The organism is Escherichia sp. MOD1-EC4550 (assembly GCF_963876935.1).
GTDB lineage: Bacteria > Pseudomonadota > Gammaproteobacteria > Enterobacterales > Enterobacteriaceae > Escherichia > Escherichia coli_F.
In genome coordinates, this window is record NZ_CAWNSE010000012.1 from 748,325 (window position 1) to 863,667 (window position 115,343).

Genomic DNA, 115,343 nt, shown 5'->3' on the forward strand with positions numbered 1-115,343 from the left:
ATTACAGGGTTAATACCGCCAGATTACGTTCCACCAGCGAATTGCCCATCCCCGGCACCTGCTTGAGATCCTCCACCGTTTTAAACGGACCGTACTCTTCGCGATAACTGACAATCGCCTGCGCCTTCTTCAGGCCAACGCCATTCATCGCGCGGGCTAACTCTTCCGCGCTGGCATTATTAATGCTGACCCGGGTACCTTCTTCGTCACTGGCTTTAGTCGGTACTGCTGCTTTACTTTGTGCTGCAGGAGCTTCCGCTTTGGTTTCTACCGTTGTCGGTTTCGCTGCAGGAGCTGCCGCCAGCGCGCTATGAGACATTCCGGCACAGGCCAGGGACAGGGTAATGAGCAGTGCTTTAATTCCGTGTTTCATACTGTTTTCTCCTTGTTTGTTAACAGTGGAATCACCTTAACGGCAGTGAAAACAGGAAACAAATGGCAATGTTCAGAAATGGAAAAGGCCGCGAAAGCGACCTTTTCTTGTTACAGCTGCAAAGCATTTTTTTGCGAGGCGGCTTCAGGATTATTGCTGTTCCAGCGCATCGCCAATTTTGATTTTCGCCTCTTTACGCAGGTTACTCATCAGAGCTTCAAAGACGATTTGTGCGTTGTTCTGGGTGATACCCTGCACCATCGCTTTTTTCTGATCTTCCGGCATTGAACCTTGTTTCACTTCATCCAGCGCCAGCAGAACCACATTACCTTGCATATCGGTCGCCATACCGTAGCTCGGTTTGTCTTTCGCTGGCAGTGGCAGTGCAAACGCCGCCTGGCTAATCGGGTCACGACCGGAACGGCTTAAGGTTTTCGGCTCGCCAAATTTCAGACCGGCGGCCTGCATAGCTTCTGCACCTTTGCCGGCTTTCAAATCAACCAGCAGTTTTTCAGCATCCACTTTCGCCTGTTGTTCAGCTTTGTTGTGCTGAACCAGTGCCTTAACTTGTTCCTGAACATCTGCCAACGGTTTCACCGCTTCCGGTTTGTGCTCGCTGATGCGCAGCACGAATGCGCGGTCGCCGTCTACGGTGATGATGTCAGAGTTGATGCCCGGTGCGCCGTTTTCACCTACCAGACCGCCGTTAAAGATAGCGTCTGCAACCGGCTTAAAGTTCAACTCTTCCGGCAGGTTATCTTTGCTGAACCAACCCGTCTGAGTGGCTTTTACGCCCGCAGCTTGCTCTGCACCGGCCAGAGACTCGGTATCATTGCTTGCTGCATCGCTCACTTTCTGCTGCAGTGCGTAGTACGCATCGAGGGCTTTTTCGTGTTTCACTTTCGCCGCGACATCGTCACGCACTTCGTCTAACGACTTCACTTTCGCTGGCTGAATGTCGTCCAGACGTACAATCAGGAAACCGACCGAAGATTTGATGACACCAGAGAGTTGGCCTTTTTCTTTCAGACCAGCATTTTTCAGTTCGTCAGGGATAGTGGCATCTTCTAACCAACCCATATCGCCGCCGTTACGGGCAGAGATAATATCGGCAGATTTTTCTTTGGCTAACGCAGCAAAATCACCGCCTTTATTCAGCTCATCAAGTACCGCTTTCGCTTCATCTTCAGTTTTGGTCTGGATGATGCTGTAGCGGGTACGCTGCGGCTGGGTGAATTGATCCTGATGCTGATCGTAGTAGCTCTGGATATCCGCATCGCTAACCGGTTGCTGCATCGTTGCGGCATCCAGCTTGATGTAACTCACGCGGAATTGTTCCGGCGTCATGAAATTGTTTTTGTTTTGTTCGTAGTAGCTGGCAATTTCCTGTTCGGTCACAGGCTGCTTCGCCGCCAGCGCGTTAACATCGATAGTCGCTTCACGTACCACGCGTTGTTGAGCTACCAGTGCCGCCAGCTCGTCGGTTTCACCTTTCAGCATAAAATCGGTACCGGCAACGCCGTTAATCAGCTGTTGGGTAGTGAGCTGGTTACGTAGCGCCTGGGCGTACTGATCGGCGGTCATCCCCATCTGGTTGAGGATACCGTTATAGCGGCTGTTATCAAATTTGCCGTCAACCTGGAAGGCTGGGGTCGCGAAAATCGCCTGTTTAACCTGCTCATCACTGATACCCAGTTTCAGCTCACGAGCGTACTGATCCAGCAGCGCCTCGTCGATCAGACGATTCAGCACCTGTTGACGCAGGGTTTTCATATAGCCTTCGTTCGCTGCAAGCTCAGAGTATTGATCGCCCAGCTGTTGCTGCATGCGATTACGCTCGCTGTTGAAGGCGTTCTCGAACTGCCCACGGCTGATTTCCTGGTCATTCACTTTTGCGGCGTAGTTATTGCCTCCGCCAATCAGGTAACCACTCACGCCGGTCAATATGAACGACACGATAATGATACCGAAAATAATCTTGAGCACGAGACTGTTTGCAGCCGTGCGTAAGCTGTCCATCATGGTGTAACAACACTCCGCTGTAGATGACTGTGTACCTCACGCAACGTATCGATGCGCGCAAAGGCCTATTGTGACAAGAAACGGGGGCAATTGTCAGCCCACAAGACGCAGAAAGTCACCGAATACAAATAAAAAAGGCACATCAGTAGATGCGCCCTTGAACTTCGTCACATCCCCACTGGGGACAACGCTTAGTTTACCGCGTCTTTCAGTGCTTTACCTGCACGGAAGCTCGGTACTTTAGCGGCAGCGATGGTGATCTCTTTACCGGTCTGCGGGTTGCGGCCAGTACGGGCAGCACGCTCTTTAACGGCAAAAGTACCAAAACCTACCAGTGCTACATCATCCCCTTCTTTCAGAGATTCAGTTACGGAAGCAATAATAGCATCTAACGCACGGCCAGCCGCAGCTTTAGAGATATCAGCCCCTGCAGCAATCTTGTCGATCAATTGAGATTTATTCACTCTTCTCTTCCTCTTTATAATTTATATCGCACTTGAATCCTTCAAGGTACGAACGCGCAGCAGTTATATCAGGCCAGCCATCCCCTTACAACACCCCTTAATAAGGGCAAGCCCAATCCGCCATCTAACTTAGCGAGACAAAAAAAGGCTGGCAAGTCCGAATTAGCCTGCCAGCCCTGTTTTTATTAGTGCATTTTGCGCGAGGTCACTATTTTGCAGTCACAACCTGCATGCCAGACGGTTCATTTTGCAGTGCCAGAGTCAGAACTTCCTCAATGCGTTTCACAGGATGAATGTCCAGATCAGCAATTACGTTGTCAGGAATCTCTTCCAGATCGCGTTTATTTTCGAACGGAATTAACACTGTTTTAATCCCGCCGCGATGCGCTGCCAGTAGTTTTTCTTTCAAACCACCGATCGGCAGTACCTGACCACGCAGAGTGATCTCACCGGTCATTGCCACATCGGCACGAACCGGGTTACCGGTCAGGCAAGAAACCAGCGCGGTGCACATAGCAATACCGGCACTCGGACCATCTTTTGGCGTCGCACCTTCCGGTACGTGGACGTGGATGTCGCGTTTTTCGTAAAAATCAGGGTTGATCCCCAGTTTTTCCGCACGCGCACGAACCACCGTTAACGCCGCCTGAATGGACTCTTGCATTACTTCGCCGAGCGAACCGGTATAGGTCAGTTTGCCTTTACCCGGAACGCACGCGGTTTCAATGGTCAGCAAGTCACCGCCCACTTCCGTCCACGCCAGACCAGTTACCTGACCAACACGGTTTTCGTTATCCGCGCGACCATAGTCGAAACGCTGAACACCGAGATAGTCGTGCAGGTTATCGCCGTTAATTTCGATATGTTTTAAAGACTTATCGAGCAACAACTGCTTAACCGCTTTACGGCACAGTTTGGAGATTTCACGCTCCAGACCACGCACGCCCGCCTCACGGGTGTAGTAACGAATAATGCCGATAATGGCGCTATCGTCGACGGTCAGCTCACCTTTTTTCAGTGCATTACGTTCAATCTGCTTCGGCAGCAGGTGACGTTTGGCGATGTTCAGTTTTTCATCTTCGGTATAACCGGAGAGGCGAATCACTTCCATACGATCCAGCAGCGGTGCCGGAATGTTCATGGAATTCGACGTCGCGACAAACATCACGTCGCTGAGATCGTAATCCACTTCCAGGTAGTGGTCGCTGAACGCTACGTTCTGCTCTGGATCCAGCACTTCAAGCAGTGCGGAAGCCGGATCGCCTCGCATGTCAGAAGACATTTTGTCGATCTCATCGAGCAGGAACAGCGGGTTTTTCACGCCCACTTTCGCCATTTTCTGGATCAGTTTACCCGGCATAGAACCGATGTAAGTACGGCGGTGACCACGGATTTCCGCTTCGTCACGCACGCCGCCCAGCGCCATACGAACATATTTACGTCCGGTAGCTTTGGCGATGGACTGACCAAGAGAAGTTTTACCTACCCCCGGCGGCCCAACCAGGCAGAGGATCGGCCCCTTGATTTTGTTGACACGGCTTTGAACCGCAAGATACTCAAGGATACGATCTTTAACGCGCTCCAGACCATAATGGTCGGTATCAAGGATTTCTTGCGCCTGACGCAGGTCTTTTTTGACCTTGCTACGCGCATTCCAGGGCACCTGCACCATCCAGTCGATATAACCACGCACCACGGTCGCTTCTGCCGACATCGGAGACATCATTTTCAGCTTCTGCAGTTCTGCTTCCGCTTTCTCTTTTGCCTCTTTCGGCATTTTCGCCGCGTCGATTTTGCGCTTCAGCGCTTCGTTTTCGTCCGGTGCATCGTCCATTTCGCCGAGTTCTTTCTGAATAGCTTTCATTTGCTCGTTCAGATAGTACTCACGCTGGGATTTTTCCATCTGCTTTTTAACGCGGTTGCGAATGCGTTTCTCAACCTGCAGCAGATCGATTTCCGATTCCATCATCGCCATCAGATATTCCAGACGTTCGTTGACGTCGGACATCTCCAGAACAGACTGTTTGTCAGCGAGTTTCAGCGGCATATGCGCAGCAATGGTATCCGCCAGACGCGCCGGATCGTCGATGCTGTTCAGCGACGTCAGCACTTCTGGTGGGATTTTTTTGTTCAGCTTGATATAACCTTCAAACTGGCTGATTGCGGTGCGCACCAGCACTTCCTGTTCCCGCTCATCAATGGTCGGCGACTCCAGATACTCCGCCTTCGCAGAAAAGTGTTCGCCATTGTCAGAGAGCGCAGAAATACGCGCGCGCTGTAACCCCTCGACCAGCACTTTGACGGTGCCGTCAGGCAGTTTCAGCATCTGCAATATAGAGGCCACGGTCCCGACGGTGAAAAGATCGTTTACACCCGGCTCATCCGTTGAAGCTTCTTTCTGCGCGACCAGCATAATTTTTTTATCATGGTCCATCGCCGCTTCCAGACAACGGATAGATTTTTCCCGCCCGACAAATAAGGGGATGACCATGTGCGGATAAACCACCACATCGCGCAGCGGCAATACGGGGATTTCAATGCGTTCAGAACGCTCAGGATTCATAGAGCTCTCTCTTAGTTTAATTTCCGCCAGGTAATCAGATGACACGACTGTGCTTCACGCCATCTATTAACATGTACGTCAGTATATGGGGATGTTTCCCCCACATTCAACGCCGAGAATAGAGGAAAAATTAAAGGGGAGATAAAATCCCCCCTTTTTGGTTAACTAATTGTATGGGAATGGTTAATTATTCACCAGATGCCTGTTGCGCTTCCGGCTTGCCATAAATCAGCAACGGTTTGCTTTGACCATCAATTACCGACTCGTCGATAACCACTTTCTCGACATCTTCCATGGACGGCAGATCGTACATGGTATCGAGCAGTGCGGCTTCTACGATGGAACGCAGGCCACGGGCACCGGTTTTACGCGCCATCGCTTTCTTAGCGATAGCATCCAGCGCCTCGTCACGGAATTCCAGATCCACGCCTTCCAGATTAAACAGCGCCTGATACTGCTTGGTCAGGGCGTTTTTCGGCTCTTTGAGGATCTGAATCAGAGCTTCTTCGCTCAGTTCATTCAACGTTGCGACAACCGGCAGACGACCAATGAACTCAGGGATCAGACCAAACTTGATCAGATCTTCCGGTTCAACCTGCGCCAGCAGCTCGCCTTCACTTGCTTTGTCAGATTTCGCTTTTACCGTCGCGCCAAAACCAATGCCGGAGCCTGTTTCTACACGATGGGAAATCACTTTATCCAGACCGGCAAACGCACCGCCACAGATAAACAGGATCTTAGAGGTATCAACCTGCAAGAATTCCTGCTGCGGATGTTTACGCCCACCTTGCGGTGGAACAGCAGCTACCGTACCTTCGATCAGTTTCAACAGTGCCTGCTGTACGCCTTCACCGGAAACGTCTCGGGTAATGGACGGGTTGTCTGACTTACGAGAAATCTTGTCGATTTCATCGATGTAGACAATCCCGCGCTGCGCTTTCTGTACGTCGTAATCGCACTTTTGCAACAACTTCTGAATGATGTTTTCAACGTCTTCGCCCACATAACCGGCTTCGGTCAGCGTGGTTGCATCGGCCATGGTGAACGGGACGTCCAGCAGGCGCGCCAGCGTTTCGGCCAGCAGCGTTTTACCGGAACCGGTCGGACCGATCAGCAGAATGTTACTTTTGCCCAACTCGACACCATTGCTGGTATCTCCGTTGCGCAGACGTTTGTAGTGGTTGTATACCGCGACCGCCAGCACTTTTTTCGCCTGTTCCTGACCGATAACGTAATCGTCCAGGTGGTTGCGAATTTCATGCGGCGTCGGTAGCGCACTGCGTTCACGATGCGGTGCAACTTCTTTAATCTCTTCGCGAATGATGTCGTTACATAAATCAACACATTCGTCGCAGATATACACGGATGGACCGGCAATCAGCTTGCGCACTTCATGCTGGCTTTTGCCGCAAAAAGAGCAATACAGCAATTTGCCTGAGCCATCTTTGCGTTTATCTGTCATGGGTCAAAACCTCTTCTTTGTTCTTTGTGCCGCACACGACGACGCAAATGCCATTCTCAGGCGCAAGCCGCTTTATAGCGTTGTGCCGCCCTGGATAAGTATAGCGGCACAGTTGCGCCTCTGGCATCAATTACGATGGGTCAGAATCGAATCGACCAGACCGTATTCCACCGCTTCAGGGGCGGAAAGGAAGCGATCGCGCTCGGTGTCACGTTCAATCTGTTCTAATGATTGACCCGTATGAAGCGCCATAAGTTCATTCATACGCCCTTTAACTTTCAGAATTTCACGGGCATGAATTTCGATATCGGTCGCCTGGCCCTGGTAGCCGCCCAACGGCTGGTGAATCATCACGCGCGAATTCGGCAGGCAGAAACGTTTACCTTTTGCCCCTGCAGTCAGCAAAAAAGCGCCCATCGAAGCCGCCTGGCCCATACAGATGGTGCTGACATCAGGCTTGATAAACTGCATGGTGTCATAGATAGACATCCCGGCAGTGATCACCCCGCCTGGGGAGTTAATGTACAGATAGATATCTTTTTCTGGGTTTTCTGCTTCCAGGAACAGCATCTGCGCCACAATCAGGTTAGCCATGTGGTCTTCAACCTGGCCAGTCAGAAAAATGACGCGTTCCTTAAGTAGACGAGAATAGATATCAAAAGAGCGCTCACCACGTGAGGTCTGTTCAATGACCATCGGCACCAGCGCCATATGGGGTGCAAAGTTATCTCGTTCGCCGCTGTATGACATTTCCGTCTCCTGGATAAAATTGAAAAAACCTGCTGTACCGATTGTAACCTTATGGACGGATTATCAGCTAGTCCCTGTGTTATGGGTACGGCATCACCATATTTCAAGCATAACAATCTTTTGTTGTTACGCTAACACCGAAAGAGGCTTTTCGCACGGTTCCATGCAAAATTCATGACAAAAAAAGGCCCACCACCTGGCGGTGATGGGCCTTTGTGCGAATTTAGCGCGTTATGCTGCGTAAATTACGCCTGCTGGTTCATCAGCTCGTTGAAAGTGGTTTCTTTTTCAGTCACTTTCGCTTTCGCCAGTACAGCTTCAACAGCCTGTTCTTCCAGAGCAACATTGCGCATGTTGTCCATCAGTTCTTTGTTTTTGCTGTAGAACTCGATAACTTCTTTCGGATCTTCGTACGCAGAAGCCATCTCTTCGATCAGGCCTTTCACGCGTTCTTCGTCAGCTTTCAGCTCGTTGGTGCGGATAACTTCGCCCAGCAGCAGGCCAACAACTACGCGGCGTTTAGCTTGTTCTTCGAACAGTTCGCGCGGCAGTTCCAGAGCCTGTTTTTCGTTACCGCCGAAACGCTGTGCAGCCTGGCGACGCAGAACGTCGATTTCGCTGTCGATCAGCGCAGCCGGTACGTCGATGTCGTTAGCTTTTACCAGACCTTCGATCGCCTGAGACTTAACGCGGTTACGGATGGCACTCTTCAGCTCGCGCTCCATGTTTTTACGCACTTCAGCGCGCAGACCTTCTACGGAACCATCTTCAACGCCGAAACGTTTGATGAATTCTGCAGTCAGTTCCGGCAGTTCACGCTCTTCAACTTTCTTCAGGTTGATAGCGAATTTCGCTGCTTTACCTTTCAGGTTTTCTGCGTGGTACTCTTCCGGGAAGGTCACGTCGATGGTGAACTCTTCGCCAGCTTTGTGGCCTTTGATACCGTCTTCAAAGCCCGGGATCATACGACCCTGGCCCATCGCCAGTACGAAATCAGACGCTTTACCGCCTTCGAACTCTTCGCCGTCTACAGAACCGGTGAAGTCGATGGTTACGCGGTCTTCTGCTTCAACAGCGCCGTCTTTTTCTTTCCAGGTCGCCTGCTGTTTACGCAGAGTATCCAGCATGCCGTCAACGTCAGCGTCGGTCACTTCAACGATCGGTTTTTCAACTTCGATCGCTTCCAGACCCTGCAGTTCAACTTCCGGATAAACTTCAAACTCTACAGAGTAGGTGAAGTCTTCACCCAGCTTGTATTCGCCCGGAACATAAGTCGGTGCGCCAGCCGGATTGATTTTTTCTTTAATGATGGCGTCAATGAAGTTACGGCTCATCAGGTCACCCAGAACGTCCTGGCGTACAGACGCGCCATAACGCTGAGCAACGATATTCATTGGCACTTTGCCTTTGCGGAAGCCGTCAATACGTACTTTTTTCGCAACGTTGACCAGCTCGCTTTTAACAGCGGTCTCGATGCTGTCAGCAGCGATAGTAATCGTTACACGGCGGCCAAGGCCTTGAGTGGTTTCAACTGAAACTTGCATCTTGTTACCTCAAAAAATCACAGTGCTCGGTCAACTCTTACCCCGCAAGCACAGGTTGTTGGCTTCGCGGAACCGGGATGTTCTTATAATCAATCACATTCCCTGTTACCAGAATCATCCCGAAAGCATTCAAATAGGACGCGGCATTATAGCGGCATCACTTTTATGAGTCGAGAACGGTTATTGCGCGCTGTCGCGTATTTTTTCACAATTCCCGGGCAATTTTCGTCTGAATGCTGGGCAAAAAGCGCAAAATCCAGACAAAACAAAACGGCCCGCAGGCCGTTTTTCATAAAATCTTTAGCAACATACTGGAAAAGCGCCGACAGTTGCAAATGCGTTTTTACGCGATGCTTCCTGCTCCACGACAGGGAGGAGAGGCAAAGACGGTGTCCTGCAACCCTTCCCACTCCTTAATAGTGTAAGTATGCAGAGCCAGCGCATGAACGGTAGTAGAGAGTTCCTCCGCTAAAGTACTGTAAATCATTCGATGACGATTCAGAAAACGTTCACCCGTAAAACGATCGCTGACCAGCACAACTTTAAAATGGCTTTCAGAGCCGGCTGGGACATTGTGACGATAGCTTTCATCCACTACTTCGAGGAATACGGGTTGGAACGCCGCCCTTAATTTTTCTTCTATCCGCTCACGTATCATCATGAAATATCTCCTCCGACAACGCTGAGATGTCATCCATCCCTTTAAATACTAGCCGCTTTTACCGTTTCCATTGCAGCTTAACAACAAATATTTAGGTTTCGTCCTGGTTTTTCCGTCAAGCGTATGAAGTTTACTGATTTAAAGATTGAAACACAGGCCTCGCATCAGCGTTTCTTTTACCAGGGGCGATTATTTCGTCAACATGATGAATTTACATGCCTTACCCACTTCCCCTCGCCGTTGGCAATGTTATGATGGCGGGAATTTTTACCAAACACGCTTAAGAGTCTCTGAGAGCCCGAACATGTTCAAAAAAATCCTCTTCCCGTTAGTTGCTCTGTTTATGCTTGCAGGATGCGCAAAACCGCCAACAACTATTGAAGTTTCTCCGACGATAACGCTGCCACAACAAGATCCAAGTCTGATGGGCGTCACCGTCAGCATTAATGGTGCTGATCAGCGTACCGATCAGGCGCTGGCAAAAGTTACCCGCGATAATCAAATCGTTACCCTGACAGCCTCCCGCGATCTGCGTTTCCTGCTGCAAGAAGTGCTGGAAAAACAGATGACCGCGCGTGGTTACATGGTTGGTCCGAATGGCCCGGTTAATCTGCAAATCATCGTTAGCCAACTGTATGCTGACGTGTCCCAGGGCAACGTGCGCTATAACATCGCCACCAAAGCGGATATCGCTATCATCGCTACCGCGCAGAATGGCAACAAAATGACCAAAAACTATCGTGCCAGCTACAACGTTGAAGGTGCGTTCCAGGCCTCCAACAAAAATATCGCCGATGCGGTTAACAGTGTGCTGACCGATACCATCGCTGATATGTCTCAGGACACCAGCATCCACGAATTCATCAAGCAGAACGCGCGTTAATTTCTGCCCTCTGGCCCGGTGCAAGCCGGGCCTGTAGACGCCCATGTCCAGTCAATATTTACGTATTTTTCAACAGCCACGTTCAGCCATATTGCTGATTCTGGGTTTTGCTTCCGGGCTACCGCTCGCCCTGACATCCGGCACCTTACAGGCCTGGATGACGGTCGAGAATATCGATCTTAAAACCATTGGTTTCTTCTCTCTGGTAGGCCAGGCTTACGTTTTTAAATTCCTCTGGTCACCGCTGATGGACCGCTACACGCCCCCATTTTTCGGGCGGCGGCGCGGTTGGTTGCTCGCCACGCAAATCCTGTTATTAGTCGCCATTGCGGCGATGGGTTTTCTAGAACCAGGCACCCAGCTCCGCTGGATGGCGGCACTGGCGGTGGTGATCGCTTTTTGCTCTGCCTCCCAGGATATCGTCTTCGATGCGTGGAAAACCGATGTGCTCCCGGCAGAAGAGCGTGGTGCGGGCGCGGCAATCAGCGTGCTGGGTTACCGTTTAGGGATGCTGGTTTCCGGCGGCTTAGCCCTGTGGCTGGCAGATAAATGGCTGGGCTGGCAGGGCATGTACTGGTTGATGGCGGCGCTGTTGATCCCCTGTATTATCGCGACGTTACTTGCACCAGAACCAACCGACACCGTTCCTGTGCCCAAAACGCTGGAACAAGCGGTTGTTGCACCTCTGCGCGATTTCTTTGGTCGCAATAATGCCTGGCTTATTTTGCTTCTTATCGTGCTGTATAAGCTGGGCGACGCATTCGCCATGAGCCTGACAACCACGTTTTTGATTCGCGGCGTCGGGTTTGATGCAGGTGAAGTAGGCGTGGTTAACAAAACGCTTGGCTTACTGGCGACCATTGTTGGCGCATTGTACGGTGGGATTTTGATGCAGCGCCTGTCACTGTTCCGGGCGCTGCTGATTTTCGGTATTTTACAAGGTGCGTCTAACGCCGGTTACTGGCTGCTGTCGATTACTGATAAGCATCTCTACAGCATGGGCGCAGCCGTCTTTTTCGAAAACCTCTGTGGCGGGATGGGTACATCAGCCTTTGTCGCGCTGTTAATGACGCTGTGTAATAAGTCATTTTCCGCTACTCAATTTGCCCTGCTCTCAGCGCTTTCTGCTGTAGGGCGAGTTTATGTCGGCCCCGTGGCGGGTTGGTTTGTTGAAGCACACGGCTGGTCGACATTCTATCTGTTCTCCGTCGCCGCTGCTGTACCAGGGCTTTTTTTGCTGCTGGTTTGTCGCCAGACGCTTGAATATACACGAGTAAATGACAACTTTATCTCCCGTACCGAATATCCGGCAGGTTATGCCTTTGCCATGTGGACACTGGCGGCGGGCGTCAGCCTGTTGGCCGTGTGGTTACTGCTGTTGACGATGGACGCGCTGGATTTGACGCACTTCTCTTTCCTGCCTGCTCTGCTGGAAGTCGGGGTTTTAGTCGCCCTTTCTGGCGTCGTGCTTGGTGGTTTACTGGATTATCTGGCGCTACGAAAAACGCATCTGACGTAATCTGTAAATATTATTTAGCTGTAGTAATCACTCGCCGTAATTATTACGGCTAAATAAACATCAGCATCGCTTATTAATATTTGTTCTTTTGTGCGGCTTAGTGTTTGGAAATTATTGACGCCATTTATGAAATCTATTTTTTCTTACACGATTCAGCTAATGAGACTTTATTTCCCCACCACCCAATTGTCACCTTAATGATAATTATTTGTTAAATAAATGTTTTATTTAGCATTGGTTATACCAATTGCCCGCTCAGACTCCTTCTGCACTCCCCTTTCGTTATAACGCCCTTTTGCAACAGCTTCTTAAAATCAACTTGATATGTTTTGCAACATATGTGACCTGACAGCCAAATCCAAGTAACAGGAATTTAATCATGTTTACAGTAATGTAACCTTCCCGTAAAATGCCCACACACTTTAAACGCCACCAGATCCCGTGGAATTGAGGTCGTTAAATGAGACTCAGGAAATACAATAAAAGTTTGGGATGGTTGTCATTATTTGCAGGCACTGTATTGCTCAGTGGCTGTAATTCTGCGCTGTTAGATCCCAAAGGACAGATTGGTCTGGAGCAACGTTCACTGATACTGACGGCATTTGGCCTGATGTTGATTGTCGTTATTCCCGCAATCTTGATGGCTGTTGGTTTCGCCTGGAAGTACCGTGCGAGCAATAAAGATGCTAAGTACAGCCCGAACTGGTCACACTCCAATAAAGTGGAAGCTGTGGTCTGGACGGTACCTATCTTAATCATCATCTTCCTTGCGGTACTGACCTGGAAAACCACTCACGCTCTTGAGCCTAGCAAGCCGCTGGCACACGACGAGAAGCCCATTACCATCGAAGTGGTTTCCATGGACTGGAAATGGTTCTTCATCTACCCGGAACAGGGCATTGCTACCGTGAATGAAATCGCTTTCCCGGCGAACACTCCGGTGTACTTCAAAGTGACCTCCAACTCCGTGATGAACTCCTTCTTCATTCCGCGTCTGGGTAGCCAGATTTATGCCATGGCCGGTATGCAGACTCGCCTGCATCTGATCGCCAACGAACCCGGCACTTATGACGGTATCTCCGCCAGCTACAGCGGCCCGGGCTTCTCAGGCATGAAGTTCAAAGCTATTGCAACACCGGATCGCGCCGAATTCGACCAGTGGGTCGCAAAAGCGAAACAGTCGCCGAATACCATGTCTGACATGGCAGCGTTCGAAAAACTGGCCGCGCCTAGCGAATACAACCAGGTGGAATATTTCTCCAACGTGAAACCAGACTTGTTTGCCGATGTGATTAACAAGTTTATGGCTCACGGTAAGAGCATGGACATGACCCAGCCAGAAGGTGAGCACAGCGCACACGAAGGTATGGAAGGCATGGACATGAGCCACGCGGAATCCGCCCATTAAAGGGGTTGAGGAAGAATAAAGATGTTCGGAAAATTATCACTTGATGCAGTCCCGTTCCATGAACCTATCGTCATGGTTACGATCGCTGGCATTATTTTGGGAGGTCTGGCGCTCGTTGGCCTGATCACTTACTTCGGTAAGTGGACCTACCTGTGGAAAGAGTGGCTGACCTCCGTTGACCATAAACGCCTCGGTATCATGTATATCATCGTGGCGATTGTGATGTTGCTGCGTGGTTTTGCTGACGCCATTATGATGCGTAGCCAGCAGGCCCTTGCCTCTGCGGGCGAAGCGGGCTTCCTGCCACCTCACCACTACGATCAGATCTTCACCGCGCACGGCGTGATTATGATCTTCTTCGTGGCTATGCCTTTCGTTATCGGTCTGATGAACCTGGTGGTTCCGCTGCAGATCGGCGCGCGTGACGTAGCGTTCCCGTTCCTCAACAACTTAAGCTTCTGGTTTACCGTTGTTGGTGTGATTCTGGTTAACGTTTCTCTCGGCGTGGGCGAATTTGCGCAGACCGGCTGGCTGGCCTATCCACCGCTATCGGGAATAGAGTACAGTCCGGGAGTCGGTGTCGATTACTGGATATGGAGTCTCCAGCTATCCGGTATAGGTACGACGCTTACCGGGATCAACTTCTTCGTTACCATTCTGAAGATGCGCGCACCAGGCATGACCATGTTCAAGATGCCAGTATTTACCTGGGCATCATTGTGCGCGAACGTACTGATTATCGCCTCCTTCCCAATTCTGACGGTTACCGTCGCGTTGCTGACCCTGGATCGCTATCTGGGCACCCATTTCTTTACCAACGATATGGGTGGCAACATGATGATGTACATCAACCTGATTTGGGCCTGGGGCCACCCGGAAGTTTACATCCTGATCCTGCCTGTTTTCGGTGTGTTCTCCGAAATTGCAGCAACCTTCTCGCGTAAACGTCTGTTTGGTTATACCTCGCTGGTATGGGCAACCGTCTGTATCACCGTGCTGTCGTTCATCGTTTGGCTGCACCACTTCTTTACGATGGGTGCGGGCGCGAACGTAAACGCCTTCTTTGGTATCACCACCATGATTATCGCCATCCCGACCGGGGTGAAGATCTTCAACTGGCTGTTCACCATGTATCAGGGCCGCATCGTGTTCCATTCTGCGATGCTGTGGACCATCGGTTTTATCGTCACCTTCTCGGTAGGCGGTATGACTGGCGTGCTGCTGGCAGTACCGGGCGCGGACTTCGTTCTGCATAACAGCCTGTTCCTGATTGCGCACTTCCATAACGTGATCATCGGCGGCGTGGTCTTCGGCTGCTTCGCAGGGATGACCTACTGGTGGCCTAAAGCGTTCGGTTTCAAACTGAACGAAACCTGGGGTAAACGCGCGTTCTGGTTCTGGATCATCGGCTTCTTCGTTGCCTTTATGCCGCTGTATGCGCTGGGCTTTATGGGCATGACCCGTCGTTTGAGCCAGCAGATTGACCCGCAGTTCCACACCATGCTGATGATTGCAGCCAGCGGTGCTGTACTGATTGCGCTGGGTATTCTCTGCCTCGTTATTCAGATGTACGTTTCTATTCGCGACCGCGACCAGAACCGTGACCTGACTGGCGACCCGTGGGGTGGCCGTACGCTGGAGTGGGCAACCTCTTCCCCGCCTCCGTTCTATAACTTTGCCGTTGTGCCGCACGTTCACGAGCGTGATGCATTCTGGGAAATGAAAGAGAAAGGCGAAGCGTACAAAAAGCCTGACCACTATGAAGAAATTCATATGCCGAAAAACAGCGGTGCCGGTATCGTCATTGCGGCTTTCTCCACCATCTTCGGTTTCGCCATGATCTGGCATATCTGGTGGCTGGCGATTGTTGGCTTCGCAGGCATGATCATCACCTGGATCGTGAAAAGCTTCGACGAGGACGTGGATTACTACGTGCCGGTGGCAGAAATCGAAAAACTGGAAAACCAGCATTTCGATGAGATTACTAAGGCAGGGCTGAAAAATGGCAACTGATACTTTGACGCACGCGACTGCCCACGCGCACGAACACGGGCACCACGATGCAGGCGGAACCAAAATCTTCGGATTTTGGATCTACCTGATGAGCGACTGCATTCTGTTCTCTATCTTGTTTGCTACCTATGCCGTTCTGGTGAACGGCACCGCAGGCGGCCCGACAGGTAAGGACATTTTCGAACTGCCGTTTGTTCTGGTTGAAACTTTCTTGCTGTTGTTCAGCTCCATCACCTACGGCATGGCGGCTATCGCCATGTACAAAAACAACAAAAGCCAGGTTATCTCCTGGCTGGCGTTGACCTGGTTGTTTGGTGCCGGATTTATCGGGATGGAAATCTATGAATTCCATCACCTGATTGTTAACGGCATGGGTCCGGATCGCAGCGGCTTCCTGTCAGCGTTCTTTGCGCTGGTCGGCACGCACGGTCTTCACGTCACTTCCGGTCTTATCTGGATGGCGGTGCTGATGGTGCAAATCGCCCGTCGCGGCCTGACCAGCACTAACCGTACCCGCATCATGTGTCTGAGCCTGTTCTGGCACTTCCTGGATGTGGTTTGGATCTGTGTGTTCACTGTTGTTTATCTGATGGGGGCGATGTAATGAGTCATTCTACCGATCACAGCGGCGCGTCCCATGGCAGCGTAAAAACCTACATGACAGGTTTTATCCTGTCGATCATTCTGACGGTGATTCCGTTCTGGATGGTGATGACAGGGGCTGCCTCTCCGGCCGTAATTCTGGGAACAATCCTGGCAATGGCAGTGGTACAGGTTCTGGTGCATCTGGTGTGCTTCCTGCACATGAATACCAAATCAGATGAAGGCTGGAACATGACGGCGTTTGTCTTCACCGTGCTAATCATCGCTATCCTGGTTGTCGGCTCCATCTGGATTATGTGGAACCTCAACTACAACATGATGATGCACTAAGAGCGGCGGTTATGATGTTTAAGCAATACCTGCAAGTAACGAAACCAGGCATCATCTTTGGCAACCTGATCTCGGTGATTGGGGGATTCCTGCTGGCCTCAAAGGGCAGCATTGATTATCCCCTGTTTATCTACACGCTGGTTGGGGTGTCACTGGTTGTGGCGTCGGGTTGTGTGTTTAACAACTACATCGACAGGGATATCGACAGAAAGATGGAAAGGACGAAGAATCGGGTGCTAGTTAAGGGCCTGATCTCTCCTGCTGTCTCGCTGGTGTACGCCACCTTGCTAGGCTTTGCTGGCTTTATGCTGCTGTGGTTTGGCGCGAATCCGCTGGCCTGCTGGCTGGGGGTGATGGGCTTTGTGGTTTATGTCGGCGTTTACAGCCTGTACATGAAACGCCACTCGGTCTACGGCACATTGATTGGTTCTCTCTCCGGCGCAGCGCCGCCGGTGATTGGCTACTGTGCAGTGACAGGCGAGTTCGATAGCGGCGCAGCAATCCTGTTGGCTATCTTCAGCCTGTGGCAGATGCCTCACTCTTATGCCATCGCCATTTTCCGCTTTAAGGATTATCAGGCGGCAAACATTCCGGTACTGCCGGTGGTGAAAGGCATTTCGGTAGCGAAAAACCACATCACGCTGTATATCATCGCCTTTGCTGTTGCCACGCTGATGCTCTCTCTTGGCGGTTACGCTGGGTATAAATATCTGGTGGTCGCCGCGGCGGTTAGCGTCTGGTGGTTAGGTATGGCCCTGCGTGGTTATAAAGTTGCTGATGATCGAATCTGGGCACGCAAGCTGTTCGGCTTCTCGATCATCGCCATCACTGCCCTCTCGGTAATGATGTCCGTTGATTTTATGGTGCCGGACTCGCATACGCTGCTGGCTGCTGTGTGGTAACACAACCTCTCTATAAAAAAGGTGCTACGGCACCTTTTTTATTGTCTGAGAACAGAGATACGGCTAATAACCGTATCTCTTGACAGAGTGAGCATATGCACATAAATTAATCATACGGTTGATAGCCGTATTATGCATGAGATCGACTCCCTACGATTTCATTCAGTTAATCAAAGAGGTCATAATGCCTGGAAAAACAGTCGCTCTACCCGATATCGATAAAACGCTGAAAAATGCGCGGGTTGAACTCAAAACCAGTCCCGACGCCAAAAACAAACTTCGTGAAGCTGCGCAAGCCGTTGGGGTAGATTTAAGCGCTTTTATTTTGAGCGCAGCTATGGAACGCGCCGAAAGTGTGCTTGATAACCAACGTCGCCGTGAGCTTTCGAATCAAAGCTGGGAACTGATGAACCAACTCATCGCTGAACCTGCTCAACCGACGCTCGCCCTCAAGGCGTTAATGAAAAGGAAAAACAGCGATGGTCGACAAGCATGAAGAGATTACTCTGCCCATAGTCCTCTCCTGTAATTATCAGTCTGATATTACTTATCCTGGGCAAAAACAGTTTGATTGCGGTAACCCTGTTATCGATAAATTTGTACGCGCATCGCTAAAGAAAAGTGTGCGTAATAGCGACTGTGCTGCTAAAGCACTTATTGACAGACAAAGTGGTGAACTGATTGGCATCTGTACTTTTACGGCATATTCGCTGGAAAAACAACGCGTTTCTGGCGTCCTTCAGGGTTCACAACCTTCAGAGATTGGTGTTGTCAGATTAGTCATGTTAGGGGTAGCGCGGAAATATCAAAAGCGGGGCTTTGGTCAGGACCTACTATGTGATTTTTTTGAACATGTAAAAATAATTCACCGGGCATTACCAATTAAAGGGGTTTATCTTGATGCTGACCCTGCCGCCATTAACTTTTATACTCGTCTCGGCTTTGTTCAGCTTTCAGCGAGGCCCAATGTTTTCGGTGCTGTACCGATGTTTTTAGCGATTCAGCATATTCTCGCGGCTTAGATTATTATCGCCTCCGGCCATGGCAAGTTTTGCCTCAGCCGGAGACTGAGCAGCGTTACCACTTTTGTTCAATTGCCCCCGCTTTCATCAGGTCCACATCCTTGCCTTTAATGGTTGCCGTTGCGGCAACGATCGTGGTCCTTATAGCTGCACAAGATTTTCGTTCAAATTCCGGTTTATAAAGAATAAGCAACGAATTACTGGTAAATGAATCAAGCCGGTAATCTGTAAAGTTAATATCCAGTCAGTTTAAGCCGAAAGGTGCAAAGCCGACCGTTTGAATAGTTTCCTTACCTGACGGACTCTTGATGTTGTACGTAACACGAAGATTGGCCACTTCGCCTAAATTATTGGTTTTGGCAAAGAGGCTATCCATGCAGGAAAAACCTTTATCTAAAAAATTATCCCGCATTCCAGAACGGGTAATCGTGATCACAGGTAACGTATCGTCAACCGTTTTTCTGTCAATCATATCTTTTCGACAGGCGGCCATAAAGTCTTCCGGACCAGCATAAATGTGAACACCCTTATCAAGATATTCTTTCGCTTTACTACAATCCACCTCGACATACTGACCATTGGCGTACATCATGCCCAACCTGGACCATGCTAAATTCACACCGCGTTGCGTAGCCTGATTAAATAACGCATACGCTTTGGCATAATCCACCCGCACCTGTTCACCTTCGTAGTAGATATCCCCCAGCGCTAACGGAGCTTCTTCATCACCTTGTTTAGCGGCTAACTCGAACCATTTAATGGCTTCCTGAACGTTGGGTTTGGTATCGTAGCGGGGCTGATAATATTCCCAGCCTAACAGGCTTTGCGCGTCGACATCCCCCGACTCAGCCATTTTATACAGTGTCCTTATCACATCGGGGGCAGGCTTTTCACTGTATATGCTGTCATACAATTCATGCGCTTTCTCGCTTGCCAGTGAACCTTGTGAGGCAATTAATAAAATAGCCAATAAACTCTTTTCATTTAACATAAATAACCTTTATGCATCCATCACTATATTTTTCAATAAACCTAACCACCAAACATCCACTTCATGAATAAATACACAGCCATAACAACCTCAGGTAATAAGTAAACATTTAAGCTGAAGCAGAATAACCAGCACCTCCAACACCTCTATTTATTGCGATAAAATAACACCATCCTTTAATAAAAAATCACACGCTCATCAACAAATCCGAAAATAATATCATTCGTGGCAGGATAAAATCAGGTGAGCTTTTCATTTGTTATATTTAACACACAAAGTATTAATGGCAAGAATACGAGAGAAGCACATGCCTGACGTAAAAATCACTCTCTTATGTAATATTTACTCATTAACACTCTGTTTACCCAACATGCGCTCCGCACTACACTATGTGGGCAATTTTTTAAGAGGTGGTAATGAACGATTATAAAATGACGCCAGGTGAGCGGCGCGCGACCTGGGGTTTAGGGACCGTATTTTCATTGCGCATGCTGGGCATGTTTATGGTACTGCCGGTTCTAACTACGTACGGTATGGCACTGCAAGGTGCCAGTGAAGCATTAATCGGTATTGCCATTGGTATTTATGGCCTGACTCAGGCCGTTTTTCAGATTCCGTTTGGCCTGCTCTCAGACCGTATTGGTCGCAAACCATTAATTGTCGGCGGGCTGGCGGTGTTTGCTGCCGGTAGTGTTATCGCTGCGCTTTCCGACTCAATCTGGGGAATTATTCTGGGCCGGGCGTTACAAGGTTCTGGAGCGATTGCCGCTGCCGTTATGGCGCTACTTTCTGATCTCACGCGCGAACAAAACCGCACCAAAGCGATGGCGTTTATCGGCGTGAGTTTTGGCATTACCTTCGCCATTGCGATGGTACTTGGCCCTATCATCACTCACAAACTTGGACTGCACGCGCTGTTCTGGATGATCGCTATTCTGGCAACGACCGGTATTGCGTTGACCATTTGGGTTGTGCCCAACAGCAGCACGCACGTACTTAATCGTGAGTCCGGAATGGTGAAAGGCAGTTTCAGCAAAGTGCTGGCAGAACCGCGACTGCTGAAACTCAACTTCGGCATTATGTGTCTGCACATGCTGCTGATGTCGACGTTTGTTGCCCTGCCCGGACAGTTGGCTGATGCAGGGTTCCCGGCGGCTGAGCACTGGAAGGTCTATCTGGCGACGATGTTAATCGCCTTTGGCTCGGTTGTGCCTTTCATTATCTACGCTGAAGTTAAGCGCAAAATGAAGCAAGTCTTTGTCTTCTGCGTCGGGCTGATCGTGGTTGCGGAAATTGTGTTGTGGAACGCACAAACGCAGTTCTGGCAACTGGTGGTCGGCGTGCAGCTTTTCTTTGTGGCGTTTAATTTGATGGAAGCCCTCCTCCCCTCGCTTATCAGTAAAGAGTCGCCAGCCGGTTACAAAGGTACGGCGATGGGCGTTTACTCCACCAGCCAGTTTCTTGGCGTGGCCATTGGCGGTTCGCTGGGTGGCTGGATTGACGGCATGTTTGACGGTCAGGGCGTATTTCTCGCTGGCGCAATGCTGGCCGCAGTGTGGCTGGCAGTCGCCAGTACCATGAAAGAACCGCCGTATGTCAGCAGTTTGCGCATTGAAATCCCATCGGACATTGCCGCAAACGAGACGTTAAAAGTGCGTTTGATGGAAACTGCGGGTGTCAAAGAAGTGTTGATTGCAGAAGAAGAACATTCAGCTTATGTGAAAATCGACAGCAAAGTGACGAATCGCTTTGAGGTTGAACAGGCAATTCGTCAGGCATAAAAAACGAGGCGAATTGCCTGTTGCGCTACGCTTTTCAGGCCTACAAAGTTCCTGAGTGACAAATCTTTGTAGGCCGAATCAGGCGTTCATGCCGCATCTGACATGAACAAAGCGCAGGTTGTCGCGATTAATCGCGGAAGTTTTTGAACTGGAACGGCTGACCCAGATCGCCACCACGTACCATCGCCATGACAGCCTGCAAATCATCACGAGATTTGCCCGTCACACGGATCTCATCGCCCTGAATTTGCGCCTGCACTTTCAGTTTGCTGTCTTTGATCATCTTGACGATTTTCTTCTGGGTCGCGCTTTCAATGCCCTGTTTCAGTTTTGCTTCCACAAACCAGGTTTTACCGCTATGAACGATATTTTCCGGTACATCCAGCGAACTGCCTTCAATGCCGCGCTTCAGCAGCTTGGCACGCAGAATATCCAGCAACTGATTGACCTGGAAGTCGGACTCGCTCAACACTTTGATGGTTTTGCTGGCGTCGTTCAGCTCAAATGAGGCTTCAACGTTACGGAAGTCAAAACGGGACTCCACTTCGCGGCTCGCGTTATCGACCGCGTTTCGTGCTTCCTGAAGATCAACTTCAGAGACAATATCGAAAGATGGCATCTTTTCCTCTCCCTTCATTTTTGATGCGAAGCATAATACCTGCAAAGTTAAATAACCGACAGTCCTGCACCAGGACGTATCCCTTAATTGTGCATAGTCGCAACAGCATGCACAATTAAGGGATAGCCTTATTGAACACCCGGAGTGGTTGCGGGTGAGGAGGAACAATGAAAATTACCGTATTGGGATGCGGTGCCTTAGGGCAATTATGGCTTACAGCACTTTGCAAACAGGGTCACGACGTTCAGGGCTGGCTGCGCGTACCGCAACCTTATTGTAGCGTGAATCTGGTTGAAACCGACGGTTCGATATTTAATGAGTCTCTGACCGCCAACGATCCCGATTTTCTCGCCACCAGCGATCTGCTCCTGGTGACGCTGAAAGCATGGCAGGTTTCCGATGCAGTCAAAAGCCTCGCGTCTACACTGCCTGTAACCACGCCAATACTGTTAATTCACAACGGCATGGGCACCATCGAAGAGTTGCAAAACATTCAGCAGCCGTTACTGATGGGCACCACCACTCATGCCGCCCGCCGCGACGGCAATGTCATTATTCATGTGGCAAATGGTATTACGCATATTGGCCCGGCACGGCAACAGGACGGCGATTACAGTTATCTGGCGGATATTTTGCAAACCGTGTTACCTGACGTCGCGTGGCATAACAATATTCGCGCCGAGCTGTGGCGCAAGCTGGCAGTCAACTGTGTGATTAATCCACTGACCGCCATCTGGAATTGCCCGAATGGTGAATTACGACATCATCCGCAAGACATTATGCAGATATGCGAAGAAGTCGCGGCAGTGATCGAACGCGAAGGGCATCATACTTCAGCGGAAGATTTGCGTAATTATGTTATGCAGGTGATTGATGCAACAGCGGAAAATATCTCATCGATGTTGCAGGATATCCGCGCGCTACGCCACACTGAAATCGACTATATCACTGGTTTTCTCTTACGCCGCGCCCGTGCGCATGGGATTGCCGTACCGGAAAACACCCGCCTGTTTGAAATGGTAAAAAGAAAGGAGAGTGAATATGAGCGCATCGGCACTGGTTTGCCTCGCCCCTGGTAGTGAAGAGACTGAAGCCGTCACCACTATCGACCTCTTGGTTCGCGGCGGAATCAACGTCACCACTGCCAGCGTCGCCAGCGATGGTAATCTTGCGATTACCTGCTCACGCGGCGTGAAGCTGCTGGCGGATGCGCCGCTGGTCGAAGTAGCTGATGGCGAATATGACGTGATCGTGCTGCCTGGTGGCATTAAAGGCGCGGAGTGTTTTCGTGATAGCACCCTGCTGGTTGAAACCGTGAAACAGTTCCACCGTTCCGGGCGTATCGTCGCGGCTATTTGCGCCGCACCAGCCACCGTGCTGGTGCCTCATGATATCTTCCCGATTGGCAATATGACCGGCTTCCCGACGTTGAAAGACAAAATTCCCGCTGAACAATGGCAGGACAAGCGCGTCGTCTGGGATGCTCGGGTAAAATTGCTGACCAGTCAGGGGCCAGGTACGGCTATTGATTTTGGTCTGAAAATTATCGACCTGTTGGTTGGGCGTGAAAAAGCCCATGAGGTGGCATCACAACTGGTGATGGCGGCAGGGATTTATAATTATTACGAGTAGTGTCGGATGCGGCAAACGTCGCATCTGACCAGATGCGACGTAAAAACCACAAATTACGGGCGATACACCTTCACATTGTTAAAGCCCTGCTCGCGCAGATAGAGCGCCTGCAGACGGCTCATCACCCCGCGCTCACACCACAACAGCCAGGTTTTGTTCTGGTCGAGATCGCCAAATTTGGTGCTCAGTTTATAGAACGGCAGAGAAACCACGTCGATACCTTCAACTTTCAGCGGCTTATCTTCTTGTTCATCAACAGAACGGATATCGAGGATCACGTCGTTCGGGCCGAAGCCGTTGACGGTTTCCACTTCCACCACTTCCTGCTCGGTCTGCTGAGCGATTTCGCGGATATCAACGTTATTCGCTTCCTCAACCACTTTATCGAGAATGCTGAAGTCGAACTTCTCTTCTTCCGCTTCAATCTTCGACTTAACCGCTTTCACGGTCGGGCTTTTGGAGATAACACCGCAGTATTCCGGCATGGTGCGGGCAAAATCTTCGGTGCCAATCTGGCGAGCCAGGTTGATGATGTGCTCTTTGTCGTAAGAGATCAGCGGACGCAGGATCAGCGTATCGGAGACGTTATCAATCAGGCGCAGGTTGGTTAGCGTCTGGCTGGACACCTGTCCCAGCGCTTCGCCGGTGACGAGCGCCTGTACGCCGTAACGTTCAGCCACTTTAGACGCGGCACGCACCATCATACGTTTGAGGATTACGCCCATCTGACCGTCGTCGATTTTCTCGAGAATTTCACCGACGACCGGCTCAAAGTTAATGGCGACAAAACGCACGCGGTGGGAGCTACCAAAACGGTTCCACAGATAATGCGCCACCTGACGAACACCAATTTCATGCGCCGCGCCGCCGAGATTAAAGAAGCAGTAATGCACGCGGCAGCCGCGACGCATCAACATATAGCTGGAAACTCCGGAGTCGAAACCACCGGAAATGAGCGAAAGCACATCTTCCTGAGTGCCGATTGGGAATCCGCCAATACCTTCGTAACGACCTTTGATCAGCAGGAGACGATCGTCTTCAACTTCCAGATGGACAGTCACATCCGGATTGGTCAGCTTCACGCGTGCGGATTCAATATGCTGATTTAAACCGCCGCCGACGTAACGTTCCACATCAATCGAGCTAAACTCATGTTTACCACGGCGCTTCACGCGTACGCAGAAGGTTTTACCTTCTAGCTGATCGCGATACTGAACCAAGGCTTTCTCGAAAATATCGTGCATGTCGGTAAACGGCACGTCTTCGACTTCGAGAATATGGTGGATACCCGGAATACGGGTCAGGGCGTCGCGAATAGCCAGACGCTGGTTTTCATCTTTTGCGCGAACTTCGATGTTATCCCAGTGACGGACGACAGCGAGCGTCTCATCATAGTGCTTTAAAACGTTACGAATGTTCCCGGTAAGGATTTTTATAAAGCGCAAGCGCACAGATTGGCTTTTGATGGTGATTTCCGGGAACAATTTAATGATAAACTTCATGGCGGCAATGGTTCGTTGGCAAGTCTTAAGCGACTTGTATAGGGAAAAATACAGCAGCCCACACCTGCGGCTGCATCCAGGCGCGGAAGTATACCACTAACATCGCTTTGCTGCGCACATCACCTTACCATTGCGCGTTATTTGCTATTTGCCCTGAGTCCGTTACCATGACGGGGCGAAAAATATTGAGAGTCAGACATTCATTATGCCGAAGAAAAATGAGGCGCCCGCCAGCTTTGAAAAGGCGCTGAGCGAGCTGGAACAGATTGTAACCCGTCTGGAAAGTGGCGACCTGCCGCTGGAAGAGGCGCTGAACGAGTTCGAACGTGGCGTGCAGCTGGCACGTCAGGGGCAGGCCAAATTACAACAAGCCGAACAGCGCGTACAAATTCTGCTGTCTGACAATGAAGACGCCTCTTTAACTCCTTTTACACCGGACAATGAGTAATGGACTTTCCGCAGCAACTCGAAGCCTGCGTTAAGCAGGCCAACCAGGCGCTGAGCCGTTTTATTGCCCCACTGCCCTTTCAGAACACTCCCGTGGTCGAAACCATGCAGTATGGCGCATTATTAGGTGGTAAGCGCCTGCGACCGTTCCTGGTTTATGCCACCGGCCATATGTTCGGCGTTAGCACAAACACGCTGGACGCACCCGCTGCCGCCGTGGAGTGTATCCACGCGTATTCATTAATTCATGATGATTTACCGGCAATGGATGATGACGATCTGCGTCGCGGTTTGCCGACCTGCCATGTGAAGTTTGGCGAAGCAAACGCGATTCTCGCGGGCGACGCTTTACAAACGCTGGCGTTCTCGATTTTAAGTGATGCCGATATGCCGGAAGTGTCGGATCGCGACAGAATTTCGATGATTTCTGAACTGGCGAGCGCCAGCGGTATTGGCGGAATGTGCGGTGGTCAAGCATTAGATTTAGATGCGGAAGGCAAACACGTACCTCTGAACGCACTCGAGCGTATTCATCGCCATAAAACCGGCGCATTAATTCGCGCCGCCGTTCGTCTTGGTGCATTAAGCGCCGGAGATAAAGGACGTCGTGCTCTGCCAATTCTCGACAAATACGCAGAGAGCATCGGCCTTGCCTTCCAGGTTCAGGATGACATCCTGGATGTGGTGGGAGATACTGCAACGTTGGGTAAACGCCAGGGTGCTGACCAGCAACTTGGTAAAAGTACCTACCCTGCACTTCTGGGTCTTGAGCAAGCCCGGAAGAAAGCCCAGGATCTGATCGACGATGCCCGCCAGTCGCTAAAACAACTGGCTGAACAGTCACTCGATACCTCGGCACTGGAAGCGCTAGCGGACTACATCATCCAGCGTAATAAATAAACAATAAGTATTAATAGGCCCCTGATGAGTTTTGATATTGCCAAATACCCGACCCTGGCACTGGTCGACTCCACCCAGGAGTTACGACTGTTGCCAAAAGAGAGTTTACCGAAACTCTGCGACGAACTGCGCCGCTATTTACTCGACAGCGTGAGCCGTTCCAGCGGGCACTTCGCCTCCGGGCTGGGCACGGTCGAGCTGACCGTAGCGCTGCACTACGTCTATAACACCCCGTTTGACCAATTGATTTGGGATGTGGGGCATCAGGCTTATCCACATAAAATTTTGACCGGACGCCGCGACAAAATAGGCACCATCCGTCAAAAAGGCGGCCTGCACCCGTTCCCGTGGCGCGGCGAAAGTGAATATGACGTGTTAAGCGTCGGGCATTCATCAACCTCTATCAGTGCCGGAATTGGTATTGCGGTTGCTGCCGAGAAAGAAGGCAAAAATCGCCGCACCGTCTGTGTAATAGGCGATGGCGCGATTACTGCTGGCATGGCGTTTGAAGCGATGAACCACGCGGGCGATATCCGTCCCGATATGCTGGTGGTTCTCAACGATAATGAAATGTCGATTTCCGAAAATGTTGGCGCGCTCAACAACCATCTGGCGCAGCTGCTTTCCGGTAAGCTTTACTCTTCACTGCGCGAAGGCGGGAAAAAAGTATTCTCCGGCGTTCCGCCCATTAAAGAGCTGCTCAAACGTACCGAAGAACATATTAAAGGCATGGTAGTACCAGGCACGCTGTTTGAAGAGCTGGGCTTTAACTACATCGGCCCGGTTGACGGTCACGATGTGCTGGGGCTTATTACCACGCTTAAGAACATGCGCGACCTGAAAGGCCCGCAGTTCCTGCATATCATGACCAAAAAAGGTCGTGGTTACGAACCGGCAGAAAAAGATCCAATCACCTTCCACGCCGTACCTAAATTTGACCCCTCCAGCGGTTGCCTGCCGAAAAGCAGCGGCGGCCTGCCAAGCTATTCAAAAATTTTTGGCGACTGGTTGTGCGAAACCGCAGCAAAAGACAACAAGCTGATGGCGATTACCCCGGCGATGCGCGAAGGTTCTGGCATGGTCGAGTTTTCACGTAAATTCCCGGATCGCTACTTCGACGTGGCAATCGCCGAGCAACACGCAGTGACCTTTGCTGCGGGTCTGGCGATTGGTGGGTACAAACCCATTGTCGCGATTTACTCCACTTTCCTGCAACGCGCCTATGATCAGGTGCTGCATGACGTGGCGATTCAAAAGCTCCCGGTTCTGTTCGCCATTGACCGTGCGGGTATTGTCGGTGCTGACGGTCAAACCCATCAGGGCGCGTTTGATCTCTCTTACCTGCGCTGCATTCCGGAAATGGTCATTATGACCCCGAGCGATGAAAACGAATGTCGCCAGATGCTCTATACCGGCTATCACTATAACGATGGCCCGTCAGCGGTGCGCTACCCTCGCGGCAACGCTGTAGGCGTAGAACTGACGCCGCTGGAAAAGCTCCCGATTGGCAAAGGCATTGTGAAGCGTCGTGGCGAGAAACTGGCGATCCTCAACTTTGGTACGCTGATGCCGGAAGCAGCGAAAGTCGCAGAATCGCTGAACGCTACGCTGGTCGATATGCGTTTTGTGAAGCCGCTTGATGAAGCGTTAATTCTGGAAATGGCCGCCAGCCACGAGGCGCTGATCACCATTGAAGAAAACGCCATTATGGGCGGCGCAGGCAGCGGCGTGAACGAAGTGCTGATGGCCCATCGTAAACCAGTACCCGTGCTGAATATTGGCCTGCCGGACTTCTTTATTCCACAAGGAACGCAGGAAGAAATGCGCGCCGAACTCGGCCTCGATGCCGCCGGTATGGAAGCCAAAATCAAAGCCTGGCTGGCATAATCCCTACTCCACTCCTGCTATGCTTAAGAAATTATTCATAGACTCTAAATAATTCGAGTTGCAGGAAGGCGGCAAACGAGTGAAGCCCCAGGAGCTTACATAAGTAAGTGACTGGGGTGAACGAATGCAGCCGCAGCACATGCAACTTGAAGTATGACGAGTATGGCAGGAGTGGCAGCATGCAATACAACCCCTTAGGAAAAACCGACCTTCGCATTTCCCGACTTTGCCTCGGCTGTATGACCTTTGGTGAGCCGGATCGCGGTAATCACGCATGGACACTGCCCGAAGAGAGCAGCCGTCCCATCATTAAACGCGCGCTGGAAGGCGGCATAAATTTCTTTGATACCGCCAATAGTTATTCTGACGGCAGCAGCGAAGAGATCGTCGGTCGTGCACTGCGGGACTTTGCCCGTCGTGAAGACGTGGTCGTTGCAACTAAAGTGTTCCATCGCGTTGGTGATTTGCCGGAAGGATTATCCCGTGCGCAAATTTTGCGCTCAATTGACGACAGCCTACGACGTCTCGGTATGGATTATGTCGATATCCTGCAAATTCATCGCTGGGATTACAACACGCCGATCGAAGAGACGCTGGAAGCCCTGAACGACGTGGTAAAAGCAGGGAAAGCGCGTTATATCGGCGCGTCATCCATGCACGCCTCGCAGTTTGCTCAGGCGCTGGAACTGCAAAAACAGCACGGCTGGGCGCAGTTTGTCAGTATGCAGGATCACTACAATCTGATTTATCGCGAAGAAGAACGAGAGATGCTGCCGCTGTGTTATCAGGAAGGCGTGGCGGTGATTCCGTGGAGTCCGCTGGCGCGGGGACGTCTGACGCGTCCCTGGGGAGAAACCACCGCACGACTGGTTTCCGATGAAGTAGGAAAAAATCTCTACAATGAAAGCGACGAAAATGACGCGCAGATAGCAGAACGCTTAACGGGCGTCAGTGAAGAACTGGGGGCAACGCGAGCACAAGTCGCGCTGGCCTGGTTGTTGAGTAAACCGGGCATTGCAGCACCAATTATCGGTACATCGCGGGAAGAACAACTTGATGAGCTGCTGAACGCGGTAGATATCACTTTAAAGCCGGAACAGATTGCCGAGCTGGAAACGCCGTATAAGCCACATCCGGTAGTAGGATTTAAGTAAATTTCGCTTTTCACCCATTTTATCTGCTGAATTCCCCATCGTCTGCGATGATGGGGAAAACATAAACCCCATCACCTTCTTTAACCATAATGCACCTCTGCAAGAGAATTTCTTCGTGATTGAATATGTAGCTATGCATCGTCCTCATCACTTTGAGCGATTTTTGATAGTGTCTCCTGGTAATATCCACTAAAAATCTCTTATTTAGTCACATGTAAGAGGATTACAATCATGATGAAAACCATTTCCAGCCAACCTATCCGGTTTTCTGATGTACCGGTTGAAGATTTAATAAAATCAACGAAAAGAGATTACAATAAAAATTTTATTGAAAAACTATGGGACATAATTTGTGATTTTTTTCTATACACTGATAAACAAAAGGCATTTAAATCAATTAATAAATACATGAATACATTAAGTATTGGAAATGAACGTATAGAACCGGATCCCAACTTTAATATAGATGCAAACTCAGATTTAGACTCATATTTAAATCTGGATTTTAATCTCCTCTCGCCCAAACAGAGGCAGACCACGCTTTGTTATTTCTGGAAGAAAATAGCCTCTACATTTCCAGAGCCATACAACACTACGTTCAAGCATGAGATTATATTTTCTGATAACCAAAATAGTTTGGTAGTCACTGGAACTATCTCTGTTATGAACGAGGTAGTAAATATGTATTCTATCAAATTAGATAAGGATAATAATGGAGTTGTCGATTTCAGCGGCCTATATTTAGGACACAGTAATATTTCCAATATGAATATGGAAAACTGTATCTTCTCCAATGTCAACTTCGAACATACTTATTTTGATGACGTCAATTTTACAAAGGCGAATTGTACAAAAGCTAATTTTAACAGTTGTAGATTTATGAAATGCGATCTAACAAATATGAATTGCACTGGCGCAATTCTTGATAATGCGGTGATATATGGTAAAGAACCTGAGATGCAATATCCAGAAGGAGATCAAATAATACAAAGGATAACTTATCAAAAAACACATGGGAATGAAACGAAAGGGATGATTCTAACTAACTGCTCCTGTGTTAAAACCACTTTCAATTGGGCAGATTTATCAGAAAGTGATTGCCAAAAGGTGGACTTTAGCGAGGCTAATCTTTCAAACACTATTCTTCCTGACATCGTCAGGATGAAAGGCACGAAACTTTACCGTACCGACCTTTTTAACCCAATATTAAAAAAAGAAGCAGAATCAACAGAAGAAAAAGACATTAGCCCATTAGCAAAAATTATTCTTGACTATATTGAATCAGATAAAAACCCTGAGTCATTAAACTTTGAAGAAAAATCAACAGTTATTAAAATAAAACAAGATGTCGATAATTTTATTTTCTACAATAAGCATTTAAAGGAAATATTCAATCGCGCAATGAATCTTCAAGGAAAAATAAGCAGGAAAAAGTATAATGAATTTTTTAAATATATACAAGCACAAGCCAAACAAGATTTCAAAGACCAGTATAAACTAACAAAAAATGATTATTTAAAGAAAATACCTTTAACTGCACAATTAATTGCAAAATACAAAATGGATGATCAATTGGACCAACTTTTGGTTACCCGTGAAATTCAAGATGAAATAAAATCAAAGATTCAAGACAAAATAGATGAACTTTCTAAAAATTTATTCAACACTATGACCGAAACCATTGAGAATAATTTTGATGATATTTTTCGTCAACAGTCAGAGAATATGAGCAATTATTATGAGTTCGTCGACTGACGATATTTCAGTGTCATTGAATTATGAGTGACAAAGATACACCTTGAAATATCGCCGCATAGTATATTCGGTGATGTCGGGTTTTACTTTAACAGAGTGCCCCCAAATTGGGGCTCTGTTCATTTATAAATCAAACCGGGTGGTCTGGAATCGACTACACCACCCGGTCAATGGCATCAAAGAATACCCAGCGGCCAATGATGACCGATAAAGTACAGGATGCCAGCGGAGATCACCCCGGCGACAATATCATCTATCATGATCCCCATGCCGCCATGTACATTGCGGTCAAACCAGCGGATCGGCCACGGTTTCCACATATCCAGGATACGGAAAATCACAAACCCGGCGGCGACCCACTGCCAGTCATTGGTCGGCAGCGCCATGAGCGTGATCCACATACCAATAAATTCGTCCCAGACAATGCTGCCGTGATCGTGCACGCCCATGTCTTTCGCCGTTTGATGACAAAGATAGACGCCGATACAGATCCCCAGCATGACTACCAGCGAATAGAGCTGCCAGGGCAAAAAGGTCATCAGATACCAGAATGGAATCGCCGCCAGCGATCCCATCGTGCCAGGAACGATTGGGCTTAATCCACTTCCGAATCCGACAGCAAGCAGATGCCACGGATTACTCATCTTCAGGCGACTTTTCGCGACATCTTTATGGCGTGGCAAAATGGTCATATCCTTTCCAGTCTAACGTGACAGGTTCGCCGTCACGAATAAAACAAAGCCCTTCGATATCGGCGGTCATTTGCCCGATACAGGTAAACGGTACGCCCAGGTGTCCGAGAGCCACATCCAGCGCGCCACGGTTAAGCTCTGGCACAGTGAAACATAACTCGTAATCTTCACCGCCAGAGAGCGCCCAGCGCAGCGCCTGTTCCGGCTCAACATGGCGAGAAAGCGCATCAGAAAACGGCAGCAATGCCAGGTCAATACGTGCGCCGCAGTCGCTGGCTTTCACGATATGCCCGAGATCGGAAATCAGACCGTCAGAGAGATCGATGGCTGAATTTGCCAGATCACGCAAAGCCTGTCCCTGTAAAATACGCGGCGACGGACGGAGATGACGTTTGATCAAGTAGTCCGCATCTTTAGCATCGGCAACCTGCAAACGATTTTGCAAAATCGCCAGCCCGGCGGCGCTATCGCCCGGTGTCCCGGTCACATAAATCCAGTCCCCCGGTTTCGCACCAGAACGCGTTAAGGCTCGCCCCATCGGGACAAAACCGTGGATACCCAACGTCATCGCTAGCGGTCCACGTGTGGTATCGCCGCCAATAAGTTGCATATCGTAATAATTGAGAAGATCAAACAAACTGTCGCTGAAGGACTCAAGCCACGCTTCGTCGACGTCCGGTAAGGTTAATGCCAGCGTCAGCCAGGCCGGATCGGCGCCCATCGCGGCCAGATCGCTTAAATTCACTGCCAGAGCTTTATATGCCAGATCCGCAGGATCGATATCAGGGAGGAAATGGTTACCCGCCACCAGCGTATCAGTGCTGATCGCCAGGGTCTGTTTCTCGGGGATATTGAGAAGTGCGCAATCGTCGCCGATGCCCAGTTCGACATCAAGACGAGAGCTTCTCACACGGTCAAAATAACGGGCAATCAGGGAGAACTCGCCACATGCCATACGTTATGCCTCAGCAGGTAAAAAAGAAAAGGCCGGCGATCGCGGAACGGTCTTCCGTGAATCTACCGGCCTGGATATCACTTTTTGTTAGGGCGAATCACAGGTGCTGCTTTATCGAGTACGCCGTTGACGAACTTATGGCTGTCTTCTGCGCCGAACGATTTTGCCAATTCGATCGCTTCGTTAATGGCCACTTTGTATGGCACATCGCTACGTTTAGACAGCTCGTACAGCGCAATGCGCAGTACCGCTTTTTCTACCTGGCCCAGTTCTTCCAGCAGGCGGGACAGGTATGGCTTCATCAGTCCGTCGAGGTATGCGGTGTTAGTCGCCACCCCGGCCAGCAGCTCACGGAAGTACAGGACGTCAACGTCTTTTACATCCTGTTCAGCCAGGAACTGGTATTCAACATCAGCGATGTCGTTCTGGGACAACTGCCAGGAGTAGAGCGCCTGGACGGCACACTCACGAGCGCGGCGACGAGCAGCAGGTTTCACGGATTTCCCCTTACTAATTTCAGGCCTTGATGGCTTTCAATACATTAATCATTTCAAGCGCGGTCAGTGCAGCTTCTGCACCTTTGTTGCCAGCTTTGGTGCCAGCACGTTCGATCGCTTGTTCAATGCTTTCAGTGGTCAGAACACCAAAAGCAACCGGAATTTCGCTGTCCTGGGCAACATGCGCCAGGCCGTTGCTTGCACCACCAGCGACATATTCAAAGTGGGCAGTGCCACCACGAATAACCGTACCCAGCGCAATCACCGCGTCATATTTACCGGTTTTAGCCAGTGCACCCGCCGCCAGCGGCAGCTCATAGGCACCAGGCACCCAAACAACGGTAATGTTTTCATCTTTTACCTGACCGATACGTTTCAGTGCGTCAATTGCACCTTCCAGCAGGCTGTCATTGATAAAGTTGTTGAAACGCGCGATGGTGATGGCGACGCGAGCGTCCGGGGTAGCAACGTTAGCTTCAATAATGTTCATTTTCTTCCTTCGGGTTCGAGTATGGCCCCGCAGGGGGGCGGATTTTAGCATAATATTTCGTGCGCTGCTTCCCTTTCGAGCCGGGAGATCATGCACCCACTAAATGCAGGCAAACATCCGGGCCTACATGACGTATCTCTTTGAATTTAAATTGGGGGGCGTCGGCTAATTTCTCAAGCCCCGGCAACGTACATAATCCGCGGGCGTCACTGCCTAATAGTTTAGGTGCGATATAGACAATCAGCTCATCGACTAAGCCCGCCTGTAGCAATGCGCCAGCGAGCGTTGGCCCAGCTTCCACCCAGATGCTATTAATCTGCTGTTTACCCAGTTGCATCATCAATACAACCAGATCCAGATGACCTTTATGCTCTGGAATCAGCAAGGTTCGCACCGTTTCCGGCCACTCACGAGAATCTTCCTGCGTACGCGCGAACCAGGTTTCGCCGGGCTGCTGCACAATGCGATGTTCCGGCGTCACGCGATTTTGGCTATCAATCACAATACGTACCGGCTGGCGGAGATTGTGTTGCGGGTAGAGCCCCTGAGTTTGTTCATCCAGTTCAGACCAACGCACTGTTAAGGCTGGATCATCCACCAGCACCGTGGCGCTGCTGGTTAAAATGGCATGACTTTGCGCGCGCAGACGTTGTACATCGCGTCGCGCCTGAGGAGACGTGATCCACTGGCTCTCACCGCTCGCCATCGCTGTGCGGCCATCTAGCGACGCGCCAAGTTTTAACTGGATATAAGGAAAGCCGGTGCGCATGCGCTTGAGAAAGCCTTTATTCAATTGCTCGGCTTCACTCATCATCAGGCCGTGGCTGACCTCAATGCCAGCCTGTTGCAAACGATAAAGTCCACGCCCAGCGACCTGCGGGTTAGGATCCTGCATCGCGGCAACCACGCGCGTGACACCCGCAGCAATCAACGCATCGCAACATGGCGGCGTACGACCATGATGACTACAAGGTTCGAGTGTGACATACGCCGTGGCACCTTTGGCTTTTTCGCCAGCCATGCGCAACGCGTGTACCTCGGCATGCGGTTCACCCGCTCGCTGATGGTAACCTTCACCGACGATTTCGCCATCTTTTACAATGACGCACCCGACATTCGGGTTGGGATGAGTGGTAAAACGTCCTCGTTGCGCCAGCTTTAGCGCCCGCGCCATGTAATACTCGTCCTGCACGGCTTAGTCCTCCAGGCGCGCGATCTCTTCGCCAAATTCTTTGATATCTTCGAAACTGCGATAGACAGAGGCAAAACGGATATAGGCGACTTTATCGAGCTTTTTCAATTGCTCCATCACCAGATTGCCAATCATCTTGCTCGGCACTTCACGCTCACCGGTGGCGCGCAGCTGCGATTTAATATGATTGATTGCCATTTCGACGTCATCGGAACTCACCGGACGTTTTTCCAGCGCCCGCAGCATTCCGCTACGTAATTTCTCTTCATTAAACGGTTCACGCACGTCATTGCTTTTTACAACACGTGGCATAACCAGCTCCGCCACTTCAAAGGTGGTGAAACGTTCATTACACACCAGACACTGCCGACGGCGGCGTACGGATGAGCCCTCGCCTACGAGACGAGAGTCAATTACCTTAGTGTCCACGGCGAAACAGAATGGGCAATGCATACGGCGTCCTGACCAGGTGGTTAACAGGAATCTATTTTACCCTGAACTGACGATACAACAAAGGCGCAACGCTTTTGAGATAAAGGATCGATGCTTTCGCTGCTTTTACCCTCTACCATTAGGCTTATTGCGATGAGAAAGGGACGACCTATGAATACTAACGTTTTTCGACTGCTCCTGCTGGGAAGCCTGTTCAGCCTTAGCGCCTGTGTGCAGCAAAGCGAAGTGCGGCAGATGAAACACAGCGTCAGCACACTGAACCAGGAGATGACGCAACTCAATAAAGAAACGGTCAAAATCACTCAGCAAAACAGGCTGAATGCAAAATCCAGCAGTGGGGTTTACCTTCTGCCTGGAGCGAAAACACCAGCAAGACTGGAAAGCCAGATCGGTACTTTACGTATGTCGCTGGTGAATATTACGCCTGATACAGATGGCACCACCCTGACGCTACGTATTCAGGGCGAGTCGAATGATCCCTTGCCCGCATTCAGCGGAACTGTTGAATATGGGCAAATTCAGGGAACAATAGACAACTTTCAGGAAATCAATGTGCAGAATCAATTGATTAACGCCCCTGCCAGCGTCCTCGCCCCCAGCGATGTTGATATTCCGTTACAGTTAAAGGGTATTTCTGTGGATCAGTTAGGCTTTGTACGTATCCACGACATTCAACCTGTTATGCAGTAAACGTATCGCGGGGCGTTTTGTGCGTCCCGCAACATCTTTCCCCGTCATTTTGTTACTCTGCTTACATCACCCAGATTGATAGTAAAAGTTTGCAACAAGGGTGAAAGTCAGTACAATCCCCGCCCGAATGTGTGTAAACGTGAACGCAATCGATTACGTAAATGATAGAACTGTGAAACGAAACATATTTTTGTGAGCAATGATTTTTATAATAGGCTCCTCTGTATACGAAATATTTAGAAACGCAATTTGCGCCTTTTTCACTCCCGCAAGGGATTTTCAAACAGTGGCATACATATGAAAAAAACATTACTGGCAGCCGGTGCGGTACTGGCGCTCTCTTCGTCTTTTACTGTTAACGCAGCTGAAAACGACAAACCGCAGTATCTTTCCGACTGGTGGCACCAGAGCGTTAACGTTGTCGGAAGCTATCACACCCGTTTCGGACCGCAGATCCGCAACGATACCTACCTTGAGTACGAAGCATTCGCTAAAAAAGACTGGTTCGACTTCTATGGGTATGCGGATGCGCCGGTATTCTTCGGCGGTAACTCCGATGCAAAAGGTATCTGGAACCACGGTTCCCCGCTGTTTATGGAAATCGAACCACGTTTCTCCATCGACAAGCTGACCAATACTGACCTTAGCTTTGGTCCGTTCAAAGAGTGGTACTTCGCGAACAACTACATTTACGACATGGGTCGTAATAAAGATGGTCGCCAGAGCACCTGGTACATGGGTCTGGGTACCGATATCGATACTGGCCTGCCGATGAGCCTGTCCATGAACATCTATGCAAAATACCAGTGGCAGAACTATGGCGCAGCGAATGAAAACGAGTGGGACGGTTACCGTTTCAAAATTAAATACTTTGTGCCGATTACCGATCTGTGGGGTGGTCAGCTGAGCTACATCGGCTTCACCAACTTCGACTGGGGTTCCGATTTAGGGGATGACAGCGGTAACGCAATCAACGGTATTAAGACCCGTACCAATAACTCCATCGCTTCCAGCCATATTCTGGCTCTGAACTACGATCACTGGCACTACTCTGTCGTAGCTCGTTACTGGCACGACGGTGGTCAGTGGAACGACGATGCAGAACTGAACTTCGGCAACGGCAACTTCAACGTTCGCTCTACCGGCTGGGGTGGTTACCTGGTAGTAGGTTACAACTTCTGATGACTGAAATGCCGGATCTTGTATCCGGCATTTCAGATTGTTAACAACGTGCGCTTTGTTCATGCCGGATGCGGCGTAAACGCCTTATCCGGCCTACAAAAACACGTAAATTCAATACATTGCTGAGATTACGTAGTCCTGATAAGCGTAGCGCATCAGGCAATTTTGCGTTTGTCATAAAGCTCAAATAACGGATTTTGTATCCGTCATTTTTTTATCACTTCTTCTTATTCATCATCGCTTTTAAATCAGCGAATGGGTTGTACTTCGCTTCACCGACATCTTTCTGCGCATCTTCCCCTGCGATAACGGTCGTACCATACTGATCCGCTTCGGTATATTTCGAATGCTCATGATCGTGGCAATAGAGACACAACAATTCCCAGTTACTGCCATCTTCCGGGTTATTAGTATGGTCGTGATCGATATGGTGAACGGTAAGTTCACGCAGATTGGAGTAGACAAACTCGCGGGAGCAGCGTCCACACACCCACGGATAGATTTTTAATGCTTTTTCGCGATAGCCGCTTTCTAACCGCGCATAATTTTTTGGGATGATAGCCATGAGAAGTTACCTGGATGAAATGTAGGGTTAGGCGCAGTTTCCCAAGATGCGAGGGTTTTCGCAATCACCTTACATCAAAAAAATCCCGATCTTCTGACCGGGATTTTCAACATCAGCTGAAACTTGATTAAGGCAGAATTGACGGCTGATCCGCCCCTTCTTTTTCCACTTTCTGCTGCAGCATGTGTTCGCGCTTCATACCCAGTTTCAGGGCCAGCGCCGATGCTACGTAGATAGAAGATGCAGTACCGATAGTCACACCAATCAGCATGGTCAGCGAGAAGCCTTCCAGTACCGGACCACCGAAGAGGTACAGCATCAGGATAACCATCAAGGTAGTACCGGATGTGATCAAGGTACGGTGCAGCGTCTGGGTCAAGGACACGTTAAAGATTTCGTAAGGCGTACCGCGACGGATCTTGCGGAAGTTTTCACGAATACGGTCCGAGACCACGATACTGTCGTTAAGCGAGTAACCGATGACCGACATCAGTGATGCCACAATAGTCAGGTCAATCTCGATATGGAATAACGACAAAATACCCAGCGTAATGATAACGTCGTGCGCCAGCGCAATAACAACCCCTGCCGCCAGTCGCCACTCAAAGCGGAAACCTACGTACACGAGGATAGACAGCAGCGCCGCCATCAACGCCATCGCACCGGTTTGCGCAAGGTCTGCCCCCACGCTCGGACCGACGAATTCAATACGCTTCACTGCCGCATTCTGATTGGTGGATTCGTTAATCACCTTCAGAACCTGGCTGCCCAGCACCTGACCGCCGGTTTCGCCTTCAGCAGGCGGCATGCGGACCATGATGTCGTGGCTGCTACCAAAGTTTTGCAGCATTGGCTCTTCAAAACCGGCTTTTTGCAATGCATCACGCATTACGTCAATTTCAGCCGGTTTTTCGAGCGTAATTTCAATAACCGTACCACCGGTGAAATCCAATCCCCAGTTAAAGCCACGCACGCCCATAATAACGATAGCGGCGATTAACAGCAGACCAGAGATGCCGAAAGCCCAGTAGTCCCAGCGCATAAAGTCATAGACTTTACGGCCGTGGTTTAGTTGTTCAACAGTATATTCCTGTGCCACATCGCACTCCTCAGATTGACAGCTTCTTGACGCGCTTGCCGCCATATAGCAGGTTTACGATGGCACGCGTACCGACAATCGCGGTAAACATCGACGTCGCCACACCGATACCGGTAGTAATCGCGAACCCTTTAATTGCCCCGGTACCCACTGCGTACAGGATGATGACTTTAATCAGCGTGGTGATGTTCGCATCGAAAATGGAACTGAATGCGCCACGATAACCTTCATCGATTGCCTGCTGAACAGTACGCCCGTTGCTCAACTCTTCTTTAATACGTTCGTTGATCAGTACGTTCGCATCGACCGCCACCGCAAGGGTTAAGACAATACCCGCGATACCCGGCATACTCAGCGTTGCACCTGGCAACAGCGACATAATGCCGACAATCAAGATCAAGTTCGCAATCAGAGCACTGGTCGCAATCAGACCAAACTTCTTATAGAAGAGGATCATGAACAGAATAGAAACCAGCAGACCGGCGAGACATGCCTCCAGCCCCTGTTCAATATTCTGCATACCCAGGGTCGGGCCAATGGTACGTTCTTCAACAATCTGAATCGGTGCGATCAACGCACCAGCACGCAGCAAAAGTGAAAGCTGACGGGCTTCGTTCGGGTTGTTAATACCGGTGATACGGAAGCTGTTACCCAGACGAGACTGGATGTTAGCGATGTTAATCACCTCTTCCTGTTTCACCAGAACCGCACGACCGTTAGCATCTTTCTTGCCGCTGTCTTTGTACTCCACAAACAGGGTCGCCATCGGTTTGCCGATGTTGTCCTTGGTGAAGTTAGACATAATGTTGCCACCAGCGCTATCGAGCGAGATGTTAACCTGCGGCTGGTTGTACTCGTCCTGGCTGGAAGTGGAGTCGGTGATATGGTCACCGGTCAGAATTACGCGTTTATACAGCACAACCGGCTGACCTTCGCGGGTCTGTTTCACTTCAGAATCGCCCGGTACGCGGCCGGATGCCGCTGCGGCCTGATCAACGTTGGTGTTTACCAGACGGAATTCCAGCGTTGCCGTCGCACCCAGAATCTCTTTCGCACGCGCGGTGTCCTGAATACCTGGCAGTTCAACAACGATACGGTCAGCACCCTGACGCTGAACCACCGGCTCCGCCACGCCAAGTTGGTTTACACGGTTACGCAGGATATTAATGTTCTGCTGCACCGCATATTCACGCGCTTCACTCAGGCGAGCATCGCTCATTACCGCACGCAGCTGGTTGCTGCCCTGGCTACTAATCACCAGGTCCGGATGACGCTTGCTCAGATACGCAATGGCTTCATCACGAGCTTTAGCATCGCGGAAAGTGATGCTCAGGCCGTAGTTGTTTTCTTTACGAACGGTGGTATACGGGATGCCCTTTTCGCGCAGGTCGCTGCGCAGGCTATCGATGTTTTGTTCCTGGAGTTTGCCAAGCGCGGTGTCCATATCCACTTCCATCAGGAAGTGAACGCCGCCACGCAGGTCAAGGCCGAGCTTCATCGGCTCAGCGTGAATAGCTGCCAGCCAGCGCGGCGTTGCCGGGGCAAGGTTAAGCGCCACGACGTATTTGTCACCCATAACGCCCATTAATGCTTCACGAGCGCGCAGTTGGGTGTCAGTGGAGTCGAAGCGCGCAAGAATAGCGCCCTCTTCCAGTGCCACAGACTTAGCAGTTATTTTTTCTTCTTGTAACGTTTTCTGGACCTGGATCAGCGTTTGCTCACTGGCGGCGACTCCGCGCGCGCCAGTGATCTGAACAGCCGGATCCTCACCAAACAGGTTGGGAAGCGCATACAGCAGACCGATGACAATCACCACGATCAGCATGACGTACTTCCACAAAGGATAACGGTTTAACACGGCAATTCCCTTAGGGAAAAATTTTAATTACAGCGCCTTCATGGTGCCTTTCGGCAGGACGGCAGCTACGAAGTCACGTTTAATAACTACTTCAGTGGTGTCATTCAGCGCGATAGCAATGTAGCCGTTTTCCGCTACTTTGGTTACGCGACCAACCAGGCCACCGTTCGTCAGAACTTCATCACCTTTGGCAATGGAGTCCATCAGCTTTTTGTGTTCTTTGGTGCGCTTCTGCTGTGGACGCAGGATCATGAAATAGAAAATCAGACCGAATACCACCAGCATCAAAATCAAAGACATCGGGCTACCTTGCGCCGGTGCACCCGTTGCCGCTACCGCATCAGAAATAAAAAAGCTCATTAAATTTCCCTCATTATTAATATTAATCAACGTTCAAAGGTGGTACTTCTCGCCCCTGACGCTGGTAAAAATCAGTTACGAAGCTCTCTAATTTACCCTCTTCAATAGCCTTGCGTAAACCCGCCATCAAACGCTGGTAGTAACGAAGGTTATGAATGGTATTGAGTCGCGCGCCTAATATTTCGTTGCAACGGTCGAGATGATGCAAGTAAGCGCGTGAATAATTGCGACAGGTGTAGCAATCACACTCAGGATCGAGTGGGCCAGTATCGCTCTTATACTTCGCATTGCGGATTTTCACCACGCCATCGGTCACGAACAGATGACCATTTCGGGCGTTGCGGGTTGGCATTACGCAGTCAAACATATCGATACCGCGACGTACGCCTTCAACCAGATCTTCCGGTTTACCAACGCCCATCAGGTAACGCGGTTTGTCTGCCGGAATTTGCGGACACACATGCTCCAGAATGCGGTGCATATCTGCTTTCGGCTCACCCACAGCCAGACCGCCGACAGCGTAGCCATCAAAACCGATATCTACCAGACCTTTAACAGAAATATCACGTAAATCTTCGTAAACGCTGCCCTGAATGATACCAAACAGCGCATTTTTGTTACCGAGACTGTCAAAACGCTCACGGCTACGCTTCGCCCAACGCAGAGACATCTCCATCGAGCGTTTTGCGTAATCCCAGTCAGCAGGATACGGCGTACACTCATCAAAGATCATGACGATATCTGAACCAAGATCGTACTGAATCTCCATCGACTTTTCCGGGTCGAGGAAAATCGGATCGCCGTTGATGGGGTTACGGAAGTGAACGCCCTGTTCGGTGATTTTACGAATATCGCCAAGACTGAAAACCTGGAAGCCGCCGGAGTCGGTAAGAATCGGGCCTTTCCACTGCATAAAATCGTGCAGATCGCCATGCAGTTTCATGATTTCCTGGCCCGGGCGCAGCCACAGGTGGAAGGTGTTACCGAGAATAATTTGTGCGCCAGTGGCTTCAACTTCTTCCGGCGTCATCCCTTTTACGGTGCCGTAGGTGCCAACAGGCATAAAGCAAGGCGTTTCCACTACGCCACGATCAAAGACCAGGCGGCCACGGCGTGCGCGACCGTCGGTGGTGTCCAGTTCAAATTTCATTTTTTCTCCACTACGTCAGAAAAACAGTCCAACGTTTAAACCAGCGCCGCGGAATTACTCCCCGACGCGCTCATTAATTGCCTGCGGATTGTACGTGATAAACATCGCATCACCGTAACTAAAAAAGCGATATTTCTCTTCTACCGCCGCTTTATAGGCGTTCATAGTGTGTTGATAGCCGGCAAATGCCGAAACCAGCATAATCAGCGTCGATTCAGGAAGGTGGAAGTTCGTCACCAGCGCATCGACCACTTTGTACTGGAAGCCCGGATAGATAAAGATTTGGGTATCGTCAAAGAACGGTTCAATGAGATCGTTTTTCGCCGCCTGGGCCGCGCTTTCCAGCGAACGTACCGAGGTGGTGCCAACCGCAATCACCCGATTGCCGCGCGCTTTTGCTGCCAGTACCGCGTCTACCACATCCTGCGGCACTTCAGCGTATTCTGAGTGCATGATGTGATCTTCAATGGTGTCGACGCGCACCGGCTGGAAAGTACCCGCACCAACGTGCAGAGTTACGAACGCCATCTCCACGCCTTTGGCGCGCAATTTTTCCAGCAAAGGTTCGTCAAAATGCAGCCCGGCAGTCGGGGCCGCTACCGCGCCCGGTTTTTCACTATAAACTGTTTGATAAAGTTCGCGGTCTGCATCTTCGTCCGGACGGTCGATGTACGGCGGCAGTGGCATGTGGCCGATGCTGTTGAGGATATCCAGTACAGAACGATCATCATTAAATTCGACTTCAAACAGTGCGCCGTGGCGAGCGGTCATTGTTGCGTTGATACTTTCGTCATCGCCCAACAGCAGCTCTGCGCCCGGTTTTGGCGCTTTCGAAGCGCGAATATGCGCAAGAATGCGTTTGTCGTCGAGCATACGCTCAACCAGCACTTCAATCTTGCCGCCGCTGGCTTTACGCCCAAACAGGCGCGCCGGGATCACGCGGGTATTATTAAAAACCAGAAGATCGCCGGGGTTGAGCTTATCGAGTAAATCGGTGAAAGTACCGTGCGTCAGCGCGCCCGTCGGCCCGTCCAGCGACAGTAAACGACAGCTACTGCGTTCAGGCATTGGATAGTGGGCAATCAGGGATTCGGGCAATTCAAAGGAGAAATCGGTAACGCGCATGACACTGACTCAGACTAAAATAAGAGGCGGGTAGTCTAGTGCCGGGGCGCTCTCCCTGCAACCTTTACCCCCCTTTGGATAGAATATAATCGATGAATTTTTTAGCTCACCTGCATCTAGCCCATCTCGCGGAAAGTTCGCTTTCCGGTAATTTACTGGCTGATTTCGTACGCGGAAATCCTGAAGAAAGTTTTCCGCCCGACGTCGTGGCTGGCATTCATATGCATCGACGTATCGACGTATTGACTGACAATCTGCCGGAAGTCCGCGAAGCACGGGAATGGTTTCGTAGTGAAACTCGCCGCGTTGCGCCTATTACGCTGGATGTCATGTGGGATCACTTTCTTTCACGCCACTGGTCGCAGCTATCACCGGACTTTCCGCTACAGGAATTTACCTGTTATGCCCGGGAGCAAGTGATGACTATTCTTCCAGACTCACCGCCACGCTTTATCAATCTGAACAATTACTTATGGTCTGAGCAATGGCTGGTGCGCTATCGCGATATGGATTTCATCCAGAACGTGTTAAACGGCATGGCAAGCCGTCGCCCACGTCTGGATGCCCTGCGTGACTCCTGGTACGATTTAGACACCCATTACGACGCCCTGGAAACCCGCTTCTGGCAGTTTTATCCGCGGATGATGGCGCAGGCGTCACGCAAGGCGCTCTGAAACTTCAAGCTCCAGCGTCACTATTTTTTAGCATTCGCATCCAGCGGGGCGGCATAACAGCTGTAAGAAAAACATTCGCTGGAATGATTGGCGATATCTTTAAAGTTGCTTTCAGCAACCCCCTCGAACATGAGTACCGTTCTGGACAAATCTCCGTTTTCATTTATATGTGGAAAATCAAATTGTGCACTGAATCGCCATACATCTGTCTTTTCTGGCTCGCTGTTCACAGAGATACGTCGATGGAAGACCCCTCCTGTAAACGTGCGCCAGAACAATTGTTGATCAAAATCTTGTAATATCTCAGAGTTGGATGCTATTTGATGTAGTAAACCTGCATACCGTGGACTGCCATCACGAGCAACATTATGCAAACCCTGACTAAAAGCATCAAATAAACAATACATGTGATCACTAGTGAAAAAAGGTCTTAATTTGTTTTGTTCTTCATCGCTGTAATCCAGGAGCATCTCATTGATTTCTTCCTGTGAGAATTTTAAGACAAAATTATCCTCAGGATTTGTTTCTTTCTTGTTTTTTTCGATATTCTTCTCCTCAATGGTCTTCGCATTTTGTTTCGCATTTTCTTTCTCAGTTTTTTTCTCAATTACTTCCGCAATTTTTTCCCGAGTTTTTGATTTTAGACTAACACCATCGATGTCAACCGGTGTTGTTTTCAGATCTCTCTGCGCGTCTTTCAAATTTGTCTTATAGAGATCGGGCACTTTATCGGCAGATAAGTATCCGGATGAAGAAATCTGGTGTGTACGCATGGGGGGCTGTTCACAAAGCATCGAGGCTATATCGTCTTTAAACTCTTTTACATTAAAGTTATCGACATTAACCTTCCCTGTTATAAACCCCGCATCGGCAATTTTCTTCTCTAATTGTTTTGTACGTTTAGAATAATAAGCGTTGTTATCATAAAACTTTTCAAGAAGGGCCCACTCCTCAAGTTGCCTTATGTGATTTTTCAACTGTTGATGATCTATTTTATATTGATGTGTACTAGAATCATTTTGGTTGCAGGAGTTACAGATTTTTAAGCATAATTTTCCATCAGATTTATCATCTATGGTATCAGTGAAAATATAGGAAACTTCAATACTCTGCCCGTACTTATCAGTCATCTCATATGACCATTGCCCCGTTCGTTTCGCATTCTTAATGACTTCGATGGACTCTGCAGGGCAACCATGAAGAATGGCCAGAATTTTATCAGGATGCTTAATTAGTAAAATTATTATATTTACAACGTTTGAAAAGAAACTTTTGCTATTTTTTATTTCATCGATTTTTTCCGCTGAAATGTTTACTAAGTTTTCATTTCCGGAAATGAAAAGCAATTTGCCATGGGGGCTTTTTTTAAATTGTTCTTCTGTTTTAGAAAAGACATCCTCTTTAAAAGGTGGCCACTCAGTACCAGTAATAAACGGTTTCAATAAATTCGAATTTGAAATTGTCATATCTTTGCTCCACTACAGGGTTATCCTGGAGCAGGTTGTACATAACCTCATGGGCAAAGAATACCAAAAATCGCTCATATCGATCGGGACAAATATTTAACAAACTCAGCCCTGACATTGTGCAGCTTTTTCGCTGCGTAGTGTCAGGGCTGATGACTAACGACGTAACAAATAAAACAGATGCTTTAGTTCATCCATACCGTAGCCGAAATGGCAGGCAAAGCCAGAATCCCGTCTGTCAGTTGCCCATGGCCTTCTTTGCGTTGCCATTGCGCGACATTGAGTAACGGCGACGCGGGTAGCACCACTTCACAGGCTTCGCCACGGTTGATAGCCACCAGCACACGCTGCTGATTCAGCACGCGGACAAATACCACCACGTTATCTTCCGCATATAGCACCTGACAGCCGCCACGACGCAGCGCCTGACTTTTCTTACGCAGCGCAATCATTCGCTGGTACAGCGCGAATAACGCCGTATCCTGCTTTTCCACCTGCCAGGGGAACGGTTTACGGCAAAACGGATCGTTTTTACCATCCAGTCCCACTTCATCACCGTAATAAATGCACGGTACACCAGGCCAGGTGAACAACCAGACCACCGCCAGCGGCAGGCGCGCAATATCCCGACCGAGCAGCGTTTTAAATCGCGCAGTATCGTGGCTATCTAGCTGATTAAACATACGTAATTGCTGTTGATGAGAAAGCCCTGCGCGGTAATTATCCATCCTGGCCATACAGGTTTGGGCGTCAATTTGCTGCGGATCATAAGAGATATCGGTGTTGGCAAGAAATCCCCACAACGGGAATGTGAAGCCGCGATAGTTCATGGCGGCATCTTCCACATCGGCCTGTAACCATTGCCGTGCATCGCCAAAATGCTCTCCGACAATATACGCTTCCGGCTGAGTTTCTTTCGCCGCTTCGGTGATCCCAGCAACGTGCTGCAAATTATTGCGCGCCCCACCCGCTTCTCCCAGCATATGCACCACATCCAGCCGCCAGCCGTCCATATTCCATGGTGCTTTCAGCCAATGGCGGACAATGCTGTCTTCCCCGCGATAAATTTCATTCACCAGACTTTCCGACTGATAATCCAGCTTCGGCAGGCTGGCATAGCCCAGCCAGTCGAGCGCCGTGCCATCATCGCTAAATGAGTACCAGTCACGCCAGGGCGATTCGGGGTTGTGACAAGCGCCACCTGTTCCACGATTATGTCGGTCAAACCAGGCATGGGAATCGCCACTGTGGTTAAACACGCCGTCCAGCACCAGCCGCATTCCCATCTGCTGTGTATTGTTTCGTAAACGCAGCAACGCCCCATCGCCGCCAAACTGCGGATCGACATGGCGATAATCCTCGGTATCGTATTTATGTACGCTGGGAGCTTTAAACACCGGATTAAGATACAGCGCCGTCACGCCAAGTTTTTTCAGATACGGCAGTTTTTCGCTGATACCGTCCAGATCGCCGCCATAGAACGTTGATCCGCCCGCCTGCGCCGTGACCGGTTCATCCCAGTCACGCAATATGATCTCTTGTCCGGCTGCGTGATGGTAATAAACATGATCCTGTTCAGCTTCACGAGGAAGACTACGGGCGAAACGATCAGGGAAGATCTGATAAAAAATCTGATCCGCAGCCCATTGTGGGCCGATATCCGGGACATCGACGGCAAACTGCTCCAGTCGTGCTGGCGGCATTCGGCTGAAGCCCTGCGGTGTAAACCAACGCTGGCGATCGTGCCACAGTAATTTGAAACTATAACGCCGCCGAGGTTGCCCGCTGGAGAGATCGATCGCCGCCCGCCATGCGGTAACGCCAGGCTGCGGCTGACTGCGCTGCTTATGCATCGCTACTGACGTTTCTTCGTTATCGTTTTCTGTACGTAGCATAATCCGCTGCGGTGGGTCTTCGCCTGTCAGCCACAGTGTAATGAGTAGTTGATCTTTGCTTTGTTTAACAAATGGGGGCACCGGCAGGTGCCATGCATTTAACATCATAATTCCCCTGTGATGAAAATCTGATCACCTTGCCATAGCCTAATGCAGGATCACTCATCATCTGAAGGATATTTGGGGGAGGAGGACGGGGGCGGATAACTTTCGGAATAGCCGGATCAGGGCTTGCCTTGATCCGGCTTACAGAACGCAGTGATTAGTGATTTTCAGCCAGCTGACGATCGTGGCGGCGTTTAAACATCCAGCCAATCAACAGCAGAACAATCCACGCGAAACCAACGTACAGCGAGATACGTGTGTCCGGATGATAACCAATCAATCCGATAATAAAGAGCAGGAAAATCAAACCGCCGATGGTCGTTGCTACCCCACCTGGTACTTTAAATTTCAGTGACTTCACTTCTTCTGGCGGCAAACGGCGACGGAAAGCAATTTGCGACAGCAGGATCATAATCCATACCCACACCGTGGCGAAGGTTGCCAGCGAAGCGATCACCAGGAAGACATTTTCCGGCATGATGTAGTTCAGATATACCGCAAACAATAGCGCGGTAGTCATCACCAGCACCGTGACCCACGGAATACCGCGACGCGAGGTTTTGCTGAAAATTTTCGGCGCGCTACCCTGCTCTGCCATGCCGTGAAGCATACGACCTACGCCAAATACGTCACTGTTAATTGCTGACAGCGAAGCGGTCAGCACAACAAAGTTAAGAATGCTGGCGGCAAAGGTAATGCCCATATGCTGGAACGTCAGCACGAACGGGCTACCGGCAGTGCCAACCTGATTCCACGGATAGATAGACATAATGACGAACAGCGTACCGACGTAGAACACCAGAATACGCATCGGCACGGAGTTAATCGCACGCGGAATCGATTTTTCCGGATCTTTCGCTTCCCCGGCGGTAATCCCGATAATTTCGATCCCACCGTAAGCAAACATTACCATTTGCAGCGACATCACCATGCCAAGCCAGCCGTTACTGAAGAAGCCGCCGTTGCTCCAAAGATTATGGATACCGGTCGGTTGCCCGCCGTTGCCAATCCCCCAGATAATGATGCCGAAACCGGCGACAATCATGATGATGATGGTGGCGACTTTAAAGAACGAGAACCAGAACTCAAGCTCACCAAATACCTTCACGCTCATCAGGTTTACGGCGCAGATAATCAGCACTACGCTCAGTACCCAAATCCAGTGTGGCACCGTCGGGAACCAGACGCCCATATAGATACCGAAAGCGGTCACATCGGCGATGGCGACAATAAGGATTTCAAAGCAGTAGGTCCAGCCAGTGATATAACCTGCCAGTGGACCGAGGTTTTCCTGCGCATAGCGCGAGAAAGAGCTGGCTGCCGGGTTATGTACCGACATTTCCCCCAGCGCACGCATAATGATATACGCCGCGATACCACCGATAATATAGGCCAACAACACGCTCGGACCGGCCATTTTGATGGCGTCTGCCGAACCGTAAAACAACCCGGTGCCAATTGCTGAACCCAGTGCCATAAAGCGTATGTGTCGGGTACTTAGCCCACGCTTTAGCTTGTTCTTACTTTCCATCAATTCCTAACCCATCAACACAATAAAAAACCACGGGGCATCGCAGCCCCGTGGTTAAAACAAATATTCAGTGATTTAGTGAGCGCTGGAGGTCACCTGACGACCTGCCGCGCGATCCCAAATAATGGCCAGAACCACCATCACCACTGTTGGCATTAACCACGCAAGACCTTGTTCGGCCAGCGGTAAGCGCTGCGCCCAGGACGGTAAGATATCGCTGAATGCAGATGCTTTGATCCCGTCGAGAATACCAAAAAGCAGGCTGATAAACATCGGCGGAGCAATCACGCGGGACGAATTATGCCACCATGAGCGTGTAAAACTTAATACAACCAGTGCGATACACGGCGGATAAATAGCGGTCAGCACCGGTACGGAGATCTGAATCAGCTGGCTCAAGCCGAGGTTAGACACCACCATCGAGAAGCCGCCGAGGATAAACACCAGCGTACGATAGGAGAGCGGTACGTACTGAGCAAAGAATTCTGCACAAGCACAGGTCAGGCCAACCGCCGTGACCAGGCAGGCGATAAAGATTAACGCCGCCAGCAGGAAGCTACCACCGCCGCCAAAGGTGTGCTGAACGTAGGCATGCAGAATAGCCGCACCGTTTGCAGACTGATCGACCAGCGACGCGCTGTCTGAACCCAGACGGAACAGCGCCAGGTACAGCAGAGTCAGACCGACACCCGCCATCAGGCCAGCCCAGACGGTATAACGGGTCAGCAGACGCGCTTCGGTAACGCCGCGAGAACGCGCCGCATTAACAATAACGATACCAAACACCATCGCGCCCAGCGTATCCATGGTCAGATAGCCATTAACGAAGCCGTTAGAAAACGCGGCGTTTTGATAAGCCTCAGTCGCCGTGCTGATAGAGCCCGCAGGCCAGACAATTGCCGCAACAGACAGGATGACCAGCGCGATAATTTTCAGCGGTGCCAGGAAGTTACCGACGGTATCCAGCAGTTTGCCCGGATAGAGCGAAACCAGAATAACGATAGCGAAATAGACCAGGCTGTAGATAAACAGCGGCAGCGCGGAGTCACCCGTCAGGGGCGCAATGCCCACTTCAAAGGAGACGGTGGCTGTACGCGGCGTGGCGAACAACGGCCCTACAGCCAGGTAGCAAACCGTTGCCAGCAGTACGCCAGCGACTTTACCAATTGGCGTGCTGAGGCTGTCAACACCACCGCCAACTTTCGCCAGCGCCACCACCGTTAATACCGGCAGGCCAACGGCAGTAATGAGGAAGCCGAATGCCGCAGTCCAGACGTGTTCGCCTGCCTGCAAGCCGACCATTGGAGGGAAAATGATGTTACCTGCGCCGACGAACAACGCAAATGTCATAAAGCCCAGAGCGATGATATCGCGCGATCTTAATTGATGGGTCATAAATCATACTGCCTGTGGATGTGGTGTTGTAACGTTAAATTTTTGTGCCAATCCCTGGGGATGATACAGCGGTATATTTAAACAATTTTAGCGGGAAATACTCCCAACCAGGCGCGGCGAAGAATAGTTTTTCGATTTACCGCGTGAATGCAGTCAGTATGACAGCACCTGAAGCGCAATTTAAACGCTTATAACGTTTTAAAGCAAGAAGGGATCTAAAAACCAGAGGTATATAGCGATAAGAAATCACCAACCAGTATAAAACACTATTTCCGTGAAAAAGACATGGCTAATCATGCGAACAAAAAATCACCAACCGTTGTAAAATCTAACGCCCGTATTTTGACTGCAAAGAAAATAAGCCAGCATCAGCTGGCTTATGGCAATAAAAGATGACAAAGGCGGATTATTCGCTGTTTTTGGCAATTAAACGTTCCGGGATAACAAAACTGAAACGCGTACCTTTTCCCACCGTACTCTCAATATGCAGGCGACTTTCGTGATGATTCACCGCATGTTTCACGATCGCTAACCCTAATCCGCTACCGCCAGTTTGTCGGGAACGTGCTTTATCAACGCGATAAAAACGCTCGGTCAGGCGCGGAATATGCTCTGGTGCGATGCCCGGTCCATTATCTTCAACGCTAAATTCGGCACCGTGCGGCACTCGCTGCCAGCGTACGGTGATATGCGTACCTTCCGGCGTATGATTCACGGCGTTATAAACCAGGTTAGAAATCGCGCTGCGAAGTTGGTCTTCGTTGCCAGACACCTTGAGGTCGTTATCTATTTCAAAGGTAAATGTCTGTTTCTGCTGGCTCAGAGTCTGGGCCTCACGCTCAACGACCCGCAGCATCATCGGCACATCAACCTTTTCATTAAGCAACTGCGTTGGCGCGGCTTCTATTTTTGACAGCGTCAGTAACTGCTTCACCAGCCCTTCCATCCGCTGGGTCTGCTCGCGCATGGTGTGCAACGCTTTTTCACGTACCGCACCTTGCAGTGGTTGCTCATCCATCATCTCCAGGTAACCCTGTAACACTGTCAATGGCGTACGCAACTCATGGCTCACGTTGGCAAAAAAGTTACGCCGCGCCCCTTCCAGTTGATGCATTTGCGTGACATCACGCGCCACCATCAGCAACTGTTTGTGGGTATAAGGCATGACGCGAATTTCCAGATGCCGCCCGGTATTTAGCACCAGATTGAGCGGGCGAGAAAAATCACGCGTTTTCAGATATTGCGTAAACTCCGGATAACGAAGCAGATTAAGGATGTTCTGCCCGTTATCTTCCGGCCAGCGCAAACCAAGAATTTGTTGCGCCAGACCATTACACCAGAAAATACCGCCCTCTTCCGTGGTCAGCACCACCGCATCAGGCAGCGACTCCGCGCCGCTACGAAAGCGTTTAATCAGATTGCCCAGTTCGCGGCGACGTTTTTTATTACGCAGCTGCATCTGGTGTAAGCCGTATAGCAGCGGTTCCCAGCTACCACGCCCCGGAGGCGGGGTCATACTGCGATCCACCCACAGCCACCATGAAAGGCGCAATAAATTCCAAAAATGCCAGATAAGCAGTCCTGTTACCGATGCCAGCAAAAACCAAGGCAGGTAACCAAAAAATGCACCCAGGATGAAAGCCGGGAGGCAGCAAAGTAGCAGCTCCAGCACCAGCCTTTTCCACGACAGCCGTTCCAGCACGTAAGATACTCCAGTTAAGAAATCATAAGCCCTGCTCTGCGTCCGATGAGCAAGGCGTTAAAAGCGGGTTGAAAAACGATATCCTGTACCGCGTACGGTCTGCACCATGCGGTCATGTCCGCCGGGCTCCAGTGCCTTACGCAGGCGACGAATGTGAACATCGACCGTGCGGTCTTCCACATATACGTTGGTTCCCCAGACGTGGTTTAACAGCTGCTCGCGGCTGTACACGCGCTCGGGATGCGTCATAAAAAAGTGCAGCAGTTTAAATTCTGTCGGCCCCATCTCCAGCGGTTCTTCGCCCGCCATCACCCGGTGAGATGTCGGGTCGAGACTGAGCCCCTGCATCTCGATCACCTCTTCCACCGCCATTGGCGAAATACGGCGCATTACCGCTTTGATTCGCGCCACCAGTTCCTTCGGCGAAAACGGCTTGGTGATATAGTCATCCGCACCGGTTTCAAGGCCGCGCACGCGATCTTCTTCTTCCCCTCTGGCGGTCAGCATCACCACTGGAATATCTCGGGTCATCGATTCGCGCTTGAGGTGTTTGATGAACTGGATACCGGAGCCGCCAGGTAACATCCAGTCAAGGAGAATTAAATCCGGCCAGGGTTCATTCAGTTGATTCACAGCACTGTCATAATCTTCCGCTTCGACCGGCTGAAAGCCATTTTGTTCGAGCACGAAGCAGACCATTTCGCGAATTGGAGCTTCATCTTCTACGACCAGAATACGTCTCGCCATGATTTGCCCTGTTGTAATAAATAGGTTGCGATCATTAATGCGACGTCATTATGCGTCAGATTTATGACAGATTTATGAAAAGCACGTCGCACATATCTTCAGGTAGTTGATTTCCGTGGCGCAGAAAAAAGCAAATGGCACATCTGTTTGGGTATAATCGCGCCCATGCTTTTTCGCCAGGGAATCGTTATGCGCATCCTTCACACCTCAGACTGGCATCTCGGCCAGAACTTCTACAGTAAAAGCCGCGAAGCTGAACACCAGGCCTTTCTTGACTGGCTGCTGGAAACAGCGCAAACCCATCAGGTGGATGCGATTATTGTTGCCGGTGATGTTTTCGATACCGGATCACCGCCCAGTTACGCCCGCACGTTATACAACCGTTTTGTTGTCAATTTACAGCAAACGGGCTGTCATCTGGTGGTACTGGCAGGAAACCATGACTCGGTCGCCACGCTGAATGAATCGCGCGATATCATGGCGTTCCTCAATACTACCGTGGTCGCCAGCGCCGGACATGCGCCGCAAATCTTGCCTCGTCGCGACGGGACGCCAGGCGCAGTGCTGTGCCCCATTCCTTTTTTACGCCCGCGTGACATTATTACCAGCCAGGCGGGGCTTAACGGTATTGAAAAACAACAACATTTGCTGGCGGCTATTACCGATTATTACCAACAACATTATGCCGATGCCTGCAAACTGCGCGGCGATCAGCCTCTGCCCATCATCGCCACGGGGCATTTAACGACCGTTGGTGCCAGCAAAAGTGACGCCGTGCGTGACATTTATATTGGCACGCTGGACGCCTTCCCGGCACAAAACTTTCCGCCAGCCGACTACATCGCGCTCGGGCATATTCACCGCGCACAGATTATTGGCGGCATGGAACATGTTCGCTATTGCGGTTCCCCCATTCCACTGAGTTTTGATGAATGCGGAAAAAGTAAATATGTCCATCTGGTGACATTTTCAAACGGCAAATTAGAGAGCGTGGAAAACCTGAGCGTGCCGATAACGCAACCGATGGCGGTACTGAAAGGCGATCTGGCGTCGATTACCGAACAGCTGGAACAGTGGCGCGATGTATCACAGGAACCACCTGTCTGGCTGGATATCGAAATCACTACTGATGAGTATCTGCATGATATTCAGCGCAAAATCCAGGCATTAACTGAATCACTGCCTGTCGAAGTATTGCTGGTACGCCGCAGCCGTGAACAGCGCGAGCGTGTGTTAGCCAGCCAACAGCGTGAAACCCTCAGCGAACTCAGCGTCGAAGAGGTGTTTAATCGTCGTCTCGCACTGGAAGAACTGGATGAATCACAGCAGCAACGTCTGCAACATCTTTTCACCACGACGTTGCAGACCCTCGCCGGAGAACACGAAGCATGAAAATTCTCAGCCTGCGCCTGAAAAACCTGAACTCGTTAAAAGGCGAATGGAAGATTGATTTCACCCGCGAACCGTTCGCCAGCAATGGGCTGTTTGCGATTACCGGCCCAACCGGCGCGGGGAAAACCACCCTGCTGGATGCCATTTGTCTGGCGCTGTATCACGAAACTCCGCGCCTTTCTATCGTTTCACAATCGCAAAATGATCTAATGACCCGCGATACCGCCGAATGTCTGGCGGAAGTGGAGTTTGAAGTCAAAGGTGAAGCGTACCGTGCATTCTGGAGCCAGAATCGGGCGCGTAACCAGCCAGACGGTAATTTGCAGGTGCCGCGCGTAGAGCTGGCGCGCTGTACCGATGGCAAAATTCTCGCTGACAAAGTGAAAGATAAGCTGGAACTGACGGCGACGTTAACCGGACTGGATTATGGGCGTTTCACCCGTTCGATGCTGCTTTCGCAGGGGCAATTTGCTGCCTTCCTGAATGCCAAACCAAAAGAACGCGCGGAATTGCTCGAGGAGTTAACCGGCACCGAGATCTACGGGCAAATCTCGGCGATGGTTTTTGAACAGCATAAATCGGCCCGTACTGAGCTGGAGAAACTGCAAGCGCAGGCCAGCGGCGTCGCGTTATTAGCGCCAGAACAGCTGCAATCGCTGACAGAAAGTTTGCAGGTACTCACTGACGAAGAGAAACAGTTACTCGCCGCGCAGCAGCAAGAACAACAATCGTTAAACTGGTTAACGCGTCTGGACGAATTGCAGCAAGAAGCCAGCCGCCGTCAGCAGGCATTGCAACAGGCGTTAGCCGAAGAAGAAAAAGCGCAACCTCAACTGGCGGCGCTCAGTCTGGCACAACCGGCGCGAAATCTTCGTCCGCACTGGGAACGCATCGCAGAACACACTGCGGCACTGGCGCATACTCGCCAGCAGATTGAAGAAGTAAATACTCGCTTACAGCGCACAATGGCGCTTCGTGCGAGCATTCGCCACTACGCGGCGAAGCAGTCTGCAGAATTACAGCAGCAGCAACAAAGCCTGAATGCCTGGTTACAGGAACACGACCGCTTCCGTCAGTGGAACAACGAACTGGCGGGTTGGCGTGCGCAATTCTCTCAACAAACCAGCGAACGCGAGCATCTGCGGCAGTGGCAGCAACAGTTAACCCATGCAGAGCAAAAACTTAATTCACTTCCGGCGATCTCATTGACGTTAAGCGCCGATGAAGTTGCTAGCGCCCTGGCGCAACATGCTGAGCAACGCACGCTGCGTCAGCGCCTGGTCGCGCTGCATGGGCAGATTGTTCCCCAACAAAAACGCCTGGCGCAATTACAGGTTGCTATCCAGAATGTCACGCAGGAACAGACGCAACGTAACGCCGCACTTAACGAAATGCGCCAGCGTTATAAAGAAAAAACGCAACAACTTGCCGATGTAAAAACCATTTGCGAGCAGGAAGCTCGTATCAAAACGCTGGAAGTTCAACGTGCGCAGTTACAGGCGGGTCAGCCTTGCCCACTTTGTGGTTCCACCAACCACCCGGCGGTCGAGGCGTATCAGGCGCTGGAACCGGGCGTTAATCAGGCCCGGCTATTAACGCTGGAAAACGAAGTGAAAAAGCTCGGTGAAGAAGGTGCGGCGCTACGTGGGCAACTGGACGCCTTAACGAAGCAGCTTCAGCGTGATGAAAACGAAGCGCAAAGCCTCCGACAAGATGAGCAAGCACTTACTCAACAATGGCAAGCCGTCACGGCCAGCCTCAATATCACCTTGCAGCCACAGGACGATATTCAACCGTGGCTGGATGCACAAGATGAGCACGAGCGCCAGCTGCGGATACTCAGCCAACGGCATGAATTACAAGGGCAGATTGCCGCGCATAATCAGCAAATTATCCAGTATCAACAGCAAATTGAACAACGCCAGCAGCAACTCTTAACGGCATTGGCGGGTTATGCACTGACATTGCCACAGGAAGATGAAGAAGAGAGCTGGTTGGCGACGCGTCAGCAAGAAGCACAGAGCTGGCAGCAACGCCAGAACGAATTAACCGCGCTGCAAAACCGTATGCAGCAGCTGACGCCGATTCTGGAAACGTTGCAGCAAAGTGATGAACTCCCGCACAGCGAAGAAACTGTGGCGCTGGAAAACTGGCGGCAGGTTCATGAACAATGTCTCGCATTACACAGCCAGCAGCAGACGTTACAGCAACAGGATGTTCTGGCGGCGCAAAGTCTGCAAAAAGCCCAGGCGCAGTTTGACACCGCGCTACAGGCCAGTGTCTTTGACGATCAACAGGCGTTCCTTGCGGCGCTAATGGATGAACAAACACTAACCCAGCTGGAACAGCTCAAGCAGAATCTGGAAAACCAGCGCCGTCAGGCGCAAACGCTGGTCACTCAGACAGCTGAAACGCTGGCACAGCATCAGCAACACCGACCTGACGGCCTGGATCTCAGTGTGACGGTGGTGCAGATTCAGCAAGAGTTAGCGCAAACTCACCAAAAGTTGCGTGAAAACACCACCAGTCAGGGCGAGATTCGCCAGCAGCTGAAACAGGATGCGGAAAACCGTCAGCAACAACAAACCTTAATGCAGCAAATTGCTCAAATGACGCAGCAGGTTGAGGACTGGGGATATCTGAATTCGCTAATAGGTTCCAAAGAGGGCGATAAATTCCGTAAGTTCGCCCAAGGGCTGACGCTGGATAATTTAGTCCATCTCGCTAATCAGCAACTGACTCGCCTGCATGGGCGCTATCTGTTACAGCGCAAAGCCAGCGAGGCGCTGGAAGTCGAGGTTGTCGATACCTGGCAGGCAGATGCGGTACGCGATACCCGTACCCTTTCCGGTGGCGAGAGTTTCCTCGTCAGTCTGGCGCTGGCGCTGGCGCTTTCGGATCTGGTCAGCCATAAAACGCGTATTGACTCGCTGTTCCTTGATGAAGGTTTTGGCACGCTGGATAGCGAAACGCTGGATACCGCCCTTGATGCCCTGGATGCTCTGAATGCCAGTGGTAAAACTATCGGTGTGATTAGCCACGTTGAAGCGATGAAAGAGCGTATTCCGGTGCAGATCAAAGTGAAAAAGATCAACGGACTGGGATACAGCAAACTGGAAAGTGCGTTTGCAGTGAAATAACTATTCAGCAGGATAATGAATACAGAGGGGCGAATTATCTCTTGGCCTCGCTGGCCGTTATCCTGCAAGCTATCACTTTATTGGCTACGGTGATTGGTAGCCGTTCTGGTGGTTGTGATGGTGGTATGAAAAAAGTCATTTTATCTTTAGCTCTGGGCACGTTTGGTTTGGGGATGGCCGAATTTGGCATTATGGGCGTGCTCACGGAGCTGGCGCATAACGTAGGAATTTCGATTCCTGCTGCCGGGCATATGATCTCGTATTATGCGCTGGGGGTGGTGGTCGGTGCGCCAATCATCGCCCTCTTTTCCAGCCGCTACTCACTCAAACATATCTTGTTGTTTCTGGTGGCGTTGTGCGTCATTGGCAACGCCATGTTCACGCTCTCTTCGTCTTACCTGATGCTCGCCATTGGTCGGCTGGTTTCCGGCTTTCCGCATGGTGCATTTTTTGGCGTCGGGGCGATTGTGTTATCGAAAATTATTAAACCCGGCAAAGTCACCGCCGCCGTGGCGGGGATGGTTTCGGGGATGACAGTTGCCAATTTGCTGGGCATTCCGCTGGGGACGTATTTAAGTCAGGAGTTTAGCTGGCGTTACACCTTTTTATTGATCTCTGTGTTTAATATCGCGGTGATGGCATCGGTCTATTTTTGGGTGCCGGATATTCGCGACGAGGCGAAAGGAAAGCTGCGCGAACAATTTCACTTTTTGCGCAGCCCGGCCCCGTGGTTAATTTTCGCTGCCACGATGTTTGGCAACGCGGGTGTATTTGCCTGGTTCAGCTACGTAAAGCCATACATGATGTTTATTTCCGGTTTTTCGGAAACGGCGATGACCTTTATTATGATGTTAGTTGGGCTGGGGATGGTGTTGGGGAATGTGCTAAGTGGCCGGATTTCAGGACGTTATTCACCACTACGCATTGCGGCAGTGACTGATTTCATTATTGTGCTGGCATTGCTGATGCTCTTTTTCTTCGGCGGCATGAAAACAACGTCGCTTATTTTTGCTTTTATTTGTTGCGCGGGATTATTTGCCCTCTCAGCACCGCTGCAAATATTGTTACTGCAAAATGCCAAAGGTGGAGAATTATTAGGTGCCGCAGGTGGGCAAATAGCGTTTAACCTCGGTAGCGCCGTCGGCGCATATTGCGGAGGTATGATGCTGACGCTGGGGCTGACTTATAATTACGTGGCGCTGCCTGCCGCCCTGCTTTCGTTTGCTGCGATGTCGTCGTTGCTGCTGTATGGTCGCTATAAGCGCCAGCAAGCGGCGGATAGTCCGGTGCTGGCGAAACCAGTGGGATAGGTTGCAATCACTGCTTGTTGTCGGATGCGGCGCGAGCGTCGCATCAGGCATGATGCACCAATTGCCTGGTTTTTTTACTCATGTGGCCATAACCATGCAGCGCCGCGTACGCCGCTGGAATCACCATGTTTCGCCTTACGCACCGGCGTTTCACATTCGCCGCCGAAGACAAATTGTTTAATCAACTGCGGAACCGTTTGATATAAACGATCTACATTGCTCATCCCGCCCCCCAACACAATCACATCCGGATCGAGAATATTCACTACGTGTGCCAGCGATTTTGCCAGCCGCAGCTCGTAACGACGCAATGCCAACTCCGCTACCGGATCGCTTTCTTCAACAAGGCGGATAATTTCACTACCTTTCAGCGCATGTCCGCTCAAACGATGATAATCCGTCGCAAATCCCGTACCCGAAATAAAGGTTTCAATGCAGCCTTGTTTGCCGCAATAACAAGGGACTTCCTCGCGATAACGCAGTTCATCTTCGTCCATCCACGGTAGCGGATTGTGTCCCCACTCGCCTGCCGTGCCATTGCCGCCGATATGCGCTCGACCATTGAACGCTACGCCCGCGCCGCATCCCGTGCCGATAATCACGGCAAATACCGTCTGCGCTCCCGCTGCTGCGCCATCTACCGCTTCCGAGACCGCCAGACAGTTGGCGTCATTTGCCAACCGCACTTCCCGTTGCAACCGCGCGCTTAAATCTTTATCAAATGGCTGACCGTTAAGCCAGGTTGAATTGGCATTTTTCACCACGCCAGTGTAAGGCGAAATCGAGCCTGGAATGCCCATGCCTACCGTTCCGCGCTGCCCTGTCGCCTGCTCCGCCATATCAACCAACGTGGCGATCGTTTCGATGGTCTGATGGTAATCATCACGCGGTGTGGGCAGACGATGACGATACAACTGCTCCCCTGCATCGCCCAGTGCAATCACTTCAGTTTTAGTGCCGCCTAAATCGATACCTATACGCACGGTACTCTCCTTATTTTTTTCAATATCAATAGCGTAGAGACGGACAACCGGATTGGCAATGCAAGGCCGCCGACAATTCGTTATCATGCCCGCTAAATTTAACGACAAGGCCGTGGAAATTATCATGCTGTGGTTCAAAAATTTAATGGTTTACCGTCTTAGCCGCGAGATTTCGCTGCGTGCAGAAGAGATGGAAAAACAGCTAGCCTCGATGGCATTTACCCCATGCGGCAGCCAGGACATGGCGAAGATGGGCTGGGTTCCTCCGATGGGATCGCACAGCGATGCGTTAACGCACGTTGCCAATGGTCAAATTGTTATCTGCGCGCGCAAAGAAGAAAAAATCCTCCCGTCTCCGGTGATTAAACAGGCGCTGGAAGCAAAAATCGCCAAGCTGGAAGCGGAACAGGCGCGCAAGCTGAAGAAAACCGAAAAAGATTCGCTGAAAGATGAAGTGCTGCACTCTCTTCTGCCGCGCGCTTTCAGCCGTTTCAGCCAAACTATGATGTGGATCGACACGGTAAACGGTTTGATTATGGTGGACTGCGCCAGTGCCAAAAAAGCAGAAGATACGCTGGCATTACTGCGTAAAAGCCTGGGGTCGTTACCGGTTGTACCATTGAGCATGGAAAACCCGATTGAACTGACGCTGACCGAATGGGTACGCTCTGGTAGTGCAGCACAAGGCTTCCAGCTGCTTGATGAAGCCGAACTGAAATCGTTGCTGGAAGATGGCGGCGTGATCCGCGCGAAGAAACAAGATTTGACCAGCGAAGAAATCACCAACCACATTGAAGCAGGAAAAGTGGTGACTAAACTGGCGCTCGACTGGCAGCAGCGCATTCAGTTTGTGATGTGCGACGATGGTTCACTCAAGCGTCTGAAGTTCTGCGACGAGCTGCGCGATCAAAACGAAGATATCGACCGTGAAGATTTTGCCCAACGTTTTGATGCCGATTTCATCCTGATGACCGGTGAACTGGCAGCATTAATCCAAAACCTGATCGAAGGATTAGGTGGCGAAGCACAACGTTAATTGCTGATTTGCCTTTAATGCCGGATGCGACGCCTGCGGCGTCTTATCCGGCGTACGAATCCACACCAGGCATATAATCATTCGCTACGGCGGGCAATAATTTTTAGCGCAGCAATATTATGCGTTTTACGCCGTAACTGATCCAACCGTCTCATCCCTATTCGCCTGTCAGCGGCACGCAGAATATTCACTAACCCCCATTTATCGCTGGTAAATTGTTTCGTTAACAGCTCCGCTTTTGGGGTATCAATATATTCACGCAATAAATCAGAAATTGAACAAATATCCGTCAGATAAGGATACCAGCAAGTTTCACCATGAAAATTACGCACTCCACCATTGCCTGCCATAAAGTCTTTTGGGTAATCCCAGATCACGTCTTTATCCAACGTGATCCAATAACGCGGTAAATCGGTGCTTCCACCATTTTGGCTGCGCATGGGATAACGGGTACAGTGAATTTGCAGGTTGATCGTTGGCGTCAGTAAGTCATAAATCTCCCTCTGTAACTTGCTCCAGGGGCGTTGTGTCATTGTTTTTCCTCAAGCCGGTTACGCGCTTCACTGCGAATTTGCCGCGTTGCCCCGGTTTTCACTAAATCACGTAACTGCGAAAGATCGGGCTGATCGACAAATAAGATTAATGATGGATCCTCTTTTAACCACGCCGTTTTCACATCGGCAGCCAACTGTGGATTATTAATAGCCAGCGCCCGATCCTGTGACTCAGTCAATGTCGTTAACAAAGAGGCTGGGGTATGTACATTGCGCAACGCCGTCTGCCGCAAATGATCATTGTGACTTTTCAGCAATCCGCACCACCATTCATCATCTGATTTATCTTTTATCGTATCCAGCTCCGCAAAAATATCGCTTTCCTCATGATTCCAGCGGTGTAATCCTCTTTCACTTTGTCTACGGGTGCTATTTTTCATACTGACAACAGACAACGCCCAGTCGGAGTTAAAACGATACTGTTGATCGAGTTTGTTGATAATTCCGGAGGGTAAATCTTTATTATCAAATAACTGGTTTCGCATCCGATAGCGGTATTCAGCAGGTAAATAAACCAGTAAATCGATAGCATTATTAAGCATCTCTTCGTCAATAATACCATTATCAATCAGCGCCAGCTGTACTTCGTAGGCTTGCTCTTGATCTTCTTGCCGTTTACTCATCATTAATTTTAAGGTGTGTTGCCATAATTGTTTCTTATACTCCAGAGGTAACAATTTATCGCGTGCCAGCTCATACCAGATGCTGGGAATGTCATGCTGATTCAGTAGATAACTAATCACTTCCTTCGAGGTCAGATAACGCATGCCGTCACGTAAATTGTGCACATCTTCTTTTGCCAAAGTCAGTTGACGCGACTCCGACAAAGCGACCAATAACGCCTTCACGATATTTTTATTTTCTTTATTATCCAGATACATTTGTTCTGCGATACGTTCAACATCCTCTGTCCTCAGGGTCGCTGACAGTTGGGTGATTTTTAGTTCAGTAAGCGTCCGGGCTAATGCTTGACGAACTTTCAGCGATTTATCTTTACTCAACAACACCGCTTGTTGTGCGGTTAAATCGGTTCCGGTAATTCTTTCGCGTAACTCCGGATCTTCGCTATTTATCAATTCATCAACCACTGCAGTTGGAACCAGCCAGGCGTAATCGTAATGGCTGATTAATGTCTTGCGCACACTGAGAAAAGGGCTTTGACTTAACGATACAACAATATCAGGAGAAAGATTATCCTGTCTGGCCTGCTCCAGCTGTACGCTCTCGACGGGTACAGACATTAATTTTTTATTCACTTCGGCGGATATATTGCTGTTTTTAACCAGTCCTCTGGCAACAGCTTCATCTTTAATTAATTCATCGGTAAGCAAATGCATGTGTTGAGCAGGCCAGGACTGCGCCATTGATTCACGCGTCTGGTCATCGGGGTGCTGTAACAGTTGCAGCATAACGGCGGTTGACAAACTTTCTATATGAGTCAGAAAACGTGCCACCAGTGGATCTTCATGCTTTATTTTATCCGCAAGGAAATTATCGAGTTTCCCCGTTTCAATCCATTTTAATTTCTCATTAATTTCAGGAGCAGCTTTATCTCGAAAAAGAGGTAAACCCTGAACGATATTGTCTACGACGCTATCATAGTCAGGATACGCATTGGAAATATTATCGGTTTCGATTTCACTATGATCATAAAGATTAGGCGTCACCAGTGAATAGGCTTTTTGAATATTCTCGTCCCAGTTATATTCTTCACCGCTTTCATCTTCATTGATATAAAACTCAGCTTTGATGACCTCAAATTGCGTTGCTTTATCGGAAACAATAATGCCTCGCGCGTTAATTCCTTTCATCACTTCAAAGTTGTGATCATTATAATCAGCATAAACTAAACCTTTTGCTGTCATCTGCCCTTTGACATACGCGAAATCATGATTAATAAAGTTATCGACAATAACATTACCTAGTACAATCAGATGACCATTACCTGACAGATAATCATCATAATCGCCGGAAATCGTTAAATTACCGTTCACCACCAGTTTATGCTGATTGCTGAAGTTAGTGGGTAATGATAGGTCACCATTGTGATAATACCAACGGATATTATCTTTCAGCATATAAGCAGCTTCCATACTATCGTTGGTTGCCGCTTTAACCACGTTGCGCTCATCTGCCGTCATAAGATGAAAGTCAGGGGTGATAAGGTCCTCGCTACTGATCCACTCTGTGGCGCATGCATTACCAGTCATAAAAACTGCGACCATACAGATGACCAATATATTAATTCTATTCATAATCTTCACTGATATTTATATCAACCTTGATGAATTATGAATATATCGGAAATCGAAAAAATCGCAGCAGAGGAAATATTATTATGGGTTAAATAGAGGACATTTCAGAAAAATGCCCTCCCGTTCAAGGGGAAGGCGGGGAATTACAGATAGCGGCACAGATAAGAGGTAGGTTCGGCAACTTGCAGATGAAACTCACTGTGACCGGGAACATGAAATACCGAACCGGCTTCGTACACTTGCCAGTCGGTCGCGTCAGGCAGTAACACATTCAGCGCGCCACTGATTACCGTCATCTCTTCCGGTTCAGCGGTGCTGAAGGTGTATTCGCCTTCAACCATAACACCTACGCTGGCGCGGCCAGTGCTACTGCTGGAAAAGCCGATCGATTTCACTTTGCCGGAAAAGTACTCATTACTTTGAAGCATAAACTGGCCCTGTCTGGTAGTTGAACATCTACTTCACTATAGGGGCCAGAGGCGCTGGCTGTCACGCAAAATTACACCAGTAATTCCGCAGCTAGCCGTGCAATCAATACGTTAGAGAGCAAGACAGGAACATCGAGCTGTTTTTGCAGTAAATCGCGATGACGTTGGTGAAATCCTAAACAATCCAGCATGATGACATCTGCGCCTTTTGCCAGTAATTCTTTCCCGGCATCAATGATTTTTTGTTCTGAATCATGAATGGGGTTACCCAATGAAAATACTGGCGGTTTCTGCAAAATTTGCCATTTTTGCGCCTGAACGGGCAGCATCTCCTCAACCGGAACGATAACCCCCACCTGATGATCTTCAACAATAGATGAAACCAGCGGTGGCAATATTCGCGACGGCTCAAGAAAGATCGTATTACGCGCGGTCATACTCCTAATGTTTGCCGTACTCATTAATATAATGACGTCGTAACCCTGATTATCGAGCACTTCAACCACACCTTGCAGGTCTCGCTCCACTTTGCGACGCGAAACATGGGCCAGCTGGTTGTCATTTAATAATGTGAGAATTGTGTCTTCGCCTGCTTCTGGCGCGTACTCCGCCATCACTTCTTCGCGGCTTAACTTCCCCAGCAGGCTATGATGGGAAATATTATCTTCGTCAATGTATTCTGTCAGGAGCGGCAAAACTTCCTGCATAGGTACAATGCCGATGGTCAGGATCGCCAACGACGCACTCATTGTTCTTCCACCTTACTTTTATTTCGTCGTTAATTACCGGGCAAGCGCTAAGCACCACTGCCGACACTTACCTGTGCTACAAATGACAAAAAGCGTAGCAGCAGACCTGCACGGCATAATGTAAAGATTCCAAATGATTCCAGTAATGGATTGTTATTGTTTAATATTCTAATTATTTGAAAAACATGAATTGTGAAAAATGTGACGCAGATCCCTTGTGGTGGCACTCAGAATCCCTTCCGAGCAGTCTGATGCGGTCACTCTTTGTCAGGGTCCTCATAGCGTTTTTTCGCATCCATCGCTTCCTGAGCGGTCGGATGTTCACTGATCAACGAGTCTGGTTTAGGATGATCGGCTCTGAGTTGGTACCAGGTTACCGTCTGTCCTGGCTTTCCTTTTTCAATCGTCACTATATATGCTTCACGAGGATAAGGCGGTTTCGTTGGCATCGTTCTTCCTTATTTCACGGGATGAACGTTAAGTATAGGCGCTCGAAAATCAACAATTGATCGTCTGTGCCAGGACGCTGCGAATTTCAGAAATCACCTGGCTGGGTTCGTTTGTTGCGTCGATGATAATATGCGCAACTTCGCGATATAGCGCATCGCGTTCTTCCAGCACTTCCTGAACTTCTTCGCTCAGCGGTTTCCCCGTTAAGGTTGGCCGTAAATCTTCTTCCGGTGCAGCTTGCAGTCGGTTAACCAGGACTGATACTGGCGCACACAAATAAACCACGATCCCGTTATTTTGCATAAAGTGACGATTAAATTCCGTCAGGATAATGCCGCCGCCCGTGGCGATAACGGTGGATGGCGCAGTTACCGCTTCCAACGCCGCCGTTTCTCTGGCGCGGAATCCCGCCCACTCTTCCCTTTCGACGATCTCCGCGACCGTCATATTGAGCTGTGATTGCAACCACTGGTCGGTATCGACAAATCGACGGTTAAGCGAATCGGCAAGGGCCATTCCGACCGTTGTTTTACCACAGCCCCGAGGCCCGATCAGAAAAAGAGGTTGTGTCATCGTGGGTTTTCCCCAATAGGTCGCAATGCGGCGAAAGCCGGTGTCATGAGAATAGCGATCATACCATCAAACTAGTACAATTTCGATTGTAAAGAAAAAATTCCACTTAAAGTGAAAATTTTAATACATCCCTTACTATACCAATAAATTTTCAAGAATGAAGTGTAAATAATAAATTACATTCAGCCACGACTACGTTGCACTTCCAGCCACCACTTCTCCAGCTCCGCGGCAAAGGCCTGGCGGTCACGTTGTGAAAGGCTATCTGGTCCCCCGGTCTGGATCCCACTGGCGCGTAAGGTATCCATAAAATCACGCATCGTCAGGCGCTCACGAATGGTCGCTGGTGTGTAACGTTCGCCGCGTGGATTAAGCGCCGCAGCGCCTTTCTCGATGGCTTCAGCAGCCAAAGGAATATCTGCGGTGATCACCAAATCGCCAGCTTCACACTGCCGGACAATTTCGTTATCGGCAACGTCGAAACCTGCCGCGACGCGCAGCGTTCGAATAAATCGCGAAGGCGGTACGCGTAAACTCTGGTTTGCTACCAGTACCAGCGGCATCTGCATACGTTCAGCCGCGCGATACAAAATCTCTTTAATTACATTGGGACACGCGTCGGCATCCACCCAAATTGTCATAAAGTCATCCTTTGTTGGGTAATTCTCTATTGTGTCGCGCTTTTGCCTTCCGGCATAGTTCTGTTTATGCTTCTGCCAGCGATTATCAAAACAATGAATTTCACGGCAGGAGTGAGGCAATGGAAAAGAAAATCGGTTTTATTGGCTGCGGCAATATGGGAAAAGCCATTCTCGGCGGTCTGATTGCCAGCGGTCAGGTGCTTCCAGGGCAAATCTGGGTATATACCCCCTCCCCGGATAAAGTCGCCGCCCTGCATGACCAGTTCGGCATCAACGCCGCAGAATCGGCGCAAGAAGTGGCGCAAATCGCCGACATCATTTTTGCCGCCGTTAAACCAGGCATCATGATTAAAGTGCTTAGCGAAATCACCTCCAGCCTGAATAAAGACTCTCTGGTCGTTTCTATTGCAGCAGGTGTCACGCTCGACCAGCTTGCCCGCGCGCTGGGCCATGACCGGAAAATTATCCGCGCCATGCCGAACACTCCCGCACTGGTTAATGCCGGGATGACCTCCGTAACGCCAAACGCGCTGGTAACCCCAGAAGATACCGCTGATGTGCTGAATATTTTCCGCTGCTTTGGCGAAGCGGAAGTAATTGCCGAGCCGATGATCCACCCGGTGGTCGGTGTGAGCGGTTCTTCGCCAGCCTACGTCTTTATGTTTATCGAAGCGATGGCCGACGCCGCCGTGCTGGGCGGGATGCCACGCGCCCAGGCGTATAAATTTGCCGCTCAGGCGGTAATGGGTTCCGCAAAAATGGTGCTGGAAACGGGAGAACATCCGGGGGCACTGAAAGATATGGTCTGCTCACCGGGAGGCACCACCATTGAGGCGGTACGCGTACTGGAAGAGAAAGGCTTCCGTGCCGCAGTGATCGAAGCGATGACGAAGTGTATGGAAAAATCAGAAAAACTCAGCAAATCCTGATGACTTTCGCCGGACGTCAGGCCGCCACTTCGGTGCGGTTACGTCCGGCTTTCTTTGCTTTGTAGAGCGCCAAATCTGCCGATTTCAACCACTCCCGATAGTGACTCATTTGTGGATTCAGCGGTGCGACACCCACACTAATCCGTAACATCACCTGCGGTGTATTCGGCAAACGTAACGTATTTAGCCCTTCATGTACCCGTAACATGGCGGTAATGGCGCTCTCAGCTGGCGTACCGGACATGATCACCGCAAACTCATCGCCACCAAACCGACCAATCACATCGCTACCGCGCAGGGTTATTTGTAACTGTCGGGTAAGCGCCACAATGGCTTCATCGCCCACATCATGGCCCCAGGTATCGTTGATGCTCTTGAAATGGTCGATATCGATAATCAGTAACGTCGCATCGCGGTTATGCCGCCGACAGTTATCAAATTCATTGCGTAACATCGTTTCCCAATGACGTCGGTTATACACGCCCGTCATACCGTCGCGGGTACTCATGACCTGCAACCTGCGTTTATGTTCCGCCAGTTTGGTTGCCGTCTGGTAGCTGACCCAGCCAAACAGCATAGGATAAATGACGATAATGGGAAGGGAGAGCCACCATTCCAGCGGCGCACTATTGAACGACACGGTGATGCCCGTCAATTCGAGGGTGACAAGGCAGGAAACCACCATCAACACCAGACCCGCGACAAACAGACGGGGGCCGCCTGCCCCCATCAAATTCAGACACATAATCATCAACATCGCGGTGGAAGGCAGCACGTTTACGCCCATTACGCCTACCCACATTCCCGCTAATACTGCATCGGTTTTTAAGTTATAAATTTCCCGGCTAAGCGGATCGACAGCCCTACTCGCAATCTGCCAGGCTAAATGCGGCCAGACGAACGCCCAGCCGACCAACACCAGCCACCACCAGCCCGGCGGCGGGTGCGAAACCAGCGTTGAAGCAATCGGTAAGAACATGCCAGCCAGGCCAACCGCGCGGGGTAGTCTGACGCGACGGGCGAAGCGCAGCCCGGACCGCTGATGTTCGTTTTGAGGAGTTAAAGGAGGTTCCTCCCCATGCGCCGCCGCTTTTTTGAAAAAGTTTTCATCATTCATTATTTTTGGGAACATTCAGAAACAATTTTCCCAAATTATAGAGACGGGGCTAAAGGCAGAAGTATGAAATTTCGGGTGAGCCATTTTCGTAGCTCACCCGTTAGCACTATCAGGTATCAGGCGGCTTTCTTGAGGCAGGCGCTCATAAACTTATTACGATCATCACCTTTCAGAGATTGTTGCGTTGCTTGATTATTACATTCGCGCATCTTTTGCTGCTGTGGCGTCAAACTTTTTTCACCTGGCGCAGACTTGCTGTTCTTCAGGCAATCACTCATGTAGGTCTTACGAGCATCCCCTTTCAACGCCTGCGCCGTCGCCTGCTGATTACAGGAGGTCATACGCTGTTGTTGCGGGGTTAAGGTTCTCTCGGCAGCGCCGACGGTGGTTAAAAAAACCAGTCCGAAAAGCAAGGTAACCAGTAATGTTATTTTCATAGCACCATCCCTCTTCATGTTTTAACCATGAGCGTTTGCGCCCGTGATCTGCCATTAAGTCTGGTTGCTAACAGCAAAAAAACCACCCGACAGCGAAAATTCACCGCCGGGCGCGGTTTTATTTCAGCCCCAGGGCGGCTTTCATGGTGTAGAAGAGATCGGTCTGGTCGGTCAGTCCAACGACATTGGCGGCATGTGGGCCATACGCCGCAATACGCAGCTGACTACCGGTATGTTCTTGTGAATCCTCTTCGGAGTTCCCGTAACTCATCACCATCACTGCGCCATCTTTGGTATTTAGCGCCTGGGTGAGGCCCGGCGCTTTGGTGTCCGGCGCGACAATCTGGCTGGCGTGGGCGTGATCAGCGGTGACTATGACCAGCGTGTTGCCATCCTTTTTAGCGAATTCCAGCGCCCGTTGTACGGCTTCGTCGAGATCGACCGTCTCGCCAATTTGCCCACAAGGATTCGCCGCGTGATCCTGTTTATCGATTGATGCACCTTCAACTTGCAGGAAAAAGCCTTTCTCATTTTTACTCAACAATTCAATGGCTTTATCAGTCATCTGCGCCAGGGTCGGTACGCTGTCATTACGTTGCGGATTAGGCGTACAGGTAACTGCGGGCTTGTCGATATTGCCGTGGTACGTTGCTTTTGGTCCTTGCCAGCGCACTGGCATATTGCCGTCAGCAAACAGGCCAAGCAGGGGTTTTTGCTGGTTCGCTTCCGTCACCGCGTTCAGCGAGGCAGCATCGTTCACTAACTGATAACCACGCACCTGCGCCTGTTCACGCAGCGTTTTTCCCTGCCATTCACCAGCGGTTGCCGTTTCCGCAAAGGTTTTTGCGCCGCCGCCAAGCGTAACATCGGCACGGGCGTTAAGCAGCTGTTCGGTAATCGATCCTTTTCCGCCTTTTTCCAGCGCGTTACCCGGACATTTTTCACTGGTCGCGCTCGGACCGTAGCATTTGCGCGAAGTCACATGCGCCACCAACGCGGCGGGAGTGGCATCCTGCAACTCTGCGGTAGAAACGTTACCGGTCGCCAGCCCTGCGGCTTTTGCCATTTCCAGAATCGTTGGGTGATCTTTTTCATGAATATCGACACCCAATGCGCCATTATAGGTTTTGACACCGGTTGACCAGGCAGTTGCTGATGCAGCCGAGTCGGTAACGTAGTCCGGTTTGCCGGTTTTTTTATTCAGCGCATAGTGAGTGTATTGCCCGGTAAGCGGTAAGGCATCAATACCTTTAAAAAAGCCGCCCGCACCTTCGGCATAATTACGTGCGGCAGTAATTTCCGAATCCCCCATCCCATCGCCAATCAGCAAAATAATATTTTTTGCAGGCTTATCGCTAAGAGAATCACGCAGAGCGGCGCTCTGATCACCCGTTAAGCGGCGAGCACCGCCGGGTGCAGTAATATCGCCCTGAGCAGCCCGGTTTTCCAGAATAGGCATTTCTGGTGTCCGGGCTTTTGTCACAGGGGTAAACAGTAACGGTAAGAGTGCCAGTGCAATAGTGCTTTGTTTCACTTTATTTTCTCCATGTACAAATACATTAAAAAATAAAAACAAAGCGACTATAAGTCTCAGCCGTGACAGCTTTATGACAGCTGTTGAAAAGATTACCTTTTTACTGACGAGGATGCTTCAATAACTTCTTTACATAATCGCGCAGCAGCTCCGTATCGTCGTCAGGAATGCTGGCATCGGGCTTTACCTCGTAAAGTGCCCCCTCTACCTGATCAATCAACCGCTGTTGGTCATTTTGCGCCATATTACGAAGCATTGCAGTGACGATAATCTCCAGTGCTTCTACCTGCGCGCACAGTTCTTTCGACTCTTCTTCTTTTTGGGCAAGCTTAAATAACAACTCAGCAATGAGATTTTTCATGTCTGTATTTCCTTATCCAAAGTATGGAGAAGTTAACATTATGCTTCACAACTTCATAGTGTCTGGAGGTAGTATTTTTATGACGAATGAAATACTTTGCGCAAATATTTTTTCCATATTTATCAGCGAAACGTTTCTCTTATTTAAATAAGTAACCATACAAAGTATAGGTTTTTAATTATCAACCTTTATTATAAGTAAAAGTTATGAAATATATTCTCTTTGCCAACTTATAATTAAGAGAAAAAAACTCACTGCATGGCCATTTAAACCAGGAATAAATTAGCTTCCCGTTCATCATTTTTGTGATCTTGCGCACATCTTTGAGATAACGCACTTTCTTCACCAGTACGTTGCACACTTTGTCAGTAGAAGATTGCAACATTCTGTCAGAAGGCCGCGAATCCCCCGTTTTGTCGTGGTAATGTATGCACTTTGTGTTAGACGGGATAGGTTTTCAAGATGGAAAAACTGCGGGTAGGAATCGTTTTTGGTGGTAAATCAGCGGAACATGAAGTGTCTTTGCAATCGGCAAAAAACATTGTCGATGCCATTGATAAAAGTCGCTTCGACGTTGTGCTGCTGGGCATTGATAAACAAGGGCAATGGCACGTCAGCGATGCCAACAATTATCTGCTAAATGCAGACGATCCTGCCCATATTGCGTTGCGCCCTTCGGCGACCAGTCTTGCGCAGGTGCCTGGTAAACATGAGCATCAGCTTATCGACGCGCAAAACGGTCAGCCATTGCCGACGGTGGATGTCATTTTCCCGATTGTTCACGGTACGCTAGGCGAAGATGGTTCCTTGCAGGGAATGCTGCGGGTCGCCAATTTACCGTTTGTGGGTTCTGATGTTCTGGCGTCAGCAGCCTGTATGGATAAAGATGTCACCAAACGTCTGCTACGCGATGCCGGGCTGAACATTGCGCCATTTATTACCCTGACACGCACCAATCGTCAAAACATCAGTTTTGCCGAAGTGAAGTCAAAACTGGGGTTACCGCTGTTTGTAAAACCCGCTAACCAAGGCTCTTCTGTTGGTGTCAGCAAAGTAACCAGTGAAGAAGAGTACGCAATTGCCGTCGATCTGGCGTTCGAGTTCGATCATAAAGTGATCGTTGAGCAAGGGATCAAAGGTCGTGAGATCGAATGCGCGGTTCTGGGCAACGACAATCCGCAAGCCAGTACCTGTGGCGAGATCGTACTAACCAGCGATTTCTATGCCTACGACACCAAGTACATTGACGAAGATGGCGCGAAAGTGGTGGTTCCAGCAGCCATTACGCCTGAAATTAACGATAAGATCCGGGCAATTGCCGTTCAGGCTTATCAAACGTTGGGTTGCGCAGGCATGGCGCGTGTAGACGTGTTTTTAACCCCAGAGAACGAAGTGGTAATCAACGAGATCAACACACTGCCAGGCTTCACCAACATCAGTATGTATCCGAAGCTGTGGCAAGCCAGCGGTTTGGGTTACACCGACCTGATCACACGTCTGATCGAGTTGGCGCTGGAGCGTCACGCTGCGGATAACGCATTGAAAACCACAATGTAATTTTTAAATGCCCAATAACTGTTATTGGGCATTTAAGACTGTAAGATTGCCTGATGCGCTTTGCTTATCAGGCCTACAAGATAATTGCAATATACTGATTTTGTAGGCAGGATAAGGCGTTCGCGCCGCATCCGGCAAAAACAACGAGCACTTTGTCAGCCCCCAGAACGCCCAATCCTCTGTTATTGGGCGTTTTCAGTTTCTTCATCGCGACGACGAATAATCAGCCCCGCGAGCCAGAAACTAATCACCCACGTCACCAGACCAACGGCATAGGTCTGCCAACCTTTTGCTTCAAATCCCAGTAACCCCACCACGCCATTAAGAATGAATATCAGGCCAATGGCGAACGCATAGTAGTGCCAGTCACGGCGAATTTTTACAGGCAGACTCATGGCAGCTCCGTTAACGAAAAATAACATCTTCGCATAATCGATAACTTACGTCTGTGGGGTAGACAGCATTTCCCGTATCGTTAAAAAATTTAACTTAAAGTTACCGTTTTGTGACTCGTGACAAATATTCCCGCTTCGGGAATATTCCCAACATCAATTTACCATGATTCTGATATTGACAATCTTAATGACCTGTCAGACTTGCCATAAGCCGCTGGTATGACACCAGAAGAGAAGCAGATGACTTCCGGAGGTTTTTATGGCTGATTTCACCCTGTCAAAATCGCTGTTTAGCGGAAAATATCGCAATGCCTCTTCTACGCCTGGCAACATTGCCTATGCGTTGTTTGTGCTGTTTTGCTTTTGGGCTGGGGCGCAATTGCTGAACCTGTTAGTGCATGCGCCCGGCGTCTATGAGCGTTTAATGCAGGCTCAGGAAACAGGCCGCCCACGGGTGGAAATTGGTTTAGGTGTCGGTACCATTTTCGGGCTGATCCCATTTTTAATTGGCTGCTTCATTTTTGCAGTGGTGGCGCTATGGCTGCACTGGCGACATCGCCGCCAGTAAGAGTAGGTTGCCAGATGCGGCCTAAAATGCCTTATCTGGCCTGGCGTTGCCTTTTGCTTACTGTTTCATACAACGCGCCCGCCGTTCGTCTACGCGCTTCGCAAACCAGGCCGTAGTCAGATTGCGGGTAATTTTCGGGCTTTCCAGTTGGATGCCGGGCAACATTTCGCGGGGTAGTGATCTACCCGTTTTCGCTTCGGCAAGTTGATAAACTTTCTTGTACAGCGCCGTCTCCTCAAAAGAGAAGCTGTCCCCTTTCTCTAACTGACGGCGAATTTCGCTGTCGCTCATCCCCAGTTTGCCTGCCAGTTTGCGCGTTGCCAGCTCTGTTTTCCCAGGTTCTTTACTGTCGTAACGAATTAAATCACCGTCCAGCGCCAGCTTTATGCCAGTGGCCTTACTGACCGCGTTCTGAAAAGCGGCATTACGGCTGGCGTACCAGCCAGCGTTAAAATCGGCAAAACGGTATATCGGCGCGCTATAACTGGCGGGATAATTCAGTAAATGGTAAGTACCGAACCACAATCCGCCGCGGCGACTGAAGACTTCCTGACGGACTGTACCGTCCATTTTCCACGGATACCCTTTGGTATGCTGTTCGGCAAACGCAATGCTGACCTGCATCGGTCCACCGGTACGTACCGGATTAAGCGAACCAAACAGCGTCTGCCCCATTGGCACCATGCTGATCAAATCGTCAAAAATCGCGCTTAATTGCTTTTCTGTACGCACAGAATCTAACCGCTCACTATAACTTTTACCGTTTGGCGATTTGATTTTTAGCGCGGTATGAACCAGAAAAGCAGGGATGTGCATCCGTTCGGCACGACGGTCAATCTCTTGCCATGCTATCTTGCTTAAGCCCGGAACGGGCGGATCTGCCTGATAATTTGACTCCTGCTGCGCCACCGCCAGCACCGAGCAGACATTTTCCAGCGTCGGTGCCAGCCCCTGACTTTCAAACGTGGTGGCGAGATCTTTCGCCCAGGCATCGCGGTCTTTCACGCTCGCGGGCATCTTCTGCCGCACGACGCTCGCCACATCTATCGCTTTTTCGCCCTTTTTCAACGGTTGCGGAGCCTGACTACTACACCCTGCTAAAACCAGAACCGCCAACAACGAAAGCGAAGATAGATGATTGACGCGCGACATTACTTCTCCTTTTTAACTCAAGGTATGGGTTACTTCCTGAATTTTGTCACCATCCAGCTCATGTTCAAAGCTGCGCAGACGTTTGTAGATAGACATCAACTCAACCAGCGTGGTCCATGAGTTAATCAGGTACTGAAAAGCACCGCGAACCTGACCAAAAACGTTGGTAATCTGCGTCATCAGGCCGAGCGTAATCGTACCGGCAACAATCGACGGAAACAGCAAGAACAAACCGAAAACGTTATCGACCTGCAAATAGAGAATGCGGGCGATGTTGAAATACATATAGTGAAAATAGAGGCGGAAATAGTTTTTCCGCACGGCGCTAAACAGCTCGCGTACCGTAGGCGGCGTCGCGCGCGATGCATCGTCTTCACCATAAACCAACTCTTTACGGTAGGCAGCCTCTACACGCTGATTTTTAAACTCCAGTCCCGGCAGTTTGATCCCTACCACTGCCAGCAATCCGGTCCCCATCAACGACCATACGATAGCAGCAATCACCAGACCATACGGAATATGCCCGACAATCGGCAGCTCCGGCACATGCGCAGAGAGCGTTACCAGTACCGGCAGGAAGGCGATCAACGTCATGATAGCGTTGATAAAACTGACGCCCATATTCTCAAGCGTTGAAGCAAAACGCATGGTGTCTTCCTGCACACGCTGGGCGGCACCTTCGATATGACGCAGTTGTTGCCAGTTCGCCATGTAATATTCGTTCATCGCCGTACGCCAGCGGAACACGTAGTGACTGACAAAGAAGTTGTTCAGCACACTGATCACCACCGCGATCAGCGCAATCCCCAGAAAGACGCCCACTTCGCGGTAAAATTGTTCGATAGTGACTTTATGCGGCGAACTTAGCGCAGTTTGAATCAGATCATAAAACGGCGCATACCAGGCGTTGACGGCAACTCCAACTTCCACCAAAAACCAGGTGACGAAGATTATCAACGCAGTACCGAGTATTGACCAGTATTGCCAACGATGCGGGCTATAAATAAACCAGAACAGTGCAAAAAGCCCTACGCAAACAATGTAGTAAGCGTAAAAAATCAGGAAATCTAACGACCAGAAACGCGCGGCGCTAATTGGGATCTGCCCGGAAGCTCCGGTGATGCGAGCCACCCAGTCCCCCCCACCGGCTTGCCAGAAGATAACGGCAATCAATGCCCAAACAAAGGCCGAGAGAAAAAACGTTCCCGGCTTTGGGAAAAAAGACTTAAACATATGCACTCCTGCTAACTTCTTATCGTTTTAACAACTGCTGTGTATTAACCGCATGACCGCTACATAGAATCAGCCAAATGAAACCGCCCATTGTGACCCATAGCAAGGCGCATAGTTCGCCAGCCTGACCATAAGAATTGTTTCGACGGATTTCACAAACCAAAGATTATTTACATTAGCGGATTAACACGCGCAGGATCACAAATGCAGGCATTGGTGAGCAGGAAAAAGATCGTGTTTACGCGCCGTTACGTTTTTAACACTATTATTGCACTAATTCGCCCTTTGCAATCCATCAATGAGTAGTATAAATACGCTCAGTTACCTTCATTCAATCTATGGACACCACCGTTGAAACGTAGTCTGCTTTTTTCTGCCGTGCTTTGTGCGGCGTTATTGACCCCCGTCCATGCGGCGCAGCCGATCACTGAACCGGAGTTCGCCTCTGATATTGTCGATCGTTATGCCGATCATATTTTTTATGGCAGTGGTGCCACGGGGATGGCGCTGGTTGTTATCGACGGTAACCAGCGCGTCTTTCGCAGTTATGGCGAAACGCGCCCGGGTAATAACGTTCGCCCGCAGCTGGATTCGGTCGTGCGTATTGCTTCGCTTACCAAGCTAATGACCAGTGAGTTGCTGGTGAAATTGCTCGACCAGGGGACCGTGAAGTTAAACGATCCGCTAAGTAAATATGCTCCACCAGGCGCACGCGTGCCGACTTACAATGGCACGCCTATTACCCTGGTGAATCTGGCAACCCATACCAGTGCCCTGCCCCGTGAACAGCCGGGAGGTGCGGCACATCGTCCAGTGTTTGTCTGGCCAACGCGCGAGCAACGCTGGAAATACCTTTCTACGGCGAAGCTGAAAGCCGCGCCAGGCAGTCAGGCGGCATACTCTAACCTTGCGTTCGACCTGCTGGCAGATGCACTGGCGAATGCTTCCGGCAAGCCTTATACCCAGTTGTTTGAAGAGCAGATTACCCGTCCGTTGGGGATGAAAGACACGACCTACACTCCATCGCCGGATCAGTGCCGACGTTTAATGGTTGCTGAGCGCGGTGCCAGTCCATGCAATAACACGCTGGCGGCAATTGGCAGCGGCGGAGTCTATTCCACGCCTGGCGATATGATGCGCTGGATGCAGCAGTATTTGTCATCTGATTTTTATCAGCGCAGTAACCAGGCAGATCGCATGCAGACGTTGATTTATCAGCGAGCGCAGTTTACAAAAGTGATTGGCATGGATGTCCCCGGCAAAGCGGATGCGCTTGGTTTAGGCTGGGTATATATGGCCCCGAAAGAGGGTCGTCCAGGGATTATTCAGAAGACAGGTGGTGGTGGCGGTTTCATTACCTATATGGCGATGATCCCGCAGAAGAATATTGGCGCGTTTGTGGTGGTTACTCGTTCGCCGTTGACGCGCTTTAAAAATATGAGCGATGGCATCAATGACCTGGTGACCGAACTGAGCGGGAATAAACCGTTGGTCATCCCCGCGTCCTGATTAATACTCTGAAGGCAAACGGTTGATAGCAACCAGTTTGCCTTTATTCATTTCGATATAGCCGCCTTTACGTAAAGCAGCGAGAACTTCTGCGACGACAGAACGCGATATGCGTGTACGTTGATGGATATAATTCATCACGCCAATACGTGAGCGCAATTCTTCATTCCAGTCAATCATTGATAATAACGTGGCGCGGATTTGTTCGTAGGAATTATGTCCAATGAGCTGCACATCGCGTAATTCCAGAATTCTATTTTGCCAGGCTAACCAGTAAAAAGCGTCTCGCCAGAGTTGATTTTGTTCAATAAGCGTAATGGTTTGTTTGGCTGGCAGATGATATCCCGTACAATTTCCTTCTGATATTAATTTGTATGGTATATCGTTTTTCATCAATCCATCAGCCAGTCCCATAATATAAGGAGCCTGGGTAATACCGATAAGTACGTTTTCTTCTCTACGCAAAGAGATAACGCCCTCTAAAATAACGAAAGTATCTTCGCTATTGACATCACTTGAAAATATAACTTGCTTTTCATTATTAAACTCGAAGCGCGTGCCGTATCTGGACAAACATTTATCGAGCTTACCAAATTCCTGAAGAGGTTTAACTACAGATAACATTTGCGCGTCCTTTGCAGTAATGCCCGTCAAATCCTTGACGGGCATTATTTAGATTAAATTACCTATTTCTTCGGAGTGAAGAATATTACCAGGTATATTTAACACCCACATTCGCGGACCAATCTTGATCTACGTCACCACCACCGAGGTAGTTAGCATCGGTATAGGCGCTGAAGTTCTTGGTGAAGCTGAACTGAGTACCCAGACCAACACGTACCGCAGACCCTTCAGTACCGTTATCGATGGAATCACCGTTCACATCGTTATCGTTGTTAGAGTCGTCGTAGACGTAAGCCAGTTTGAAGTACGGAGTCAGAGCCTGGTCTTCGCTGTAGGTGAAGGTATAACCTGCATCTACACCCAGTTCATAACGCATGCTGTCGTAAGACTGACCGTCAACTTTCATGTCGTTGCTCAGCTGGTAGTCATCACCAGACTGGAACAGACCAGAAATGCTGCCGTAAGGAGTCACGTAACCAGCATCACCCAGTTTGAAGTCGTAACCGGCTTTCAAACCGAAGCCCCAAGCGTCAGAGTTGGTGCTACCGTCAACGTAAGTACCGTTGCTCATGGTTGCAGACAGGTCGTTGTTGAAGTGAGAGTAGCTCAAGCTACCATCAACAAAGACGTTGTTCGCGAAGTGAGCAGAAGAGTAGATGTAGGCAGTCTGGCTGTCTTGATCCACCTGACCAGAACGGTCATTCATATCACCTTTAGCGAAGCCTGCAGCCGCACCGACGATCCACTTAGCGTTGTTACCGTCAACTTTGGTATCAACACCGACCATGATGCCGTTTACATCCTGATCATAGTTAATGGTGCCGTTGTCGCCGTTGAAGTTACCACCGAAGTAGCTTACCCATGCGCCGCCGTTATCAGCCAGGCCATGACGAGAGTTGGTCAGACGAGTACCAACGGTGTCTTGTTCCAGGTTCCAGATATTGGTGTTTGCAGACGGGATGCTCAGCGCCATGTTAGCGTAGTCGGTCAGCTCCATCTGTTGCAGAACAACGGTGTTACCGCGCTGCTCAGCCTGATAGGTGTATGCACCCAGGTCAGCTTTGTTAGCAGCAGAGAAGGTCGCGTTGGTATTAACGTCGTTTACGTAGATAATTTCTTTATCTTTGTAATCAGCGATTGCGCCAGCGCCAGTTGCGTTGTCGATACGAACTTTGTAGTTACCGGTTGCAGCAACAACGTTGTCAACAGAGCTGTTATCCAGTTCAGTACCATTGTCTACATCGCCGTTACCGTTGATAGTCAGGTGACCATCAGAGTTCATAGCAACAATACCGTAACCGTAGTTAGACTTGGTAGTATCCCAGGTACGGTCGTTCACAAGATCAGCGTTCAGAACATAATCGCTGCTGTTGATGTCGAACACACCAGCAACTACGTTGCCGTTGTGGTCAGCGATGTTGCCGCTAGTCAGTTCCAGTTTATCTGTACGGAAAGCTTCAGTATCGAACTGATCAACATTCACATCCAGCACACCACCGTTAGTTACGGTGATAGTATTGGTATACAGATTAGAATAATTATTCCAACCAGTAGATTCGGTTAAATTAACGGTACTGTAGCTATCAACAGTCAGGTGGTCTGTAGCAACCACGCCATTTGCACCAATATTCAGTGAAGAACCGTTGGTTAAACCAATGGTATCTGATACCAGAGAGGAATCAGTAACATTTACCTGAGAGCCATTATTTACAGCTAATGTATCAATTACTGAACTATTAACGGTATTCCATTCTGAACTATTGTTCAGTGCTACGTTAAATACGCCGCTCTGGAATACTTTGTTGTCAATCATACGGCCCCAATCATTAGCTTCGATGGTGGCACCAGGGGTCAGGCTGTTCGGCGCAACGTCATACATATCTGCCGGAGCAATTACTTCAGCACTCATGTTTGCTGAACCAACCCACTTACTACCGTTATTCAGAGTAATGTTCAGTTCGTCAACGTTCTGAGCGTCATCTACCCAACCGCCGTTGGTATCAAGGACGCCGTCGCCGTTGCTGTCATGACCGGTGGAAAAGAAGAATACGCCATCGTTATTCCAGTGACTTGTAAATTCGACATCACCCAACAGAGTTGAATGGTCAAAGTTTACATTGTTTTTCATGGAATAATTTGAGCTAGCATTGTCAGTGAATGACAGTGCTACGTCATTCTGACCACCATCACCAGCGTAATCACTTGGTTCATCAGATTTACCAAAAAAGCCATTGCTTTCTTCCAGCGGAGTCTGTGATCCTGAAGTTACAGTGGAGTTAGACACATTAATGTTGTTGTCCCACTGATGATATTCGCTAGTATAAGTTGTGTTGCTTGTATTGCCTTCAGACAGCGCAATACCAGCAACACGGGAGTTGTTGGTAATATTGATATTGCTTTCAACATCAAGATTTACTGCAACACCCAGAGCGGTATAGAACGTTTCATTGGTTGACTTAGATTTATCACCATCAAGATATGTGTCAGTGAAGTAAAGCGCTTCATAGTCATCATCAATGGTGGAATTGGATACGTTCAGAGTGAATACATCACCATCGTACCAATTGTAGTCAAGGTCAGTAGTGGTTCCATTATGGAAAGTGTAGCCGTTATAAATCTGTGGTGATGTAACTTCACCTTTCTCATTAACTTTTTCAGGCGTAATGCTGTAATAACCAAATGGCAGTTCAGAGGTGATTGCCCCATGAATTACTGAATTGCTGATATCTACCTGGTTAACAGAACCGCTAGCGTAATCATGATTCAAGTAATAAGTAGAAATGGTACCGTTAACGGTATCGCCTTTAAAGACGGTATCGAAATCACCATTGGCATTGTTATAGTAAACAAAACCATTGTAAGTTACGTAGTTACCATCTGAACCCATCGGGTCCATACCGCCAACATCGGCAATTCCATCATTGTCAGTGTCATACGGCCAAACTAAATCGGTCGTGGTGTTGTCATGATACCCCCAGGTATCATAGTTTGCTGCATTAGCCTGAGAGGTGATAGCCAGAGTGCAAGCCAATGCTAATTGTGATACTACAAGTTTCTTTTTCCAGGAGTGCATTTGTCATCCCTCCTCAGGGACGTAATAAGTTGATCCATCAATTATCAATGCATAGAAAACATATTATGTTTCGCGTTTACGATTATGCGGCGTTATAGAGGAATGGTTCAATTATTCTTTCCCCTAAGTCCGATTGCGGACATATATAAAGCACGTGAACACACATAAAGAAATAAATAACAAAAATACATTATTTCAATAGGTTAATGAAAGCGCCAATTTTAAAACATAGACCATAAAAATATAAAACAACCAAACTAGACAAATAATGTATCAATAAGCAATGAACTTTACGCTATTCACTTTTTGAAAACGTCACCAAATCCCCAAAAACAATAATCTATAGCTATAAATAAAAATTAAAAATATTTTCAATGAATATAAATTTATTGCTATTTCTATTACAAAGATGTCCTGACCTCTCATTCATTCTCTTCTTGTCAACATCGCGACAACTTTCGTAAAACATCCCCACCCTGCTTCAGGTATACTATGCCCCTCGATTCCACAAACATCAGGCAGACCATGACAGACTTAATCCAACGCCCTCGTCGCCTGCGCAAATCTCCTGCGCTGCGCGCTATGTTTGAAGAGACAACACTTAGCCTTAACGACCTGGTGTTGCCGATCTTTGTTGAAGAAGAAATTGACGACTACAAAGCCGTTGAAGCCATGCCAGGCGTGATGCGCATTCCAGAGAAACATCTGGCACGCGAAATTGAACGCATCGCCAACGCCGGTATTCGTTCCGTGATGACTTTCGGCATCTCTCACCATACCGATGAAACCGGCAGCGATGCCTGGCGGGAAGATGGACTGGTGGCGCGTATGTCGCGCATCTGCAAGCAGACCGTGCCAGAAATGATCGTTATGTCAGACACCTGCTTCTGTGAATACACATCTCACGGTCACTGCGGTGTTCTGTGCGAGCATGGCGTCGACAACGACGCGACTCTGGAAAATTTAGGCAAGCAAGCCGTGGTTGCAGCTGCTGCAGGCGCAGACTTCATCGCCCCTTCTGCCGCGATGGATGGCCAGGTACAAGCGATTCGCCAGGCGCTGGACGCTGCGGGCTTTAAAGATACGGCGATCATGTCGTATTCGACCAAGTTCGCCTCTTCCTTTTATGGTCCGTTCCGTGAAGCGGCGGGAAGTGCATTAAAAGGCGATCGCAAAAGTTATCAGATGAACCCAATGAACCGTCGCGAGGCGATTCGTGAGTCACTGCTGGATGAAGCCCAGGGCGCAGACTGCCTGATGGTTAAACCAGCCGGAGCGTACCTCGACATCGTGCGTGAGCTGCGTGAGCGTACTGAATTGCCGATTGGTGCGTATCAGGTCAGCGGTGAGTATGCGATGATTAAGTTCGCCGCGCTGGCGGGTGCTATAGATGAAGAGAAAGTGGTGCTCGAAAGTTTAGGTTCAATTAAGCGTGCGGGTGCGGATCTGATTTTCAGCTACTTTGCGCTGGATCTGGCTGAGAAGAAGATTCTGCGTTAATGTTCATTATGCCGGGTTATCCAACCCGGCATTTCCCCCTTACCCCGCCAGATAAAACGGTTTATCCCCAAGGATCGTCGCCCGATGCATAATCCGCCGCTGTGGCAGGTAATCCGCATTGGCATAGTGCTGAGTCACGCGGTTATCCCAAATCGCGATATCATTTGGCTGCCAGCGCCAACGTACCTGAAACTCCGGTTTGGTGATATGGGCAAACAAAAAACCTAACAAGGCTTCGCTCTCTTTCTCGCTGACATCAACAATTCGTGTGGTAAAACCTTCGTTCACAAACAGCGCCTGTTTACCGGTCACCGGATGCGTTCGCACCACCGGATGGAGCAACGGTGGATTTTTCGCGACCGCCTCGCGCCAGCGTTGATGCTCATCCTCGGTTTTGCGGTACTTGTATTCCGGGAACGATTTACGGAAATCATGCTCCGCACGTAGCCCGCTCAATAGTTGACGGAAGGGAACTGAGAGCGCCTCATAGGCCGCAATACCGCTGCTCCATAGCGTATCGCCGCCGGTCGAGGGTAACTCTTTCGCCGCCAGAATCGCCCCTGCGGGTGGCGTTTCAATAAATGTCACATCGGTGTGCCAGTTATCGTTATCCGGCGGATTATCGTTATGAGTATCCAGTACGATAATCTCCTCAACCCCTTCGGCATGAGGGTAAACAGGATGAATATGCAGTTCGCCAAAACGCTGGGCCAGCGCGCGTTGCTGCTGCGGTGTAATGGCTTGTTCACGCACAAATACCACCTGATGGCGCAGTACCGCATGGTAAAGCTGTTCAAACTGATTATCGCTTAACGGACGCGTCAGGTCGACACCCGTAATTTGTGCACCGATATACGGCCCCAGCGGGGTAATGCTCAGACGTTCACTCATTGTACTTCTCCATGCCAGGGCGTCAGGCGGCGCTGTAACGCGCGCAGACCCAGTTCTAAAAGAAAGGCGATAATCGCAATCACCGCGATCCCCGCCAGCACCACGTCAGTCGCGAGAAATTCACCCGCTGACTGGACCATAAAACCCAAACCGCGCGTCGCGGCAATCAACTCCGCCGCCACCAGGGTAGACCAGCCCACACCCAGACCAATGCGTAATCCAGTGAGAATTTCCGGCAGCGCACCGGGCAAAATAACAAACCACAGTACCTGTGTTCGGCTGGCCCCCAGCGACTGAGCGGCACGAATGCGAACCTGCTGCGCGCTTTTCACCCCCGCCAGCGCCGACATCGCCACCGGTGCAAAAATCGCTAAATAGATCAGTAAGATCTTCGAGGTTTCACCAATACCAAACCAGATCACCATCAGCGGCAAATAAGCCAGCGGCGGCACCGGGCGATACAATTCAATTATCGGATCCAGAATGCCGCGCACCGTCGGACTTAGCCCCATGGCGATCCCGACCGGAATACCGATCAACACCGCCGCAATTAACGCCAGCACAATGCGCGTCAGGCTGGCGGCCAGATGCTGCCACAGCGTGGCGTCCATAAATCCCTGCGGCCCGGCAATGGTGAGCAGTTTTGCCAGTACCTGTTGCGGTGGCGGCAAAAACAGCGGGCTAATCAGTTGCAGCGCCGCCACCGCCCACCATACCGTGAGTAAAACCGCTAACGTGCCAATGCTTAAGGTCACCTGACGCGAGAGCGGCCAGCGCCATTTCAGCCGATGCGAATGCAGTTTTTCATTAATGAGCACACTCATGAGAACGCCTCCCGTTGCTCAAATACGCGGCTTAAAACATATTCGCGCATGGCGATGAATTGTGGATCGGACTTGATGCTGCGGCTCGGTTCCCCGGCAACAAAGCGGCGGGCGAAGTTGAGCGGCAGGCGTTCCAGCACGCGGCCTGGGCCGGGTGAAAGCAGAACCAGTTCAGTCGCCATAAACACCGCTTCTTCTATATCGTGGGTAATCAACAACACCTGCTTGCCTGTCTCCTGCCAGAGTTTCAGCAGCAGGGTTTGCATCTGGTCGCGGGTGAAGGCGTCCAGCGCACCAAACGGTTCGTCGAGTAATAACAGCTGGGGATTTGCCGCCAGCGCGCGGGCAATCCCTACCCGCTGACGTTGACCGCCGGAAAGCTGCCAGATGTAGCGTTTTTCTGCGCCTTCCAGCCCCACTTTTTTCACCATCTGGTGCGCGATTTCCAGGCGCGGCACTTTCTCTACACCTGCCAGTTGCAGGCCGAATGCCACGTTGTCTACCACATTACGCCACGGCAACAGCCCTTCATTCTGAAAAACCACGCCCCGCTCTGCGCCCGGTCCCTCAATGCACTTACCCGCCAGTTGAATGCTGCCATGCTGATAAGGCACAAAACCGGCAATCAGATTCAGCAAGGTGGTTTTGCCGCAGCCAGACGGTCCCAGAACCACCAGAAGCTCGCCGCTTTCCAGCGTCAGGTTGATATCTTCCAACGCCGGTTTGCCGCCATAATCGGCGTAAAGATGAGAGATTTGCAGCATCTGCGCCTCCTTTTATTGCACGAAGCGCGAGGTCACGTACTGGCTGTAATCATTCGCCACGGCAGGGACTTTGCCCTGATCTTTCAAAAACTGCGCGGTATCGATGATCGCTTTATTCACCGGTCCGGTCAGTTCTGCCGTTTGTTGCTGCGGCGTCAGATAAGTATTCCCCTTCACCAGCCCCGGAACGTCACCTTCCGGCACGCCGCTTAAACGCGCCAGCTTGCTGATGTTTTCCGGCTGTTTCAGCCACGCGTCTGGGTTAGTAATGTATGGTTGCTGAGCATCGATGGCGCTTTTAGCGAACGCTTTCACTACCTCAGGATGTTTCTCGGCAAAATCTTTGCGCACTACCCAGACGTCCAGCGTCGGCGCGCCCCACTGACCGACCTGTTCAGAATCGATCAGCACCTTGCCATCTTTTTCCAGGGCATTAACCGCCGGTGCCCAGACATAAGCACCATCAATGTCTCCCCGCTGCCAGGCGGCGATAATCGCAGGCGGCTGCAGGTTCACAATCTCCACTTGCCCGGGTTTAATGCCCCAGTGTTTCAGCGCCGCCAGCAAGCTGTAATGCGTGGTGGAGATAAACGGTACGGCAATGCGTTTGCCAATGAGATCTTCGGGTTTGCTGATGGTTTTCTTCACCACCAGCGCTTCGGAGTTACCCAGTTTTGACGCCAGTAAGAAGACTTCAATCGGCACCTGTTGGCTGGCTGCCACCGCTAATGGGCTGGAACCGAGGTTACCGATTTGGACATCGCCTGAAGCCAGCGCCCGCACGATGCTGGCTCCGCTGTCAAACTTGCGCCAGTCCACCGTCGCCCCGCTCTCTTTAGCAAAGGTGTTATCAGCCTGAGCCACTTTCGCCGGTTCAGCGGAGGTTTGATAGGCCACGGTGACGTTCACCGCCTGTGCCTGAAAAGCGATGAATGCCAGTGCGGCAAGAAGTGTGTTACGCGATGAAATTGCCATGATTGTCTGCTCCCCTGTCTTGTTATGGGAGCAGTATTTCGTTGCGGGTCAGTTTGATAAAGGAATTAAAACGTCTTGTTAAGAACAAAGCGTTTTTAGAAAAAAACTGGCAATGGTTAGCGAGTTTACGCATTTTGCAGCTTGGGCGAATGTAGCATGCCGATTCACAAACCAGATCAGATGTTCGCTCTCCGGCAAATTATTGCCATTTTGTTACATCCATTCCATATCTGTCGCTGGTTGATTGCCAGCGACGCGCCGTGATGCATGATAGGAGAATGAGATAATAAGAGAAGAAAAGTATGATTCGGGTTGTGCTGGTGGATGACCATGTGGTGGTGCGCTCTGGCTTCGCACAGTTACTCTCTCTGGAAGACGATCTGGAGGTCATTGGTCAGTACAGTTGTGCCGCGCAGGCATGGTCGGCATTAACTCATAATGACGTTAATGTTGCCGTCATTGATATCGCCATGCCGGACGAAAATGGCCTCAGTCTGCTTAAGCGTCTGCGTGCACAAAAACCGCAATTCCGCGCCATTATTCTTAGCATTTATGACACGCCAACCTTTGTACAAAGCGCTCTGGATGCTGGTGCCAGCGGCTATTTGACCAAACGCTGTGGGCCGGAAGAGTTAGTGCAGGCGGTGCGCTCGGTCGGGATGGGCGGGCATTATCTCTGCGCCGATGCAATTCGGGCTTTACGCGGCGGCGGGCAACCCGCCCAGGCGTTGGAAATTCTCACCCCACGAGAACGTGAAGTGTTTGATTTATTAGTCAAAGGCGACAGTGTAAAAGAGATCGCCTTTAAGCTCGAACTCAGCCATAAAACGGTACATGTACATCGCGCCAACGTGCTGGGAAAACTGAACTGTCATAGCACCATTGAGCTGGTGCATTTTGCACTCAATCACCATCTGCTGGCGGGGCATTAATGTCGCGTAACCTTCGTCATTGGGTGATTTCGCTGTTTATTGTGCTGGCCTGGGGAAGCGGCTGGCTGATGTTGTGGACGCTCAGCTTTTATCTGACCAATAACGGTCAACAGGCAGTGTTATTTCTGCCGCACGGAGTTTACCTCGCTCTTCTTATTTTGCTCTCTCGCCGTTACTGGCCTGCGTTGGTGCTCCCCCCTTTGCTGATGATGTTCTGGCTGCACAGCGAGCAACTGTTGAACGGCTATCTCATGCTGGCAACGCCGGTTATTAGCCTGCTTCCTGCCATCCTTGCACAAAACGTCTGGCACCGTTTTCCACTTTACTGGCAGCGTCTGACGTTGCTGTTAGCCTCAGTAACAGCAGCTTCATTGCTGAATACAGCCATGCTAACCCCTTTTATGTCAGGCCCAATAATGCTGCCCGGTCTGACCTCATTTACCGGCGGCGTATTGTTGACGCCGTTTGTCTATCTCATCTTTGAGTTTCTGCGCCAGCAGCATCGCTATCAGCTTCTGAGACTCGATACGCATAATCCCCCCTTGCGAACCTCTTTAATCATCTGGTGTAGCCTATTTTTTATTATTGGTATCGGCACCCAGATGGTGTTGTCGCCTGAAATCGAACGCCTGCTGCTGATCGTGGTATTTCTACCCAATGTGGTCATGGCCTGGAAATTTGGCTGGCAAGGTGGCGTACTCTCGGGGCTTTTGGGCAGCATGATGATCACTATTGCCCGCCAGATTGGCGTGGGCTTTAGTAACCTGGTGGAACTGGAGATTTTTCTCGCAACCCAGGCATTGCTGGGAATTGGCCTGGGCATTGCCATCAGTCGCCAGCAACATCTGGCGCTAAACCTGCATCATTACCGTCAGCGACTGGAGGCAGAACTGGCAGCACGGCGGGCATTGGCTGAAAAGCTGATCCACACCGAGGAAGACACGCGTAAAAGCCTGGCTCGCGAGCTGCACGACGAAATCGGTCAGAACATTACCGCCATTCAGATCCAGTCGCAACTGGTGACGCGGGCACGCGATCCGGCGCAAGTTCATTCCGCAGCTAGCCAAATCAACGAACTCGCCCGCCGCATTCATCTCTCCACCCGCCAGTTGCTGCGCCAGTTGCGGCCACCCGCGCTTGATGAACTGACATTCCGCGAAGCATTACTTCATCTGATTAATGAATTTGCCTTTAGTGAACGCGGCATTCATTGCCAGTTTACCTATCAACTAACCACCACGCCAGAAAACGAAACGGTTCGCTTTACACTGTATCGGTTATTGCAGGAGTTACTCAATAACGTCTGTAAACACGCCGAAGCCAGCGAAGTGACGATTATTCTGCGCCAGCAGGGAGAGATATTGCACCTGGAGGTCAGCGACAACGGTATAGGAATCGCCAGCGGGAAAATGACCGGATTTGGCATTCAGGGGATGCGTGAACGCGTCAGTGCCCTGGGCGGCGACTTAACGCTCGAAAAACATAACGGTACGCGAGTAATTGTTAACCTGCCCACATTTTTGCAACAAATCGCCGGATAACCAGGAAAAAGTCTTAGGCATCCCGGATTTTCTCTCATCCTCTTTCACTTTCATTTTCATATAGTCAGCAACATGGAGACGACCATGCACGCGCGTTCAGCGAGAGAGATTAATCAATGCTACCGGACATTACGTCCGCGATTGCTGATGTGCATGATTATTGGCTACGCCGCATTTTATCTGACGCGAAAAAGCGTGAATTACGTCCTTCCGGCGCTGCAAACCGACCTCGGACTGGATAAAGGCGACATTGGCCTGCTGGGTTCGCTGTTTTATCTCAGCTACGGATTGTCGAAATTTACCGCCGGACTGTGGCATGACAGCCACGGACAACGCGGTTTTATGGGCGTCGGCTTGTTCGCCACTGGGCTATTGAACGTGGTGTTTGCCTTTGGCGAATCACTTACGCTTCTGCTTGTGGTCTGGACACTGAACGGATTTTTTCAAGGCTGGGGGTGGCCACCGTGTGCCCGCTTACTGACCCATTGGTACTCCCGTAATGAACGTGGTTTCTGGTGGGGCTGCTGGAATATGTCGATCAACATTGGCGGAGCGATTATTCCGCTGATTAGCGCCTTTGCCGCCCACTGGTGGGGCTGGCAGGCCGCGATGCTGACACCGGGGATTATCAGCATGGCATTAGGGATCTGGTTAACGCTACAGCTTAAAGGCACACCCCAGGAAGAGGGATTACCGACGGTGGGTCAGTGGCGTCACGATCCGCTGGAATTACGTCAGGAACAACAAAGTCCGCCGATGGGTCTGTGGCAAATGTTGCGCACCACAATGCTGCAAAATCCGATGATCTGGCTGCTGGGTGTCTCTTATGTACTGGTTTATGTGATCCGGATTGCGTTAAACGACTGGGGCAATATCTGGCTGACGGAAAGCCACGGCGTCAACCTACTCAGCGCCAACGCCACGGTAATGCTGTTTGAAGTGGGCGGCTTACTCGGCGCGTTATTTGCCGGATGGGGTTCGGATTTGCTGTTTAGCGGGCAGCGAGCCCCCATGATTTTGCTGTTTACCCTTGGGTTGATGGTTTCGGTCGCTGCACTCTGGTTGGCACCGGTTCATCACTATGCCCTTCTGGCTGTGTGCTTTTTTACTGTGGGCTTTTTTGTCTTTGGCCCGCAAATGCTGATTGGACTTGCGGCAGTGGAATGTGGACACAAAGCTGCGGCGGGTTCAATTACCGGATTTCTCGGTCTGTTCGCCTATCTCGGTGCGGCGCTGGCAGGCTGGCCGTTGTCGCTGGTTATCGAACGCTACGGCTGGTCAGGAATGTTCAGTTTACTCTCGGTCGCCGCAGTACTTATGGGTTTACTGCTGATGCCGTTACTGATGGCGGGCATCACCACCACTCACGCTCGAAGGATAAAACAATGAAAATGCCCCTTACCTCTACTCTGATTGCTTCTGCCGTTGCGCTGGCAACCTTAACGGGTGCCGCACAAGCGAAAGGTCGACTGGTGGTCTATTGCAGCGCCACTAATGAAATGTGTGAGACCGAAACCAAAGCGTTTGGCGAGAAATATGATGTGAAAACCTCGTTTATCCGCAACGGCTCCGGTAGCACCCTGGCAAAAGTCGATGCTGAAAAGAAAAACCCACAGGCTGACGTCTGGTACGGCGGCACCTTAGACCCGCAGTCGCAGGCCGGCGAGATGGGCCTGTTACAGGCATATAAATCGCCTAACCTTGAACAGATCATGGAAAAATTCCGCGATCCGGCAAAAGTGAAAGGAAACCTTTCCTCCGCCGTTTATGTGGGGATCCTCGGGTTTGGCGTCAACACAGAGCGTCTGAAAGAGAAAAACCTGCCTGTGCCGAAGTGCTGGAAAGATCTCACCAAACCTGAATATAAAGGCGAAATTCAGATTGCCGATCCACAAAGTTCCGGTACCGCCTACACCGCGCTGGCTACCTTTGCGCAGCTGTGGGGGGAAGATCAGGCCTTTGATTATCTAAAACAACTTAACACCAACGTCTCCCAGTACACCAAATCAGGCATTGCCCCGGCACGTAACGCCGCCCGCGGCGAAACGGCGATTGGTATTGGTTTCCTGCATGACTACTCGCTGGAAAAAGAACAGGGCGCACCACTGGAGTTGATTTCCCCGTGTGAAGGTACGGGCTACGAAATAGGCGGCGTCAGCATTCTGAAAGGTGCGCGCAACCTCGACAACGCCAAACTGTTCGTGGACTGGGTATTATCAAAAGAAGCTCAGGAACTGGCGTGGAAGAAAGGGAAATCTTATCAGATCCTGACCAATACCACCGCCGAAACGTCGCCAAATTCGCTGAAGCTCGACGACCTGAAATTAATCAACTACGACATGGATAAATACGGTTCAACTGATGTTCGTAAGGCATTAATTAATAAATGGGTCAGCGAAGTGAAGATGGGTAAATAAACCCGCATTGCGTGCACTTGCCGGGTGCAGCACAGACGCCTGCCCCGGCCAACCATACCGGAACTGCTATGTCACAGACACTTGCACTCCATCCCGCGAAAAAGCGGGATGCGATTTTCCTTTGGGTTTTGCTGGGCTGGCTGGCATTTATCCTGTTGCCGAGCTGGAGCCTCGATTATGGTCTGCTGGAGTCCACGAGTGATGAGATCCTCGAGGCGTACAGCTGGTCGCATTTTAATATCAGCTGGCTGTGGTATTTACTCCCGAGTTTGCTGCTGGTTCGCCCGTTTAATGAGGCCAAACGCGAGCAGCGCAGCCGTCATTATTTTGATGCCGGCTGGGCATTGCTTTGTTTAGCGTTTATGGTCATCAGTGCCACCATCGTTGGCCGCGGTCTAGGCTACGCCGCCATCGTGCTGTTTATCGAATTAAGCGCGATAATGACGCTGGCCTTAACCCGCCTCGAATGGCTGGGTGGCGACCGCTTTGTGATCGGCTCGCTGATTGCGATTGTGGCGCTGATTGGCATTTTTATCGTCTGGCCGAGCATCGCCATTTTTATCCCGATGTTCACCAACGACGCGGGAGAGTTCGCCCCACTGGCGTTTATGAATGTGCTCTCGCAGGCACATATTGTTCAGGTAATCGTCAACTCCATCGTCTTATCGATAGCGGTGGGTATTGGCTGTACTTTCTTCGGTCTGGTGCTGGCGATATATACCACGCGCATCGCTAAACGCAGCGCCGTAATCGGCCGCATCTTTTCCATTCTGCCAATTGTCACGCCACCGTTTGTGGTCGGCTTAGGCGTTACGCTCATGATGGGGCGCTCCGGCTACATAACGGAATTTATGGTGGAGTGGTTTGGGCTGACCAACACCAACTGGCTGTATGGTTTTACCGGGATCTGGCTGGCACAGGTCCTGGCATTTACGCCAATGGCTTTTATGATCCTCGATGGGGCCATTAAAACCATTCATCCCTCGCTGGAAGAAGCCTCCTACACCCTGCGCGCCAGCCGCTGGCAAACCTTTAACGGTGTGTTTGTGCCGTTGTTAAAGCCCGCGCTTGCCAATGCCTTTTTAATCGTCGTGGTACAGTCACTGGCTGACTTCAGTAACCCGCTGGTGCTTGGCGGCAACTTCGACGTACTGGCGACGCAAATTTACTTCTACATTACCGGCTCGCAGCTGGATTATCAGGCCGCCAGCACGCTTGGCGCTTTCCTGCTGCTGTTCTCGCTGCTGGTGTTCTGCGTCCAGTATATGTGGATTGGTAAACGCTCTTACGTCACGGTTTCCGGCAAATCCTACCGTGGCGACGTCCAGCCGCTACCGGTCACCCTGGTGTGGAGCGTGGTCGCCATACTTGCGGTATGGATTGCCTTTAACGCCCTGCTCTATGGCAGCATTTTCTACGGCAGCTTCACTGTGAACTGGGGCGTTGACTACACCCTGACGCTGGATAACTTTATCAAGTTATTTGGTCAGGGGATGAGCGACGGCGCGTGGCCTTCACTGTTGGATACCCTGCTCTACGCCGGGATTGCCGCCCCCATTACCGCTATCTTTGGTCTGCTCATCGCCTGGGTGGTGGTGCGTCAACAATTCAAAGGCAAAAAGACCATCGAGTTCACCACCATGTTGTGCTTTGCCGTACCGGGTACAGTGGCGGGTGTCTCGTATATTCTTGCCTTTAATAGCGCCCCAGTCTATCTCACCGGAACGGCGGCAATAGTGATTATCTCGATGGTGATGCGTAACGTTCCGGTGGGTATTCGCGCCGGGATTGCAGGTCTGGGGCAGATCGACAAATCGCTGGATGAAGCCTCACTCAGCCTGCGCGCGGGTTCACTGCGAACCATAACCCACATTTTACTGCCGCTGTTACGCCCAGCCATTCTCTCGGCCCTGATTTACAGTTTTGTGCGGGCTATCACGACAGTCAGCGCCATCGTCTTTCTCGTCACGCCGGACACACGCGTGGCAACCGCCTACATCCTTAACCGCGTAGAAGACGGCGAATATGGCGTAGCCATCGCCTACGGTTCGATTCTGATCGTGGTGATGCTGGCGATTATTTTCCTCTTTGACTGGCTGATCGGTGAAGCACGTATTTCCCGTTCTAAAGCCAAAAACCAGGCGTAATGGAGCGCACTATGAGTCAGAAAAATTTTGTGGAACTGCGCAACGTCACTAAACGATTCGGCAGTAATACGGTTATCGACAATATCAATCTCACCATCCCACAAGGGCAAATGGTGACGCTGCTCGGTCCTTCCGGATGCGGCAAAACCACCATTCTGCGTCTGGTTGCCGGGCTGGAAAAACCGAGCGAAGGGCAAATTTTTATAGATGGCGAAGATGTCACGCATCGTTCCATTCAGCAACGCGATATCTGCATGGTGTTTCAGTCATACGCTCTGTTCCCACATATGTCGCTGGGCGAAAACGTTGGCTATGGGTTGAAAATGCTTGGCGTGTCGCGTAGTGAAGTGAAGCAGCGGGTGAAAGATGCGCTAGCAATGGTGGATCTGGAAGGATTCGAAGACCGCTATGTCGACCAGATTTCCGGTGGTCAGCAACAGCGTGTGGCTCTGGCCCGTGCGTTGATCCTTAAGCCTAAAGTGCTGCTGTTTGATGAGCCGTTAAGTAACCTCGATGCCAACCTGCGTCGCAGCATGCGCGATAAAATCCGCGAGCTGCAAAAGCAATTTAACATCACTTCGCTCTATGTGACTCACGATCAAAGTGAAGCTTTCGCGGTGTCCGACACCGTGTTGGTGATGAATAAAGGTCACATCATGCAGATTGGTTCACCGCAGGATCTCTATCGTCAGCCCGCCTCCCGCTTTATGGCAAGTTTTATGGGCGACGCCAACCTGTTCCCGGCGAACTTTAGCGAAGAGTATGTCGATATCTACGGTTATCGCCTGCCGCGCGCGGCGCATTTCCCGGCGCAAGGTAGCGGCACCGTCGGCGTTCGCCCGGAAGCCATCACCTTAAGCAATCACGGCGAAGAGAGTCAGCGTTGTGTTATTCGCCATGTCGCCTACATGGGGCCGCAGTACGAAGTGACCGTAGAATGGCATGGTCAGGAGATTTTATTGCAAGTCAACGCCACCCGTTTACAGCCCGATATTGGTGAGCACTATTACCTCGAAATCCATCCTTACGGGATGTTTGTTTTAGCGGATGCGGCATAAAAATAGCACATAAACGGTCCCAACCTGTCTTGAGGGACCGTTCACCTGTTTAGACGTCGGACAACAATTATTCTCCGGCGTTATATACTATAGGGGGGTATGCATTGACATATAGCATACCCCCCTATAGTATATTGCGTGCAGATGATGAGGTGCGAAATGCCCAGTACTCCGGAAGAGAAGAAAAAGGTCCTTACTCGAGTTCGTCGTATTCGGGGGCAAATTGATGCTCTGGAACGGTCGCTGGAGGGTGATGCCGAATGCCGTGCCATACTCCAACAGATCGCTGCCGTTCGGGGCGCGGCTAACGGGCTGATGGCAGAAGTGCTTGAAAGCCATATCCGGGAAACGTTTGACCGAAATGACTGCTACAGCCGCGAAGTCAGCCAATCCGTTGACGACACTATTGAACTGGTTCGTGCCTATCTTAAATAGCTGAATCTATTACCATATTGAGGAAGAGCGAGAGATGAAATCACGTGCTGCCGTTGCATTTGCTCCCGGTAAACCGCTGGAAATCGTTGAAATTGACGTTGCACCACCGAAAAAAGGTGAAGTGCTGATTAAAGTCACCCATACCGGCGTTTGCCATACCGACGCATTTACCCTCTCCGGCGATGACCCGGAAGGTGTATTCCCGGTTGTTCTCGGTCACGAAGGGGCTGGTGTTGTAGTTGAAGTCGGTGAAGGTGTAACCAGCGTCAAACCTGGCGACCATGTGATCCCGCTTTACACCGCAGAGTGCGGCGAGTGTGAGTTCTGTCGTTCCGGCAAAACTAACCTCTGTGTCGCAGTTCGCGAGACTCAGGGCAAAGGCCTGATGCCAGACGGCACCACCCGTTTTTCTTACAACGGGCAGCCGCTTTATCACTACATGGGATGCTCTACATTCAGTGAATACACCGTGGTCGCGGAAGTGTCTCTGGCAAAAATTAATCCAGAAGCAAACCATGAACACGTCTGCCTGTTGGGCTGTGGCGTGACCACTGGCATTGGCGCGGTGCATAACACCGCTAAAGTCCAGCCAGGTGATTCTGTTGCTGTGTTTGGTCTTGGCGCGATTGGTCTGGCAGTGGTTCAGGGCGCACGTCAGGCGAAGGCGGGACGGATTATCGCTATCGACACTAACCCGAAGAAATTCGATCTGGCGCGTCGCTTCGGTGCCACCGACTGCATTAACCCGAATGACTACGACAAACCGATTAAAGATGTCCTGCTGGATATCAACAAATGGGGTATCGACCATACCTTTGAGTGCATCGGCAACGTCAACGTGATGCGTGCGGCGCTGGAAAGTGCTCACCGTGGCTGGGGTCAGTCGGTGATCATCGGGGTAGCAGGTTCCGGTCAGGAAATTTCAACGCGTCCATTCCAGTTGGTCACCGGACGTGTATGGAAAGGTTCTGCGTTTGGTGGCGTGAAAGGTCGTTCTCAGTTACCGGGTATGGTTGAAGATGCGATGAAAGGTGATATCGACCTGGAACCGTTTGTAACGCATACCATGAGCCTGGATGAAATTAATGACGCCTTTGATCTGATGCATGAAGGCAAATCCATTCGAACCGTAATTCGTTACTGATTTCCCGCTGATTTCGCCCCGTCCAGTTCAGACGGGGTTCTCAATACCGTCCCCGGGCAGCCGTCCGGGGATTAACCATGAGATAATGACTGATGGAACTCATTGAAAAACATGCCAGCTTTGGCGGCTGGCAAAATGTGTATCGGCATTATTCCCAATCACTGAAATGTGAAATGAATGTCGGTGTCTATCTCCCGCCAAAAGCCGGGAATGAAAAATTGCCGGTACTGTACTGGCTTTCGGGCCTGACCTGTAACGAGCAGAATTTCATTACTAAATCGGGGATGCAACGTTACGCGGCTGAGCACAACATTATTGTTGTTGCGCCAGACACCAGTCCGCGAGGCAGTCATGTCGCAGATGCCGACCGTTACGATCTCGGACAAGGTGCCGGGTTTTACCTGAACGCAACGCAAGCGCCGTGGAATGAACATTACAAAATGTATGATTATATCCACAACGAGCTGCCGGATTTAGTGATGCAACATTTTCCGGCAACGGAAAGAAAGTCAATCGCGGGTCATTCAATGGGCGGGCTGGGCGCGCTGGTGCTGGCGTTACGTAACCCAGATGAATATGTCAGCGTCTCGGCGTTTTCGCCCATTGTCTCCCCATCGCAAGTACCGTGGGGACAGCAAGCCTTTGCCGCATATCTTGGTGAAAATAAAGATGCCTGGTTGGATTACGATCCGGTGAGCCTTATTTCACAAGGTCAACGCGTTGCGGAAATCATGGTTGATCAGGGATTGAGTGATGATTTTTACGCAGAACAGCTGCGGACTCCAAATCTTGAAAAGATCTGCCAGGAGATGAATATCAAAACGTTAATCCGTTATCACGAGGGTTATGATCACAGCTATTATTTTGTCTCCAGTTTTATTGGCGAGCATATTGCCTACCACGCCAATAAACTGAATATGCGTTGAGCATCCGCGCACGCCAGCCGGATGCGGCGTGAACGCCTTATCCGCCTACATTTCGCCCATAAACCGTAGGCATGATAAGACGCGCATAGCGTCGCATCAGGCATCTGCGCACAACTGCCGGATGCGGCGTGAACGCCTTATCCGGCCTACATTTCGCCCATGAGCCGTAGGTATGATAAGACGCGTCAGCGTCGCATCAGGCATCTGCGCACAACTGCCGGATGCGGCGTGAACGCCTTATCCGGCCTACATTTCGCCCATGAGCCGTAGGCATGATAAGACGCGCAAAGCATCGCATCAGGCATCTGCGCACGACTTATCTATGTTTACCACATCAAATCATCAGGCACTTTGAAGTCGGCATACGGATCGTCTTCATCCTGCTCTTCGGCGCTAAGCGCGCTGTGCAACACAACACTGCTGGCATCACGCTGAGCAATTTTATCGGCAACGCTGGCGGGAATAATGGCGTATTCACCTTCGCTATTGTTATCGATCTGCAAACGTGCAATCGCCAGACGACCATTAATCAACTGCGCTTGCGTGAGCTTATCGACAAAGATTTTCTTAATCAGATTACCGTCAGTGAAGTTAAAACCAATATCGCCATTAGCAATGGTGATCCGGTTCATTTCAATGAGCTGCTTCACCTGGGCTTTATATTCTTTCGCCAACGCCGCTTGTTTTTGCTGCTCGCTAAGCTGTTTATCACGCTCAAGCTGTGCCTTTTTATTTTCTTCTACCGCCGCCCGAGCTTCACGCGCCTGAACGCGCGATTTTTTCGCCGTTCTCTCGACCTTCGCCGCTTTTTTGCTGGTGACTAATCCTGCTTTGAGCAACTGCTCTTGTAAGGTAAGTTTTGCCATCTTTGTTTCCAAACCCGCTGAATAATTTTTAGCGAGTATACCTGTAAACGCCGTAGGTGTATTGGGGGCAAGTCCCTTTCGCCCCTACCTAATAAGGCGCGTCAGGCATCGGCGCACGGCTGCATTCGTGATTTTCGACTCATCAAAATAAACACCGCTAATCCAGCAACAAGAATACCCGGCGCAGATGCGGCCATTACGCCAACCGTGCCAGTGCCTAATGCCAGCATTTTCCCTGCCAGCAACGGGCCGCTCATGGCCCCCAGACGCCCAACCGCCACGGCGGTTCCCACGCCGGTTGCGCGGATCTGCGAACTGTAAAACAACGGAGCCAATGCATACAAAACGCTTTGCCCACCTGTTGCAAACAACCCTGCGACAAATCCCGCCAGCAACATACCGTTAAATGATGACACCGTTCCCAGCGCTAGCAGCGAAGCTAACATGCCGCTATAAATCAGTAGCGACATGGCCATGGGTCGCAGTTTATCCATCAACGCGCCCAAAATTAATGTTCCGCTCGCCGCTCCCATTTGCAGTGCAAACATCACCCCTGCCGCCTGCGATGGCTGGAATCCTTGTTCCACCAAAAGCAGCGGTAGCCAGTTGATCAACATGTAGACCACCAGCAAAGTGAAGAAATAACACAACCACAGCAGCAGCGTTGCGGTTGCCGTTTCTGGCGCAAATAACGCACGCAGTGGAGGCGCGGCCTGTTTTTCGCCAGCGAACACCGCCGACTCCGGCAGCCAGCGCATTAACAGTGGCACCAGAATCAACGGCACCACACCACCTACCCAAAACACCGTTTGCCAGGCTAAGTTTGCCCCTGCAAAACCCAGTGTCGCCGCCAGCGCCGCGCCAATGGGAACCCCGCAATACATCAGGCTCACCGCCGTTCCACGAAAACGTGGCCCCGCCGCTTCAGACGTCAGGGCGATAAGATTCGGCAACGCCGCCCCCAGCCCGACACCGGTCATCAGCCGCGCAAAGACCAGTGAGGGGAAATCCCAGGCAATAGCCGTTGCCAGCGAGAACAAACCAAACAGCGCAACTGAACCAATCAAAATGCGTTTACGACCATAACGGTCCGCCAGCATTCCGCCAACCAGCGCGCCGGGTAGCAAACCGAGTATTCCGGCACTGAATATCCAGCCCATTTGCATTTTATCGAGTGCAAAAGCCTGGGCGATGCCACCCGCCGCAATGCCAGCCGCCTGAAGATCCAGTCCTTCCATCAGAGCGACCAAAAAACAAAGCCCGACGGTCAGCATCAGGCGGGATGAAGATGATGAAGGGGTACGAGTCGACATAAGATGAACCTCGTTGCGAATGCAGGTGAATCGCGGCTGATACATTGCCAGCCGCGTAATCAAAACCATTTAATGACTGCCTACGGACGAAAGTAGGCCGGATAAGGCGTTTATGCCGCATCCGGCTGTCGTGCGCCATTGCCTGATTCGACGCTGACGCGTCTTATCATGCCTACAAATTCCCGCGCCATCCGTAGGCCGGATAAGACGTTTACGCCGCATCCGGCAGTCGTGCACAGATGCCTGATGCGACGCTGACGCGTCTTATCATGCCTACAAATTCCCGCGCCATCCGTAGGCCGGATAAGGCGTTTACGCCGCATCCGGCAGTCGTGCGCCATTGCCTGATGCGACGCTGACGCGTCTTATCATGCCTGGGATGGGTATACAAAATGTACGTTGTCAACAGTCAACATGATTTGTTGTTGCGCAGATCCAGCGCCACGTCGACGATCATATCCTCCTGGCCGCCAACCATCCGGCGTTTACCCAGCTCAACGAGAATATCCACCGCGCTTAAACCATAACGCGCCGCCGCCGTTTCACAGTGACGCAAAAAGCTTGAGTAAACACCAGCGTATCCCAGCGCCAGCGTTTCGCGGTCGACACGTACCGGACGATCCTGCAACGGACGCACCAGGTCGTCAGCGGCATCCATTAACGCATAGAGATCGGTCCCATGCTGCCAGCCCATTTTATCCGCGGCGGCAATAAACACTTCCAGCGGTGCGTTACCTGCACCCGCGCCCATCCCCGCGAGGCTAGCGTCGATGCGGTCACAGCCCTCTTCCACCGCCGCGATAGAGTTCGCCACACCAAGACTCAGGTTATGGTGAGCATGCATGCCAGTTTGCGTTTCCGGTTTCAGCACCGCTTTCAGGGCGCGGAAACGGTCGCGGATATCGCTCATGTTCATCGCACCGCCAGAATCCACCACATAAATACAGGTCGCACCGTAGCCTTCCATCAGCTTTGCCTGCTTTGCGAGATTCTCCGGCGTGGTCATGTGGCTCATCATCAGAAAGCCAACGGTATCCATTCCGAGTTCGCGGGCATACTGAATATGCTGAGCGGAAACATCAGCTTCGGTGCAGTGCGTAGCCACACGAACCACCCGCGCGCCAGCCTGCCAGGCATTTTTCAAATCGTGAATAGTGCCGATTCCTGGCAGCAACAACGTCGCGATTTTGGCGTGCTTCACCACATCCGCCGCCGCTTCAATCCATTCAAGGTCGCTATGTGCGCCGAAACCATAGTTAAAGCTGGAACCCTGCAAACCGTCGCCGTGGGCCACTTCAATCGAATCCACGCGGGCATCGTCCAGTGCTTTGGCAATCTGGCGGACATTTTCAAGTGAATACTGATGACGAATGGCGTGCATACCGTCACGCAACGTGACGTCCGAGATATAAAGTTTTTTACCGTTCATGCCGCTTCTCCTGCCTTGCGCGCCAGTGACTGGGCCATTTTTTCTGCTGTCGCCAGCGCACTGGAAGTCATAATGTCGAGGTTGCCTGCGTAGGCAGGCAGATAATGCGCTGCGCCTTCGACCTCCAGCCAGACCGCCGTTTTCAGCCCAGAGAACTGACCAATGCCCGGTAAATTAACCGGTTTATCCTGCGGGATAACTTCAAACTGCACGCGCTGTTTCAGGCGATATCCCGGTACGTAAGCCTGCACCGCCTCAGCCATTTCATTGATTGAGGCTTCGATATCATCTTGTGAAGCTTCATCGCTCAATACATACACCGTGTCGCGCATCATCAACGGCGGCTCTGCCGGATTAAGCACAATAATCGCCTTCCCTTTTGCCGCGCCGCCTACGACTTCAATGGCTCGCGAGGTGGTCTCCGTAAATTCATCGATATTGGCACGCGTGCCAGGGCCAGCAGATTTACTGGCGATAGAAGCGATGATTTCGGCGTAATGAACACGCGCCACGCGTGAAACCGCCGCTACCATCGGAATGGTGGCCTGGCCGCCGCAGGTGACCATGTTGACGTTCAATTGATCGACGTTTGCGTCGAGATTAACGACCGGCACGCAGTAAGGGCCGATGGCAGCTGGCGTCAGGTCGATTAAGCGAATATCCGGTTTCGCTTCGCGCAAAGCGGCATCGTTTTTCACATGTGCGCCCGCGCTGGTCGCATCAAACACTATATCGATATCAGCAAATTCAGGCATGTTCATCAGCCCAATCACCCCTTCATGGGTGGTAGCGACGCCCATACGTCTGGCACGCGCCAGACCGTCGGACTGAGGATCAATGCCGACCATTACCGCCATCTCCAGATGCTGACCGTGACGCAAAATTTTAATCATCAGGTCGGTGCCAATGTTGCCAGAACCGATAATGGCGACTTTACGCTTACTCATGACAGACTTCCTTTTAGGGCTGCGTTTGAAAATGTCGCAGCAACTGAACCTATGCCTTCGATATGGGCTTCAAAACGATCGCCCGCATTTACCGCCACCATCGGACCTAATGCCCCGGTAAGAATGATATCTCCGGCGCGCAGCGGTTCACCCAGGCTGGCCATTTTGCGTGCCAGCCAGACGGCGGCATTAAGTGGATGCCCCAGACATTCGCTGCCGCGCCCGCTGGAAACCTCTTCGTTATTACGCGTCATCGTCATAGTGCAGTTTTTCAGATCTAACCCTGCCGGACGTTGCGCCGGACCACCGATGACATATACCCCACAGGAGGCGTTATCTGCCACGGTATCGACAAACTGAATCGACCAGTCGCGAATACGGCTGCCCACCACTTCCAGCGCCGGAAGCACCCATTCAATGGCGTTATACAGTTCGTCGAAGGTAATATCCGTTGCGGGTAAATCGCGGTTTAGCACCAGTGCGATCTCTGCTTCAATACGAGGTTGCAGAACACGGGAAAAAGGAATGGTTTCGTTATCGCCATAACACATGTCGGCAAATAATGTTCCGAAATCCGGTTGATCAACCCCCAGTTGTTGCTGCACTTTCGGATGTGTCAGGCCCACTTTACGCCCCACCACGCGACGCCCCTGCGCAACGTCATATTGCACATTTATGTGCTGAATGCTGTAGGCCGCTTCAGCGTTATCAATACCAATCAGATCGCGTAGCGGCGCAATCGCTTCGCCCTGTTCTGCGGCGCGGCGTAAATCCGCCGCCAGTTGCTCAAGAGTATGCTTCGTCATGACCGTTCCTTAAGGACGTGCGAGGAAATTCAGCACCAGTTGATTGAAAGCGTCGGCATGTTCCCACTGCGCCCAGTGACCACAGTCGCGGAAGATATGCAGCTCAGAACCGGCGATGCCAGAAAGCAGACGCAGCCCTGCATCCATCGGCACAAAACGGTCGTTACGCCCCCAGACAATAAGAGTTTGCGCTTTGATTTCCGCCAGACGTGGACCAAAATCCGGGAACTGTTTCGGATTGGCTTCCAGGCTCTTAACGAAGTTTTCCAGGTGATCGCGGCGCGACAGCATATTATTCAGGCGCGCTTCAAACAGGGCGTCGGTCAAATCGCTGGTATCGAAAACGAAGATATCCATCATCAGCTTCAGATTTTCGATAGTCGGCTGGCGATAAAGCTGATTCAGTCGCTTAATGCCTTCAGTTGGCATCGGCGTAAACAAACTCATGCCACCTGTACCGCCGCCCATCAGCACCAGTTTGCCGACGCGCTCCGGCCAGTTAAGGGTGAACGCCACAGAACTGTGGCCGCCCATCGAGTTGCCCAGCAGGTGGATTTTGGCGATATCCAGTTGATCCACCACGCTTTTCAGGATGCGCGCATTGAGATCCGATCGCGAACCACTGTTAACGATCGAATCGCTCTTACCCCAACCAGGACAATCCAGCAGGATCACCCGATAACCAGCTTCTACCAGCGGATCGATATTGCGGCTGAAGTTCGCCCAGCCCGTAGCCCCCGGGCCGGAGCCGTGCAGCAGGACAACGGTTTCGTCGCCTTGACCGCAGTCATTAAAATGGATGCGCAGCGTTTTACCCGCTTCTTCTACATTCAGAAAACGGCTGGTGGCGGCTTCGGTTTGTGGCTGATAACTCATCATCTTCTCCTGCATATTCAGTTCTCTGTTCTGGCGCTTAACGAGCCAAATCCGGCAATCCACTCCGGGATCGGGCGGTAATAACGCCCTTCGCTACGCCAGTTGCCAAACGCAGAAATAGCGGCAAAAGCAGCGACCCAGGTTTTGATTTCATGTGTCGACTTTCCTGCAATGGCGGAAAGCTCTTCGTTACTGACGGCATCCAGTTCCTGTATGCGTCCCTGCTCCAGCAAAGACATGAACTGGTTATCCCAAATCGGGTTGAGCGGATGCAGAGTTCTCTGATCCTCAACAAACCTCTCAGCGGCGCTAATCACCCGTTGCTGGCGCATTTCGCGCTCATTGGCGGGCAAATCTTTCCCGCTACCCAACAGACGATCGCGCATATGGGCATCCGCTTTCGCCAGTTCTGGCACCGGCGGCTGATGGGAAAGCCCACCGGAACCCAGGAACAGCACGCGCTTATTCAGCGTGCTGGTGAAACGTCCAATGGCTTCACCCAACATGCGGGTACGCTGAAAACCAGGTAGCGGCGTGGCGACACCGTTGATGAATACAGGCAGGACCGGCACCTTATCCAGCCCACCGAGCAAGAACTCCAGCGGCTGGGCGAACCCATGATCCACCTGCATACAGTAAGAAACGGCAAGATCAATCCCGCTCTTCATGACGGCATGCGCACAAGCCTCCGCCAACTCCACAGGCACAGGAAGCTCTCCTGCCGCACTGCCGAAATCGCCAATTGCCGTCGCCCCAACGCCTAAACAGAAGGGTGGCATCACGTCATAGAAAAAACCGTTGTAATGATCTGGCGCAAACAGCACCACCAGTTCAGGGGAGAAAGCCGCAATACGCTCGCGGGCACTGGCAATCACGCCATTGACCTCATCGAGTATCTCTTGCGCCGGGTCGACATACCCTACCAGCGGCGAGTGGGAAAGACAGTGAAGATAAGCGTGCATATCAGGCTACCTTTTCGACAGAAACGTCGACATCAGGGCGGTTGAGTGTCATCACGGACGCCAGTTTATTCAGCGTATTACCCAGAGTTTGCGGAATGGCGATGGCGGCAACAAAGCGATCCGGGCGCATCACCACTAGCGAAGCATTATGTTGTGCGAACCAGCTACGCAGGCGACCTTGCGTATCGCCCACGCGCAGCACGCCGTCGTGGTTATCCTGCGCGGTATGAATTTGCACATCCGGCACCACCTGAATGAAGCGAGTACCCAGCGCGCGCCATTGCTGGATTTGCTCATCGCTCATCCCCCACAGTGGATTGCATCCCCAGCCAATTACCGCGAAGTTCGCGCCGATCGCGTTATCGAGCAACGTCACGTCGCCGTTTTCCAGCGTAACTTTCGGCTGAATAAACATCTTGCCGACCGGAGAGTGTTTCGCTTCGCCTTCACGCACCAGCGCACCGGCGTAATATTGCGGCATCGGCTTGAAGCGCATTTCGAGAAAGTAGCGTTTTACTGGCGGCAGATAATTCAGCAGCCAGGAAACACCGTCACGTAACGTACCCTGCCAGCGTTTCGGCGGAGCCAGTACGTTGCCCGCCGTCACCGACAGATCAATCATCGCTTTGGCGTGATCGCGACGTTCTTGTTGATAGGTATCGAGCAGCGCATCGCGAGCTTTCCCCTGGATAACCAACGCCAGTTTCCAGGCGAGGTTAAAGGCGTCGCGCATACCACTGTTATAGCCCTGCCCCTGCCACACCGGCATGATATGTGCGGCATCGCCCGCCAGCAGTACGCGGTCAATACGAAAACGTTGTGCCAGTCGCGCGTTGTGGGTGTAGACACGCTGACGAATCAATTCGACGTTGTCCGGATTAGGCAGCACTTTGCTTAACAGTTTGCGCATATTTTGCGGCTCGCGGAGCTGTTCTTCGGTTTCGCCCGGCATCACCATAAATTCAAAGCGACGTACCGCATGAGGCAGAGCTGCAGAAACATACGGGCGCACCGGATCGCAACACAAATAGATATGCGGCGTACTTAACGGATCGTTGGCGATATCCACCACAATCCACTGATTTGGTGCGGTTTTACCTTCAAACGGCACATTCAGGGTGCGCCGGACAAAACTTGCTCCACCGTCACAGGCTACCAGCCACTGGGCTTTGACCGTTTCCCGCTGCCCTTCTGCCGTTTTCAGATACAAGGTCACTTCGTCATCTTGCTGGCTGAAGGCCTCCAGCTCGCGGGAAAACAGGCAGCGCACATTCGGAAACCGCGACAACCCTTCCAGCATCACCGCATCGACCTGCGGCTGAATAAAGGCGTTACGACGCGGCCAGCCAAATTCATCGGTCATTGGCTGAATATCAGCAAAACAGCGGCCTTTTGGGGTAAGAAAACGCATCGCATGCCACGGCGTAGTGTGCGGCAGAACATTATCGACAAGGCCAACCGACTGCATGGTGCGCAGCGCCTCGTCATCAATTCCAATCGCGCGTGGATAGTCGATCAACTTATCGAGTTTCTCCACCACCAGCACGTCAATGCCCATCTGACCGAGATAGTTCGCCATCATCAGCCCGACCGGACCGGCACCAGCGATCGCCACCTGAACGCAATGGTTAACAGCAGGCTGGATGTCAGGGTGTTGTATTGCCATTTCAGTACCTCACGACTCGGAAAAAATGCCGTTGCGCGCACAGTTCAACGCAACTTATTTTGTTAAAAACATGTAAATGATTTTTTATTGTGCGCTCAGTATAGGAAGGGTGTTTTCGGCTACAATCAAAACATGCCTGAGTGTGCACCAAGTGCACAACGTTGTTTTAACTATAGAAATGTCAATTAATATGCAGAAAGATGAGCAGACGGAATACAAAACCGTGCGCGGCTTAACCCGCGGTCTAATGTTATTAAATATGTTAAATAAACTCGATGGCGGTGCCAGCGTCGGGCTGCTGGCGGAGCTCAGCGGCCTGCATCGCACCACTGTGCGGCGACTGCTGGAAACGCTGCAGGAAGAGGGATATGTCCGGCGCAGTACCTCCGATGACAGTTTTCGTCTGACCATCAAAGTGCGGCAATTAAGCGAAGGATTTCGTGACGAACAATGGATTTCTGCACTGGCAGCCCCGCTGCTGGGCGATCTGTTGCGCGAAGTGGTATGGCCGACAGATGTGTCCACGCTGGATGTTGATGCAATGGTGGTACGCGAAACCACCCACCGTTTCAGCCGTTTATCTTTTCACCGGGCAATGGTCGGACGGCGTTTACCGCTCCTGAAAACCGCCTCGGGCCTGACCTGGCTGGCCTTTTGCCCGGAACAAGAACGCAAGGAGTTAATCGAAATGTTAGCCGCCCGCCCCGGTGATGACTATCAACTGGCACGGGAACCGTTAAAGCTGGAAGCCATTCTGGCGCGCGCACGCAAAGAGGGTTACGGACAGAACTACCGTGGCTGGGATCAGGAAGAGAAGATCGCCTCCATTGCCGTGCCCCTACGCAGTGAACAACGGGTGATTGGCTGTCTGAATCTGGTGTATATGGCAAGCGCAATGACCATCGAACAGGCAGCGGAAAAGCATCTTCCGGCGCTACAACGGGTAGCAAAACAGATCGAAGAAGGGGTTGAATCGCAGGCTATTCTGGTGGCCGGACGGCGAAGCGGCGTGCATTTACGCTAGTTGCGCCAATGTGTAATTTGGCCCATTCTCATCGTTATTCGCCCATTTGCCCACATGCACAGTACGGGCTGCACGCTACGCTAATGCCATCAATACTGTGATGTGGAGCAAATCATGAAAATTACTCAAATTCGTAATGCCACCCAAATTATCCAATACGCTGGCAAAACATTTCTTATTGACCCGTTACTCGCGCCTAAAGGAAGTTATCCGGGTTTTGCCGGAACGGCACGCGCAGAAATCCGCAATCCAACGGTAGAATTACCGTGCGATTTAACAACGTTACTCAACGTTGACGCCCTAATAGTGACCCATTTGCATGAAGATCACTGGGACGAAACAGCCTCCCGCGTCGTCCCCAAAGATAAACGGATTTATGTGCAAAATGAGCAAGATGCTGAATCACTGCATAAACAAGGATTTACGCATCTTACCGTACTTGCCGACGAGACTAAATTTGGCGATATTACTCTGCATAAAACGACAGGGCAGCACGGCTCCGATCACACCTATGCAGACCCGGCTATGGCGAAGCGTTTAGGCGCAGCCTGCGGCGTTGTTTTCCAGCACCCGACAGAGAAAACGCTCTATCTGGCTGGCGATACCCTCTGGCGTGATGACGTCGAGGCTACAATGCTAACTTTCCAACCAGAAGTGGTGGTGTTGAATGCCGGATTTGCGCATGTTCTGGGGCATGGCGCGATAATTATGGGAGCTGAAGATATTCTCAAAACACATTTTACCCTGCCAGAAGCGCAAATTGTCGCGACACATATGGAGGCCGTAAACCACTGTTTGCTGACGCGTGATGCGCTCAAGGAATACGCCAGAGATAATCAAATTATCGAATTTGTGAACGTACCAGAAGATGGTGAAACGTTGACATTCTAATTCGGAGATAAAGAGTGTTATGCGCCCGCTAACTGTTGCCATTATCGCCGTTGCCGGTTTTAGTCCTTTTCACCTTTCCGTACCGTTTATCGTGTTTAGCGAAAAAATGGCGGAGAAAAAACGCTTTCATGTAATTATCTGCGCTGAAAAGCCGGGAAATGTGGACTCTGCCGATGGGTTTTCCGTAACCGCCACCCATGACTATACGGCAGTCATCCAGGCGGATATTGTGATAATTCCTTACTGGGGAACAATTACACAAAAACCGCCACAAAAACTGCTGGAAGCCTTAACGACCGCACGAGATAACGGGGCACAGATTGTCGGGCTTTGCCTGGGCACGTTTGTGCTCGGCTATGCAGGTTTACTGAACAATAAGCGTGCTGCCACGCACTGGGAGTTCGAGCGTGAATTTCAGGCACGTTTTCCACAAACACATCTGGATATTAACGCGTTGTATGTAGACGATGATGGCATTATTACCTCTGCCGGTACTGCCGCGGCGCTGGATTGCTGTTTGTATATTGTTCGGCAACATTTTGGCAGCGACTATGCTAACCATATTGCCCGACGGATGGTCGTACCGCCATATCGCACCGGCGGTCAGGCGCAGTTTATAGAGCAACCGGTGCCGAAAAATACCCATGATGAACGCATTAACCTCCTGCTGGATTACCTGCGGCAAAACATTGCGCAACAGCATGATCTCGACTCGCTGGCTCAGCGAGTAATGATGAGTCGCCGCACACTAACCCGTCATTTTATGAAAGCGACCGGTTCGAGTATCGCCGAATGGCTCATCACTGAACGCTTACGCCGTAGCCAGGAACTGTTGGGATCCAGTCAGTTGCCCGTTGAGCGGATAGCGGCTGAGGTGGGTTTTCTCTCACCTGTGACCTGGCGTCAGCATTTTAAATCTCACTTCGGCGTCAGCCCCGCAGAATGGCGCAAAACCTTTCGTGGTATGGCATGATAGCGCCCGGAAGAAAGTCAATTCAGGGTGGTGAATGTGAAACCAGTAACGCTATACGATGTCGCGGAGTATGCCGGTGTCTCTTATCAGACCGTTTCCCGCGTGGTGAATCAGGCCAGCCACGTTTCAGCGAAAACGCGGGAAAAAGTGGAAGCGGCGATGGCGGAGCTAAATTACATTCCCAACCGCGTAGCACAACAGTTAGCGGGCAAACAGTCGTTGCTGATTGGCGTTGCCACCTCCAGTCTGGCCCTGCACGCACCGTCGCAAATTGTCGCGGCAATTAAATCTCGCGCCGATCAACTGGGTGCCAGCGTGGTGGTGTCGATGGTAGAAAGAAGCGGTGTCGAAGCCTGTAAAGCGGCAGTACACAATCTTCTCGCGCAACGCGTAAGTGGTCTGATCATCAACTATCCGCTGGATGACCAGGATGCCATTGCTGTGGAGGCAGCCTGCGCTAATGTTCCGGCGCTATTTCTTGATGTCTCTGACCAGACTCCCATCAACAGTATTATTTTTTCCCATGAAGACGGTACGCGGTTGGGCGTAGAGCATTTGGTCGCATTGGGTCACCAGCAAATCGCGCTGTTAGCGGGCCCATTAAGTTCTGTCTCGGCGCGTCTGCGTCTGGCGGGCTGGCATAAATATCTTAAACACAATCAAATTCAACCGATAGCGGAACGGGAAGGCGACTGGAGCGCCATGTCCGGTTTTCATCAAACCATGCAGATGCTGAATGAGGGCATCATTCCTACTGCGATGCTGGTTGCCAACGATCAGATGGCGCTGGGTGCAATGCGCGCCATTACCGAGTTCGGGCTGCGCGTCGGCGCGGATATCTCGGTAGTGGGATACGACGATACCGAAGACAGCTCGTGTTATATCCCGCCATTAACGACCATCAAACAGGATTTTCGCCTGCTTGGGCAAACCAGCGTGGACCGCTTGCTGCAACTCTCTCAGGGCCAGGCAGTGAAGGGCAATCAGCTGTTGCCCGTCTCACTGGTGAAACGAAAAACCACCCTGCCACCCAATGCGCAAACCGCTTCTCCCCAGGCGTTGGCTGATTCCTTAATGCAGCTGGCGCGACAAATTTCCCGACTGGAAAGCGAGCAGTGAGCGCAACGCAATTAATGTGAGTCAGCTCACTCATTAGGCACCCCAGGCTTTACACCTGATGTGTCCGACTCGTATGTTGTATGAAATTGTGAGCGGATAACAATTTCACACAGGATACAGCTATGACCATGATTACGGATTCACTGGCCGTCGTATTACAACGTCGTGACTGGGAAAACCCTGGCGTTACCCAACTCAACCGCCTTGCGGCGCATCCTCCTTTCGCCAGCTGGCGAAATAGTGAAGAGGCCCGCAATAATCGCCCTTCCCGGCAGTTACGCAGCCTGAATGGTGAGTGGCAATTTGCCTGGTTCCCGTCCCCAGAAGCGGTGCCGGAAAGTTGGCTGGAGCGCGATCTTCCTGACGCCGATACTGTCGTCGTCCCCTCAAACTGGCAGATGCTCGGTTACGATGCGCCTATCTACACCAATGTGACCTATCCCATTGCAGTCAATCCACCGTTTGTTCCCACGGAGAATCCGACAGGTTGTTACTCGCTCACATTTAATGTTGATGAAAGCTGGTTACAGGAAGGCCAGACGCGAATTATTTTTGATGGCATTAACTCGGCGTTTCATTTGTGGTGCAACGGGCGCTGGGTCGGTTACGGACAGGACAGCCGTTTGCCGTCTGAATTTGACCTCAGCGCATTTTTACGCGCCGGAGATAACCGCCTCGCGGTGATGGTGCTGCGCTGGAGTGACGGTAGCTATCTGGAAGATCAGGATATGTGGCGAATGAGCGGCATTTTCCGTGACGTCTCGTTGCTGCATAAACCGACCACACAAATCAGCGATTTCCATGTTGCCACTCACTTTAATGATGATTTCAGCCGCGCGGTACTGGAAGCAAACGTTCAGATGTGCGGTGAACTGCGCGATGCGCTGAGGGTGACGGTTTCTTTGTGGCTGGGTGAAACGCAGGTCGCCAGCGGTACCGCGCCTTTCGGCGGCGAAATTATCGATGAACGTGGTGGTTATGCCGATCGCGTCACGCTACGCCTGAACGTTGAAAACCCGGCGCTGTGGAGCGCCGAACTCCCGAATCTCTATCGTGCAGTTATTGAACTGCACACCGCCGACGGCACGCTGATTGAAGCAGAAGCCTGCGATGTCGGTTTCCGCCAGGTGCGGATTGAAAATGGTCTCCTGCTGCTGAACGGCAAGCCGTTGCTGATTCGCGGCGTTAACCGTCACGAGCATCATCCTCTGCATGGTCAGGTCATGGATGAGCAAACGATGGTGCAGGATATCCTGCTGATGAAGCAGAACAACTTTAACGCCGTGCGCTGTTCGCATTATCCGAACCACCCGCTGTGGTACACGCTGTGCGACCGCTACGGCCTGTATGTGGTGGATGAAGCCAATATTGAAACCCACGGCATGGTGCCAATGAATCGTCTGACCGATGATCCACGCTGGCTACCGGCCATGAGTGAACGCGTAACGCGGATGGTGCAGCGCGATCGAAATCACCCGAGCGTAATTATCTGGTCGCTGGGTAATGAATCGGGCCACGGTGCCAATCACGACGCACTCTATCGCTGGATTAAATCTGTCGATCCTTCCCGCCCGGTGCAGTATGAAGGCGGCGGAGCCGACACTTCTGCAACCGATATTATTTGCCCGATGTACGCGCGCGTGGATGAAGACCAGCCCTTCCCGGCTGTGCCGAAATGGTCCATTAAAAAATGGCTTTCGCTGCCTGGAGAGACGCGCCCACTGATCCTTTGCGAATACGCCCACGCAATGGGTAACAGTCTTGGCGGCTTCGCGAAATACTGGCAGGCGTTTCGTCAGTACCCCCGTTTACAAGGTGGATTCGTCTGGGACTGGGTGGATCAGTCGCTGATTAAATATGATGAAAACGGCAACCCGTGGTCGGCTTACGGTGGTGACTTTGGCGATACGCCGAACGATCGCCAGTTCTGCATGAACGGTCTGGTCTTTGCCGACCGCACGCCGCATCCGGCAATGACAGAAGCAAAACACCAACAGCAGTTTTTCCAGTTCCGTTTATTCGGGCGAACCATCGAAGTGACCAGCGAATACCTGTTTCGTCATAGCGATAACGAGCTCCTGCACTGGTCGGTGGCGCTGGATGGCAAGCCGCTGGCAAGCGGTGAAGTGCCTCTGACTGTCGCTCCACAAGGTAAACAGTTGATTGAACTGCCTGAACTGCCGCGGCCGGAGAGCGCCGGACAACTCTGGCTTACGGTACACGTAGTGCAACCTAACGCGACCGCCTGGTCAGAAGCCGGACACATCAGCGCCTGGCAACAATGGCGACTGGCGGAAAACCTCAGTGTGACGCTTCCCTCCGCGCCCCACACCATTCCGCAACTGACCACCAGCGAAACGGATTTTTGCATCGCGCTGGGTAATAAGCGTTGGCAATTTGACCGCCAGTCAGGCTTTCTTTCACAGATGTGGATTGGCGATGAAAAACAACTGCTGACGCCGCTGCGCGATCAGTTCACCCGTGCCCCGCTGGATAACGACATTGGCGTCAGTGAAGCGACCCGCATTGACCCGAATGCCTGGGTAGAACGCTGGAAGGCGGCGGGCCATTACCAGGCCGAAGCCGCGTTGTTGCAGTGCACGGCAGATACGCTTGCCGACGCGGTGCTGATTACCACTGTCCACGCCTGGCAGTATCAGGGGAAAACCTTATTTATCAGCCGGAAAACCTACCGTATCGATGGGCACGGTGAGATGGTCGTCAGTGTGGATGTTGAAGTAGCGAGCGACACACCGCATCCGGCGCGGATTGGCCTGACCTGCGAGCTCGCACATGTCGCAGAGCGGGTAAACTGGCTCGGATTAGGGCCGCAAGAAAACTATCCCGACCGTCTGACTGCGGCCTGTTTTGACCGCTGGGACTTGCCATTGTCAGACATGTATACCCCGTACGTCTTCCCGAGCGAAAACGGTCTGCGCTGCGGGACGCGCGAATTGAATTATGGCCCACACCAGTGGCGCGGCGACTTCCAGTTCAATATCAGCCGCTACAGCCAACAACAACTGATGGAAACCAGCCATCGCCATCTGCTGCGCGCGGAAGAAGGCACATGGCTAAATATCGACGGTTTCCATATGGGGATTGGTGGCGACGACTCCTGGAGCCCGTCAGTGTCGGCGGAATTCCAGCTGAGCGCCGGTCGCTACCATTACCAGCTGGTCTGGTGTCAAAAATAATAATAACCGGGCAGGCCATGTCTGCCCGTATTTCGCGTAAGGAAATCCATTATGTACTATTTAAAAAACACAAACTTTTGGATGTTCGGTTTTTTCTTTTTCTTTTATTTTTTTATCATGGGAGCCTACTTCCCGTTTTTCCCCATTTGGCTACATGACATCAACCATATCAGCAAAAGTGATACGGGTATTATTTTTGCCGCTATTTCTCTGTTCTCGCTATTATTCCAACCGCTGTTTGGTCTGCTTTCTGACAAACTCGGGCTGCGCAAATACCTGCTGTGGTTGATTACCGGCATGTTAGTAATGTTTGCGCCGTTCTTTATTTTTATCTTCGGGCCACTGTTACAATACAACATTCTTGTAGGCTCGATTGTTGGTGGCATTTATCTTGGCTTTTGTTTTAACGCCGGTGCGCCAGCAGTAGAAGCATTTATCGAGAAAGTCAGCCGTCGCAGTCATTTCGAATTTGGTCGCGCGCGGATGTTTGGCTGTGTTGGCTGGGCGCTGTGTGCCTCGATTGTCGGCATCATGTTCACCATTAATAATCAGTTTGTTTTCTGGCTGGGTTCTGGCTGTGCACTCATCCTCGCCGTTTTACTCTTTTTCGCCAAAACGGATGCGCCCTCTTCCGCCACGGTTGCCAATGCGGTAGGTGCCAACCATTCGGCATTTAGCCTTAAGCTGGCGCTGGAACTGTTCAGACAGCCAAAACTGTGGTTTTTGTCACTGTATGTTATTGGCGTTTCCTGCACCTACGATGTTTTTGACCAACAGTTTGCTAATTTCTTTACTTCGTTCTTTGCCACCGGTGAACAGGGTACGCGGGTATTTGGCTACGTAACGACAATGGGCGAATTACTTAACGCCTCGATTATGTTCTTTGCGCCACTGATCATTAATCGCATCGGTGGGAAAAACGCCCTGCTGCTGGCTGGCACTATTATGTCTGTACGTATTATTGGCTCATCATTCGCCACCTCAGCGCTGGAAGTGGTTATTCTGAAAACGCTGCATATGTTTGAAGTACCGTTCCTGCTGGTGGGCTGCTTTAAATATATTACCAGCCAGTTTGAAGTGCGTTTTTCAGCGACGATTTATCTGGTCTGTTTCTGCTTCTTTAAGCAACTGGCGATGATTTTTATGTCTGTACTGGCGGGCAATATGTATGAAAGCATCGGTTTCCAGGGCGCTTATCTGGTGCTGGGTCTGGTGGCGCTGGGCTTCACCTTAATTTCCGTGTTCACGCTTAGCGGCCCCGGCCCGCTTTCCCTGCTGCGTCGTCAGGTGAATGAAGTCGCTTAAGTAATCAATGTCGGATGCGGCGCGAGCGCCTTATCCGACCAACATATCAGGACGGAATGATCGCAATGAACATGCCAATGACAGAAAGAATAAAAGCAGGCAAGCTATTTACCGATATGTGCGAAGGCTTACCGGAAAAAAGACTTCGTGGGAAAACGTTAATGTATGAGTTTAATCACTCGCATCCATCAGAAGTTGAAAAAAGGGAAAGCCTGCTTAAAGAAATGTTTGCCACGGTAGGGGAAAACGCCTGGGTAGAACCACCCGTCTATTTCTCTTACGGCTCCAACATCCATATAGGCCGCAATTTTTATGCAAATTTCAATTTAACCATTGTCGATGATTACACGGTAACGATCGGTGATAACGTACTGGTTGCCCCCAACGTTACCATTTCCGTTACGGGACACCCTGTACACCATGAATTAAGAAAAAACGGAGAGATGTACTCTTTTGCGATAACGATTGGTAATAACGTCTGGATCGGCAGCCATGTGGTTATTAATCCAGGCGTCACCATCGGGGATAATTCTGTTATTGGCGCGGGTAGTGTCGTCACAAAAGACATTCCACCAAACGTCGTGGCGGCTGGCGTTCCTTGTCGGGTTATTCGCGAAATAAACGACCGGGATAAGCAATATTATTTCAGAGATTTTAAAGTTGAATCGCCAGTTTAAATAAGCAAAATTGCCTGATGCGCTCCGCTTATCAGGCCTATAAGTTCAGTGATCTACGTAGGCCGCATCCGGCGTAAACAAAGCGCAGGAACGAGCGTCGCATCATGCCTCTTTGACCCACAGCTGCGGAAAACGTGCTGGTGCAAAACGCAGGGTTATGATCATCAGCCCAACGACGCACAGCGCATGAAACGCCCAGTCCATCAGGTAATTGCCACTGATACTACGCAGCACACCAGAAAACCACGGAGCAAGCCCGGCAATGATAAAACCGATCCCCTGCATAAACGCCACCAGTTTGCCAGCAATAGCGGGTTGCGCAGAGTGATCGAGCGCCAGCAGCAAACAGAGCGGAAATGCGCCACCCAGACCTAACCCACACACCATTGCCCACAATACCGGCAATTGCAGCGGCAGCCAGATAAAGCCGCAGAAACCCACCAGTTGTAACGCCAGTGCCAGCATTAATAGTTTGCGCCGATCCTGATGGCGAGCCATAGCTGGCATCAGCAAAGCTCCTGCGGCTTGCCCAAGCGTCATCAATGCCAGCAAGGAACCGCTGTACTGCGCGCTGGCACCAATCTCAATATAGAAGGCGGGTAACCAGGCAATCAGACTGGCGTAACCGCCGTTAATCAGACCGAAGTAAACACCCAGCGTCCAGGCGCGGGGAGTGAAGACTACGCGAACCGGAGTGGTTGTTGTCTTGTGGGAAGATACGACCTCGC

104 protein-coding genes and 1 pseudogene (1 of these 105 cut by a window edge) are annotated in these 115,343 nt (G+C 50.7%); 45 read left to right on the top strand and 60 right to left on the bottom strand.

Annotation, left to right across the window (positions count from 1 at the left end; all coding sequences use genetic code 11):
* Window position 1: 1 nt before the first annotated feature.
* From AACU19_RS10805 to bolA, 8 genes are all read right to left on the bottom strand, one after another.
* A complete protein-coding gene (locus tag AACU19_RS10805) occupies window positions 2-373 on the bottom strand; it encodes a helix-hairpin-helix domain-containing protein (protein WP_000680297.1) in 372 nt (123 codons plus the stop codon).
* A 150-nt stretch (window positions 374-523) separates the two neighbouring features.
* Window positions 524-2,395, bottom strand: a complete 1,872-nt coding sequence (gene ppiD / locus AACU19_RS10810; protein WP_000969382.1) for a peptidylprolyl isomerase — start codon at window positions 2,393-2,395, stop codon at window positions 524-526.
* 191 nt (window positions 2,396-2,586) lie between these two features.
* Window positions 2,587-2,877 carry a nucleoid-associated protein HU-beta gene (gene hupB, locus AACU19_RS10815; protein WP_254892905.1) on the bottom strand — a complete coding sequence of 97 codons (291 nt, stop codon included), beginning with the start codon at window positions 2,875-2,877 and terminating at the stop codon, window positions 2,587-2,589.
* A gap of 190 nt (window positions 2,878-3,067) precedes the next feature.
* Window positions 3,068-5,422, bottom strand: a complete 2,355-nt coding sequence (gene lon, locus AACU19_RS10820) for an endopeptidase La (protein WP_001295325.1) — start codon at window positions 5,420-5,422, stop codon at window positions 3,068-3,070.
* A 187-nt stretch (window positions 5,423-5,609) separates the two neighbouring features.
* The gene (gene clpX / locus AACU19_RS10825) at window positions 5,610-6,884 is read right to left on the bottom strand and encodes an ATP-dependent protease ATP-binding subunit ClpX (RefSeq protein WP_000130305.1); all 1,275 of its coding nucleotides are present in this window, start codon (window positions 6,882-6,884) and stop codon (window positions 5,610-5,612) included.
* Between the two features lie 126 nt (window positions 6,885-7,010).
* Complete coding sequence (gene clpP, locus AACU19_RS10830) at window positions 7,011-7,634, bottom strand: ATP-dependent Clp endopeptidase proteolytic subunit ClpP (RefSeq protein WP_000122253.1); 624 nt, start codon at window positions 7,632-7,634, stop codon at window positions 7,011-7,013.
* A 245-nt stretch (window positions 7,635-7,879) separates the two neighbouring features.
* Entirely contained in the window at window positions 7,880-9,178 is a 1,299-nt protein-coding gene (gene tig / locus AACU19_RS10835) for a trigger factor (RefSeq protein WP_001198386.1), read from the bottom strand.
* Between the two features lie 343 nt (window positions 9,179-9,521).
* Window positions 9,522-9,839, bottom strand: coding sequence for a transcriptional regulator BolA (gene bolA, locus AACU19_RS10840; protein WP_000973448.1), 318 nt, complete (start codon window positions 9,837-9,839; stop codon window positions 9,522-9,524).
* Between the two features lie 304 nt (window positions 9,840-10,143).
* Here bolA and AACU19_RS10845 point away from each other — a divergent pair, with 304 nt between their 5' ends.
* The 9 genes from AACU19_RS10845 (at window position 10,144) to AACU19_RS10885 (ending at window position 18,519) form a co-directional block, all read left to right on the top strand.
* Window positions 10,144-10,722, top strand: a complete 579-nt coding sequence (locus tag AACU19_RS10845; protein ID WP_001295326.1) for a lipoprotein — start codon at window positions 10,144-10,146, stop codon at window positions 10,720-10,722.
* Between the two features lie 43 nt (window positions 10,723-10,765).
* Window positions 10,766-12,241: a muropeptide MFS transporter AmpG gene (gene ampG / locus AACU19_RS10850; protein ID WP_032302574.1), complete on the top strand. Its 1,476-nt coding sequence runs from the start codon at window positions 10,766-10,768 to the stop codon at window positions 12,239-12,241.
* 460 nt (window positions 12,242-12,701) lie between these two features.
* Window positions 12,702-13,649 (top strand): cytochrome o ubiquinol oxidase subunit II, encoded by a 948-nt coding sequence (cyoA, locus tag AACU19_RS10855; RefSeq protein WP_001239441.1) that lies wholly within the window; start codon window positions 12,702-12,704, stop codon window positions 13,647-13,649.
* A gap of 21 nt (window positions 13,650-13,670) precedes the next feature.
* The gene (cyoB, locus tag AACU19_RS10860; protein WP_000467180.1) at window positions 13,671-15,662 is read left to right on the top strand and encodes a cytochrome o ubiquinol oxidase subunit I; all 1,992 of its coding nucleotides are present in this window, start codon (window positions 13,671-13,673) and stop codon (window positions 15,660-15,662) included.
* Window positions 15,652-16,266: a cytochrome o ubiquinol oxidase subunit III gene (locus AACU19_RS10865; RefSeq protein WP_000179819.1), complete on the top strand. Its 615-nt coding sequence runs from the start codon at window positions 15,652-15,654 to the stop codon at window positions 16,264-16,266. Before cyoB ends, AACU19_RS10865 begins: the two co-directional genes overlap by 11 nt.
* Window positions 16,266-16,595, top strand: a complete 330-nt coding sequence (locus tag AACU19_RS10870; protein ID WP_000019869.1) for a cytochrome o ubiquinol oxidase subunit IV — start codon at window positions 16,266-16,268, stop codon at window positions 16,593-16,595. The genes AACU19_RS10865 and AACU19_RS10870 overlap by 1 nt, the downstream gene beginning before the upstream one ends.
* A gap of 11 nt (window positions 16,596-16,606) precedes the next feature.
* Window positions 16,607-17,497, top strand: coding sequence for a heme o synthase (gene cyoE, locus AACU19_RS10875; protein WP_000971327.1), 891 nt, complete (start codon window positions 16,607-16,609; stop codon window positions 17,495-17,497).
* Between the two features lie 184 nt (window positions 17,498-17,681).
* Window positions 17,682-17,993, top strand: coding sequence for a type II toxin-antitoxin system TacA family antitoxin (locus tag AACU19_RS10880; RefSeq protein WP_001353405.1), 312 nt, complete (start codon window positions 17,682-17,684; stop codon window positions 17,991-17,993).
* Window positions 17,977-18,519 carry a GNAT family N-acetyltransferase gene (locus tag AACU19_RS10885; protein WP_000227787.1) on the top strand — a complete coding sequence of 181 codons (543 nt, stop codon included), beginning with the start codon at window positions 17,977-17,979 and terminating at the stop codon, window positions 18,517-18,519. Before AACU19_RS10880 ends, AACU19_RS10885 begins: the two co-directional genes overlap by 17 nt.
* Before the next feature lie 55 nt (window positions 18,520-18,574).
* Here AACU19_RS10885 and AACU19_RS10890 read toward each other — a convergent pair.
* Window positions 18,575-19,510: pseudogene (locus AACU19_RS10890) on the bottom strand (tetratricopeptide repeat protein).
* A gap of 416 nt (window positions 19,511-19,926) precedes the next feature.
* Between AACU19_RS10890 and AACU19_RS10895 the strand changes: the two are divergent.
* Window positions 19,927-21,291, top strand: a complete 1,365-nt coding sequence (locus AACU19_RS10895; RefSeq protein WP_001000980.1) for an MFS transporter — start codon at window positions 19,927-19,929, stop codon at window positions 21,289-21,291.
* A 127-nt stretch (window positions 21,292-21,418) separates the two neighbouring features.
* Here AACU19_RS10895 and yajQ read toward each other — a convergent pair whose 3' ends face one another.
* Window positions 21,419-21,910 (bottom strand): nucleotide binding protein YajQ, encoded by a 492-nt coding sequence (gene yajQ / locus AACU19_RS10900; RefSeq protein ID WP_001138904.1) that lies wholly within the window; start codon window positions 21,908-21,910, stop codon window positions 21,419-21,421.
* A 167-nt stretch (window positions 21,911-22,077) separates the two neighbouring features.
* Here yajQ and panE point away from each other — a divergent pair, with 167 nt between their 5' ends.
* Window positions 22,078-22,989: a 2-dehydropantoate 2-reductase gene (gene panE, locus AACU19_RS10905; protein ID WP_105278231.1), complete on the top strand. Its 912-nt coding sequence runs from the start codon at window positions 22,078-22,080 to the stop codon at window positions 22,987-22,989.
* Entirely contained in the window at window positions 22,952-23,542 is a 591-nt protein-coding gene (yajL, locus tag AACU19_RS10910; protein WP_001276329.1) for a protein deglycase YajL, read from the top strand. The genes panE and yajL overlap by 38 nt, the downstream gene beginning before the upstream one ends.
* Before the next feature lie 53 nt (window positions 23,543-23,595).
* Here the strand turns inward: yajL and thiI are convergent, their stop codons facing one another.
* Window positions 23,596-25,044 carry a tRNA uracil 4-sulfurtransferase ThiI gene (gene thiI, locus AACU19_RS10915; RefSeq protein WP_039020795.1) on the bottom strand — a complete coding sequence of 483 codons (1,449 nt, stop codon included), beginning with the start codon at window positions 25,042-25,044 and terminating at the stop codon, window positions 23,596-23,598.
* A gap of 205 nt (window positions 25,045-25,249) precedes the next feature.
* On the opposite strand from thiI, the gene xseB reads away from it, so the two are divergent.
* The 5 genes from xseB (at window position 25,250) to AACU19_RS10940 (ending at window position 31,187) form a co-directional block, all read left to right on the top strand.
* Window positions 25,250-25,492, top strand: coding sequence for an exodeoxyribonuclease VII small subunit (xseB, locus tag AACU19_RS10920; protein WP_001124935.1), 243 nt, complete (start codon window positions 25,250-25,252; stop codon window positions 25,490-25,492).
* The gene (gene ispA / locus AACU19_RS10925; protein ID WP_000347231.1) at window positions 25,492-26,391 is read left to right on the top strand and encodes a (2E,6E)-farnesyl diphosphate synthase; all 900 of its coding nucleotides are present in this window, start codon (window positions 25,492-25,494) and stop codon (window positions 26,389-26,391) included. Before xseB ends, ispA begins: the two co-directional genes overlap by 1 nt.
* Before the next feature lie 24 nt (window positions 26,392-26,415).
* Window positions 26,416-28,278 carry a 1-deoxy-D-xylulose-5-phosphate synthase gene (dxs, locus tag AACU19_RS10930; RefSeq protein WP_000006812.1) on the top strand — a complete coding sequence of 621 codons (1,863 nt, stop codon included), beginning with the start codon at window positions 26,416-26,418 and terminating at the stop codon, window positions 28,276-28,278.
* Between the two features lie 179 nt (window positions 28,279-28,457).
* On the top strand, window positions 28,458-29,432 hold the full coding sequence (gene yajO, locus AACU19_RS10935; protein ID WP_001199776.1) for a 1-deoxyxylulose-5-phosphate synthase YajO: 975 nt from the start codon (window positions 28,458-28,460) through the stop codon (window positions 29,430-29,432).
* 231 nt (window positions 29,433-29,663) lie between these two features.
* Window positions 29,664-31,187, top strand: coding sequence for a pentapeptide repeat-containing protein (locus tag AACU19_RS10940; RefSeq protein ID WP_105278232.1), 1,524 nt, complete (start codon window positions 29,664-29,666; stop codon window positions 31,185-31,187).
* 176 nt (window positions 31,188-31,363) lie between these two features.
* Here the strand turns inward: AACU19_RS10940 and pgpA are convergent, their stop codons facing one another.
* The 6 genes from pgpA to nrdR form a co-directional block, all read right to left on the bottom strand.
* The gene (gene pgpA, locus AACU19_RS10945) at window positions 31,364-31,879 is read right to left on the bottom strand and encodes a phosphatidylglycerophosphatase A (RefSeq protein WP_000154043.1); all 516 of its coding nucleotides are present in this window, start codon (window positions 31,877-31,879) and stop codon (window positions 31,364-31,366) included.
* The gene (gene thiL / locus AACU19_RS10950; protein ID WP_105278233.1) at window positions 31,857-32,834 is read right to left on the bottom strand and encodes a thiamine-phosphate kinase; all 978 of its coding nucleotides are present in this window, start codon (window positions 32,832-32,834) and stop codon (window positions 31,857-31,859) included. The genes pgpA and thiL overlap by 23 nt, the downstream gene beginning before the upstream one ends.
* A gap of 77 nt (window positions 32,835-32,911) precedes the next feature.
* Entirely contained in the window at window positions 32,912-33,331 is a 420-nt protein-coding gene (gene nusB / locus AACU19_RS10955; RefSeq protein ID WP_000801125.1) for a transcription antitermination factor NusB, read from the bottom strand.
* 19 nt (window positions 33,332-33,350) lie between these two features.
* Window positions 33,351-33,821, bottom strand: a complete 471-nt coding sequence (gene ribH / locus AACU19_RS10960) for a 6,7-dimethyl-8-ribityllumazine synthase (protein WP_001021161.1) — start codon at window positions 33,819-33,821, stop codon at window positions 33,351-33,353.
* An 88-nt stretch (window positions 33,822-33,909) separates the two neighbouring features.
* Window positions 33,910-35,013, bottom strand: coding sequence for a bifunctional diaminohydroxyphosphoribosylaminopyrimidine deaminase/5-amino-6-(5-phosphoribosylamino)uracil reductase RibD (gene ribD / locus AACU19_RS10965; protein ID WP_105278234.1), 1,104 nt, complete (start codon window positions 35,011-35,013; stop codon window positions 33,910-33,912).
* Window positions 35,014-35,016: 3 nt separating this feature from the next.
* On the bottom strand, window positions 35,017-35,466 hold the full coding sequence (nrdR, locus tag AACU19_RS10970) for a transcriptional regulator NrdR (RefSeq protein ID WP_000543535.1): 450 nt from the start codon (window positions 35,464-35,466) through the stop codon (window positions 35,017-35,019).
* Between the two features lie 150 nt (window positions 35,467-35,616).
* Between nrdR and AACU19_RS10975 the strand changes: the two genes are divergently transcribed.
* Window positions 35,617-36,156, top strand: a complete 540-nt coding sequence (locus tag AACU19_RS10975) for a DUF3251 domain-containing protein (protein WP_001314529.1) — start codon at window positions 35,617-35,619, stop codon at window positions 36,154-36,156.
* 297 nt (window positions 36,157-36,453) lie between these two features.
* Window positions 36,454-37,338 carry a nucleoside-specific channel-forming protein Tsx gene (gene tsx / locus AACU19_RS10980; RefSeq protein ID WP_004971109.1) on the top strand — a complete coding sequence of 295 codons (885 nt, stop codon included), beginning with the start codon at window positions 36,454-36,456 and terminating at the stop codon, window positions 37,336-37,338.
* Window positions 37,339-37,555: 217 nt separating this feature from the next.
* Here the strand turns inward: tsx and yajD are convergent, their stop codons facing one another.
* The 6 genes from yajD to queA all read right to left on the bottom strand — a co-directional run bounded on the left by yajD (window position 37,556) and on the right by queA (window position 43,495).
* Window positions 37,556-37,903: an HNH nuclease YajD gene (gene yajD / locus AACU19_RS10985; protein WP_000974813.1), complete on the bottom strand. Its 348-nt coding sequence runs from the start codon at window positions 37,901-37,903 to the stop codon at window positions 37,556-37,558.
* Window positions 37,904-38,030: 127 nt separating this feature from the next.
* Window positions 38,031-39,002, bottom strand: coding sequence for a protein translocase subunit SecF (gene secF / locus AACU19_RS10990; RefSeq protein ID WP_000046638.1), 972 nt, complete (start codon window positions 39,000-39,002; stop codon window positions 38,031-38,033).
* A gap of 10 nt (window positions 39,003-39,012) precedes the next feature.
* Window positions 39,013-40,860, bottom strand: coding sequence for a protein translocase subunit SecD (gene secD, locus AACU19_RS10995; protein WP_064735139.1), 1,848 nt, complete (start codon window positions 40,858-40,860; stop codon window positions 39,013-39,015).
* 27 nt (window positions 40,861-40,887) lie between these two features.
* Window positions 40,888-41,220: a preprotein translocase subunit YajC gene (yajC, locus tag AACU19_RS11000; RefSeq protein ID WP_000007629.1), complete on the bottom strand. Its 333-nt coding sequence runs from the start codon at window positions 41,218-41,220 to the stop codon at window positions 40,888-40,890.
* Window positions 41,221-41,242: 22 nt separating this feature from the next.
* A complete protein-coding gene (gene tgt, locus AACU19_RS11005; RefSeq protein WP_000667319.1) occupies window positions 41,243-42,370 on the bottom strand; it encodes a tRNA guanosine(34) transglycosylase Tgt in 1,128 nt (375 codons plus the stop codon).
* 54 nt (window positions 42,371-42,424) lie between these two features.
* Window positions 42,425-43,495 carry a tRNA preQ1(34) S-adenosylmethionine ribosyltransferase-isomerase QueA gene (gene queA / locus AACU19_RS11010; protein ID WP_001266492.1) on the bottom strand — a complete coding sequence of 357 codons (1,071 nt, stop codon included), beginning with the start codon at window positions 43,493-43,495 and terminating at the stop codon, window positions 42,425-42,427.
* Between the two features lie 92 nt (window positions 43,496-43,587).
* On the opposite strand from queA, the gene acpH reads away from it, so the two are divergent.
* Window positions 43,588-44,169 (top strand): ACP phosphodiesterase, encoded by a 582-nt coding sequence (gene acpH, locus AACU19_RS11015; protein ID WP_039020986.1) that lies wholly within the window; start codon window positions 43,588-43,590, stop codon window positions 44,167-44,169.
* A gap of 20 nt (window positions 44,170-44,189) precedes the next feature.
* Here the strand turns inward: acpH and AACU19_RS11020 are convergent, their stop codons facing one another.
* From AACU19_RS11020 to phoB, 6 genes are all read right to left on the bottom strand, one after another.
* The gene (locus AACU19_RS11020) at window positions 44,190-45,635 is read right to left on the bottom strand and encodes a hypothetical protein (RefSeq protein WP_105278235.1); all 1,446 of its coding nucleotides are present in this window, start codon (window positions 45,633-45,635) and stop codon (window positions 44,190-44,192) included.
* Window positions 45,636-45,820: 185 nt separating this feature from the next.
* Window positions 45,821-47,638 (bottom strand): maltodextrin glucosidase, encoded by a 1,818-nt coding sequence (gene malZ, locus AACU19_RS11025; RefSeq protein ID WP_123057625.1) that lies wholly within the window; start codon window positions 47,636-47,638, stop codon window positions 45,821-45,823.
* A 154-nt stretch (window positions 47,639-47,792) separates the two neighbouring features.
* The gene (gene proY / locus AACU19_RS11030) at window positions 47,793-49,166 is read right to left on the bottom strand and encodes a proline-specific permease ProY (protein WP_105278237.1); all 1,374 of its coding nucleotides are present in this window, start codon (window positions 49,164-49,166) and stop codon (window positions 47,793-47,795) included.
* Window positions 49,167-49,241: 75 nt separating this feature from the next.
* On the bottom strand, window positions 49,242-50,561 hold the full coding sequence (brnQ, locus tag AACU19_RS11035; RefSeq protein ID WP_000149639.1) for a branched-chain amino acid transporter carrier protein BrnQ: 1,320 nt from the start codon (window positions 50,559-50,561) through the stop codon (window positions 49,242-49,244).
* Between the two features lie 406 nt (window positions 50,562-50,967).
* Window positions 50,968-52,263, bottom strand: a complete 1,296-nt coding sequence (phoR, locus tag AACU19_RS11040) for a phosphate regulon sensor histidine kinase PhoR (protein ID WP_032183454.1) — start codon at window positions 52,261-52,263, stop codon at window positions 50,968-50,970.
* 57 nt (window positions 52,264-52,320) lie between these two features.
* Entirely contained in the window at window positions 52,321-53,010 is a 690-nt protein-coding gene (phoB, locus tag AACU19_RS11045) for a phosphate response regulator transcription factor PhoB (RefSeq protein WP_000113933.1), read from the bottom strand.
* A gap of 189 nt (window positions 53,011-53,199) precedes the next feature.
* Between phoB and sbcD the strand changes: the two genes are divergently transcribed.
* The 3 genes from sbcD to araJ all read left to right on the top strand — a co-directional run bounded on the left by sbcD (window position 53,200) and on the right by araJ (window position 58,852).
* Window positions 53,200-54,402: an exonuclease subunit SbcD gene (gene sbcD / locus AACU19_RS11050; RefSeq protein WP_001221329.1), complete on the top strand. Its 1,203-nt coding sequence runs from the start codon at window positions 53,200-53,202 to the stop codon at window positions 54,400-54,402.
* Entirely contained in the window at window positions 54,399-57,542 is a 3,144-nt protein-coding gene (gene sbcC / locus AACU19_RS11055) for an exonuclease subunit SbcC (protein ID WP_105278238.1), read from the top strand. The genes sbcD and sbcC overlap by 4 nt, the downstream gene beginning before the upstream one ends.
* Window positions 57,543-57,667: 125 nt before the next feature.
* A complete protein-coding gene (gene araJ, locus AACU19_RS11060) occupies window positions 57,668-58,852 on the top strand; it encodes an MFS transporter AraJ (RefSeq protein WP_039021006.1) in 1,185 nt (394 codons plus the stop codon).
* 74 nt (window positions 58,853-58,926) lie between these two features.
* Here araJ and mak read toward each other — a convergent pair whose 3' ends face one another.
* Window positions 58,927-59,835, bottom strand: coding sequence for a fructokinase (gene mak, locus AACU19_RS11065; protein WP_039020991.1), 909 nt, complete (start codon window positions 59,833-59,835; stop codon window positions 58,927-58,929).
* A 124-nt stretch (window positions 59,836-59,959) separates the two neighbouring features.
* On the opposite strand from mak, the gene rdgC reads away from it, so the two are divergent.
* Window positions 59,960-60,871, top strand: coding sequence for a recombination-associated protein RdgC (gene rdgC / locus AACU19_RS11070; protein WP_001298537.1), 912 nt, complete (start codon window positions 59,960-59,962; stop codon window positions 60,869-60,871).
* Window positions 60,872-60,948: 77 nt separating this feature from the next.
* Here rdgC and AACU19_RS11075 read toward each other — a convergent pair whose 3' ends face one another.
* The 7 genes from AACU19_RS11075 to AACU19_RS11105 all read right to left on the bottom strand — a co-directional run bounded on the left by AACU19_RS11075 (window position 60,949) and on the right by AACU19_RS11105 (window position 66,521).
* A complete protein-coding gene (locus AACU19_RS11075; RefSeq protein WP_000194192.1) occupies window positions 60,949-61,404 on the bottom strand; it encodes an SF0329 family protein in 456 nt (151 codons plus the stop codon).
* The gene (locus tag AACU19_RS11080) at window positions 61,401-63,680 is read right to left on the bottom strand and encodes a DUF2773 domain-containing protein (protein ID WP_123057626.1); all 2,280 of its coding nucleotides are present in this window, start codon (window positions 63,678-63,680) and stop codon (window positions 61,401-61,403) included. Before AACU19_RS11080 ends, AACU19_RS11075 begins: the two co-directional genes overlap by 4 nt.
* 143 nt (window positions 63,681-63,823) lie before the next feature.
* Entirely contained in the window at window positions 63,824-64,108 is a 285-nt protein-coding gene (ppnP, locus tag AACU19_RS11085; protein ID WP_000941940.1) for a pyrimidine/purine nucleoside phosphorylase, read from the bottom strand.
* A gap of 71 nt (window positions 64,109-64,179) precedes the next feature.
* Window positions 64,180-64,857 (bottom strand): AroM family protein, encoded by a 678-nt coding sequence (locus AACU19_RS11090; protein WP_105278239.1) that lies wholly within the window; start codon window positions 64,855-64,857, stop codon window positions 64,180-64,182.
* A 257-nt stretch (window positions 64,858-65,114) separates the two neighbouring features.
* Entirely contained in the window at window positions 65,115-65,306 is a 192-nt protein-coding gene (gene yaiA, locus AACU19_RS11095; RefSeq protein ID WP_001142439.1) for a protein YaiA, read from the bottom strand.
* Between the two features lie 49 nt (window positions 65,307-65,355).
* A complete protein-coding gene (gene aroL / locus AACU19_RS11100) occupies window positions 65,356-65,880 on the bottom strand; it encodes a shikimate kinase AroL (protein ID WP_105278240.1) in 525 nt (174 codons plus the stop codon).
* A gap of 182 nt (window positions 65,881-66,062) precedes the next feature.
* Window positions 66,063-66,521 (bottom strand): YaiI/YqxD family protein, encoded by a 459-nt coding sequence (locus tag AACU19_RS11105; RefSeq protein WP_000158159.1) that lies wholly within the window; start codon window positions 66,519-66,521, stop codon window positions 66,063-66,065.
* A gap of 119 nt (window positions 66,522-66,640) precedes the next feature.
* Here AACU19_RS11105 and proC point away from each other — a divergent pair, with 119 nt between their 5' ends.
* On the top strand, window positions 66,641-67,450 hold the full coding sequence (gene proC / locus AACU19_RS11110) for a pyrroline-5-carboxylate reductase (protein ID WP_001295331.1): 810 nt from the start codon (window positions 66,641-66,643) through the stop codon (window positions 67,448-67,450).
* Window positions 67,451-67,466: 16 nt separating this feature from the next.
* On the opposite strand, the gene adrA is transcribed toward proC, so the two are convergent.
* The 5 genes from adrA to AACU19_RS11135 form a co-directional block, all read right to left on the bottom strand.
* Window positions 67,467-68,582, bottom strand: coding sequence for a diguanylate cyclase AdrA (gene adrA, locus AACU19_RS11115; protein ID WP_000484052.1), 1,116 nt, complete (start codon window positions 68,580-68,582; stop codon window positions 67,467-67,469).
* Window positions 68,583-68,683: 101 nt separating this feature from the next.
* Entirely contained in the window at window positions 68,684-69,004 is a 321-nt protein-coding gene (gene psiF / locus AACU19_RS11120; protein ID WP_001295332.1) for a phosphate starvation-inducible protein PsiF, read from the bottom strand.
* Window positions 69,005-69,122: 118 nt separating this feature from the next.
* Window positions 69,123-70,538: an alkaline phosphatase gene (gene phoA / locus AACU19_RS11125; protein WP_001355162.1), complete on the bottom strand. Its 1,416-nt coding sequence runs from the start codon at window positions 70,536-70,538 to the stop codon at window positions 69,123-69,125.
* A gap of 100 nt (window positions 70,539-70,638) precedes the next feature.
* Window positions 70,639-70,899, bottom strand: coding sequence for an anti-adapter protein IraP (gene iraP, locus AACU19_RS11130; protein ID WP_000792970.1), 261 nt, complete (start codon window positions 70,897-70,899; stop codon window positions 70,639-70,641).
* A gap of 181 nt (window positions 70,900-71,080) precedes the next feature.
* A complete protein-coding gene (locus tag AACU19_RS11135) occupies window positions 71,081-71,284 on the bottom strand; it encodes a hypothetical protein (RefSeq protein ID WP_001353412.1) in 204 nt (67 codons plus the stop codon).
* 77 nt (window positions 71,285-71,361) lie between these two features.
* Between AACU19_RS11135 and ddlA the strand changes: the two genes are divergently transcribed.
* On the top strand, window positions 71,362-72,456 hold the full coding sequence (gene ddlA / locus AACU19_RS11140) for a D-alanine--D-alanine ligase (RefSeq protein WP_000413662.1): 1,095 nt from the start codon (window positions 71,362-71,364) through the stop codon (window positions 72,454-72,456).
* 182 nt (window positions 72,457-72,638) lie between these two features.
* Here the strand turns inward: ddlA and AACU19_RS11145 are convergent, their stop codons facing one another.
* Complete coding sequence (locus AACU19_RS11145) at window positions 72,639-72,851, bottom strand: DUF2754 domain-containing protein (protein WP_000056900.1); 213 nt, start codon at window positions 72,849-72,851, stop codon at window positions 72,639-72,641.
* A gap of 259 nt (window positions 72,852-73,110) precedes the next feature.
* On the opposite strand from AACU19_RS11145, the gene AACU19_RS11150 reads away from it, so the two are divergent.
* Window positions 73,111-73,419, top strand: a complete 309-nt coding sequence (locus AACU19_RS11150) for a YaiY family protein (protein ID WP_000763146.1) — start codon at window positions 73,111-73,113, stop codon at window positions 73,417-73,419.
* Window positions 73,420-73,476: 57 nt separating this feature from the next.
* Here AACU19_RS11150 and yaiW read toward each other — a convergent pair whose 3' ends face one another.
* Both yaiW and sbmA read right to left on the bottom strand, forming a co-directional pair.
* The gene (gene yaiW / locus AACU19_RS11155) at window positions 73,477-74,571 is read right to left on the bottom strand and encodes a surface-exposed outer membrane lipoprotein YaiW (RefSeq protein ID WP_000092052.1); all 1,095 of its coding nucleotides are present in this window, start codon (window positions 74,569-74,571) and stop codon (window positions 73,477-73,479) included.
* Window positions 74,572-74,583: 12 nt separating this feature from the next.
* Window positions 74,584-75,804, bottom strand: a complete 1,221-nt coding sequence (gene sbmA, locus AACU19_RS11160) for a peptide antibiotic transporter SbmA (RefSeq protein WP_001353414.1) — start codon at window positions 75,802-75,804, stop codon at window positions 74,584-74,586.
* A 351-nt stretch (window positions 75,805-76,155) separates the two neighbouring features.
* On the opposite strand from sbmA, the gene ampH reads away from it, so the two are divergent.
* Window positions 76,156-77,313 (top strand): D-alanyl-D-alanine-carboxypeptidase/endopeptidase AmpH, encoded by a 1,158-nt coding sequence (gene ampH, locus AACU19_RS11165; protein WP_000830728.1) that lies wholly within the window; start codon window positions 76,156-76,158, stop codon window positions 77,311-77,313.
* Here ampH and iprA read toward each other — a convergent pair whose 3' ends face one another.
* Window positions 77,314-77,937 (bottom strand): hydrogen peroxide resistance inhibitor IprA, encoded by a 624-nt coding sequence (gene iprA, locus AACU19_RS11170; protein ID WP_001295817.1) that lies wholly within the window; start codon window positions 77,935-77,937, stop codon window positions 77,314-77,316.
* Window positions 77,938-78,022: 85 nt separating this feature from the next.
* Window positions 78,023-81,010: an autotransporter outer membrane beta-barrel domain-containing protein gene (locus tag AACU19_RS11175; RefSeq protein WP_105278241.1), complete on the bottom strand. Its 2,988-nt coding sequence runs from the start codon at window positions 81,008-81,010 to the stop codon at window positions 78,023-78,025.
* A 525-nt stretch (window positions 81,011-81,535) separates the two neighbouring features.
* On the opposite strand from AACU19_RS11175, the gene hemB reads away from it, so the two are divergent.
* Window positions 81,536-82,510 carry a porphobilinogen synthase gene (gene hemB / locus AACU19_RS11180; protein WP_001295337.1) on the top strand — a complete coding sequence of 325 codons (975 nt, stop codon included), beginning with the start codon at window positions 81,536-81,538 and terminating at the stop codon, window positions 82,508-82,510.
* Window positions 82,511-82,549: 39 nt separating this feature from the next.
* Here the strand turns inward: hemB and tauD are convergent, their stop codons facing one another.
* From tauD to tauA, 4 genes are read right to left on the bottom strand one after another with little or no spacing between them, the layout of a single operon-like run.
* On the bottom strand, window positions 82,550-83,401 hold the full coding sequence (gene tauD, locus AACU19_RS11185) for a taurine dioxygenase (protein ID WP_105278242.1): 852 nt from the start codon (window positions 83,399-83,401) through the stop codon (window positions 82,550-82,552).
* The gene (tauC, locus tag AACU19_RS11190) at window positions 83,398-84,225 is read right to left on the bottom strand and encodes a taurine ABC transporter permease TauC (protein ID WP_105278243.1); all 828 of its coding nucleotides are present in this window, start codon (window positions 84,223-84,225) and stop codon (window positions 83,398-83,400) included. Before tauC ends, tauD begins: the two co-directional genes overlap by 4 nt.
* Window positions 84,222-84,989 carry a taurine ABC transporter ATP-binding subunit gene (tauB, locus tag AACU19_RS11195; RefSeq protein WP_105278244.1) on the bottom strand — a complete coding sequence of 256 codons (768 nt, stop codon included), beginning with the start codon at window positions 84,987-84,989 and terminating at the stop codon, window positions 84,222-84,224. The genes tauC and tauB overlap by 4 nt, the downstream gene beginning before the upstream one ends.
* A 12-nt stretch (window positions 84,990-85,001) precedes the next feature.
* Window positions 85,002-85,964 carry a taurine ABC transporter substrate-binding protein gene (gene tauA / locus AACU19_RS11200; protein WP_105278245.1) on the bottom strand — a complete coding sequence of 321 codons (963 nt, stop codon included), beginning with the start codon at window positions 85,962-85,964 and terminating at the stop codon, window positions 85,002-85,004.
* 302 nt (window positions 85,965-86,266) lie between these two features.
* Here tauA and AACU19_RS11205 point away from each other — a divergent pair, with 302 nt between their 5' ends.
* The 9 genes from AACU19_RS11205 to fghA all read left to right on the top strand — a co-directional run bounded on the left by AACU19_RS11205 (window position 86,267) and on the right by fghA (window position 96,564).
* The gene (locus AACU19_RS11205) at window positions 86,267-86,896 is read left to right on the top strand and encodes a response regulator transcription factor (RefSeq protein WP_032183432.1); all 630 of its coding nucleotides are present in this window, start codon (window positions 86,267-86,269) and stop codon (window positions 86,894-86,896) included.
* Window positions 86,896-88,437 (top strand): MASE1 domain-containing sensor histidine kinase, encoded by a 1,542-nt coding sequence (locus AACU19_RS11210; RefSeq protein WP_000089295.1) that lies wholly within the window; start codon window positions 86,896-86,898, stop codon window positions 88,435-88,437. Before AACU19_RS11205 ends, AACU19_RS11210 begins: the two co-directional genes overlap by 1 nt.
* A 72-nt stretch (window positions 88,438-88,509) precedes the next feature.
* Complete coding sequence (uhpC, locus tag AACU19_RS11215; protein WP_072157011.1) at window positions 88,510-89,826, top strand: MFS transporter family glucose-6-phosphate receptor UhpC; 1,317 nt, start codon at window positions 88,510-88,512, stop codon at window positions 89,824-89,826.
* Entirely contained in the window at window positions 89,823-90,854 is a 1,032-nt protein-coding gene (locus AACU19_RS11220) for an ABC transporter substrate-binding protein (RefSeq protein WP_000783756.1), read from the top strand. Before uhpC ends, AACU19_RS11220 begins: the two co-directional genes overlap by 4 nt.
* Window positions 90,855-90,922: 68 nt before the next feature.
* Window positions 90,923-93,001, top strand: a complete 2,079-nt coding sequence (locus AACU19_RS11225; protein ID WP_105278246.1) for an ABC transporter permease — start codon at window positions 90,923-90,925, stop codon at window positions 92,999-93,001.
* Between the two features lie 11 nt (window positions 93,002-93,012).
* Window positions 93,013-94,059, top strand: coding sequence for a ferric ABC transporter ATP-binding protein (gene fbpC / locus AACU19_RS11230; RefSeq protein ID WP_000078830.1), 1,047 nt, complete (start codon window positions 93,013-93,015; stop codon window positions 94,057-94,059).
* A gap of 159 nt (window positions 94,060-94,218) precedes the next feature.
* A complete protein-coding gene (frmR, locus tag AACU19_RS11235) occupies window positions 94,219-94,494 on the top strand; it encodes a formaldehyde-responsive transcriptional repressor FrmR (protein ID WP_001141271.1) in 276 nt (91 codons plus the stop codon).
* Between the two features lie 34 nt (window positions 94,495-94,528).
* On the top strand, window positions 94,529-95,638 hold the full coding sequence (frmA, locus tag AACU19_RS11240) for an S-(hydroxymethyl)glutathione dehydrogenase (RefSeq protein ID WP_000842102.1): 1,110 nt from the start codon (window positions 94,529-94,531) through the stop codon (window positions 95,636-95,638).
* A 92-nt stretch (window positions 95,639-95,730) separates the two neighbouring features.
* The gene (gene fghA / locus AACU19_RS11245; protein ID WP_105278247.1) at window positions 95,731-96,564 is read left to right on the top strand and encodes an S-formylglutathione hydrolase; all 834 of its coding nucleotides are present in this window, start codon (window positions 95,731-95,733) and stop codon (window positions 96,562-96,564) included.
* Between the two features lie 326 nt (window positions 96,565-96,890).
* Here the strand turns inward: fghA and AACU19_RS11250 are convergent, their stop codons facing one another.
* The 8 genes from AACU19_RS11250 to AACU19_RS11285 all read right to left on the bottom strand — a co-directional run bounded on the left by AACU19_RS11250 (window position 96,891) and on the right by AACU19_RS11285 (window position 105,429).
* The gene (locus tag AACU19_RS11250; protein ID WP_105278248.1) at window positions 96,891-97,430 is read right to left on the bottom strand and encodes a DUF2058 domain-containing protein; all 540 of its coding nucleotides are present in this window, start codon (window positions 97,428-97,430) and stop codon (window positions 96,891-96,893) included.
* 101 nt (window positions 97,431-97,531) lie between these two features.
* Window positions 97,532-98,743: a 3-(3-hydroxy-phenyl)propionate transporter MhpT gene (gene mhpT / locus AACU19_RS11255; RefSeq protein WP_105278278.1), complete on the bottom strand. Its 1,212-nt coding sequence runs from the start codon at window positions 98,741-98,743 to the stop codon at window positions 97,532-97,534.
* A 409-nt stretch (window positions 98,744-99,152) separates the two neighbouring features.
* On the bottom strand, window positions 99,153-100,172 hold the full coding sequence (mhpE, locus tag AACU19_RS11260) for a 4-hydroxy-2-oxovalerate aldolase (protein ID WP_105278249.1): 1,020 nt from the start codon (window positions 100,170-100,172) through the stop codon (window positions 99,153-99,155).
* Window positions 100,169-101,119, bottom strand: coding sequence for an acetaldehyde dehydrogenase (mhpF, locus tag AACU19_RS11265; protein ID WP_000044306.1), 951 nt, complete (start codon window positions 101,117-101,119; stop codon window positions 100,169-100,171). Before mhpF ends, mhpE begins: the two co-directional genes overlap by 4 nt.
* Window positions 101,116-101,925 carry a 2-keto-4-pentenoate hydratase gene (gene mhpD, locus AACU19_RS11270; RefSeq protein ID WP_105278250.1) on the bottom strand — a complete coding sequence of 270 codons (810 nt, stop codon included), beginning with the start codon at window positions 101,923-101,925 and terminating at the stop codon, window positions 101,116-101,118. Before mhpD ends, mhpF begins: the two co-directional genes overlap by 4 nt.
* 9 nt (window positions 101,926-101,934) lie before the next feature.
* Window positions 101,935-102,801 carry a 2-hydroxy-6-oxonona-2,4-dienedioate hydrolase gene (mhpC, locus tag AACU19_RS11275; protein ID WP_000121898.1) on the bottom strand — a complete coding sequence of 289 codons (867 nt, stop codon included), beginning with the start codon at window positions 102,799-102,801 and terminating at the stop codon, window positions 101,935-101,937.
* Window positions 102,802-102,818: 17 nt separating this feature from the next.
* Entirely contained in the window at window positions 102,819-103,763 is a 945-nt protein-coding gene (gene mhpB / locus AACU19_RS11280) for a 2,3-dihydroxyphenylpropionate/2,3-dihydroxicinnamic acid 1,2-dioxygenase (protein ID WP_000543449.1), read from the bottom strand.
* A 1-nt stretch (window position 103,764) separates the two neighbouring features.
* Window positions 103,765-105,429: a bifunctional 3-(3-hydroxy-phenyl)propionate/3-hydroxycinnamic acid hydroxylase gene (locus AACU19_RS11285; protein WP_088541914.1), complete on the bottom strand. Its 1,665-nt coding sequence runs from the start codon at window positions 105,427-105,429 to the stop codon at window positions 103,765-103,767.
* 190 nt (window positions 105,430-105,619) lie between these two features.
* Here AACU19_RS11285 and AACU19_RS11290 point away from each other — a divergent pair, with 190 nt between their 5' ends.
* From AACU19_RS11290 to lacA, 7 genes are all read left to right on the top strand, one after another.
* Window positions 105,620-106,453: a DNA-binding transcriptional regulator gene (locus AACU19_RS11290; RefSeq protein ID WP_032183403.1), complete on the top strand. Its 834-nt coding sequence runs from the start codon at window positions 105,620-105,622 to the stop codon at window positions 106,451-106,453.
* Between the two features lie 114 nt (window positions 106,454-106,567).
* Window positions 106,568-107,344 carry an MBL fold metallo-hydrolase gene (locus tag AACU19_RS11295; RefSeq protein ID WP_039021956.1) on the top strand — a complete coding sequence of 259 codons (777 nt, stop codon included), beginning with the start codon at window positions 106,568-106,570 and terminating at the stop codon, window positions 107,342-107,344.
* 19 nt (window positions 107,345-107,363) lie between these two features.
* Window positions 107,364-108,317, top strand: a complete 954-nt coding sequence (locus AACU19_RS11300; RefSeq protein ID WP_001247700.1) for a GlxA family transcriptional regulator — start codon at window positions 107,364-107,366, stop codon at window positions 108,315-108,317.
* Between the two features lie 36 nt (window positions 108,318-108,353).
* Complete coding sequence (gene lacI / locus AACU19_RS11305) at window positions 108,354-109,436, top strand: DNA-binding transcriptional repressor LacI (RefSeq protein WP_072039662.1); 1,083 nt, start codon at window positions 108,354-108,356, stop codon at window positions 109,434-109,436.
* A gap of 122 nt (window positions 109,437-109,558) precedes the next feature.
* Window positions 109,559-112,633: a beta-galactosidase gene (gene lacZ, locus AACU19_RS11310; protein WP_105278251.1), complete on the top strand. Its 3,075-nt coding sequence runs from the start codon at window positions 109,559-109,561 to the stop codon at window positions 112,631-112,633.
* A gap of 51 nt (window positions 112,634-112,684) precedes the next feature.
* The gene (gene lacY, locus AACU19_RS11315; protein ID WP_105278252.1) at window positions 112,685-113,938 is read left to right on the top strand and encodes a lactose permease; all 1,254 of its coding nucleotides are present in this window, start codon (window positions 112,685-112,687) and stop codon (window positions 113,936-113,938) included.
* Window positions 113,939-114,003: 65 nt separating this feature from the next.
* Window positions 114,004-114,615: a galactoside O-acetyltransferase gene (gene lacA / locus AACU19_RS11320; RefSeq protein WP_105278279.1), complete on the top strand. Its 612-nt coding sequence runs from the start codon at window positions 114,004-114,006 to the stop codon at window positions 114,613-114,615.
* A 102-nt stretch (window positions 114,616-114,717) separates the two neighbouring features.
* Here lacA and cynX read toward each other — a convergent pair whose 3' ends face one another.
* Window positions 114,718-115,343, bottom strand: partial view of a cyanate transporter CynX gene (cynX, locus tag AACU19_RS11325; protein WP_105278253.1) — the 3' portion only. It continues 556 nt past the right edge of the window; only the last 626 of its 1,182 coding nucleotides appear in the window; its start codon lies off the right edge, out of view; the stop codon is at window positions 114,718-114,720.

Excerpts from the sequence above, each read along its gene's own strand:
- AACU19_RS10805 (WP_000680297.1), bottom strand. The coding sequence starts at position 373 with ATGAAACACGGAATTAAAGCACTGCTCATTACCCTGTCCCTGGCCTGT.
- ppiD (WP_000969382.1), bottom strand. The coding sequence starts at position 2,395 with ATGATGGACAGCTTACGCACGGCTGCAAACAGTCTCGTGCTCAAGATT.
- lon (WP_001295325.1), bottom strand. The coding sequence starts at position 5,422 with ATGAATCCTGAGCGTTCTGAACGCATTGAAATCCCCGTATTGCCGCTG.
- clpX (WP_000130305.1), bottom strand. The coding sequence starts at position 6,884 with ATGACAGATAAACGCAAAGATGGCTCAGGCAAATTGCTGTATTGCTCT.
- clpP (WP_000122253.1), bottom strand. The coding sequence starts at position 7,634 with ATGTCATACAGCGGCGAACGAGATAACTTTGCACCCCATATGGCGCTG.
- tig (WP_001198386.1), bottom strand. The coding sequence starts at position 9,178 with ATGCAAGTTTCAGTTGAAACCACTCAAGGCCTTGGCCGCCGTGTAACG.
- bolA (WP_000973448.1), bottom strand. The coding sequence starts at position 9,839 with ATGATGATACGTGAGCGGATAGAAGAAAAATTAAGGGCGGCGTTCCAA.
- AACU19_RS10845 (WP_001295326.1), top strand. The coding sequence starts at position 10,144 with ATGTTCAAAAAAATCCTCTTCCCGTTAGTTGCTCTGTTTATGCTTGCA.
- ampG (WP_032302574.1), top strand. The coding sequence starts at position 10,766 with ATGTCCAGTCAATATTTACGTATTTTTCAACAGCCACGTTCAGCCATA.
- cyoA (WP_001239441.1), top strand. The coding sequence starts at position 12,702 with ATGAGACTCAGGAAATACAATAAAAGTTTGGGATGGTTGTCATTATTT.
- cyoB (WP_000467180.1), top strand. The coding sequence starts at position 13,671 with ATGTTCGGAAAATTATCACTTGATGCAGTCCCGTTCCATGAACCTATC.
- AACU19_RS10865 (WP_000179819.1), top strand. The coding sequence starts at position 15,652 with ATGGCAACTGATACTTTGACGCACGCGACTGCCCACGCGCACGAACAC.
- AACU19_RS10870 (WP_000019869.1), top strand. The coding sequence starts at position 16,266 with ATGAGTCATTCTACCGATCACAGCGGCGCGTCCCATGGCAGCGTAAAA.
- cyoE (WP_000971327.1), top strand. The coding sequence starts at position 16,607 with ATGATGTTTAAGCAATACCTGCAAGTAACGAAACCAGGCATCATCTTT.
- AACU19_RS10880 (WP_001353405.1), top strand. The coding sequence starts at position 17,682 with ATGCCTGGAAAAACAGTCGCTCTACCCGATATCGATAAAACGCTGAAA.
- AACU19_RS10885 (WP_000227787.1), top strand. The coding sequence starts at position 17,977 with ATGGTCGACAAGCATGAAGAGATTACTCTGCCCATAGTCCTCTCCTGT.
- AACU19_RS10895 (WP_001000980.1), top strand. The coding sequence starts at position 19,927 with ATGAACGATTATAAAATGACGCCAGGTGAGCGGCGCGCGACCTGGGGT.
- yajQ (WP_001138904.1), bottom strand. The coding sequence starts at position 21,910 with ATGCCATCTTTCGATATTGTCTCTGAAGTTGATCTTCAGGAAGCACGA.
- panE (WP_105278231.1), top strand. The coding sequence starts at position 22,078 with ATGAAAATTACCGTATTGGGATGCGGTGCCTTAGGGCAATTATGGCTT.
- yajL (WP_001276329.1), top strand. The coding sequence starts at position 22,952 with ATGAGCGCATCGGCACTGGTTTGCCTCGCCCCTGGTAGTGAAGAGACT.
- thiI (WP_039020795.1), bottom strand. The coding sequence starts at position 25,044 with ATGAAGTTTATCATTAAATTGTTCCCGGAAATCACCATCAAAAGCCAA.
- xseB (WP_001124935.1), top strand. The coding sequence starts at position 25,250 with ATGCCGAAGAAAAATGAGGCGCCCGCCAGCTTTGAAAAGGCGCTGAGC.
- ispA (WP_000347231.1), top strand. The coding sequence starts at position 25,492 with ATGGACTTTCCGCAGCAACTCGAAGCCTGCGTTAAGCAGGCCAACCAG.
- dxs (WP_000006812.1), top strand. The coding sequence starts at position 26,416 with ATGAGTTTTGATATTGCCAAATACCCGACCCTGGCACTGGTCGACTCC.
- yajO (WP_001199776.1), top strand. The coding sequence starts at position 28,458 with ATGCAATACAACCCCTTAGGAAAAACCGACCTTCGCATTTCCCGACTT.
- AACU19_RS10940 (WP_105278232.1), top strand. The coding sequence starts at position 29,664 with ATGATGAAAACCATTTCCAGCCAACCTATCCGGTTTTCTGATGTACCG.
- pgpA (WP_000154043.1), bottom strand. The coding sequence starts at position 31,879 with ATGACCATTTTGCCACGCCATAAAGATGTCGCGAAAAGTCGCCTGAAG.
- thiL (WP_105278233.1), bottom strand. The coding sequence starts at position 32,834 with ATGGCATGTGGCGAGTTCTCCCTGATTGCCCGTTATTTTGACCGTGTG.
- ribH (WP_001021161.1), bottom strand. The coding sequence starts at position 33,821 with ATGAACATTATTGAAGCTAACGTTGCTACCCCGGACGCTCGCGTCGCC.
- nrdR (WP_000543535.1), bottom strand. The coding sequence starts at position 35,466 with ATGCATTGCCCATTCTGTTTCGCCGTGGACACTAAGGTAATTGACTCT.
- AACU19_RS10975 (WP_001314529.1), top strand. The coding sequence starts at position 35,617 with ATGAATACTAACGTTTTTCGACTGCTCCTGCTGGGAAGCCTGTTCAGC.
- tsx (WP_004971109.1), top strand. The coding sequence starts at position 36,454 with ATGAAAAAAACATTACTGGCAGCCGGTGCGGTACTGGCGCTCTCTTCG.
- yajD (WP_000974813.1), bottom strand. The coding sequence starts at position 37,903 with ATGGCTATCATCCCAAAAAATTATGCGCGGTTAGAAAGCGGCTATCGC.
- yajC (WP_000007629.1), bottom strand. The coding sequence starts at position 41,220 with ATGAGCTTTTTTATTTCTGATGCGGTAGCGGCAACGGGTGCACCGGCG.
- tgt (WP_000667319.1), bottom strand. The coding sequence starts at position 42,370 with ATGAAATTTGAACTGGACACCACCGACGGTCGCGCACGCCGTGGCCGC.
- queA (WP_001266492.1), bottom strand. The coding sequence starts at position 43,495 with ATGCGCGTTACCGATTTCTCCTTTGAATTGCCCGAATCCCTGATTGCC.
- acpH (WP_039020986.1), top strand. The coding sequence starts at position 43,588 with ATGAATTTTTTAGCTCACCTGCATCTAGCCCATCTCGCGGAAAGTTCG.
- AACU19_RS11020 (WP_105278235.1), bottom strand. The coding sequence starts at position 45,635 with ATGACAATTTCAAATTCGAATTTATTGAAACCGTTTATTACTGGTACT.
- malZ (WP_123057625.1), bottom strand. The coding sequence starts at position 47,638 with ATGATGTTAAATGCATGGCACCTGCCGGTGCCCCCATTTGTTAAACAA.
- proY (WP_105278237.1), bottom strand. The coding sequence starts at position 49,166 with ATGGAAAGTAAGAACAAGCTAAAGCGTGGGCTAAGTACCCGACACATA.
- brnQ (WP_000149639.1), bottom strand. The coding sequence starts at position 50,561 with ATGACCCATCAATTAAGATCGCGCGATATCATCGCTCTGGGCTTTATG.
- phoB (WP_000113933.1), bottom strand. The coding sequence starts at position 53,010 with ATGGCGAGACGTATTCTGGTCGTAGAAGATGAAGCTCCAATTCGCGAA.
- sbcD (WP_001221329.1), top strand. The coding sequence starts at position 53,200 with ATGCGCATCCTTCACACCTCAGACTGGCATCTCGGCCAGAACTTCTAC.
- sbcC (WP_105278238.1), top strand. The coding sequence starts at position 54,399 with ATGAAAATTCTCAGCCTGCGCCTGAAAAACCTGAACTCGTTAAAAGGC.
- araJ (WP_039021006.1), top strand. The coding sequence starts at position 57,668 with ATGAAAAAAGTCATTTTATCTTTAGCTCTGGGCACGTTTGGTTTGGGG.
- rdgC (WP_001298537.1), top strand. The coding sequence starts at position 59,960 with ATGCTGTGGTTCAAAAATTTAATGGTTTACCGTCTTAGCCGCGAGATT.
- AACU19_RS11075 (WP_000194192.1), bottom strand. The coding sequence starts at position 61,404 with ATGACACAACGCCCCTGGAGCAAGTTACAGAGGGAGATTTATGACTTA.
- AACU19_RS11080 (WP_123057626.1), bottom strand. The coding sequence starts at position 63,680 with ATGAATAGAATTAATATATTGGTCATCTGTATGGTCGCAGTTTTTATG.
- ppnP (WP_000941940.1), bottom strand. The coding sequence starts at position 64,108 with ATGCTTCAAAGTAATGAGTACTTTTCCGGCAAAGTGAAATCGATCGGC.
- AACU19_RS11090 (WP_105278239.1), bottom strand. The coding sequence starts at position 64,857 with ATGAGTGCGTCGTTGGCGATCCTGACCATCGGCATTGTACCTATGCAG.
- yaiA (WP_001142439.1), bottom strand. The coding sequence starts at position 65,306 with ATGCCAACGAAACCGCCTTATCCTCGTGAAGCATATATAGTGACGATT.
- aroL (WP_105278240.1), bottom strand. The coding sequence starts at position 65,880 with ATGACACAACCTCTTTTTCTGATCGGGCCTCGGGGCTGTGGTAAAACA.
- AACU19_RS11105 (WP_000158159.1), bottom strand. The coding sequence starts at position 66,521 with ATGACAATTTGGGTGGATGCCGACGCGTGTCCCAATGTAATTAAAGAG.
- proC (WP_001295331.1), top strand. The coding sequence starts at position 66,641 with ATGGAAAAGAAAATCGGTTTTATTGGCTGCGGCAATATGGGAAAAGCC.
- adrA (WP_000484052.1), bottom strand. The coding sequence starts at position 68,582 with ATGTTCCCAAAAATAATGAATGATGAAAACTTTTTCAAAAAAGCGGCG.
- psiF (WP_001295332.1), bottom strand. The coding sequence starts at position 69,004 with ATGAAAATAACATTACTGGTTACCTTGCTTTTCGGACTGGTTTTTTTA.
- iraP (WP_000792970.1), bottom strand. The coding sequence starts at position 70,899 with ATGAAAAATCTCATTGCTGAGTTGTTATTTAAGCTTGCCCAAAAAGAA.
- AACU19_RS11135 (WP_001353412.1), bottom strand. The coding sequence starts at position 71,284 with ATGTTGCAATCTTCTACTGACAAAGTGTGCAACGTACTGGTGAAGAAA.
- ddlA (WP_000413662.1), top strand. The coding sequence starts at position 71,362 with ATGGAAAAACTGCGGGTAGGAATCGTTTTTGGTGGTAAATCAGCGGAA.
- AACU19_RS11145 (WP_000056900.1), bottom strand. The coding sequence starts at position 72,851 with ATGAGTCTGCCTGTAAAAATTCGCCGTGACTGGCACTACTATGCGTTC.
- AACU19_RS11150 (WP_000763146.1), top strand. The coding sequence starts at position 73,111 with ATGGCTGATTTCACCCTGTCAAAATCGCTGTTTAGCGGAAAATATCGC.
- yaiW (WP_000092052.1), bottom strand. The coding sequence starts at position 74,571 with ATGTCGCGCGTCAATCATCTATCTTCGCTTTCGTTGTTGGCGGTTCTG.
- sbmA (WP_001353414.1), bottom strand. The coding sequence starts at position 75,804 with ATGTTTAAGTCTTTTTTCCCAAAGCCGGGAACGTTTTTTCTCTCGGCC.
- iprA (WP_001295817.1), bottom strand. The coding sequence starts at position 77,937 with ATGTTATCTGTAGTTAAACCTCTTCAGGAATTTGGTAAGCTCGATAAA.
- AACU19_RS11175 (WP_105278241.1), bottom strand. The coding sequence starts at position 81,010 with ATGCACTCCTGGAAAAAGAAACTTGTAGTATCACAATTAGCATTGGCT.
- hemB (WP_001295337.1), top strand. The coding sequence starts at position 81,536 with ATGACAGACTTAATCCAACGCCCTCGTCGCCTGCGCAAATCTCCTGCG.
- tauD (WP_105278242.1), bottom strand. The coding sequence starts at position 83,401 with ATGAGTGAACGTCTGAGCATTACCCCGCTGGGGCCGTATATCGGTGCA.
- tauC (WP_105278243.1), bottom strand. The coding sequence starts at position 84,225 with ATGAGTGTGCTCATTAATGAAAAACTGCATTCGCATCGGCTGAAATGG.
- tauB (WP_105278244.1), bottom strand. The coding sequence starts at position 84,989 with ATGCTGCAAATCTCTCATCTTTACGCCGATTATGGCGGCAAACCGGCG.
- tauA (WP_105278245.1), bottom strand. The coding sequence starts at position 85,964 with ATGGCAATTTCATCGCGTAACACACTTCTTGCCGCACTGGCATTCATC.
- AACU19_RS11205 (WP_032183432.1), top strand. The coding sequence starts at position 86,267 with ATGATTCGGGTTGTGCTGGTGGATGACCATGTGGTGGTGCGCTCTGGC.
- AACU19_RS11210 (WP_000089295.1), top strand. The coding sequence starts at position 86,896 with ATGTCGCGTAACCTTCGTCATTGGGTGATTTCGCTGTTTATTGTGCTG.
- uhpC (WP_072157011.1), top strand. The coding sequence starts at position 88,510 with ATGGAGACGACCATGCACGCGCGTTCAGCGAGAGAGATTAATCAATGC.
- AACU19_RS11220 (WP_000783756.1), top strand. The coding sequence starts at position 89,823 with ATGAAAATGCCCCTTACCTCTACTCTGATTGCTTCTGCCGTTGCGCTG.
- AACU19_RS11225 (WP_105278246.1), top strand. The coding sequence starts at position 90,923 with ATGTCACAGACACTTGCACTCCATCCCGCGAAAAAGCGGGATGCGATT.
- fbpC (WP_000078830.1), top strand. The coding sequence starts at position 93,013 with ATGAGTCAGAAAAATTTTGTGGAACTGCGCAACGTCACTAAACGATTC.
- frmR (WP_001141271.1), top strand. The coding sequence starts at position 94,219 with ATGCCCAGTACTCCGGAAGAGAAGAAAAAGGTCCTTACTCGAGTTCGT.
- frmA (WP_000842102.1), top strand. The coding sequence starts at position 94,529 with ATGAAATCACGTGCTGCCGTTGCATTTGCTCCCGGTAAACCGCTGGAA.
- fghA (WP_105278247.1), top strand. The coding sequence starts at position 95,731 with ATGGAACTCATTGAAAAACATGCCAGCTTTGGCGGCTGGCAAAATGTG.
- AACU19_RS11250 (WP_105278248.1), bottom strand. The coding sequence starts at position 97,430 with ATGGCAAAACTTACCTTACAAGAGCAGTTGCTCAAAGCAGGATTAGTC.
- mhpT (WP_105278278.1), bottom strand. The coding sequence starts at position 98,743 with ATGTCGACTCGTACCCCTTCATCATCTTCATCCCGCCTGATGCTGACC.
- mhpE (WP_105278249.1), bottom strand. The coding sequence starts at position 100,172 with ATGAACGGTAAAAAACTTTATATCTCGGACGTCACGTTGCGTGACGGT.
- mhpF (WP_000044306.1), bottom strand. The coding sequence starts at position 101,119 with ATGAGTAAGCGTAAAGTCGCCATTATCGGTTCTGGCAACATTGGCACC.
- mhpD (WP_105278250.1), bottom strand. The coding sequence starts at position 101,925 with ATGACGAAGCATACTCTTGAGCAACTGGCGGCGGATTTACGCCGCGCC.
- mhpC (WP_000121898.1), bottom strand. The coding sequence starts at position 102,801 with ATGAGTTATCAGCCACAAACCGAAGCCGCCACCAGCCGTTTTCTGAAT.
- mhpB (WP_000543449.1), bottom strand. The coding sequence starts at position 103,763 with ATGCACGCTTATCTTCACTGTCTTTCCCACTCGCCGCTGGTAGGGTAT.
- AACU19_RS11285 (WP_088541914.1), bottom strand. The coding sequence starts at position 105,429 with ATGGCAATACAACACCCTGACATCCAGCCTGCTGTTAACCATTGCGTT.
- AACU19_RS11290 (WP_032183403.1), top strand. The coding sequence starts at position 105,620 with ATGCAGAAAGATGAGCAGACGGAATACAAAACCGTGCGCGGCTTAACC.
- AACU19_RS11295 (WP_039021956.1), top strand. The coding sequence starts at position 106,568 with ATGAAAATTACTCAAATTCGTAATGCCACCCAAATTATCCAATACGCT.
- AACU19_RS11300 (WP_001247700.1), top strand. The coding sequence starts at position 107,364 with ATGCGCCCGCTAACTGTTGCCATTATCGCCGTTGCCGGTTTTAGTCCT.
- lacZ (WP_105278251.1), top strand. The coding sequence starts at position 109,559 with ATGACCATGATTACGGATTCACTGGCCGTCGTATTACAACGTCGTGAC.
- lacY (WP_105278252.1), top strand. The coding sequence starts at position 112,685 with ATGTACTATTTAAAAAACACAAACTTTTGGATGTTCGGTTTTTTCTTT.
- lacA (WP_105278279.1), top strand. The coding sequence starts at position 114,004 with ATGAACATGCCAATGACAGAAAGAATAAAAGCAGGCAAGCTATTTACC.